This is a genomic window from Pseudomonas sp. GL_090 (assembly GCF_057837765.1).
Genome location: NZ_CM174452.1, coordinates 857,291 through 972,633 on the forward strand (window position 1 = coordinate 857,291; position 115,343 = coordinate 972,633).

Genomic DNA, 115,343 nt, shown 5'->3' on the forward strand with positions numbered 1-115,343 from the left:
TGGTCGACATGATCAAGAATGACGAAGTCACCCTGATCATCAACACCACCGAAGGTCGTCAGTCGATTGCTGATTCGTACTCCATTCGTCGTAATGCCCTGCAGCACAAGATTTACTGCACCACCACCATTGCTGCTGGCGAAGCCATCTGTGAAGCGCTGAAGTTCGGTCCCGAGAAGACCGTGCGTCGCTTGCAGGATCTACACGCAGGATTGAAGGCATGAGCATAACGAAGTACCCAATGACCGTTCAGGGCGCTCGCGCCCTGGAAGAAGAACACACTCACCTGACCAAGGTCGTTCGTCCGAAGCTCAGCCAGGACATCGGTACGGCCCGCGAGTTGGGTGACTTGAAGGAAAACGCCGAATACCACGCTGCCCGTGAGCAGCAGGGTATGGTCGAGGCGCGGATCCGTGATATCGAAGGCCGAATTCAGAATCAGGTCATCATTGATGTCACGACCATTCCGCACACCGGCAAAGTGATTTTCGGCACCACCGTTGAAATCGCCAACGTCGAGACGGATGAGCGCGTCACTTACCACATCGTGGGTGAGGATGAGGCTGATTTCAAACTCGGCAAGATTTCGGTGGGTTCGCCACTGGCCCGCGCCTTGATTGCCAAGGAAGAGGGTGATGTGGTCGCCGTGAAAACGCCTGGCGGCGTTATCGAGTACGAGATTGTCGAAGTTCGTCACATCTGAAGGTTGGCGCCCGCTTCGTGCGGGCGCCATGCTTTGGCAACTGACCCAGATATTGTGGGTCGGCGGCCTGTGGCTGTTGCAAATCGGTCTGCTGCCGGTGCTGGGGCGAATTGGCCTGGCGCCGCTGCTGATCGACGAAATCGCAGGCATGCTCAATACGCTGGTAACGGGATTCGCTACGGCGTGTGTGATTTTTCAGGCTTTGGTGCTGGTTAAGGCCGAGGGCCTTGCCAGTCTATGGCGGGATATTCGCGGGCAGCTGCTGTTGATGTCGCTGTGTGCGTGCGCGATGTACTTCGCGGTGCGTTTCGGCTGGCCGGATGCCGATCGTTGGCAGGTGTTCAGCTATCTTGTCCTGGGCTTTTCCGGGCTGGTGCTGGTGTTGCAGCCGATGCCGGGGTGGAGTGGCAGGGTGCGCGAAGCACACCCTTGACCCTTGCCATCACTTGAAGCGATGGACGTTCGACAGCTGCTTGTTGACGCTGAAGTTCTTGCGGTAGATCAGTGCCATCTTGCCGATGACCTGGACCAGATCCGCTTTGCCGACCTTGCAGAGCTCTGCAATGGACGCCAGGCGCGATTCGCGATCGAGGATGTTGAGCTTGATCTTGATCAGCTCGTGATCCGCCAATGCGCGTTCGAGTTCGGCTAACACACCTTCAGTCAAACCATTGTCTGCCACAATCAAAACCGGTTTCAGATGGTGGCCAATGGATTTGTACTGTTTCTTCTGCTCTTGAGTGAGCGGCATAATCTGACCCCTGCGTCTGATCTTGTAAAAAGCGGCGGCCAGTTTACCCGAGCGAGTCCGGGACCGCCCAGTTAATCACGACCCGTTTTATTTTCGAGGTGGCCCGTGACCCGTTCCAAGACAAGTCTTAAATGGCTGCAAGAACATTTCAACGACCCATTCGTCAAAATGGCGCAAAAAGACGGGTACCGTTCCCGCGCCAGCTACAAACTGCTGGAAATCCAGGAAAAGGACCGTCTGATCCGCCCGGGCATGAGCGTAATCGACCTTGGTGCGGCCCCGGGTGGTTGGTCCCAGGTGACCAGTCGTCTGATTGGTGGGCAGGGCACACTGATCGCTTCTGACATTCTGGAAATGGACAGCATCCCGGACGTCACCTTCATTCAGGGCGACTTTACCGAGGATGCCGTACTGGCCCAGATCCTCGATGCCGTCGGAAATAAGGAAGTAGACCTTGTGATTTCCGACATGGCCCCCAATATGAGTGGATTACCGGCCGTGGACATGCCGCGAGCGATGTTCCTGTGCGAGTTGGCACTGGATCTTTCGACTCGGGTGCTCAAGCCCGGTGGTGATTTTTTGATCAAGATCTTCCAGGGCGAAGGCTTCGACGAGTTCCACAAGAGCGTTCGCCAGCAGTTCGAGAAGGTGCAGATGCGCAAGCCGACCTCATCGCGCGACCGTTCTCGCGAACAGTACCTGCTGGGTCGCGGTTTCCGCGGACGCAGTGAGGGTTGAGTGAATTTTCGATCAGGGTGATAGGTTTTTTGTATTACGCCTTGTCAGAATTAGCGAATATTGTGTAGGAAGTGTTTCACAAAGGGTTACAGACGGCGCCTGCCAAGTTGTAGGTAATGTAGTAAGTTAGGCCGGTGAATATCATGCGAAGCGCGCGTCAGTAGCGGAGCTTGCTTCAGAGGGTAGTTAATTGAACGATATGGCAAAGAATCTGATCCTGTGGTTGATCATCGCGGCTGTCCTGGTGACGGTGATGAACAACTTCTCCAGCCCTAACGAGCCGCAGACCCTCAACTATTCCGACTTCATCCAGCAGGTCAAGGATGGCAAGGTCGAGCGCGTGGCGGTTGATGGCTACGTGATTACAGGCAAGCGCAACGATGGCGACAGCTTCAAGACCATCCGTCCCGCGATCCAGGACAACGGCCTGATCGGCGACCTGGTGGATAACCACGTCGTGGTCGAAGGCAAGCAGCCTGAACAGCAATCCATCTGGACTCAGCTTCTGGTCGCCAGCTTCCCTATCCTCGTGATCATCGCCGTGTTCATGTTCTTCATGCGCCAGATGCAGGGCGGTGCCGGTGGCAAGGGCGGGCCGATGAGCTTCGGTAAAAGCAAGGCGCGCCTGCTCTCGGAAGATCAGGTGAAAACGACCCTGGCTGACGTTGCCGGTTGCGACGAAGCCAAGGAAGAAGTCGGTGAGCTGGTCGAATTCCTGCGCGATCCGGGCAAGTTCCAGCGCCTGGGTGGTCGCATTCCTCGCGGTGTGCTGATGGTCGGTCCTCCGGGTACCGGTAAGACCTTGCTCGCCAAGGCCATCGCCGGCGAAGCCAAAGTGCCATTCTTCACCATTTCCGGTTCCGACTTTGTCGAAATGTTCGTCGGTGTCGGTGCCAGCCGTGTTCGCGACATGTTCGAACAGGCCAAGAAACACGCTCCGTGCATCATCTTCATCGACGAAATCGATGCGGTCGGTCGCCATCGTGGCGCCGGCATGGGTGGCGGTCACGACGAACGCGAGCAGACGCTCAACCAGTTGCTGGTCGAGATGGACGGCTTCGAAATGAATGACGGCATCATCGTGATTGCCGCGACCAACCGCCCTGATGTACTGGACCCTGCGCTGCTTCGTCCGGGTCGTTTCGACCGCCAGGTTGTGGTCGGCCTGCCGGACATCCGCGGTCGCGAACAGATTCTCAAGGTTCACATGCGCAAAGTGCCGATGGGCGACGACGTTGCTCCGGCCGTGATCGCTCGTGGTACTCCAGGCTTCTCCGGTGCTGACCTGGCCAACTTGGTGAACGAGGCATCGTTGTTCGCTGCCCGTGCCGGCAAGCGCATCGTCGAGATGAAAGAATTCGAACTGGCGAAAGACAAGATCATGATGGGCGCCGAGCGCAAATCCATGGTCATGTCCGAGAAAGAAAAGCAGAACACGGCTTATCACGAAGCGGGCCACGCCATCGTGGGGCGTGTCGTGCCGGAGCATGATCCGGTGTACAAGGTGTCGATCATCCCGCGCGGTCGTGCGCTGGGTGTGACCATGTTCCTGCCGGAAGAAGATCGTTACAGCCTGTCCAAGCGTGCGTTGATCAGCCAGATCTGCTCGCTGTACGGCGGTCGTATCGCTGAAGAAATGACCCTGGGCTTCGATGGCGTGACCACCGGTGCCTCCAACGACATCATGCGCGCCAGCCAGATTGCGCGGAACATGGTGACCAAGTGGGGTCTTTCGGAAAAGCTCGGTCCGTTGATGTATGCCGAAGAAGAGGGTGAAGTGTTCCTCGGTCGCGGCGGTGGCGGTCAGGGTGCAAGCTTCTCTGGTGAGACAGCCAAGCTGATCGACTCCGAAGTACGCAGCATCATCGATCAGTGCTATGGCACGGCGAAGCAGATTCTCACGGACAACCGTGACAAGCTCGATGCGATGGCCGATGCCTTGATGAAGTACGAAACGATCGATGCCGAGCAGATCGACGACATCATGGCCGGTCGTCCGCCTCGCGAGCCGCGCGACTGGTCGGGTGGCACGGGTACTTCCGGTACTCCGCCGGTGGTGCAGGATGAGCGTCCGGAAACACCGATCGGCGGTCCTGCTGCTGACGTATAAGGTTTGAAATGACTTCTGTTCAGTCCTCGACCCGGTTGCCTTGCGGCAACCGGGTTCTTGATTTGGCCCAGACGCATGTCATGGGTATTCTCAATGTCACCCCTGATTCTTTCTCCGATGGTGGCCAATACAGCCAGCTCGACGCGGCCATGCGCCACGCCGAAGCCATGGTGGCGGCCGGCGCGACGCTGATCGATGTCGGTGGAGAATCCACCCGCCCCGGAGCCAGGGTCGTATCGCCACTCGAAGAGCTGGAGCGCGTAGCTCCCATCATCGAGCGCATCAGCCGCGAGCTGGATGTGATCATATCGGTCGACACCTCAACGCCAGCCGTCATGCGAGAAGCCGCGCGCCTGGGTGCCGGGTTGATCAATGACGTGCGTTCGTTGCGTCGCGATGGTGCCCTGGATGCAGCAGCGGCCACCGGTCTGCCGGTCTGCCTGATGCATATGCTGGGCGAGCCGGGCGATATGCAGGACAATCCGCAGTATCAGGATGTCACAAGGGAAGTCGGCGAGTTTCTCGCTGAGCGCCTGCATCAGTGTTCTTTGGTGGGCATTCCGGCTGAGCGGGTCATTCTTGACCCCGGCTTTGGCTTCGCCAAAACCTTGCAGCACAATCTAAGCTTGTTCAAGCATATGGAAGCCCTGCATGCCTTTGGGCGGCCACTTCTGGTGGGCGTTTCGCGCAAGAGCATGATAGGTCAGGCCTTGAACCGGCCGGTCGGAGAGCGCTTGTATGGCGGTCTTGCTCTCGCGGCCCTGGCTGTGCAGAAGGGCGCGCGTATTTTGCGCGTCCATGACGTGGCCGAAACAGTGGATGTGGTGAGAATGATCGCCGCAGTGGAATCAGCCGAATAAGAATCATGGAGCATTTATGACTAGGAAATATTTTGGTACCGACGGTATTCGTGGTCGGGTGGGTCAATACCCGATTACTCCTGATTTCATGCTCAAGCTCGGCTGGGCTGCTGGCATGGCTTTTCGCAAGATGGGCGCCTGCAAGGTGCTGGTCGGCAAGGACACCCGAATTTCCGGCTACATGTTTGAGTCGGCGCTCGAGGCGGGCCTGACGTCGGCAGGTGCCGATGTGATGCTGCTGGGGCCGATGCCGACTCCGGCTATCGCCTATCTGACGCGCACTTTCCATGCCGAGGCTGGCATTGTGATCAGTGCGTCGCACAATCCCCATGATGACAACGGCATCAAGTTCTTCTCCGGTAAGGGCACCAAGCTCCCGGATGAAGTCGAACTGATGATTGAAGAGTTGCTCGATACGCCAATGACCGTGGTGGAGTCGAGCAAGATCGGCAAGGTCTCGCGAATCAATGATGCGTCGGGACGCTATATCGAATTCTGCAAGAGCAGCGTGCCGACCGGCACCAGCTTCTCGGGCCTGAAAATCGTCATCGATTGCGCTCACGGTGCGACCTACAAGGTGGCACCGAGTGTGTTTCGCGAGTTGGGTGCTGAAGTCGTCGTGCTGTCGGCGCAGCCGAATGGTTTGAACATCAACGACAATTGCGGTTCGACCCATATGGGGGCGCTGCAGGCTGCCGTTGTGGCCGAGCAGGCCGATCTGGGTATTGCCTTCGATGGTGACGGTGACCGCGTTCAGATGGTCGATCACACCGGTGCGGTGGTGGATGGCGACGAATTGCTGTTCATCATTGCCCGTGATCTGCATGAGCGCGACAGGCTGCAGGGCGGTGTGGTCGGAACCCTGATGAGTAACCTGGGGCTGGAACTGGCCCTGGCGGACCTGGGCATTCCATTGGTGCGTGCCAACGTCGGCGACCGCTATGTCATTGCCGAGCTGCTGGAGCGCAACTGGATCGTGGGGGGGAAAACTCCGGACACATCGTATGCTTCAGTCACACCACCACGGGTGATGCAATCATTGCGGCGCTGCAGGTGTTGATGGCGCTGCAATCGCGTGGCGATGGTCTGGCGCAATCCCGGCAGGCGCTACGCAAGTGCCCTCAGGTGTTGATCAATGTGCGATTCGGTGGCGGCGCAAGTCCTCTCGATCATCCGTCGGTCAAGGAGGCTAGTGAGCGTGTGACCAAGGCCATGGCCGGTCGGGGGCGTGTGCTGTTGCGCAAGTCCGGAACCGAACCACTGGTGCGTGTGATGGTCGAAGGCGAAGACGAAACGCAGGTTCGCGGCTATGCCGAAGAGCTGGCAAAACTGGTTACTGAAGTTTCTGCCTGAATTCGGCTTGCCAGCCATGATTGTGTTGGGTAACATCTGCGCCCACTTTGACCGACGAGGTACAGCATGCGTCGCCCTATGGTAGCTGGTAACTGGAAGATGCACGGTACCCGCGCCAGCGTCGCTGAGCTGATCAACGGCCTTCGTGACTTGGCCTTGCCGAGCGGTGTTGATGTCGCGGTATTCCCGCCTTTTCTGCATATCAATCAAGTGATTGATGGCCTGGAAGGAAAGTCGATTTCGGTCGGCGCGCAGAATTCTGCGGTGGAATCCGGACAAGGTGCGTTGACCGGTGAAGTTGCACCGAGTCAGTTGGTGGATGCAGGTTGTTCCCTGGTGCTTGTCGGGCACTCCGAACGCCGCCAGATCATGGGCGAGCAGGACGTAGTGCTGATCCGCAAGTTCGCAGCGGCACAGGCATGTGGCTTGATTCCGGTGTTGTGCATAGGGGAAACCCTTGAGCAGCGTGAAGCCGGAAAGACTCTTGAGGTTGTCTCGCGTCAGCTGGGCAGTATCATCGAGGAGCTGGGTGTCGGTGCCTTTGCCAAGGCAGTGATCGCTTACGAGCCGGTCTGGGCCATTGGTACCGGGCTGACTGCAACGCCGCAACAGGCGCAGGATGTGCACGCAGCCATTCGCGCCCAGTTGGCGGCAGAGAATTCTGAAGTCGCACAAGGTGTGCGGCTTCTATACGGCGGCAGCGTGAAGGCGGCCAATGCGGTCGAACTGTTCGGCATGCCGGATATCGATGGGGGCCTCATTGGTGGGGCTTCCCTGAATGCAGATGAGTTCGGTGCGATCTGTCGCGCCGCGGGAAACTGAAAAAATGCTGGAAACAGTCGTAGTCGTTTTTCATCTGCTGGGTGCATTGGGCGTAGTGGCTCTGGTTTTGCTGCAGCAGGGTAAAGGTGCGGATGCTGGCGCGTCTTTCGGAGCAGGTGCTTCAAATACTGTGTTCGGAAGCCAAGGTTCCTCTACCTTTCTTAGTAAGTTTACTGCTATACTTGCCGCAGGTTTTTTCATAACCAGCTTGGGGTTAGGTTACTTTGCTAAAGAGAAGGCTCACCAGCTGACTCAAGTAGGTCTCCCAAATCCAGCGGTACTGGAAGTTCCAAAGCAACAACCGGCTTCTGATGATGTCCCGGTGCTTCAAGAGCAAAAGTCGGCTACTCCAGCGACTGACGTGCCTCCAGCTCAAGAGCAGAAGTAAGAAGGGTTTCAAACGTAGTATTGCCGAGGTGGTGGAATTGGTAGACACGCAACCTTGAGGTGGTTGTGCCCATAGGGTGTAGGGGTTCGAGTCCCCTTCTCGGTACCAATTAGTCAGGAGAGCCCGCTGTTGCGGGCTTTCTTGCAGGTGGAAGGTTACATTGACCCTGTAGGGGATCGGTCGTATACTTCCGCCCCAGCTTTGTCGCGGGGTGGAGCAGTCTGGTAGCTCGTCGGGCTCATAACCCGAAGGTCGTCGGTTCAAATCCGGCCCCCGCAACCAGTTTAAGGAGCCCCTTTTAAGGGGCTTTTTGTTAGCTGGACACTTTCTACGCCGCTGTTCGACGGCGTTTCAAGGATGGGCGTTTCGCCCATTTTTTTATTTTGCATAGCATGCACATACATGCACTAGGGGGTTCAGGTGTCGAGCAAGCTAGAAGAGTTGCAGGCCTTGCTGGCCCCGGTGGTCGTGGCCCTAGGCTATGAATGCTGGGGTATCGAGTTTTCGGCTCAGGGTCGTCACTCGATGTTGCGCGTTTATATCGATAAAGAAGGCGGCGTGCTGGTGGACGATTGCGCCATCGTCAGCCGCCAGATCAGCGGTGTGCTGGATGTTGAAGATCCAATCTCCGTTGAGTACACCCTTGAAGTTTCCTCGCCTGGCATGGAACGCCCTCTGTTCACTCTTGAGCAGTTTGCAAAATTTGCCGGTGAACAAGTGAAGATCAAGCTGCGCTCGCCTTTTGAAGGACGACGCAACTTTCAGGGCCTTCTGCGCGGCGTAGAAGAGCAGGATGTCGTGGTGCAGGTAGAAAACCATGAGTTCCTGTTGCCGATCGATATGATCGACAAGGCCAACATTATTCCCAGTTTTGACTGAGGCGTGCCAGATACTGCGGATCCCGCGGATCCAATGGCTTGCGAAAGGCGAGGCGTACGATGAGCAAAGAAGTACTGCTGGTTGTTGAGTCGGTATCCAATGAAAAGGGCGTACCGGCAAACGTGATTTTTGAAGCGCTGGAGCTGGCCCTGGCCACTGCTACCAAAAAGCGTTTCGAAGACGAAGTTGATCTGCGTGTGGAAATCAATCGCCACACCGGTGCTTACGAGACATTCCGTCGCTGGACGGTCGTCGAAGAAGCAGACCTGGACGATCCGGCCATCGAAACCTGGCCGAGCAAGGTTGCCGAAACGCATCCTGGCGCCAAGGTCGGTGACGTCGTAGAAGAGAAGATCGAGTCCATCGAATTCGGCCGTATCGCTGCACAGACTGCCAAGCAAGTCATTGTGCAGAAAGTTCGCGAAGCCGAGCGCGCTCAGGTTGTTGACGCTTACCGCGAACGCCTGGGTGAAATCATCTCCGGCACCGTGAAAAAAGTCACCCGCGACAACGTGATCGTTGATCTGGGCAACAACGCTGAAGCGTTGCTGGCCCGTGAAGACATCATTTCTCGCGAAACTTTCCGGGTTGGCGTGCGTCTGCGTGCGCTGCTCAAGGAAATCCGCACCGAGAACCGCGGCCCGCAGCTGATCCTGTCGCGTACCGCGCCGGAAATGCTGATCGAGTTGTTCCGCATCGAAGTGCCGGAAATTGCCGAAGGCCTGATCGAAGTGATGGCTGCGTCCCGTGATCCGGGTTCGCGTGCCAAGATCGCCGTTCGCTCCAAGGACAAACGCATCGACCCGCAGGGCGCTTGCATCGGTATGCGCGGTTCGCGCGTCCAGGCAGTGTCGGGTGAGTTGGGCGGTGAGCGTGTTGACATCGTTCTGTGGGACGACAACCCGGCTCAATTCGTGATCAACGCCATGTCCCCGGCCGAGGTTGCGGCAATTATCGTTGACGAAGATGCCCACGCAATGGACATCGCCGTTGGCGCAGACAATCTGGCTCAGGCCATCGGTCGCGGTGGTCAGAACGTGCGTCTGGCTAGCCAGTTGACTGGCTGGACCCTGAACGTGATGACCGAATCGGACATCCAGGCTAAGCAGCAAGCAGAAACCGGCGACATCCTGCGCAACTTCATCGACGAGCTGGAAGTCGACGAAGACCTCGCACAGGTGCTGGTAGATGAAGGCTTCACCAGCCTGGAAGAGATTGCCTACGTACCGTTGGAAGAAATGCTCAACATCGACGGCTTTGACGAAGAAACCGTCAACGAGCTTCGCGCTCGTGCCAAGGATCGTTTGTTGACCAAAGCCATCGCTACTGAGGAAAAGCTGGCAGACGCCCATCCGGCCGAAGACCTGCTCTCGCTTGAGGGTATGGACAAGGATTTGGCGATGGAACTGGCGGTGCGCGGCGTAATTACCCGCGAAGACCTGGCCGAGCAGTCTATTGACGACCTGCTCGACATCGACGGCATTGACGATGATCGTGCCGGCAAGTTGATCATGGCCGCCCGAGCCCACTGGTTCGAGTAATTAGGCGCGGCCTGAGGAGAGAAGTGCATGACGCAAGTCACGGTGAAACAACTGGCCGATGAGGTCAAAACACCGGTAGAGCGCCTGTTGCAGCAGATGCGTGAGGCAGGTCTGCCGCACACCGCCGCCGAAGAACATGTGACTGACAGTGAGAAGCAATCGTTGCTGACTCACTTGAAAAGCAGCCACAAGGCGAAAGTGGAAGAACCACGCAAGATTACGCTGCAGCGTAAAACCACCAGCACCCTGCGTGTTGCTGGCAGCAAGAGCATCAGCGTTGAAGTACGCAAGAAGAAAGTCTTCGTACAGCGCAGCCCGGAAGAAATCGAAGCCGAGCGCAAGCGTGAACTGGATGAACGTCGCGCAGTAGAAAATGCTGCTCGTCAGAAGGCTGAAGAAGAAGCCAAGCGTCGCGCCGAAGAAGAAGCGCGTCGCCAGCCTGCTACTGCGCAGACCGCTCAAGCCGAACCTGTTGCAGCGCCTGCTACGGTGGCCGAGCCAGTTCGCGAAAGCGCACCGGTTGTGGCGGCTGCTCCAGCGCCTGCGGCCGATACCCGCAAGCGTGACGAACAGCGCCGTCCGGACAAGCCACGTGCCGACGACAGCAACCGTCGCGGTAGCGGCGATGGCGAGCGCAAAAACGCTCCGCATCGTGCTTCCGTCAAGGAAAAGGCTCCGGCTCCACGTGTTGCTCCACGTACTACCGACGAAGAAAGCGATGGCTTCCGTCGTGGTGGTCGCGGCAAGGCCAAGCTGAAGAAGCGCAACGCTCACGGTTTCCAGAGCCCTACCGGTCCTGTCGTGCGCGAAGTGAAGATCGGCGAAACCATCACTGTTGGCGATCTCGCCCAGCAGATGTCGGTGAAGGCTGCTGAAATCATCAAGTTCATGTTCAAACTGGGTACTCCAGCGACCATCAACCAGGTACTGGATCAGGAAACTGCCCAACTGGTTGCTGAAGAGCTGGGCCACAAAGTGACCCTGGTCAGCGACACCGCCCTGGAAGATTCCCTGGCCGAGTCCCTGAAGTTTGAAGGCGAGGCAGTTTCCCGTGCACCAGTCGTGACCGTAATGGGCCACGTTGACCACGGTAAGACTTCCCTGCTCGACTACATTCGTCGTGCCAAGGTTGCTGCTGGCGAAGCCGGTGGTATCACCCAGCACATCGGTGCTTACCACGTTGAAACCGATCGTGGCATGGTGACGTTCCTCGACACCCCTGGTCACGCTGCGTTTACCGCAATGCGTGCCCGTGGTGCCAAGGCGACCGACATCGTGATCCTGGTGGTTGCAGCGGACGACGGCGTGATGCCACAGACCATCGAAGCCGTTCAGCATGCCAAGGCAGCTGGCGTACCGTTGGTAGTAGCAGTGAACAAAATCGACAAGCCGGGCGCCGATCTCGATCGCATCCGTAGCGAACTGTCGGTTCACGGCGTGACGTCGGAAGAGTGGGGTGGTGACACGCCATTCGTACCGGTCTCGGCGAAGATGGGTACTGGCGTCGACGAACTGCTCGAAGCCGTATTGCTGCAAGCCGAAGTTCTGGAGCTGACTGCAACGCCTTCGGCTCCTGGTCGCGGTGTCGTGGTTGAATCCCGTCTCGACAAGGGCCGTGGTCCGGTGGCTACCGTTCTGGTTCAAGACGGTACCCTGCGCCAAGGCGACATGGTCCTGGTCGGTTCGAACTATGGCCGCGTTCGCGCCATGCTCGACGAGAACGGCAAGCCAATCAAGGAAGCCGGTCCGGCCATCCCTGTCGAGATCCTCGGCCTGGACGGTACCCCGGACGCTGGCGACGAGATGAGCGTGGTTGCCGACGAGAAGAAAGCCCGTGAAGTGGCTCTGTTCCGTCAAGGCAAGTTCCGCGAAGTCAAGCTGGCCCGTGCTCACGCCGGCAAGCTGGAAAACATCTTCGAAAACATGGGCCAGGAAGAGAAGAAGACGCTCAACATCGTCCTCAAATCCGACGTCCGTGGTTCGCTGGAAGCGTTGAACGGTGCCTTGAACGGCCTGGGTAACGACGAAGTGCAAGTGCGTGTGGTCGGTGGCGGTGTCGGTGGTATCACCGAATCCGACGCCAACCTGGCACTGGCCTCCAACGCTGTACTGTTCGGCTTCAACGTGCGTGCCGATGCCGGCGCGCGCAAGATCGTCGAGCAGGAAGGTCTGGATATGCGTTACTACAACGTGATCTACGACATCATCGAAGACGTCAAGAAAGCCCTGACCGGTATGCTCGGCAGCGATGTTCGCGAGAACATCCTGGGTATCGCCGAAGTGCGTGACGTGTTCCGTTCGCCGAAGTTTGGCGCGATCGCCGGTTGCATGGTTATCGAAGGTGTTGTGCACCGTAACCGTCCAATCCGTGTACTGCGTGAAGACATCGTTATCTTCGAAGGCGAGCTGGAATCCCTGCGCCGCTTCAAGGATGACGCTTCCGAAGTACGTGCCGGCATGGAATGCGGTATCGGCGTGAAGAGCTACAACGACGTTAAAGTCGGTGACAAGATCGAAGTCTTCGAGAAGGTGCAGGTTGCTCGCAGCCTCTAATTCGCGCACTTCGGGAGCCGTGACGGGTAGCCGCATGCAAATGCGCAGCTCGTCACCAGGACTCTAAACGCAACGCCCGGTCTGGCTTCTGTCAGGCCGGGCGTTTGCCGCTTTCAGACCACACGGGTTTCACCGTGAGGCAGTAACAGGTAACAAGACATGGCAAAAGAATATAGCCGTACCCAACGTATCGGCGATCAGATGCAGCGCGAGCTGGCACAACTGATCCGTCGTGAAGTCAAAGACCCGCGCGTCGGCCTGGTCACCATTACCGCTGTGGAAGTCAGTCGTGACGTCGGTCACGCCAAGATCTTCATCACCGTGATGGGTCAGGACAGCGCCGAAGAAATCGCACAAAGCATCAAGGTGCTCAACTCCGCCGCCGGTTTCCTGCGCATGCAGCTGGCTCGCGAGATGAAACTGCGTAGCGTTCCACAGCTGCACTTCCACTACGACGAAAGCGTCGTGCGTGGCGCGCACCTGTCGGCATTGATCGAGCGCGCAGTGGCTGAAGACAATCAGCATCCGGTTGCGGCAGAAGCCGAAGACACCAAGGAGTAATCGGTGGCTCAGGTCAAACGTATCCGTCGTAACGTCAGCGGCATTATCCTTCTCGACAAGCCGCTGGGGTTCACCTCCAACGCGGCCTTGCAGAAGGTTCGCTGGTTGCTGAACGCCGAAAAGGCAGGTCATACCGGTAGTCTCGATCCCTTGGCCACCGGCGTGTTGCCGCTGTGCTTCGGTGAGGCGACCAAGTTCTCGCAATACCTGCTCGATTCCGACAAGGGTTATGAAACCCTGGCGCAACTGGGCAAGACCACCACCACGGCGGATGCCGAAGGTGAAGTTTTGCAGGAACGTCCGGTGACCGTTGGTCGCTCCGATGTCGAGGCTGTACTGCCGAAATTTCGTGGGCAAATCAGTCAGATACCGCCGATGTACTCGGCGCTCAAGCGTGATGGCCAGCCGCTGTACAAGCTGGCTCGTGCGGGCGAAGTAGTGGAGCGCGAACCGCGTTCTGTTACTATTACGCGCTTGGAATTACTGGCCTTCGAAGGTGATACTGCGCGGCTGGCGGTGGATTGCACCAAAGGCACCTATATCCGTACCCTGGTGGAGGATATCGGTGAGCAACTCGGTTGTGGCGCTTACGTTGCAGAACTGCGACGTACCCAGGCCGGGCCATTCACCCTGGCGCAGACGGTTACCCTCGAAGAGCTGGAAGCGGTACATGCCGAAGGCGGCAACGAAGCGGTCGATCGCTTCCTGATGCCATCGGACAGCGGCCTGCTGGATTGGCCACTGTTGCAGTTCTCGGAAGCGAGTGCGTTCTACTGGCTCAACGGCCAGCCGGTACGTGCCCCGGATGCTCCGAAGTTCGGCATGGTGCGGGTACAGGATCACAATGGTCGTTTCATCGGTATCGGTGAAGTGAGCGAAGACGGGCGCATCGCGCCGCGTCGACTGATTCGGTCAGAATGACCGAAACCAGTCTGTGTAACAGCAGGCTGGCGAGGGTGGCTGTCAACAGGCACGGTCACTACTCTTTTTTAGATACAGGGATTTGTCCCTGGCCTGTTGAAACTGTTTTTCGACAAACAGTTTCCTGATAAAAGGATTGCCTCATGGCTCTCGACGTTCAAGAAAAAGCTCAAATCGTAGCTGACTACCAGCAAGCTGTTGGTGACACTGGTTCGCCAGAAGTGCAAGTTGCACTGCTGACCGCCAACATCAACAAGCTGCAAGGTCACTTCAAGGCCAACGGTAAAGACCACCACTCCCGTCGTGGTCTGATCCGCATGGTTAACCAGCGTCGTAAGCTGCTGGACTACCTGAAAGGCAAGGATCTGGGTCGCTATCAGACTCTGATCGGTCGCCTGGGTCTGCGTCGCTAATAAGCGATTGCGCTAGAGGTTGGCTGTCTGTCGTGCACCAGCGGGTTTCCCGCTGGCGCATGGCAGGCTTCCAGCCTCAAGTTTTATCTGGATACCTGCTTTACCTGAGTGACACCTGGACAAACCAGTCGGGCCGATTCCCGACATTGCCCAAGAATTTCGCAAGAAACCAGTTCCCCCAAGAGCCACAAAGAAGGTAGGACACCGTGAACCCGGTAATCAAAAAATTCCAGTTCGGTCAGTCGACCGTTACCCTCGAGACTGGCCGTATCGCCCGTCAGGCCTCCGGCGCAGTATTGGTCACCGTTGACGACGACGTCAGCGTATTGGTGACCGTAGTCGGTGCAAAACAAGCCGATCCAGGCAAGGGCTTCTTCCCTCTGTCTGTTCACTACCAGGAAAAGACTTACGCTGCCGGTAAGATCCCTGGCGGTTTCTTCAAGCGCGAAGGCCGTCCTTCCGAGAAAGAAACCCTGACTTCCCGACTGATCGACCGTCCGATCCGTCCGCTGTTCCCTGAAGGCTTCATGAACGAAGTGCAGGTAGTCTGCACCGTCGTTTCCACCAGCAAGAAGACCGATCCGGACATCGCTGCGATGATCGGTACCTCGGCTGCCCTGGCGATCTCCGGCATTCCTTTCGATGGCCCGATCGGCGCTGCCCGCGTTGCGTTCCACGAAAGCACCGGCTACCTGCTGAACCCGACCTACGAGCAACAGGCGGCTTCCAGCCTGGACATGGTCGTTGCCGGTACTTCGGACGCCGTGCTGATGGTTGAATCGGAAGCCAAAGAGCTGACCGAAGACCAGATGCTGGGCGCGGTACTGTTCGCTCACGACGAGTTCCAGGTTGTGATCAACGCCGTTAAAGAACTGGCCGCTGAAGCTGCCAAGCCAACCTGGACCTGGGCTCCTGCGCCAGAAGCCACCGAACTGCTGGGCGCTATCCGTGCCGAGTTCGGCGAAGCGATCTCCCAGGTCTACACCATCACCGTCAAGGCCGACCGTTACGCTCGTCTGGGCGAGTTGAAGGACCAGGTCGTTGCCAAGCTGTCCGGTGAAGAAGGCCAGCCTTCTTCCAGCGAAGTCAAAGCGGCTTTCGGCGAAATCGAATACCGCACCGTTCGCGAAAACATCGTTAACGGCAAGCCACGTATCGACGGTCGCGACACCAAGACCGTACGTCCATTGAACATCGAAGTCGGTGTTCTGCCCAAGACCCACGGTTCGGCTCTGTTCACCCGTGGCGAAACCCAGGCTCTGGTCGTTGCAACTCTGGGTACTGCCCGTGATGCACAGCTGCTGGACACCCTGGAAGGCGAGAAGAAAGACCCGTTCATGCTGCACTACAACTTCCCACCGTTCTCGGTAGGCGAGTGTGGTCGCATGGGTGGCGCTGGTCGTCGTGAAATCGGTCACGGCCGTCTGGCCCGTCGTTCGGTTTCGGCCATGCTGCCTGCCGCTGACGTGTTCCCGTACACCATCCGCGTGGTTTCGGAAATCACCGAATCCAACGGTTCGAGCTCGATGGCTTCCGTTTGCGGCGCTTCCCTGGCCCTGATGGACGCCGGTGTGCCGATGAAGGCGCCGGTTGCCGGTATCGCCATGGGTCTGGTTAAAGAAGGCGAAAAATTCGCCGTCCTGACCGACATCCTGGGTGACGAAGACCACCTGGGCGACATGGACTTCAAGGTAGCCGGTACCGCCAAAGGCGTCACCGCGCTGCAGATGGACATCAAGATCAAGGGCATCACCGAAGAGATCATGGAAATCGCTCTGGGCCAAGCCCTGGAAGCGCGCCTGAACATCCTCGGCCAGATGAACCAGATCATTGGCCAGTCGCGTACCGAACTGTCGGCCAACGCTCCGACCATGATCGCGATGAAAATCGACACCGACAAAATCCGTGACGTCATCGGTAAAGGCGGCGCGACCATTCGTGCGATCTGTGAAGAGACCAAGGCTTCGATCGACATCGAAGACGACGGTTCGATCAAGATCTTCGGCGAAACCAAGGAAGCGGCTGAAGCTGCACGTCAGCGCGTTCTGGGCATCACCGCTGAAGCCGAGATCGGCAAGATCTACGTGGGCAAGGTTGAGCGCATCGTCGACTTCGGCGCATTCGTCAACATCCTGCCGGGCAAGGACGGTCTGGTTCACATCTCCATGCTGAGCGACGCTCGCGTTGAGAAAGTGACCGACATCCTGAAAGAAGGCCAGGAAGTGGAAGTGTTGGTACTGGACGTGGACAACCGCGGTCGTATCAAGCTGTCCATCAAAGACGTGGCAGCAGCCAAGGCTTCGGGCGTTTAATCACGCCTTACGCCTGAGCGCTTCAACGTTGTAGAAAGTGCCCCGCAGTGAAAGCTGTGGGGCATTTTTTTGTCTGCAGGAAATTGAGACGTTCCGGAAGTTGCCTGCCCCTGAAGTCAGTGCTAGGTTTAGCCCACCGCCCGTGTAGCTCAGCCGGTAGAGCAGCGCACTCGTAACGCGAAGGTCGCAGGTTCGATTCCTGTCTCGGGCACCAGCAAGACTTGTTTTCAGATGATCCCGAATGGTTCTGAAGGCCAGACAAACCGCGCTGCTTACGGTTTTTTGCGTCAGAGAGATCCTTGATGATCCAGATCCATCTTCCATTCCCCAGATCAACGAGAACGCCATGACAATAAAAGAATTGACCCAAGAAGCCAGACACGAAGAAGCACTGAAAAAGTACGTGCTGGATGTGCCGGATCTGATGGAAGAGATCAAGGACCTGAGTGCCGATGATCAGAAAGACCAGATTCAATGGGCGTTCGAGGACGAGGCCGAAGCCCAGGGCCTGCAGCCGTGGGAGCTGACGCTCAAGTACACCTCAACGCCGGAAGAATACGAAGCAGAACGCCTGAAGTTGCACAAAGAAGCTGCCGAGGTGTTGGGCGTCGGGTGGGAAGAGTACTGCGAGATGAACAACCTGGTGGTTTGACACGAACTGTAGGAGCGAGCCTGCTCGCGATGGTCGTAAACGATTACGCGGGTTTATTGGTTAAACGTGGCGCTCTCGGGTACATCGCGAGCAAGCTCGCTCCTACAATTTGTACGTGTGATCAGAGACTCAGGCGCATCGACAGATCAACCGCCTTCACATCCTTGGTCATCGCACCGATCGAAATGTAATCCACCCCGGTCTGTGCAATCGGCAGCAACGTGCTTTCGTTGATCCCGCCGCTGGCCTCCAGCTTGGCCTTGCCGGCGTTCAGGCGCACGGCTTCGCGCATGTCGTCCAGGCTCAGTTCGTCGAGCATGATGATGTCGGCACCAGCCTCCAGCGCTTCCTTGAGTTCATCCAGGCTTTCCACTTCAATCTCGACCGGTTTGCCCGGGGCGATCTTGTGCGCGGCGGCGATGGCCTGGGCGATACCGCCGCTGGCGGCGATGTGGTTTTCCTTGATCAGGAAGGCGTCATACAGGCCAATGCGGTGGTTGTGGCAACCGCCGCAGGTTACGGCGTACTTTTGAGCCAGGCGCAGCCCCGGCAGTGTTTTGCGGGTATCGAGCAGCTTGACCTGAGTCTCGGCCACGAAGTCCGCCAGGTACTGCGCGCGGGTCGCCACGCCGGAGAGCAGCTGCAGGAAGTTCAGGGCGCTGCGTTCGCCGGTCAGCAGCGAGCGTGCAGGGCCTTCGAGGTGGAACAGCACCTGGTTGGGCGCCACCCGTTCACCGTCGGCAACCTGCCAATGCACCGCCACCCGTGGGTCCAGTTGCCGAAACACGTTATCCACCCAGGCGGTGCCGCTGATGACGGCCGCATCGCGGGTAATGATGGTGGCCTTGGCCAGGCGTTCGGCCGGGATCAACTGCGCGGTGATGTCGCCGCTGCCGATGTCTTCACGCAACGCACGGCGCACGTTGGCTTCGATTTCGGCGGTCAGATCGGCGAGATGTAGGTTCGGCATAACGGACTCCACAAACAAAGTGGCTCGATTATAGGGCCATGGCACGGACCAACCCAAGGCATCAGAGCGTTACGTTGGCACGGGCGCCTGCATTTGGTCGAATCCCTGCCATTGTCGTGTTGGTCATCGTTGCCAAGCAAACGCCTGTTTGAGAGCAGATGCAGAGTCTTCTGGCGCAAGGGGGAGTTTTTAAAAGATAATTCGCCTTGTATTTGACGTCATGAGTTTGACGAGTTGACGCATCACCGTTCCAGGGAGGCCGAATGCACAACGACGGGAATGTAGTGCCTTTGCACAAGGCAACTACCGACCAGGTGGCTCACTCGCCACTCGCCCGACTGCCGGCGATTCTTCTTCAGGTTCGCGACAAGGCCGCGCAACAGCTGCGACACGGATTGCAGGCGCTGTTCGACAACGCCGACGACACCCTCTTCGAAATGGCCGACCGCGCCCGCTGTGACATCGAGCAGAACATCTTCTTTCAAGCGATGCGCGATTTGCGCCTCAAGCGCAAAAGCATCGAGCGGGTTTTTCTCGAGCAGCTTTTCGCCGCGTTTATCCGACTTGCCCACTACGAAAGCGCGTTTGCGGCCTTGCCCCAGACTCTGGCGGCCGATACCTCGACGGCGCAACCCGATGACGAGCGCGAGCGCACGGTCGCGGTGCAGGCGATGGTCAGCCGGGTGCTGGATCGCGACGGTTTCGCCCTGGACCAACTGACGGCCCGACTCTGTGCCTTGTTGGGCAAGGAGCCGGGCGACCTGCACAACCCTCTGGGTCCGGCGATGTTCTGCGAATACTTTTTGCAAGCCGCACGCCAGCTCGGGCTTGAGATCAAGGTCAAGCTGATCATCCTCACGTTGTTCGAACGCTATGTCCTCAGCGAGGCCGATCAGCTTTACGCAGAAGCCAATCAGCTGCTGCTCGCCACCGGTGTCTTACCCAACCTGAAACTGGCCCCGGTGCGTCGTACCACGGACCGACCTGACAAAAGCGTCACGGTCGGACTGACCGATGAGGGCCCCGATCCGATTTCCACGCGAGATCTGTTGCGCCTGCTTTCGCACTTGCAGCAATACGTGCCGGCACCGGCGGCCGTTGATGATTTCGATCTGCGCAACCAGCTCGAACAGTTATTGACCCGAGTCAGCGTCAAAAGCGGTCGGTCGCGGGTTTTCGGGGAGGCCGATGAAGATGTGATCAACCTGGTCGCCATGCTTTTCGAATGCATGCTCGATGATCGCAACCTGCCGGATTCCCTCAAGGCACTGATTGGCCGATTGCAGATTCCACTGGTCAAGGTGGCGGTGCTCGACAAGAGCTTCTTCAGTCGCAGCAATCATCCGGCGCGACGTCTGCTCAACGAAATCGCCAACGCGGCCATGGGGTGGGGAGCCTGTGACGATCATGAGCGTGACAGCCTTTACGTGCGCATCGACCAGGTCGTACAGCGTCTGTTGAATGACTTTGTCGATGACCCAGCGATATTTTCCGAATTGCTGGCCGACTTTCTCGCGGTTACCCAGGGCGAGCGCCGTCGCACCGACCTGGCCCTGGAGCTGCGCAACGGCGTGGCGCGAGTGCTTGACGACACCTTGCTGTTCGAGCGGGCGCTGGAGTCGGTGATCGGCAACCTCAAGTGCCTCAATCGCGGCAAGTGATCGCGCCCCGGGGGATTATCGCGGCATACTGTGCCAATACAGTCGACGTTGAAGGAATCGGTATGCAGTTGGACCCCGCGAGCGGTTGGATTCAGGGTGTGCATGTCTGCCCCTCACCCAACTTCAATGCGCGCCCCACAGGCGAAATTTCCCTGCTGGTGATCCACAACATCAGCCTGCCGCCAGCGCAGTTCGCCACCGGCAAGGTGCAGGAATTTTTCCAGAATCGTCTGGATGTCACCGAACACCCCTATTTTGAAGGGATCGCGGATTTGCGGGTGTCGGCGCACTTTCTGATCGAACGTGACGGTACCGTCACCCAGTTTGTTTCATGTCTTGAGCGTGCGTGGCATGCGGGTGTCTCGTGCTTCGAGGGGCGGGAAACCTGTAACGATTTTTCCGTGGGCATCGAGCTTGAAGGCACGGATGATCTGCCGTTCACTGACGCGCAATACAGCGCATTGACAGCCCTGACCCGCCAGTTGCAACAGGCGTTCACGGCAATCACCACAGAGCGCATCTGCGGGCACAGCGACATTGCACCGGGGCGCAAAACCGATCCAGGGCCGGCGTTCGACTGGGCACGCTATCGTGCCGCCCTGGCACAAGAGGAAGGACGATGAGTTTTCTGGTGTTGCTGTTGGCGGTATGGATCGAGAAGTTCTCGGCCCTGCGTCATCGGGTTCAGCGTGACAATGGCTGGACACACGAGCTGAACAAGCTTGAGGCCAGCCCGCGACTTTCGGAGCGGCCATGGCTGGTGTTGGCGGTAATGGTCTTGTTGCCGGTGGCGTTGCTGGGTTTGCTGCTGGTCGTCATCGAGCCGGTGGCCTACGGGTTACTGGCGTTGCCGATCCATTTGCTGGTGGTGATCTACAGCCTGGGGCGCGGTGATCTGTTGGGTGATCTCGGACCGTTCCGTGATGCCTGGCGTCGGGAGGACCTGCAAGCGGCGGCCCATGTCGCCAAGCGCGATCTGGATATCTGCGCAGACAGTGGCGAGCAGTTGCTGGAGCAGGTCGAAGGGCATTTGCTGTGGGAGGCCTACCAGAGCTTTTTCGCGGTGATTTTCTGGTACTTCCTGTTGGGACCGGTCGCGGCGCTGAGTTATCGGCTGCTGGCGCTGGCCGAAGAACACGGGAAAAACCCGGCGGTGGTAGAGCGCGCCGGGCAACTGCGTCATGCCTTCGACTGGTTGCCGGTGCGTCTGCTGGCGGCGAGCCTGGCGTTGGTTGGCAATTTTGTCGCGGTCAGTCGGGTCATGCTGCATGAGCTGCTGAACTGGAACATCAGCGCCGCGCAATTGATCGTGAAAGTCGGGCTGGTGGCCGGTGAAATTCCGGCACCGGTGAGCGGCGCCGAAGGTATCAACAATCTGGACCGCATCTGGGCGTTGCTGCTGCGTGCGGCGGTGCTCTGGTATGCCGGGTTTGCGTTGTGGACGGTCCTGCATTAACGCTGCATTCAGAAAAGCTCCTTGATCACAGGGCGGTCACTAGTGCGAAGTGCTTCGCCCTGTCGTTAACCTTAAGTTACAAAACCTCCTGCCGATTTAAGTTATACAGAGATAGCGCCGAATAGTGGCTATCTGCCGTCTGTCTGCGCCCGCCAATAAAAAAAATAAGAAATCGAAGGGAGACATCCAGTGAAGAGCTTGCTCTATCCCGCTGTCGCACTGATGAACCGCCTGAGCTTCGGCATGAAGTTCAGCCTGATCAGCGTACTGTTCCTGGTGCCGATGCTGGTGACCAACTTCTATCTGGTGCGGGACTCCTATCGCGAATTCCAGGGCACGCGCATCGAACTGCAAAGTCTCGACCTGTTGGGCAGCAGCCTGACGCTGCGGCGCGATCTGGAAACCCTGAACAACCTGGTGCAGATCAATGTCAGCCTCGGCCAATCCGGCAAGGCCGGCAATGTCGAATCGAAAATCAGCACCCTCGAGCAGAATATTCTGACTCGCCTGCAAGGGCTGACACCGATGGCCAGCGACCCGGAGCAGGTCGCGGTGTTTGATGGTAAACGCGATGAAATGATCACCGCGTTCAAGGCCCAGCAAACGGAAAACTCCCTGCAAAGCAAAAGTGCCTTGATCGGCAAACTGGTGGGCAGCGCGCAGATATTCAGCCAGCTCATCACCAGCCAGTCGGGCCTGAGTCGCGACAACCAGAGCGACATGCGCCAGTTGAGCGAGCTCGTCACCCTCGTCACGCCACGGGTCACCCAGATCCTGGGCGAAGGTCGGGCGATGGGGTCTTACTCGTTGGGGCAGGGGTTCATCAATTCGGCTTCGAGTACCCGTTTCGATGAATTGCTGGCGCAGATTGAAAAGCTCCAGGCCGAGTATGGCCTGAAGTTGCAGGATGCCCTGGGTTCCAGCAAGGCTGCGCGTGAGACCCTGGCCGCTCAGGCCGATAGCAGCCGGGCATCCTTGAAGAAGGCCAGCGAGCTGTTCGAAGAGCAAGTGGTCATGGCCGATACCCTCGACGCGCCGTGGCAGGGTTTTTACGATCAGGTCACTGCCCTGATGGACCAGACCTACCAACTCAACGAAGCCACCCTGAAGTATCTGGGCCCGCAGTTGCAGCAACGCCTGGACCAGAACCGCACGCACATGGTGTTGCAGGCCGTGGCGCTGTCAGTCGTATTTGTGCTGATCTTTTATCTCTACGGCGCTTTCTACGCCTCGACCCGCACCACGCTCAAGCGCCTGGGGGCGGTGATGGACAAGGTGGCGGCCGGCGACATGACCGTGACCTTCAGTGCCCACAGCCGCGATGAGCTGGGGGAGTTGGGCGAGGTGTTCAACGGCACGGTGAAAAAAATCCATGACCTGATCGAGCGGGTAGGGCAGACCGTCAGCGAAGTCGAGCGTCAGGCCGGGCAAGTGCAAAACGTTTCCGCGCAAAGCAACCAGGCCGTCGCCGGGCAGCGCACGCAGATCGAACAAGTGGCCACGGCCATGAACCAGATGTCGGCCACTTCCCAGGAAGTGGCGCGCAGTGCCGCCGCGGCGGTGAGCAGTGCCCACAGTGTCAACGATGAGACCATCAGTGGCCGCAGTCTGGTGGAATCTCAGCAAGGCAGCATTGCCGCGCTGGCCAGCGAGATCGATCAATCGGTACTGGTGATCAACCAACTGGCCAGCGACAGCCAGTCCATCAGCCGCGTGCTCGAAGTGATCAAGAGCATCGCCGAGCAGACCAACCTGCTGGCGCTCAATGCCGCCATCGAGGCAGCGCGGGCCGGTGAGCAGGGCCGTGGTTTCGCCGTGGTGGCCGACGAAGTCCGGACCCTGGCCAAACGAACCCAGCAATCGACCGAAGAAATCGAGCAGATGATCGCCAGGCTCCATGGCGGTGTCGGCGCGGCGGTCAAGGCCATGGGCACCAGCCATGAAATGGCCAGCGGCACGGTCGGGCAGTCGGAGAAGGTCCAGCGGGCGCTGGAAAACATCCTGGGAGCGGTCGGCATGATCGTCGACCAGAACCAACAGATTGCCGCCGCCGTGGAGCAGCAAACCGCGGTGGCTCACGACATCGACCAGAACATCGTCGAGATCAATCGCGCCGGCGAGCGCACCGCTGAAGGTGCGCATCAGACCGAAGATGCCAGTCGAGCATTGTCGGCCCAGGTCGTGGAGTTGAAGCAGTTGATCAGCGCGTTTCGGGTTTGAAAGAGCGCTCGGGGACCCTGTAGGAGCGAGCCTGCTCGCGATAACGGTTTATCAGGCGACATTGATGTCGACTGATACTCAGCCATCGCGAGCAGGCTCGCTCCTACAGTGGGCGGGTGCTGGCCGTTATGACCAGTTAAACAACTCGCAGGCATTGGCCGTACTGGCCGTGGCCAATTGCTCGGGGCTGATCGCCATGATGTCGGCCAGTGCCGCGCAGATCGCCGGCAGGTGTGCCGGGCTGTTGCGCTGGCCGGGGAACATGGCTGGGGCCATGTCCGGCGAGTCGGTTTCCAGCACCACAGAATCCAGCGGTAGCTCGGCGAGCACGCGGTGCATGCGCAGCGCTTGAGGCCAGGTCGCAGCGCCGCCAAGGCCGAGTTTGAAACCCAGCTTGATGTATTCCCGGGCCTCTTCCTTGCTGCCGGCAAAGGCATGGATGATGCCTGCCCGTTTGAGCTTGAAGCGTTTGAGCGTGGCAATCACCGCCGCATGGCTGCGCCGCACATGGATCAAAGCCGGAAGATTGAAATCCGCCGCCAGTCGCAATTGCGCCTCGAACAACGCCTGCTGGCGGTCGCGGTCCAGGGTTTCGATGAAGTAGTCCAGGCCGATCTCGCCGACTGCACACAGTTGCCGATGGCCGGCCAGACGGCTCAGCCAGTCAGCGAGTTCGCTCAGGTGTTGCGGGCGATGATCGTCCAGGTACACCGGGTGCAATCCGAACGCGGCGTGCAGGTCGGGATCACTCTGCACCAGTTCCCAGACCCGCTGCCAATTGGCCTGATAAACCCCCAGCACCACCATCCGCCGCACCCCGAGGGCGCGGCTTTCGGCCAGCAACGCCTGACGGTCGGCGTCGAAGTCCGGAAAATCCAGATGGGTGTGGGTGTCGATCAGCTCCACGGTTCAGTCCTGGCGAATACGCTGCTTGAACGTGCGCGCGATGGCTTGCACGCCAGGCCGGTAATCCGACTGCTCGATGGCGGCCAGGGCCAGTGCAAGAGCCTTGTCGGCGATCAACTGGTGTTGCTGGGCCATGGCGTTGACCGGCAGCGGCAGGAAGTCCAGCAACTGGGTGTCGCCGAATGTGCCGAGGCGCAGCGGGCGGTTTTTCAGTGGGAAGTCGTGCAGCGCATCGAACACACCCTGAAGCAGCACGTAGGATGTGGTCACCAGGGCATCGGGCAAATGACCCAGACGCTGCAGCAACTCTTCCATCAGTTGTTTGCCGCACTCACGGCTGAAGGATTCGCCTTCTTCGATCAGCACCTCGCCGCTGAACCCGGCGAGCGCTTCTTTGAAGCCGGCGCAACGTTCCTGGCTGATGCTCAGCTCCGGGCGGGCGCCGATCAGCGCGATCTGTTTGGGCAAGGGATCGAGCAGGCTGCGGGTCAGTTGCAGGCTGGCCTCGCGGTCGTCACTGATCACCGAGCAGAAATGCTCGGGTTCCATGACCCGGTCGATGGCGATGATCGGAATGCCCTTGGCCTGCAATTGGCGATAGCTGTCGTCGCCGGCCGGCAGGCAACTGGCAACGATCAGTGCGTCGCAGCGCCGGGCGCGGAACAGTTGCAGCAGTTGCCGTTCACTGTCCGGCGCATCATCGGAACTGGCGATCAGCAACTGATAACCCTGGGCCCGCGCGCCTTGCTCCAGCAATTTGGCGATTCGCGCGTAACTGGGGTTTTCCAGATCCGGCAGAATGAAGCCCAATGTGCGGGTGTGCCGGCTGCGCAAACCGGCAGCCTGTGGGTTAGGCGTGAAGCCATGTTGTTCGACGACCGCGCGCACGCGTTCGACGGTGGCGCTGCTGATGCGCTGTTGTTCGGCCTTGCCATTGATGACATAGCTGGCGGTGGTGACGGACACACCGGCCAACTGGGCAATATCACTGAGTTTCAACCCGCTGTTTCCTTGTTTTTTCGAGATTGCCTCGACATTTTCGTCAATCCTAACCGATTAAGGCAGGCGACCATTGTCGCAACGCATCCGACAAGTTGGACTTCAAGGATGGGCCAATATCGAGTAACGTGCCAATCGATCTAGATTAAACGATTCAGCAAGCGTATTTTCTACGCTTTAGGCGCCTTTGGTCGGTTCTGCCGTGAAACCGCCAAAAACGATGGCCAGGCGCCTGAGCTGACTCATTCAAAACAATACCTGGTGCCCCAAGGCGCCAAAAAGGAGAAAGCATGCTCGAGCTCACTGTAGAGCAGATTTCCATGGGCCAGTCGGCCGTGGATAAGTCCGCAGCGCTGCAATTGCTGGCCGGGCATCTGGTCGCCGATGGCCTGGTTGCCGAAGGGTATCTCGCCGGTTTGCAGGCGCGGGAAGCCCAGGGCTCGACCTTTCTCGGTCAGGGTATTGCCATCCCCCACGGTACGCCCGAAACCCGCGACCTGGTGTTCACCACCGGTGTGCGCCTGATGCAGTTCCCTGAAGGCGTGGACTGGGGCGACGGTCATATCGTTTACCTGGCGATCGGTATCGCCGCCAAATCCGATGAGCATCTGCGCCTGTTGCAATTGCTCACCCGCGCCCTCGGTGAAACTGACCTGGGCCAGGCCTTGCGTCGCGCCGGTTCCGCCGAAGCCTTGCTGAAGTTGCTGCAAGGCGCGCCGCAGGAGCTGGCGCTGGATGCGCAAATGATCGGCCTCGGTGTGGCGGCCGAAGATTTCGAAGAGCTGGTCTGGCGCGGCGCACGTTTGTTGCGGCAGGCCGACTGCGTGAGCAACGGGTTTTCCGCCGTTTTGCAACAGGTTGACGCGCTGCCCTTGGGCGATGGCCTGTGGTGGCTGCACAGCGAGCAGACGGTGAAGCGTCCGGGCCTGGCCTTCGTCACCCCGGACAGACCGCTGCGCTATCTCGGCCAGCCACTCAATGGACTGTTCTGCCTGGCCAGCCTCGGTGAGGCCCATCAAGCCCTGCTCGAACGCCTGTGCGCGTTGTTGATCGAAGGGCGTGGCCATGAGTTGGGGCGCGCCACCAGCAGCCGCAAGGTCCTCGAAGTGCTTGGTGGTGAAGTGCCCGCCGACTGGCCCAGTGCGCGAATTGCATTGGCCAACGCTCACGGTTTGCATGCGCGGCCGGCAAAAATCCTCGCGCAACTGGCGAAAAGTTTTGAAGGTGACATCCGCGTGCGCATCGTCGATGGTCACGACAGCGCCGTGTCGGTAAAGAGCTTGAGCAAGTTGCTCAGCCTCGGCGCCCGTCGTGGGCAGGTCCTGGAAATCATCGCCGAACCGGGCATCGCAGCCGATGCATTGCCGGCCTTGTTGGCCGCCATCGAAGAAGGCCTGGGTGAAGAGGTCGAACCGCTGCCGCCGGTAAGCCAGGCGCGCGAAGTCGTTGCCGATATGGCCGAAGTGGTCCTCGCCCCGATATCTGGCAGCGTGGTTCAGGCGATTGCCGCAGCTCCGGGGATTGCCATCGGCCCGGCGCATATTCAGGTGCTGCAAACCATCGATTATCCGTTGCGCGGCGAATCCGCCGGCATCGAGCGTGAGCGTCTCCAGCAAGCCCTGGCGCAGGTACGCCGTGACATCCAGGGCCTGATCGAGCGCAGCAAGAGCAAAGCCATCCGCGAAATCTTCATCACCCACCAGGAGATGCTCGACGACCCGGAACTGACCGATGAGGTCGATACGCGGCTCAAGCAGGGCGAAAGCGCCGAGGCGGCGTGGATGGCCGTGATTGAAGCGGCGGCCCGGCAGCAGGAAGCGTTGCAGGATGCCTTGCTCGCTGAGCGTGCCGCCGACTTGCGCGACATCGGACGTCGGGTATTGATGCAGCTCTGCGGCATCGAAACCCCCAGCGAACCGGATCAACCGTACATTCTGGTGATGGACGAGGTCGGCCCGTCCGACGTCGCGCGTCTCGATCCGGCTCGCGTGGCGGGGATTCTTACCGCCCGGGGTGGCGCGACGGCGCACAGTGCGATTGTTGCCAGGGCCTTGGGTATTCCGGCATTGGTCGGCGCCGGCCCCGGCGTGTTGCTGCTGGTGCCGGGCACGCCGTTGCTGCTCGATGGCCAGCGTGGTCGCCTGCATGTGGACGCTGACGCAGCGACCTTGCAGCGCGCCACGGCCGAACGCGATACCCGCGAGCAGCGCTTGAAGGCGGCTGCAGAACTGCGCCATGAACCAGCGCTGACCACCGATGGCCACGCTGTCGAAGTGTTCGCCAACATTGGTGAAAGCGCCGGTGTGAGCGGCGCGGTGGAGCAGGGCGCCGAAGGCATTGGCCTGTTGCGCACCGAACTGATTTTCATGGCCCACCCGCAAGCGCCCGACGAGGCAACCCAGGAAGCCGAGTACCGTCGCGTCCTCGATGGTCTGGCCGGGCGGCCGCTGGTGGTGCGCACCCTTGATGTCGGTGGCGACAAACCGCTGCCGTACTGGCCGATTGCGAAGGAAGAAAACCCCTTCCTCGGCGTACGCGGCATTCGCCTGACCTTGCAGCGCCCGCAGATCATGGAAGCGCAACTGCGCGCCTTGCTGCGGGCTGCCGACAACCGACCGCTGCGGATCATGTTCCCGATGGTGGGCAGCGTCGACGAGTGGCGCCAGGCCCGCGACATGACCGAACGCCTTCGTCAGGAAATCCCGGTCGCCGACCTGCAACTGGGGATCATGATCGAAGTGCCGTCGGCGGCGTTGCTGGCGCCGGTGCTGGCCCAGGAGGTCGACTTTTTCAGCGTCGGTACCAACGACCTGACGCAATACACCCTGGCCATCGACCGTGGCCATCCGACGCTGTCGGCCCAGGCCGATGGCTTGCATCCGGCGGTGCTGCAACTGATCGACATCACCGTGCGCGCGGCCCATGCCCATGGTAAATGGGTTGGTGTGTGCGGCGAGCTGGCGGCCGACCCGCTGGCGGTGCCGGTGCTGGTCGGCCTCGGGGTGGATGAGCTCAGCGTCGGGGCGCGCAGCATTGCCGAAGTCAAGGCGCGGATTCGCGAACTGGGCTTCACTCAGACTCAAACCCTTGCCCGCCAGGCCTTGGCCGTGGGCAGCGCCAATGAAGTTCGCGCATTAGTGGAGGCCCTGTAATGGCCCGGATTCTTACCCTGACCCTCAACCCGGCGCTGGACCTGACCGTCCAGTTGCCGCGCCTTGAAGCCGGCCAGGTCAACCGCAGCGATGTGATGCACACCCACGCCGCCGGCAAAGGCGTGAACGTGGCGCAAGTGCTGGCCGACCTCGGGCATCAGCTGACCGTCAGTGGCTTTCTCGGCGAAGACAACCTGCAAGCTTTTGAAACGTTGTTCGCCAAACGCGGTTTTGTCGATGCCTTCATCCGTGTACCAGGCGAGACCCGCAGCAATATCAAACTGGCGGAAAGCGACGGGCGCATCACCGACATCAACGGGCCGGGACCGCAGGTCAGCGAGGCGGCGCAGCAGGCCTTGATGGATCGACTGGAGCAGATTACGCCGGGACACGATGCTGTCGTGGTCGCTGGCAGCTTGCCGTTGGGCGTGAGTGGGCAGTGGTTGCAGGCGTTGATTGTACGCTTGAAAGAACTGGGGCTTAACGTCGCACTCGACACCAGTGGCGAGGCGTTGCGTGCTGCGCTCAAAGCGGGGCCGTGGCTGATCAAACCCAACACTGAAGAGCTGGCCGAGGTGCTCGACTGCGAGGTCGTGTCGGTCAGCGCCCAATCCATAGCGGCGGAGCGTTTGCACGCCCAAGGTATCGAGCATGTGGTGATCTCCCACGGTGCCGAAGGCGTGAACTGGTTCAGCGTCGGCTCGGCATTGCATGCCACGCCACCCAAGGTCAGCGTCGCCAGCACGGTGGGCGCGGGTGATTCGTTGCTGGCGGGGATGCTCCACGGTTTGCTCAGTGCCGATACGCCGGAGCAGACCTTGCGCACCGCCACGGCGATTGCCGCGATGGCAGTGACCCAGATCGGATTCGGCATTGGCGATGCAGCGCAACTGGCGCAGCTTGAACAGGGTGTACGTGTGCGTCCCCTGACAGAACAATAAGAGGGTTTGTCATGAAGTTAGCCATCGTTACGGCCTGCCCGAACGGCATGGTCACCAGCGTGCTGTGTGCCCGGTTGCTCGATGCCGCGGCCCAGCGTCAGGGCTGGAGCACCAGCGTCGAAGTCACCGATGCCGCGCATCCCGAAAAGCAACTGTCGGCAGCCACCCTCGACGCGGCCGAGTGGGTGCTGCTGGTGACCAGCGCGCCGGTGGAAATGTCGCGGTTTGTCGGCAAACGGCTGTTCCAGAGCACCCCGGCCCAAGCCCTGCAGGACGTGGAAGCCGTGCTGCGACGTGGTGCGCAGGAGGCACAGGTCTACGCCGCTGAAGAGGCCGTCGTCGAACCTGTGGCGGTCGTCCAGAACGCGCCGCGACTGGTGGCCGTCACCGCGTGCCCGACGGGTGTCGCTCACACGTTCATGGCCGCCGAGGCCTTGCAGCAAGCGGCCAAGCGCCTGGGTTATGACCTGCAGGTGGAAACCCAGGGCTCGGTCGGCGCGCGCAATCCATTGAGCGCACAAGCGATTGCCGAAGCCGATGTGGTGCTGCTGGCGGCCGATATCGAAGTTGCCACCGAACGTTTTGCCGGCAAGAAAATCTATCGCTGTGGCACCGGCATTGCTCTCAAGCAAGCCGAGGCGACCTTGAAAAAAGCCTTGGCCGAAGGCCAGCAGGAAAGCGCCTCGAGCGCTGCCGGGACAACGGCCAAACAGGAGAAGACGGGTGTCTATAAACACCTGCTGACCGGTGTGTCGTTCATGTTGCCGATGGTGGTGGCTGGCGGTTTGATGATCGCCTTGTCGTTCGTGTTCGGCATCACCGCGTTCAAGGAGGAGGGCACGTTGGCGGCGGCGTTGATGCAGATCGGCGGCGACACTGCGTTCAAGCTGATGGTGCCTCTGTTGGCGGGTTATATCGCCTATTCCATTGCCGACCGTCCGGGCCTCGCGCCGGGGATGATCGGCGGCATGCTGGCGAGTACCCTGGGCGCCGGTTTCATCGGCGGGATCATTGCCGGTTTTCTTGCCGGTTACGCGGCCAAGGCGATCAACCGTTATGCACGATTGCCGCAAAGCCTTGAGGCACTCAAGCCGATCCTGATCATCCCGCTGCTGGCGAGCCTGTTCACCGGTCTGGTGATGATCTACGTGGTCGGCAAACCGGTGGCCGGGATGCTTGCCGGGCTCACGCATTTCCTCGACAGCATGGGCACCACCAACGCGATTCTGCTGGGTGTGCTGCTGGGTGGCATGATGTGCGTCGACCTCGGCGGGCCGATCAACAAGGCGGCCTATGCGTTCTCGGTAGGGTTGCTGGCGTCGCAGAGTTACGCACCGATGGCGGCGACCATGGCGGCCGGCATGGTGCCGCCGATCGGCCTGGGCATTGCTACGTTCATTGCCCGGCGCAAGTTTGCGCAGGCTGAGCGCGAAGCGGGTAAAGCAGCGCTGGTGCTGGGGCTGTGCTTCATCTCCGAAGGGGCGATTCCGTTTGCCGCCAAGGACCCGTTGCGAGTGATTCCGGCGAGCATCGCCGGCGGTGCGCTGACCGGTGCGCTGTCGATGTATTTCGGCTGCAAACTGATGGCGCCCCACGGTGGGTTGTTCGTGCTGGCGATCCCGAATGCGATCAACCACGCGCTGCTTTATTTGTTGGCGATTGTGGCAGGGAGCCTGTTGACGGCGGTGGTGTATGCGCTGGTCAAGCGGCCGGAGACGGTGGAGTTGGCGGTAGAGCCCGTCACCGCCTGACATAGCCCCTTTGTAGGAGCGAGCCTGCTCGCGATTGCAGTGTGTCAGTCGACATGCATGTTGAATGTGTTACCGCCATCGCGAGCAAGCTCGCTCCCACAGGGATCTGCAGCGCTGGGAAGATCTGTGTCATGCCAGGGTCATAGGGCCATGCTTTAGTTTTTCCTTTTTCAGGGAGAACACCATGAGCGATTTCAACCTCGGGCGCCGTCGTGTCATGCAAGCGGTCGGCGCCGGGCTGTTGTTGCCGGGGCTGGCGCCGGCGGTGATCGCTTCGGTCAAGGATCGGCCGCAACTCACCGACGGCGTGCAGTCCGGCGACCTGCTGGGCGACCGGGCAATCATCTGGAGCCGCTGCGATCGCCCCGCGCGGATGGTGGTGGAGTGGGACACCCGCAGCCTGTTTCCCAACCCCCGGCGATTCGTCTCGCCCCTGGCCGATGCGCGCACCGATTTCACCGCTCGGGTCGAACTCACCGGGCTGCCCGCCGACCAGGCGATTTTCTATCGCGTGCAATTCGAGGACGCCCAGAGCGGCGTCGCCAGCGAGCCCTGGTTCGGTCATTTGCGCAGCGTGCCGCAAACCCGCCGCGACATTCGCTTTGTCTGGAGCGGCGACACCGTCGGGCAGGGCTTCGGCATCAACCCGGACATTGGCGGCATGCGCATCTACGAAGCAATGCGCCTGCGTCTGCCGGATTTTTTTATCCACAGCGGCGACACCATTTACGCCGACGGCCCGATCCCGGCGCAGCTCACCACGGAAGGCGGCCGGGTGTGGCGCAACATCACCACTGAGGCCAAGAGCAAAGTCGCCGAGACCCTCGATGAGTATCGCGGCAACTATCGCTACAACCTGATGGACGAAAACATCCGTCGCTTCAACGCCGAGGTCCCGCAGATCTGGCAGTGGGACGACCACGAAGTGGTGAACAACTGGTCGCCAGGCAAACAGCTGGATGCGCGTTATCAGGACAAGGATATCCACAGCCTGGTGGGCCGCGCACGCCAGGCCTGGCTCGAATACGCGCCGATGCGTTTGCAGAGCGGCGATGGCGGCGGGCGGATCTATCGCAAGCTTGGCTACGGGCCGCTGCTCGATGTTTTCGTGCTGGACATGCGCAGTTATCGCGGGGCCAACGATGACAATCTGGGCGCTGAAAAACCCTTCCTCGGGCGTGAGCAACTGGACTGGCTCAAGCGTGAAATGCAGGCCTCGAAGGCGCAATGGAAAGTGATCGCCGCCGACATGCCCATTGGCCTCGGCGTGCCCGATGGTGAAGTCAGTCCCGGTGTCGCGCGCTGGGAAGCGGTGGCCAACGGTGACCCCGGCCCGGCCCAGGGGCGCGAACTGGAGATCGCCGAATTACTCGGTTTCCTGCGGGCGCAGCAGGTGCGCAATTTCCTGTTCCTGACCGCGGATGTGCATTACTGCGCGGCCCATCATTACCACCCGGATCGGGCGGCGTTCCAGGATTTCGAGCCGTTCTGGGAGTTCGTCGCCGGGCCGTTGAATGCCGGCAGCTTCGGGCCGAACGCGCTGGATAAGACCTTTGGTCCTGAAGTGGTGTTCGAGAAGGCGCCGCCGGCGCAGAACGTCTCGCCGTTTGCCGGATTTCAGTTTTTTGGCGAGGTGAATATCGATGGGCAAACGGGGGAGTTGAGCGTGGTGTTGCGGGATCTGGACGGGGTGTCTGTATTCGAGCAGAAGTTGCAACCGGTTTGATTGACTCTGGGTCCCTGTAGGAGCGAGCTTGCTCGCGATGAACCTGAGGATAACGCGCTCATCCTGTATGAACGCGTCATCGTTAACGAGCATCGCGAGCAAGCTCGCTCCTACAGGGAAATCATTGGGTCAGTACACGTCGCGGCGGTAGCGGCCCTGTTCGATCAGGCGCTCCACTTCGGCGGCGCCCAGCACCTCGTTGAGCACCTGGTCCACGCCCGAAGCCATGCCTTGAAGGCTGCCGCAGATGTAGATCACCGCACCGTCCGCCAGCCACTTCTTGAGCTCGGCTGCCGATTCACGCAGGCGATCCTGCACGTAGAACTTTTCGGCCTGGTCGCGGGAAAACGCCAGGTCGAGGCGCGCCAGGTCACCATTGATCAGCCACTCCTCCAGCTCCTTTTGGCACAGGTAGTCGTGCTCGCGATGGCGCTCGCCAAACAACAGCCAGTGACGTTGCTGACCATCGGCGATCCGGGCCTTGAGCAGGCTGCGCAACCCGGCCAGCCCCGTGCCATTGCCCAGCAGGATCATCGGCACCGCTTGGGCCGGCAGATGGAAACCACTGTTGCGCCGCACGCGCAGGCTGATGGAACTGCCCACCGGCGCGTGCTCGGTCAACCAGCCGGAGCCGACGCCGAGGTTGCCGTCGGCATGCACTTCCTGGCGCACGATCAATTCCAGCACGCCATCGGCCGGGATCGAGGCAATGGAATACTCGCGCATGGCCAACGGTACGAGGGCCTCTGCCAGTGCTTGAGCGTGCAGGCCGACCAGATGGGTGCGGTTCTCCGGCAACTGGCGGCTGGCCAGGGCCTGTTCGAGGGTTTCTTCCAGGCCGTTGAGTTGCACTCTGGTTTCCCCGTGAATCCCCATGCCGTCGAGGAAGTGCTCGATGGCCCACGGGCAATTGCGCGGCATCACTTCCACCAGGTCGCCTGCCAGCCAACTGCTGGTGGAAGGAGGCTTGAGGCCCAGCAAGTACACCGGCGAACCATTGCTGTCCGGATTGAGCAGTTCACGATGCAGCAGGGTCCAGTTGTTGTAGCCGGGCGCTTGCCAGGTATCCACGGGAGCCTGGCCGGTCAACAGGCCCAATTGCTGTTGCCAGTGACGCAAGGCGTAAGGGTCACCGCTGTCGACCTCCACCGGGACGAACAAGGTTTTGCCGCCGTGTTCGCCGAGCCAGGTGTGCAGGCGCTTGGCGAATCCGCAGAAGTGTTGATATTGCCGGTCGCCGAGGCCGAGTACTGCATAGTTCAGGTGTTCCAGACTTGGAGTGCGGCCCAGTACCTTGCGTTCGAAACCGCGGGCGCTGTCCGGTGCTTCGCCGTCGCCAAAGGTGCTGACCACGAACAAGGCATTGTTCGATTCATGCAAGTCCTGCTCGCTGACGTCCGCCAACGGTTGCACTTTGACCGGCAAGCCTGCGGCCTGCAATTGCCCGGCGGTTTGCCATGCCAGCTGTTCGGCAAAACCACTTTGGCTGGCGAAGCCGATCAGCCACGTCGGCGCATCGCTGGCGGGTTGCACGAGGTCTTTGCGCGCCTCTTTTATCTGGCGTTTTTTGCGCCGACGATCCAAGTACAGCATCCAGCCTGTGACGAAGAACAGCGGCATGGTCAGCGCGGTGATGGTCAGGATGATGCGCCCGACGATGCCGAAGTAGCTGCCGACGTGCAGCGCATAGATGCTGGTCAGCAGTTGCGCCTTGAGGCTCTTGTCGCTGTAGCGATCAACGCGCTTGACCACGCCGGTGGCCGGGTCGAGGGTGATCTGGTTCAGGGCGCGGTCGTGAGGCGAACTTTTCAGCAGGAAGTACACGGTCGCGGGTTGCCCGGCCACGGGCGGCATGCGCACGTTATAGGAGCTGAGTAGCGGACCGGCCGCGCTGTAGATGCTGCTCCACATCGCCGCGTAATCGGCTGTCGGTGCCGGACCGCTCGGCGCAGGCCCCCGTCCGCCGCGCACGCGTTCGCTCTGCGGTGAGTCGGAGAGCAAGCGGGTCAGGCCTTTGTTGTACCACTCGTAGGACCAGGACAACCCGGTTAGCGCCGCCAGGAGGTAAAACACCAGACACCAGGTGCCGGCCACCGAGTGCAGGTCCCAGTTGAAGCTGCGGCCCTTTTTCTTCCAGTCCAGAGTCAGCCAGGCGCGCCAGCTTCTCCACTGGCGAGGCCAGCGCAGGTACAGGCCGGACAGGCAGAAGAACACCAGGATCAGCGTGCACGCGCCGGTGATCTGCCGACCTGTGTCACCCATGGCGAGAAAGCGGTGCAGTTGCAACATCAGGCCGAAGAAGTCCTGGCCGGTGGCGTCGCCAAGGAACTCGGCGGTGTAGGGATCGAAGTAACGCATCTCGCCACGGCGCTCGCCCGGTGGCGGGGTGAACCACACTTTGGCGGCGTTGCCGCTGTCGGTTTCCACGGTGAGCATCGAGACTTTTTTGCCCGACGCGGCTTCGATTCGCTCCACCAGTTCGACGGGCGGCAGCACACCGGCGACCTGTTTATCGACCTGCAACACGGAAGGGTTGAGTGTGCTCAGGATTTCATCCTGAAACGACACCGCCGCCCCGGTGATGCCCATCAGGGCCAGGACCAGCCCGGCGCTGATTCCGAAAAACCAGTGCAACTGGAACAGGGTTTTCTTCAACACGTCGCTCGCCTTGTTCGTTCAAATTGATTCATCACGGCGCGCATTATGCCGTGGGGTTGTCGAGAAGCATTCTTTTTTACGCACAAAGGCCCCGTTCATGTGGATGAACGGGGCCTGGCCACACACCAACTATGTAGGAGCGAGCCTGCTCGCGAAAAACTCGAGAACGACGCGGGGGTCAGGCTAGTCGCGTTATCGTTGACGACCATCGCGAGCATGCTCGCTCCTACAGGAAGTTGTTGGTCGCATTTCCATCAGAAGTGGAAGTTGGTACTCAGCAAAGCGGTGCGACCGGCTGCCTGGTTGGCGAAGTGAGTCGAGAACGCCTTGTCGTAGTAGGTCTCGTCGGTCAGGTTCTGCACGTTCAGTTGCAAATCGACGTTCTTGCTCAGCTTGTAGGCCGCCATCGCGTCGTAACGAACGTAGGAATCGACCATGGTGGTGTTGGCGGCACTGCCGAACACGTCGTCGACATAGAACGCACCGCCGCCAATGGTCAGCTTCGGCGTGACTTGATAGGTCGTCCACAGGCTGGCGCTGTTTTTCGGCGTGTTAGGCAATTCGTTGCCATCATTGGCTTTGTTTGCCGGCATGTCGCCGCCATCGACTTGCTCGCTGTCCATGTAGGCGTAACCGGCGAAGACCTGCCATTTGTCGGTGAGCTTGCCGGTGGCCGACAGTTCGACACCTTGAACACGGGTTTTGCCGACGTTTTCGTAAGTCGTGGTGTTGGTCTGCACACGAGCGTTTTCTTTCTCGGTGCGGAAGATGTCGGCAGTCAGGGACAGACGATCGTTCAGCAGGTCCCACTTGGTACCGATTTCGTAGTTCTTGGTGGTTTCCGGCTCCATGTCGCTTTTCAGCAGGTTGCCATTGCGATCCGGCGTGCCACCCAACGGGTTGCCTTCCGAACCTTCACCCAGGGTGTTGCCCGGTGGCGTGGCAGACGTCGCGTAGGACGCATAGATGCTGCCGTTTTCGGCGGGTTTGTACACCACACCGAACTGACCGGTAACGAATTCGCTGGTGTCATCGCCCTTGGACGTGGTCACGCTGGAACCGTTGAAGGTTTTGTAGTCGGTGTCGAAATGGTCGTAGCGCAGGCCCATGTTCACCAGCCACTGCTCGGTCAATGTCAGGGTGTCGAACACATACAGTGCGTAGGTGTTGGCCTTGGTGTCGGTGCCGGCGAAGTTGCGCGAGATGGCACCGCTCCACGGATCATTCGGGTTCGGGTTGGACAGCGAGGTGCAGTTGTAACCGCTTGGCGCGCCGATCAGGGCTGGCGAGCAGTTATTGGTTACCGCTGCCGTTCTCGGGGTGGTGTCCGTGTTGACGTTGTACGAGGATTTTTCACTTTCCTCGTGTGTGTATTCGACACCGGTGGAGAAGCTGTTCTTGAACCCGGCGATGTAGATATCACCAAACAGGTCGGTCTGGTTGGTGGTGGTCTCGGTGTTGCTCACGCGGGTATTCGCCCGACGCCAGACACTGCCGTTGTTGACGTTGCCTTTACTGTCGTCCGGCTGGGTCAGGATGTAATCCTGCATGCTGGAGCCGTGACGCAGGGTGTTCTTGATGGTCAGCGAGTCGCTCAGGTCGTGCTCGATGGCGAAGGTCGCGGTGTCGGTGCGGGTCTTGCGGAAGTCGCGATCGGTCAGACCATAGAAGTTGCTGCTGTCACCGCCGTCATTCGGCTTGTCCGGGTTGGACTTGGTACGGGCAGCCGAGCCACCGACCGGGATGGAGTACGGAATACCCGAGTCCGGCAGGTCGTTGCTTTCAAGATGGTAGTAGTCGAGGTTGACGCGAGTGTCGGTGCCCAGACCGAAGGCCAGGGACGGTGCGACACCCCAACGGTCGTAGTTGACGCTGTCACGTCCGGCGACGTTGCTCTCGTGGCTCAGCAGGTTCAGACGGCCAGCGGCGGTGTCGGTGAACTGGTAGTTGCCGTCGAAGGTGTAGCGCTGGGTCTGATCGGAGCCCCAGGTGAAACCACCGTCGAGCGAATCGCCCAGGTGAGCTTTCTTGCTGACCAGGTTGATGCTGCCGCCCGCGGCGCCACGACCACCGATGGCGGAGTTCGGGCCCTTGCTGACTTCGATCGATTCAACGGCGAAGATTTCGCGGCTCTGGGAGCCGGTATCGCGCACACCGTCCAGGTAGGTGTCGCCCTGGGCGTCGAAACCGCGGATGAACGGACGGTCGCCCTGAGGGTTACCGCCTTCACCCGCACCGAAGGTGATGCCCGGAACAGTGCGCAGCGCGTCCTGCAGGTTGAGCGAGCCGGTGTCTTTCAGAACCTGTTGCGGAACGACGGTCACCGAGCGCGGCGTGTCGATCAGCGGGGCGGTGTACTTGGGCGAGGAGGCTTTCTCGACGTTGTAGGTTGTCTCGTCCTGGGCTTCGCCGGTGATGGCGGTGGCGCCCAGCGAAATCACTTTGTCCGGTGCTTTTTCGTCGGTTTTTTCCGCCGCGAAAACCATGTGGCCCGCAGACCCGGCAGTAATCGCCATGCCGATGGCCGATGCGAGCAAACGTGGTGAACTGACCGGTACTTGTGGTTGTTGACGCGACATTTGAATTCCCCTCCCCCAGGATTTGAGGTGGCGGAATATAGGGTAAATACGTATTCGTAACAATTGCGAAATATTACTATTCGCACTGAATTTACATTCTTTACAATTTAACCTTACGGTTTTTGCTGACTCATTCGTCAGATGGGTTTTACACAGGCAATAAGAATCAATACCATTGGCATCCCTTTGTTTTCAGGTGTCTTGCCATGCTGCTGCATATTCCAGGTCTGTTCGAAAAAGACGAGGTGCGGCGCATTCGCGAGGCTCTGGAGCAAGCCGATTGGGCCGATGGCAAGATCACCGCCGGTTACCAGTCGGCCAAGGCCAAGCACAATTTGCAGTTGCCTGAAGGGCATCCGCTGGCCAAGGAGATCGGCGCGGCGATGCTGGAGCGGCTGTGGAAAAATCCGCTGTTCATGTCAGCAGCCTTGCCGCACAAAGTCTTTCCTCCGTTGCTGAACTGTTACACCGCCGGTGGCAGTTTCGACTTCCATATCGACAACGCGGTGCGTCAACCCAAGGGCAGCATCGAGCGGGTGCGTACGGATTTGTCCGCCACGCTGTTCTTCAGCGAACCGGAGGATTACGACGGCGGCGAGCTCGAAATCCAGGACACCTTCGGCACCCAACGGGTGAAGCTGCCTGCCGGTGACATGGTGCTGTACCCAGGCACCAGTCTGCACAAGGTCAACGCGGTGACGCGGGGAACGCGACTCGCCTCGTTTTTCTGGACGCAAAGCCTGGTGCGTGAAGACAGCCAGCGCGCCCTGTTGTTCGAGATGGACGGGGCCATCCAGCAACTGACCCGCGATGTGCCCGATCATCCATCGCTGATCCGCCTGACCGGTACCTATCACAACCTGTTGCGTCGCTGGGTCGAGGTGTAAGTGGCGGATTTTCGTTTACGCCGCGAGGAAATGCTCGACGGTGAGCGCCTGCGCGCGATGCTCGACGAAAGCCCGGCCCGGGCGGCCCAGGCGATTCTGATCGCGGCCCGCGAAGACGTCCTTGATGCGCAGGCGTTGCTCGGGCAGATTTTGCTGGACGGGCAGGGCATTGCTCAGGATCGGCCGCTGGCGCTGCGTTGGTTCGACATCGCCGCGCGGCGCGGGCATGTGATGGCGCGCAACATGCTTGGCCGTTGTCATGAGCATGGTTGGGGCTGTGCTGCCGATGCATCGCTAGCGGCCAGGCATTACCGACTTGCCGCCACGGCAGGGCTGGATTGGGCGATGTACAACTACGCCAATCTGCTGGCCACCGGACGCGGGGTGGTTGAGGATCAACTTCAAGCACTGAGTCTGTATCGTCGTGCGGCTGAGTCGGGCCATGCAAAATCGATGAATCTGTTGGGGCGGTATCTGGAAGAAGGGCGGGTCTGTCCGGCGGATCCGGCAGCGGCTCGTAACTGGTATCGACGTTCGGCCGAGGGCGGGGATTTTCGCGGGCAGTTCAGCTTTGCAGCGGTCTTGACCGACGAAGGGAATATCGAGGATGCATTGGTCTGGCTGCGCAAGGCGTTGGCCGGGGGGAATTTGAATTTTCTGCGAGTGGCGAGTCAGGCGTTGTCGAGCGCGACCGATCCAAGGATTCATGCACTGGCCCACGAATTTCATCATCGAGTCGTCGAATTGACCCCGGTCTCTTGAATCTTTGTGGGAGCGAGCTTGCTCGCGATGACGTCATGACATTCAACATCAATGTTGACTGACCTATCGCCATCGCGAGCAAGCTCGCTTCCACAGGGATTTGCATAAACAAAAAAACCCATGACATGTCATGGGTTTTTTGTTTTTTAGGCAGTCTTTACACGTAGAACGACTTCAGCGGCGGGAAGCCATTGAACTCGACGGCGCTGTAGCTGGTGGTATACGCACCGGTCGACAGCCAGTACAGGCGATCACCGATGGCCAGGTTCAGCGGCAGGCCGTACTTGTAGTTTTCGTACATGATGTCGGCGCTGTCGCAGGTAGGACCGGCGATGACCACTTCTTCCATCTCGCCCTTTTTCTCGGTCCAGATCGGGAACTTGATGGCTTCGTCCATGGTTTCGATCAGACCGGAGAATTTGCCCACATCCGTGTACACCCAACGCTCTACCGCGGTACGGGATTTACGTGCGACCAGTACCACTTCGCTGACCAGGATGCCGGCGTTGGCGATCAGCGAGCGGCCTGGCTCGAGGATGATTTCCGGCAGGTCATCACCGAAGTCTTCCTTCAGGAAGCGGATGATTTCCTCGGCGTAGGTTTCCAGGCTGTTGGTGCGGGTGATGTAGTTGGCCGGGAAGCCGCCGCCCATGTTGATCAGCTTCAGGTGAATGCCGTCTTCTTCCTTCAGGCGCTCGAAGATCACTTTGACCTTGGCGATCGCCGCGTCCCAGACGCTGATGTCGCGCTGTTGCGAGCCGACGTGGAACGAGATGCCGTAAGGCACCAGGCCCAGGTCGCGGGCGAGGATCAGCAGGTCCATGGCCATGTCGGTCTGGCAGCCGAATTTGCGCGACAGTGGCCAGTCGGCGGTGGTCGAGCCTTCGGTCAGGATGCGCACATAAACTTTTGCACCCGGGGCGACCTTGGCGATGTTGCGCAGGTCGGCTTCGGAGTCGGTGGCGAACAGGCGCACGCCCTTCTCGTAGAAGTAGCGGATGTCCTTGGACTTCTTGATGGTGTTGCCGTAGCTGATGTGGTCGGCGCTGACGCCGCGATCCAGCACTTTGTCCAGCTCATAGATAGAGGCGATGTCGAAGCTCGAGCCTTTCTCTTTGAGCAGGTCGATGATCTCGACGGCCGGGTTGGCCTTGACCGCGTAGTAGACCTTGGCGAATTCGAAACCGGCGCGCAGGTCGTCATAGGCCTGGCTGATCATCGCGGTGTCGATCACCACGAACGGGGTTTCCTGTTTGTCGGCGAACGCCTTCATTTTCTGAAAGGTTTCGCGCGCGAAATAGTCTTCGACCTGGATCGACATACCTGGGAGCTCCTAATGGCAAACGAGTAAAAACAATGGGTGCAAATGAACGTCCTCCGTATCCCCACTTTGGTTCGCCTACTTCCCAAGGCATGTCGCCGAAAGCAAAAAGGCCATGGGAAGTGCAGCTTTCCCTTGGCCTTGCTGTCTCGTCGTCAGTACTTGAGCCGGATGGATCGTTTCCAGCATGGACGTTCGGCGCGAACTTTAGGGCGTGAGGGGCTTGAGATCAACAAAAAATGTCGCGTTTTTGCACTCTTCTGACGCGCGTTACGAGCATTACTCTTTGTAACCGACACAGATGACAGTCGGATGTTCCCGAGGAATTCGGAGGTGTTAAAAATACCTGCACGTTCGACGCTTTTGTACGCCAAGTCGCTAGTAACTACGATGGCGTCAACATCGGCGACGTTGTCTGCGAAAAGGTGGGCTGAGAGGGGATTTGACTATTTCAGAGCGTGTTTACGGATGGTTTTTACAGACGCCACTGTTGATATTTTTTTCCGGTATGCCGATTACCCAAAAATTGCACAAACCTTGTAGGGGCGAGCCTGCTCGCGATGGCATTTTCACTGCCAACATCGTCGTTGACTGATATTGCGCTATCGCGAGCAGGTTCACTCCTACAGGTTTTGCGTTTTTTACCGGGCGATTTGGGTGATCAGGCGACCACCGCCTCGGCCGGCGAGACGATATTTGTCTTCATCCCGCGCGACCGACCAGAGCTCAGATACGCCGCAATCGACTCCTGCGTGACCTCGCCAAGGAACACCCGCTCGGCATCCATTACCGGCAACCACGCCCGATTGAACTCGTACATGCGTGACAGCAGGATGCGCAAATGTTCGTCGTACGCCGCCGTGGCATTGAAGTCGCGTTGGTACTGCGCGCAGGTGCCGGTCTGACGGTGCAGGTCGCGACGTCGTACGTAACCCAGGGCTTTATTCTCGGCACAAGTGACCACGACATAGCGTCGGTCATGCTCGTCCATCAACTCCAGCGCTTCGGTCACCGGGGTATGCGGGCTGACGGAGGGTGCGTTGTCCGCTGCATCTTCGGCTTTCACCAACAGCAGACGCTTGAGTGTGCTGTCCTGGCCGACGAAGTTGCTGACAAATTCATCCGCCGGGTGCGCGAGCAGAGTGTCCGGGTGATCGATCTGCAGCAGCTTGCCGGCGCGGAAGATCGCGATCTTGTCGCCGAGCTTGATCGCCTCGTCGATGTCGTGGCTGACCATGATCACGGTCTTGTTCAGCGCCCGCTGCATGTCGAAGAATTCGTTCTGGATCATCTCGCGGTTGATCGGGTCGACCGCACCGAAGGGTTCGTCCATCAGCAACAGCGGCGCATCGGCGGCCAGTGCGCGAATGACGCCGATCCGCTGTTGTTGGCCACCGGACAATTCCCGTGGATAACGATTCAGGTATTGCTTGGGTTCAAGCTTGATCATGCTCATCAACTCGCGGGCGCGGTCGTGGCATTTCTGCTTGTCCCAGCCGAGCAGTTTCGGCACCACGACGATGTTCTCCTCGATGGTCATGTTCGGAAACAGGCCGATCTGCTGGATCACGTAGCCGATGTTGCGGCGCAGCGTCACTTCGTCGAGGCCGGTGGTGTCTTCGCCATTGATCAGGATCTTGCCCGAGGTCGGTTTGATCAGACGGTTGATCATTTTCAGCGTGGTGCTTTTGCCGCAACCCGATGGCCCGAGGAACACGCAGATTTCGCCTTCATTGACGGTCAGGCTTACCGAGTCCACGGCTTTCACATCTTTGCCGTTGCTTTGGAAGGTCTTGCTGAGGTTTTGAAGTTCGATCATTTCAGGAGTCCTTTTGGAGTCAGCGAGCGTTGCAGCATTTGCAGGATCAGGTCGGCGATGATCGCCAGCACGCTGACCAGTACGGCACCGACAATCAGCATCGACATGTCACTGCGGCTGATGGAAGCGAGGATGAGTACGCCCAGGCCGCCGGCGCCGATGGTGGCGGCGATGGTCATGACGCCGATGTTCATCACCACGGCGGTGCGCACACCAGCGAGGATCACCGGCACGGCGATGGGCAGTTCGACCATGCGCAGGCGCTGGCCGAAGGTCATGCCGATGCCGCGGGCGGCTTCGCGGATGCCCGGCTCGACATTGGTCAGGGCCAGGTAGGTGTTGCGCATGATCGGCAGCAGTGAGTACAGGAACACCGCGGTAATCGCCGGCATCGGCCCCAGGCCCTGGCCGAACTTGGAGTAGAACGGCAGCAGCAGGCCGAACAAGGCAATCGACGGCACGGTCAGCAGCACCGTGGCGCTGGCTTGCAAGGGGCCGGCGAGACTCGGGAAGCGCGTCATCAAAATGCCCAATGGCACGCCGACCAGAATCGCCAGGGTCACGGCAATGCCGACCAGGGTGATGTGTTGCCACGTCAGGTGTAAGACCAATGGCCAGTCGAGATGGGAAAAGGCGTTCAGGAATTCCATGACTTTTCCTCCTTAATTGATCGGGTGCTGGCGCAGAAAATCGGCGGCAACGGCTGAAGGACTTTGGTGCTCGACGTCGACCCGCGCGTTGAGTTCGCGCATGGTGTTGTCGTCGAACAGTTCAGCCAGCGGCTTGAGTTGAGCGGCCAATTGCGGATGCGCGTCGAGGTAGGCCTGACGCACCACCGGCGCGGCGGTGTAGTCCGGGAAGTAATGCTTGTCGTCTTCCAGCAGCTTCAGCTTGAAGGCGTTGAGGCGACCGTCGGTGGTGTAGACCAGGCCGGCAAACACCTGCCCGTTACGCAGCGCGGTATAGACCAGGCCGGCGTCCATCTGCCGGATGTTCTTGCGGGTCAGGTTCATGTCGTAGAGCTTGACCATGCCATCCAGACCGTCCGAACGGTTGGCGAACTCGGTATCCAGCGCCACCAGGTTGTTGGTCTCGGCTTCCTTGCGCAGCACCCTGTTCAGCTCACTGATGGTGTTGATTTGCGGGTATTGGTCGGCGACGTTCTTCGGCAGGGCGAGGGCGTAGGTGTTACTGAATTTCGACGGGGTGAGCCAGACCAGGCCTTTTTTCGCGTCGAGTTCTTTTACTCGGGCGTAGGACTGTTCGCTGTCGAGTTTTTCAGTCACATGGTTGTAGGCCACCAGCGAAACGCCGGTGTATTCCCAGAGCATGTCCAACTGGCCACTTTCGTGGGCGCTGCGGGCCAGATTGCTGCCCAGGCCGCCGGTCACTTGCACCTCGTAACCCTTGGTGCGCAGGTACTGCGAAGTGATTTCCGCCAGCAGGGTTTGTTCGGTGAACACCCGAGCGCCGATGCGTATCAAGGGTTTGTCGGCGGCATGGGCAAATCCTGCGAACAGCAGGACGCAGCCTAGTAAAAAGCTTGATGTTTTCATGACGATTCCTTTGCCGAGGCTTAAGACGGGCGCAAGCCGCGTTCGAGCCAGAGGCGGCTGGCGAGTGTCACCAGGCCGTCGAGCAATAAGGCCAGCAGGGCGGTGCAGGCCGCGCCGAGCAGCAATTGCGGCTGATTGTTCAGGGCGATGCCAGGGAAAATCAGGCTGCCGAGACTGTTGGCGCCGATCAGGAACGCCAGCGGCGCCGTCCCGACATTGATCGCCAATGCCACGCGCACACCACCGATGATGATCGGCACCGCGTTGGGCAATTCGACTTTCCACAGCACCTGGAGCGGGGTCATGCCGATGCCGACGGCGGCTTCCTTGAGCGAACCCTGAACGTTTTTCAGGCCTTCATAGGTGTTGCGCACGATGGGCAGTAGCGAGGCGAGGAACAGGGCGAAGATGGCAGGACCGCTGCCGATGCCGAGGATGCCCAGGGCAATGGCCAGGACGGCCAGGGGCGGAACGGTGTTGCCGATGTTGAAGAACTGCATGAAGCGTTCGGCGCGGCCGACCATGGACGGGCGGCTGAGGAAGATGCCGGCAGGAATGCCCACGACAAGGGCGGCCAGCATGGAAGCGAGGACGAGAACCAGATGAGCTTGCAGGTAAAACAACAAATCGTCGCGGTAAAGTTCGATCGTGTTGATGCCGATCCATTGGATCAGCAGGGCCAGAAGGGCGATTACCAGCGCGCCTCCTATCAGCCCTTTGCCATAGTGGATAGCCACAGGCGGACTCCTTTTTTCAGTCGGCGAACACTTTTTCGTGTGGCAACGCCATTCCTGGCTGCCGAAAAAATGATCGCGAGAAGCAGCTCAAGCCGAGCGCGTTCCACTGTAGGAGCGAGCTTGCTCGCGATGGGCGTCAACGATAACGCTGGGTACTTGAATGTACGCGTTGTCTGGACGTTTTTCGCGAGCGAGCTCGCTCCTACAGAGGGTAAGCGCACGGCTATCGAGCCATGAGCACAGCCTCGTCAGGCCGAATTGCAGGTGTTTCAGGCCCCCGACGAGTGGTCGTAACGGGGGAGTGGACGTCTCCTTGCTTTAAAAGGTTCCCATCTGAAGCAGCATTTGGCCACCCCTAATATGCTCAACGGTTCGGTTCTTGGATCAACTTGGGCTATAATCTGCGCCCTTTTTTGAATCACCTGCCAGGCGATTTCCCATGACCAAACAGGCCGCCGAAGTCGCGAAACGCCGCACTTTCGCCATTATTTCCCACCCCGATGCCGGTAAGACCACCATCACCGAGAAGCTCTTGCTGATGGGCAAGGCGATTGCGGTAGCCGGTACGGTGAAATCTCGTAAGTCCGATCGCCATGCCACCTCCGACTGGATGGAAATGGAAAAACAGCGTGGTATTTCCATTACCACGTCGGTCATGCAGTTCCCGTATCGCGAACACATGATCAACCTGCTCGACACCCCGGGCCACGAAGACTTCTCCGAAGACACCTACCGCACCCTGACGGCGGTGGACTCGGCGTTGATGGTGCTCGACGGCGGTAAAGGTGTAGAGCCACGGACCATCGCCCTGATGGACGTCTGCCGTCTGCGTGACACGCCGATCGTCAGCTTCATCAACAAACTCGACCGTGACATCCGCGACCCGATCGAACTGCTCGACGAAATCGAGGCCGTCCTCAAGATCAAGGCGGCGCCGATCACCTGGCCGATTGGTTGCTACCGCGACTTCAAGGGCGTGTATCACCTCGCCGATGACTACATCATCGTGTACACCGCCGGTCACGGCCATGAGCGCACCGATGTGAAAATCATCGAGAAGCTCGACTCCGATGAAGCCCGCGCCCATTTGGGTGACGAGTACGAGCGTTTCATCGAACAGCTGGAACTGGTGCAGGGCGCCTGCCACGAGTTCAATCAGCAGGAGTTCCTCGACGGCCAACTGACCCCGGTATTCTTCGGTACGGCACTGGGCAACTTCGGTGTTGACCACGTCCTCGACGCCGTGGTTGATTGGGCCCCCCGCCCACTGGCACGCGTGGCCAACGAGCGTACCGTGGAGCCGGTGGAAGAGAAGTTCTCGGGCTTCATCTTCAAGATCCAGGCGAACATGGACCCGAAACACCGCGACCGCATCGCCTTCATGCGTATCTGCTCCGGCAAGTACGAAAAAGGCATGAAGATGCGCCACGTGCGCACCGGCAAGGACGTGCGGATCGGCGACGCGCTGACCTTCTTCTCCTCCGAGCGTGAGCAGCTTGAAGAGGCGTTTGCCGGCGACATCATTGGCCTGCACAACCACGGCACCATCCAGATCGGCGACACCTTCAGCGAAGGCGAAGTCCTGGGTTTCACCGGCATCCCGCACTTCGCTCCGGAATTGTTCCGCCGAGTACGCCTGAAAGATCCGCTGAAATCCAAGCAACTGCGCCAGGGCCTGCAACAGCTGGCCGAAGAAGGCGCGACCCAGGTGTTCTTCCCGGAACGCAGCAACGACATTATCCTCGGCGCCGTCGGTGTGCTGCAGTTCGATGTGGTCGCCAGCCGTTTGAAGGAGGAATACAAGGTCGAGTGCTCCTACGAGCCGATCACTGTTTACTCGGCGCGCTGGATCGAATGCAGCGACAAGAAGAAGCTTGAGGAATTCTCCAACAAGGCCGTGGAAAACCTGGCACTGGACGGCGGCGGTCACCTGACCTACCTCGCGCCGACGCGGGTCAACCTGGCGCTGATGGAAGAGCGCTGGCCGGACGTGAAATTCCGTGCGACCCGTGAGCATCACTAAGCGTTGATCTGCAAAATCAAAAGCCCCGTTGCGAAAGCTTCGGGGCTTTTTTTTATTTGTGGGGTGTCCACAACGAGAGTTCGATTCACAGCGGGTTTACGAACGTTCCCTGATGAAAAACCATCCGCCATTGTTCGTCTTGCTTTTGCCAAATCGTACTTCGCAGGCTGTTGGTGGATGATCGCTGGCCGATGGATGCGTTGTGACAGTGGTAGGTTACCAATGCGGAATGTTCCGACAGTGGTTTAACAGAGAACTGGCTGATCGTGCGTTCAGTGAAGGGCTGATGCGGCAACTGCTCGACAACTTCGGCCTTGCTCCAGATGCTGCCGCTGGCGCCGAATTCAATGAAGTCGTCCGCGAGCAGGCTTGATATTTCTTCGGCATCACTTCGGGTTGCCTGTGACAGGAGTCGTTGTTCGAGTTGCAGCAGTGTTTTCGATAGGTCCACGTCGGTAGCCTTATCTGAGTTTTACGAGTCAGGAAACGTGCTCTCGCTCCACTACGGGATTAGCCTACACCGATATCTTCTTTAAACTGCGCGAGGAGTATTCTAAAAATCTCATGGTGAATCTGCATCATACATCTGGAAAAATTTTCCTGGTGCGGCAATTTGGTCTGGAAGTGCAGGTCAACTTGGCACTTAGGGAAGTACGCTGGCCGGACGTGAATTCCGTGCAGCGCGTGAGCATTATCAGGCATTGAGTTGAAGCCAGCAGGAAGCCCACTGTGGAAGCAATAGTTTTTTGATCTTTGATTTGGTTCGAGTCGATCAGGATGTCAGATATTTCTGTAGGGCTTTTTTCCGATTTTTGTAGCTCTACTCTGGTTTTAACTGATCTAGGCTTTTTCCCGCGATACAGAACTTGTTGAGGTCTAGCGTTCACTGGACATTTCGCAATTAGCGATTTTCCACGTGTAGGAGCAAGACAAATGGATGTGAAAACCAACTCAAGTGCAACGGCGACACAACGACCTAAGTCCCCGGTTTCTGTTCTCGAGCGTTATTACGATCTTATCGTCAACAGTTCTTCCGATTTCGAAGTCAGCAGCAGCGACGGCGCTTTCGAGCCTTCAATGAGGTTACCTGCACTGGACTCCCGTATGCAGGCCTTTCTTTCCGCTGCCACTGCGCAGTTTTTTGAATTGGGTCGCTATCGAGGTGTGCCGCTACGGCTGTTCGACCTGCGGCAAAACGCAAACACTCAAACAACGAAGACCTTTGCTTCCACGCTGATTGTTGCACGCGCCATTCGACATATTCAGGAAACTGGCGAAAGCATTCTGTTGTTTTCCCCTTCTTCCGGCAACAAGGCTATTGCATTGCGTGATGCGGTTTTACGTGCGTTGAAAGCCAAACTTGTTCATCCCGAGCAATTACGTATTGTCACGCTGACACCTATGCAAACGATCGGGAAGCTGCGTAGAACTGAGCTCTACGATGACCCTCGGTTGCGTGCTCTGAATCCGATATTTATCCTTGATACAGACTCGCCGGAGGCTGTGAAGGCTATTGGGCAGCAGTTCAAAGAGCTCTTCAATAACGAACCATTGGGTGATTCGAAGCTGTGGCATTCCCTGCGACTGGAAAACTATCGATTCTCTGACCAAGCCCGAGCTTTTTTTGATTTCGAGTATGGCGATGCTTGGGATACCGATCGCAAAACAGTACACGTGCATGCAGTGTCGAGCGCATATGGACTTCTGGGATATTGCTCTGGCGTGGACGTATTGAAACGTCTAAGAAAACAGGTTTCCACACCTTCGTTTCTATTGGTTCAACACTTGGCTACCAGTGACATGGTTTTGCATTTGCTCGATGGAAATTTCGAGGGTGCTTCTACTCCACTCTATACGCAGGCAGACGACGGTCTGTGGGTGCAATCGGCGTCTGCGCATTTTCCTGCTACGACTTGGAGTCCCGACGAGACTCTCGAATCTACTTTTTACACGCATTTACCGTCCACCGCTGTGGAAATGACAGAACATGTCCGGGTCAATGGAGGCTCTGGAATTGTCGTTTCGCTGTATGAGTGTATGCAACGCTACAGTGAGTGCGTTCAGCTGCTCGGCAACACCTCTGTGAGATTGCCCAGCGACCCCCGCGACCTGAAGGAGTGGTCATTGGTGATGGCGATGACCGGTTGCTTGAATGCGATTGATCGACAGCTATTGGAGGGCGTGGACGGTTACACCATTCATGCATCAGGCACTTATTGTCTTGGGGACTATGAGGTTGTGCCGTTTGATGGGCTGTCATTCATTACAAGTGCTGATGAGATGATAGAGACCCTTCGTAACCGAAATAACGATGAGGGCTGATTTTCGAATGAGCCAGAAAACAGTCTGCCACTTTCGTATTTACAGTGGGCGCTCCCGAGCCGGAACTCCGGCTCGTCTTACGTATCTCGGGGTGAATGAAGGACTGCAGTATATCGCCCCTTTTGTAGCTCAATGCTTTTTCGAACAATCGTGTATAGACCAAGAAGGGGCTTTGGAATGGGAGCAACTTGATGATTTTATAAAGCGAAATAAAACCGACATGAGTTTGTTGATGACTTCATCGGACATTATCCAGCAATGCCAACAGCCAGGTGATGTTGTCGGCCTCAGTAGGATTCATCAAAAAGTCAATGTTTCTGCTGGTTTGGAGCACGTGCTGGGGCAACTATCTCATCGTGAAAACAAGCGCCGAGCTCAATCGGTCAAACGAGGCTTTCAGTACGATGTGTCAATTGAAGATGAAGATTTTTACTCCTTTTACCGCACCATGCATGTTCCGACGATGAATGCTCGTTACGGTGATTTTGCTCGAAGTGTGGAAGAGCAGGATGCTTTTTTGAATTTGTTCAAACGAGGCGTGTTATTTCGAATTCAGATGCATGCTGAGTGGGTAGCGGGAAGTATTTCTCATATTGACTGGCCGACGCGTACCTTGAATGCACGTTTGATTGGGATGAAGGACGGAAGTGTAGTTTATCGTGCAAACGGTGCGCAGAATTTTGTTTATCACTCGATCCTGGAATGGGCCTCCAATCAAGCATCCATCGACTGGGTCGACTTTCAAGGTTGTGAACCATTTTTAAGCAAAGGAACATTCCAATACAAAAAGCGCTTCGGGGCTCAAGCTGTTATTCCAGAAAACGCCTTCGGACAGTGGAGGATCTTGATTCGAATGCCGACGCTTTGTGCCTCGGTACGAAAGTTTCTGATTAACAACCCTCTAATAGGGCTAGATGCTGATGGCCGGCTACAGGCGCAGTATTTTTTCGATGCGGATCACGAAATTCGTTCAGACATTCCTTACGCTTCAAAAGGTATTTACAGTCAAGTGAGCCGCAACCTGGATCAGTGGCATGGTTAGCCGACTCGCTCACCTGATTCGGCTGGACGGCTACTTCTGCTCTATGGCCTGGGTGCTCGCTGTGTTGATTTTCATCAATCGGTTGAGCGCCATGGCCAAGTTGTTCATGGCGTTGTACCTGCGTCAGGCACTGGGGTTGCCGTTTGAAACGGTTGGATGGTTGTTGTCCGGTTACGGTGCAGGATTACTGATTGGGTCAATGGGCGGTGGCGTGCTGAGTGATCATTTCTCCACGGCGCGGCTTACTGCATTGTTGCTGTTTGCCTCCGTGTGTATTTTGCTTCTATTGGGCCTGGTCACCGATGTGCCTTGGCTGGCTGGGTTGCTGCTGTTCAGTGGTGTTCTCGATGGTGCAATTCGTACGCTTCATCAGCGTTTGATCCTGGAGTATTGCCATGTTGAGCGGCGTGCTCGTGCACAATCATTGAGTCGAGTTGCCATCAATCTGGGTATGGCTATAGCCGGGGTAATGGGTGGCGTTCTGGCACAGGCTGATTTTCGGTGGGTGTTTTTTGTCAGCGCTGCTATGACGTTATTGGCCTTGGTCTGGTTTGTTCGGTCGACGATTCGTCGAGATGTTCTGATGTCGGATGAGGTCTCTGCTGCGGCATTGGACGCTGGGTCCCCATTCCAGGACAGACCGTTCCTTTGGTTACTGGCGGCTTCAGGTTTGCTCGGCCTTGCCTTCGAACCGGTCTACAGCATGTTGGGCAACTATTTGCTCGATTACTATCGACTGGGAGCTGAGGGTGTCGGATGGCAATTTGCGCTCAATGCATTGCTCGTGGTTTTGCTGCAAATTCCGTTATCCCATTGTAGTGAGTCATGGGGGGCGCGGCGGCAACTGTTGGCAGGTGCCTTTTTGCTCGCTTTCGGGCTTGGAATTCTGCCGTTGGGGAGCGGGATCCTATTTGTCTGCCTATCGACCGTTGTCTGGACTGTGGGCGAAATTTTGTTTATGCCAACCTTGAACGTCTTGGTCATGCAACGTGCACAAGTAGGTAGAAGTGGGCTCTATTTCGGCCTTTTCTCTATGTGTTGGGGGATGAGTGCGTTTCTTTCGCCGACACTTGGCGGCCAGCTATACGGTCACTTTGGAGGACATAGTGTCTGGATCGCAAGTGCGGTGTTGGCGATGTGTTCTATGCCGCTCATATGCCAGGCGACACGTCCCTGTCTGCGTCCAGTCATCAAATCCTCGCTGAAGAGCGAGACAGCCACTTAGTGAGTTTGGGAATAACCCTTATTCAAAACCAGTCTACAAACCCGCCACATTTTCCTTCGCGCCACAACGTCAAATCTGGAGAACCCGGCTGATCGGAACTAGATTTGACTCAGCGCCAGACAGGCACTCAACGAAAGGAAGGAATCGGCTATGAACAGATTGTTTCGCGTTTTACTGCTGTTGAAGGTGATGGTGATGTTTTCGCTCGGAACTTCGATGGCGTGGGCCGAGTGTATCGATCATGGGGAGCAGGCTTCGAGCGGGCAGGCGGGTTATGCGGGGTTGATGATCGCCAAGTCAGAATCGGAACCAGGAGATCAGGGGCAGGGTGGTGCTGACAACGACGATGACTCGACCACCGACGAGCCGGACTCCGATGAGGAAGAAGGCGACAGCCAGACCTAGTCACTCTATTGCAGGCAAAAGAAACCCCCTTCTACCTGAATGATGCGCAATCGAGGCGGAAGGGGGTGGGTTAACGCTGACTGCTTGAGCTACTCAATCCCTGTGGGAGCTAGCCTGCTAGCGATTGCGGTGTACCCGTAAACAGAAATGTTGACTGGTATGCCGCTATCGCCAGCAGGCTGGCTCCTACAGTTTTTTATGCCGCGCCGTCGAGGAATTGTTCGGCGTAGTGGCAAGCCACCTGGCGGCCGGCGAGCAGGCGCAGGGCCGGCTCTTCAGTGCTGCAACGCTCGGTGGCGTACGGGCAGCGCTTATGGAAGGCGCAGCCGGACGGCGGGTTCAACGGGTTGGGCAACTCGCCGACGATCTTGATTTTCGGCTTGTCCGGATCCGGGTGGATGGCCGGCGTCGCCGACAACAGCGCCTGGGTGTAGGGGTGCAGAGGGCGGGAGTAAATGTCCTCTTTCGCCCCCATTTCCACCGGACGACCGAGGTACATCACCATCACGTGGTCGGCAACGTGGCGAACCACTGCCAGGTTGTGTGAGATGAACACATAGGCGGTGTTGAACTCCTGCTGCAAATCCATGAACAGGTTGAGCACCTGCGCCTGAATCGACACGTCCAGTGCCGAGGTCGGCTCGTCCGCCACCAGCACTTTCGGTTGCAGCATCATCGCGCGGACCAGGGCGATCCGCTGGCGCTGACCGCCGGAGAACATGTGCGGATAACGCTGGTAGTGCTCGGGACGCAAGCCCACCTGTTTCATCATCGCCTGGACTTTCTCGCGACGTTCCGCGGCGCTCAGGTTGGTGTTGATCAGTAGCGGCTCAGCCAGTTGATCGCCGACTTTCTGCCGTGGGTTCAACGAGGCGTACGGGCTCTGGAACACCATCTGCACGTCCTTGCGCAGTTGCTTGCGCTGGGCCTTGTCGGCGCCGGCAACTTCTTGCCCGGCGATTTTCAAGGAGCCGGAGGACGGCTCTTCGATCAGAGTCAGGGCACGGGCCAGGGTGGATTTGCCGCAACCCGACTCGCCGACGACAGCGAGGGTCTTGCCGGCTTCCAGTTCGAACGACACACCGTTGAGGGCGCGCACGGTGGCGTGACCCTTGAACAGGCCTCGGGACACCTCGTAGTGACGGGTCAGGTCGCGGGCGGTAAGAACGACGGCCATTACGCCACCTCCTGGTTCAGCGGGTAGAAGCAGCGAGCGAGGCTGTTGCTTTTCTGGTCAAGTGCCGGACGTTGTTGACGGCAGTTGTCTTTCACGTACGGGCAGCGCGGCGACAGCAGGCAACCCTGCGGACGGTCGTAGCGACCGGGAACGATGCCCGGCAGGGTCGACAGGCGCGCGGCACCCAGGCTGTGTTCCGGAATCGCCTTGAGCAGCGCTTCGCTGTACGGGTGCGCCGGGATGTCGAACAGTTGCGGCACCTGACCGACTTCGACCGCTTGGCCTGCGTACATCACGCACACGCGCTGGGCGGTTTCAGCCACGACGGCGAGGTCGTGGGTGATCAGCACCAGGCCCATGTTCTGCTCTTTCTGCAAGGCCAGCAGCAGGTCCATGATCTGCGCCTGAATGGTGACGTCCAGTGCGGTGGTCGGTTCGTCGGCGATCAGCAGTTTCGGTTCGCCGGCAATTGCCATGGCAATCGCGACACGCTGGCTCATGCCACCGGACAGTTGATGCGGGTAGGCGTCCATGCGGCTAGCGGCACCCGGAATCTCGACTTTTTCCAGCAGTTCGATGGCGCGCTTGCGGGCAGCCTTGCCGGACATTTTCAGGTGCAGGCGCAGCACTTCTTCGATCTGGAAACCGACGGTGTAGCTCGGGTTCAGCGCGGTCATCGGATCCTGGAAGACCATGGACAGGTCTTTACCGACGATCTGTCGACGCTGGCGATTGTTGAGCTTGAGCATGTTCTTGCCGTCGAAATTCAGGGCGTCAGCGGTGACGATCCCCGGATGCTCGATCAGGCCCATCAGCGCCATCATGGTCACGGACTTGCCGGAGCCGGACTCGCCAACGATGGCCAGCACTTCGCCCTTGTCCACTTGCAGGTCGAGACCATCGACGACTGGCGTAGCGGTTTTGTCGCCGAAGCGAACGTTGAGATTCTTGATTTCTAGCAGTGACATGGGAATCTCCTCAGGCGGCGTTCTTGAGTTTCGGGTCCAGCGCATCGCGCAGGCCGTCGCCCATCAGGTTGATTGCCAGCACGCTGAGCAAAATGGTCAAACCAGGCAGGCTCACCACCCACCAGGCGCGTTCGATGTAGTCGCGGGCCGAAGCCAGCATGGTGCCCCACTCAGGGGTTGGCGGTTGTACGCCAAGGCCGAGGAAGCCCAGTGCGGCGGCATCGAGGATCGCCGAGGAGAAGCTCAGGGTGGCCTGAACGATCAGCGGCGCCATGCAGTTTGGCAGCACGGTGACGAACATCAGGCGTGGCAGGCCGGCACCGGCCAGGCGCGCGGCGGTCACGTAGTCGCGGTTCAGTTCGCCCATCACCGCAGCGCGGGTCAGACGAACGTAGGACGGCAGGGACACCACGGCAATGGCGATCACGGTGTTGATCAGGCCAGGGCCGAGGATGGCGACGATCGCCACGGCCAGCAGCAGGGACGGCAGGGCCAGCATGATGTCCATCAGACGCATGATGGTCGGGCCGAGCACGCGCGGGAAAAACCCGGCGAACAGACCCAGCAGGATCCCCGGAATCAGCGACATCACCACCGAGGACAAGCCGATCATCAAGGACAGGCGCGAGCCAGTGATCAGACGCGACAGCAGGTCGCGGCCCAGCTCATCGGTGCCGAGCAGGAACTGCAGTTGCCCACCTTCCAGCCAGGCCGGCGGAGTCAGCAGGAAGTCGCGGTATTGCTCGCTCGGGTCATGAGGGGCGACCCACGGGGCGAAGATCGCGCAGAAAATCACCAGCAGCATGAACATCAGACCGGCGACGGCACCTTTGTTCTTGGAGAACGCTTGCCAGAATTCTTTGTACGGAGACGGGTACAGCAGGCTTTGATCGACTGCTACCGATGGAATTGGAGTGGTCATGGTCATGATCTCAGCGCTGATGACGGATGCGTGGGTTGGCAAAGCCGTAGAGGATGTCCACTACGAAGTTGACCACAATCACCAGGCAGGCGATTAACAGGATGCCGTTTTGCACGACGGGATAATCCCGGGCGCCAATGGCTTCGATCAGCCATTTGCCGATGCCGGGCCACGAGAAGATGGTTTCGGTCAGGACCGCACCGGCCAGCAGGGTGCCGACTTGCAGGCCGACCACCGTCAGCACCGGAATCAGCGCGTTGCGCAGACCGTGCACGAACACCACGCGCGCCGGCGACAGGCCTTTGGCCTTGGCGGTGCGGATGTAGTCTTCGCGCAGCACTTCGAGCATCGAGGAACGGGTCATCCGCGCGATCACCGCCAGCGGGATGGTACCCAGCACAATGGCTGGCAGGATCAAGTGGTGCAGGGCGTCGAAGAAGGCGTCCGGCTCGTCGGCCAGCAGGGTATCGATCAGCATGAAGCCAGTGCGCGGTTCGATGTCATACAGCAGGTCGATCCGCCCGGATACCGGGGTCCAGCCCAGGCTTACCGAGAAGAACATGATCAGGATCAGGCCCCACCAGAAGATCGGCATCGAGTATCCCGCCAGGGAGATACCCATCACCCCATGGTCGAACAGGGACCCTCGCTTGAGTGCCGCGATCACCCCGGCCAGGAGGCCCAGGATGCCGGCGAACAACAGGGCGGCCATGGACAGTTCCAGGGTCGCGGGGAACAGGGAGGTGAACTCGCTCCACACGCTTTCACGGGTACGCAGGGATTCCCCGAGATCGCCGTGGGCCAGCTTGCCGATGTAATCCAGGTACTGGGCATACAGGGGTTTGTTCAGACCTAGGCGTTCCATTGCCTGAGCGTGCATTTCGGGATCGACCCTGCGTTCTCCCATCATGACTTCTACGGGGTCGCCCGGGATCATGCGAATCAGCGCGAAAGTCAGCAAGGTGATGCCGAAGAACGTGGGGATCAACAACCCCAGTCGGCGGGCAATAAAACTAAACATCGTGTGTTGTACCTCATCAGCCGGTTAGGCGTGCCCGGCATGCCTGGGTCAGGAATGCCGGGAGTTTTCTTATTACTTCACCTGGGTGGTGGCGAAGTTATTCGTGGTGAGTGGGCTAATGTGATAGCCCTCTACGTTGTTGCGCATTGCGGTAAACATTCTAGTGTGTGCCAAGCTGATCCACGGCTGGTCCTGGTTGAAAATAACCTGGGCCTGTTCGTAGAGCGCTGCGCGTTCGGCCGGGTCGGTTTTTTCCCGGGCCTGATCGATCAGGGCCTGGAACTTGTCATTGCACCAGCGTGCGTAGTTTTCGCCGTTCTTGGCCGCTTCACAACTGAGCATAGGCGTCAGGAAGTTATCCGGGTCGCCGTTGTCGCCCGCCCATCCGGCGGAAACCATGTCGTGCTCGCCGTTTTTCGCGCGTTTGAGCATTTCGCCCCATTCCATCACGCGGATGTCGATCTTGATCCCGACCTTGGCCAGGTCGGCTTGCATCATCTGCGCGCCGAGCATCGGGTTCGGGTTGGTTGCACCGCCTCCGTTGCGGGTGAACAGGGTGAAGGTGGTGCCTTCCGGTACGCCGGCTTCCTTGAGCAGGGCACGGGCCTTGTCCAGGTCACGGGCCGGGTTCTTCAGTGTGTGGTTGAAGCCCAGCAGGGTGTCCGGGAACGGGTTGACTGCGGCTGTTGCATTGCCCTTGCCGAACAGCGCGTTGACAGCCGCTTCCTTGTCGAAAGCGATGTCGATGGCTTTACGCACCCGCACATCGCTCAGGTACTTGTGCGTGGTGTTGATGGCGATGTACGCGACGGTCATCGCGTTCAGTTCATCGACTTTCAGCTTGTCGTCTTTCTTGATGCTCGGGATATCATCCGGCTTCGGATAGAGCGCGACCTGGCACTCGTTGGCCTTGAGCTTTTGCAGGCGCACGTTGTTGTCGGTGGCGATGGCCAGGATCAGCGCATCAGCCGGTGGCTTGCCACGGAAGTAATCCGGGTTGGCCTTGAAGCGAACCTGGGCGTCCTTGTTGTAGCGCTGGAATACGAACGGGCCGGTGCCGACTGGCTTGTTGTTCAGGTCGCCGGTCTTGTTCGCCTTGAGCAACTGGTCGGCGTATTCAGCGGAGTAGATCGACGAGAAGGCCATGGCGATGTCGGCCAGGAACGGCGCTTCACGGCGGGTAAGGGTGAATTTGACCGTATTGTCGTCGACTTTCTCGACGCTCTTGAGCAGCTCCTTGAAGCCCATGCTTTCAAAGTACGGGAAGCCCACGCTCGACAGTTTGTGCCACGGATGATTCGGGTCCAGCTGGCGCTGGAAGCTCCAGACCACATCGTCGGCATTCATGTCGCGGGTCGGCTTGAAGTATTCGGTGGTGTGGAACTTGACGCCTTTACGCAAATGGAACGTGTAGGTCAGGCCGTCTTCGCTGATGTCCCAGGAATCGGCCAGCGCCGGAATCACTTCGGTGGTGCCGGGCTTGAAGTCCGCCAGGCGATTGAAGATGGTTTCGGCCACGGCATCGGCGGTGACTGCAGTCGTGTACTGGACCATGTCGAAGCCTTCGGGGCTGTTTTCGGTGCAGACCACCAGCGGCTTGGCCGATACACCCATCGCGACACTCAGCAAGGCAGCCGCGATGGCCGCACGTAGGGGAAGCATTTTCATCAAGAACCCTCTGCAATCAGTTAAAGGACAAAAGCCGAACGGCCGATTCGTCATTGAATCAGCCGTTCGGCACGGGCATTACAGGATGTTGAACGGAACCGTGGTCACGAGACGGAACTCGTTGATGCTGCCGTCAGCCTGGTTTTCGCTGGCACGGTGAGCGGTGTAGGTGCCGCGGATCGTGGTGGCCTTGAGCGGGCCGCTCTGCACGGCGTAGGTCGCGCCGATGCCGTATTCATAGTGGTGTTCGCCATCCTGGGACTGGATGCCGTCGTAACCCTTGCCTGCCACGCCGCCGTTGCCGGTGTAGTGAGTACCGTCGATGCCCCAGCCGCGAGCCTGGTAGATGTTGAACTTCAGGCCTGGCACGCCGTATTCGGCCATGTTCAGACCGTAGGCAACCTGGAACGATTTTTCGTTCGGGCCGTTGAAGTCCGACAGCAGGGAGTTGGCCAGGTAGATGCCGTTGGTTTCGTGCAGGTAGTCGAAGTACTCGTTACCGTTCACTTCCTGATACGAGAGGGTCAGGGTGTGGGCCTGGTGGGTCAGGCCGAACGACAGCGAGTAGGTGTCGTTGTCGATATCACCGATCAGGGCTTTACCGGTTTCCTTGGTTTTGTAGTAGTTCAGGCCGGTGGTCAGGCTCAGTACCTGGCTGTCGCCCAGTACGTGAGAGGCGCCGAAGTAGTACTGGTTCCAGATGTCTTCAGCCTGGGTCGCCCAGAGGCTGGTGGTCAGGCTGGCAAATGGGGTGTAGGTGATACCGCCGGTGTGAACGTGGTCGGTTTCGACGATGCCGTTGGCGTATTCGGTGCGGAATTTGCGCTGGCTTTCTTCGGTACGCGGTGAGTTGCGGTCGAAGGTGGCCAGGTCGAAGGCCAGGTTGTTCAGCTCTTCGCTGTGCAGGGCCACGCCCTGGAAGCTCGAAGGCAGTGCACGGTTACCGATCACGTCGACCATCGGGCTGCTGAAGTTCATGCGGCCGGCGGTCAGGGTGCTGTTGGAGACACGCGCCTTGACGTTGGCCAGGCCCAGTTTGCTCCACTGGCCTTGAGCGTCGCCGCCTTCTTTGGTCAGGGTACGGTTGTTGCCCGCGCCTGGACGAGAGCCCGGCGCGCCACCGTTGTTGGACGCCAGGTCTTTGCGGTCCCGGTCCAGGGCGATGGCGTTGTATGCCGCCACTTCAGTGCTGAAGCCTACGGTGCCTTCGGTGAAGCCCGAGTTGTACTTGAGGATGGTGCCCTGGACCCAGTTGATCCGGCGATCGGTCGGGGTCGAAACGCCGTCCTTTTTGTAGGCGAACTTGGCGCCGCGTTGCAGTTGCTCGTTGGCATACCAGTTACGCGTGGTGCCGGTGATCGACTGGCCTTCGACAAAGCCGGTGGCTTCGCTTTGGGCGTTTTTCTCGTTCACGGTAACCGGGGTGAAAGCCTGGCTTTGGGACTCTGCGTAAGCCGTGGCGGTTACGCTGCTTATGGCCAAGGCCAATAACGCGGTGCTGCTCAGTTTCATGGGTAAAGCTCCTTACTTTCTTTTTTTATGCCGGTCTTTTTTTGTGATCCGGCTATTGGTTTAGAACTCATTCACGGCATCGCAAACGTTTGCTGCAGGCCAAATTGGCAAAAGACGGCAAAGCGTCTGCGTGAGGGCGGAAAATCCGCCCCCCGGCATTTCTGGCTAATCGGTTATTTTTCTATGCTGACACCCGAGAAAACGTTGCGACCGAACGGGCTCACCTTGAACCCTTCGATTTTGGCGCTCAGCGGCTGGTTGACCGTTGAGTGAGCGACTGGCGTGATCGGCACCTGCTGCTTGAGGTACTGCTGCGCCTGTTTGTAGAGCAGGGTGCGCTGGTCGCGGTCGGTGACGACCTTGGCCTGCTTGATCAGCTTGTCGTAAGCCGGATCACACCACATCGAGTAGTTGTTGCCGCCAATGGCGTCGCAACTGTAGAGCGTGCCCAGCCAGTTGTCCGGATCACCGTTGTCACCGGTCCAGCCGATCAGGCTGATGTCGTGCTCGCCATTCTTGGTGCGCTTGATGTACTCGCCCCACTCATAGCTGACGATCTTGACCTTGAGGCCGATCTTCGCCCAGTCGGCCTGGAGCATCTCGGCCATCAACTTGGCGTTGGGGTTGTACGGACGCTGGACCGGCATGGCCCAAAGGGTGATTTCGGTGCCTTCCTTGACGCCGGCAGCCTTGAGCAATTCCCTGGCTTTTTCCGGGTTGTAGGCGGCGTCCTTGATCGTGTCGTCATAGGACCATTGGGTCGGCGGCATGGCGTTGACCGCCAGTTGCCCCGCGCCCTGGTAGACGGCATTGAGAATGCCTTGCTTGTTCACAGCCATGTCCAGCGCCTGGCGCACCTCGAGCTGGTCGAAGGGTTTGTGGCGAACGTTGTAGGCGATGTAGCCGAGGTTGAAACCAGGCTTCTCGATCAGTTGCAGGGCCGGGTCGTTCTTCAGCGCGGTCACATCGGCAGGGCGCGGGTGCAGGGTGATCTGGCACTCGCCGGCCTTGAGTTTCTGCACGCGCACCGAGGCGTCGGTGTTGATGGCGAAAATCAGGTTGTCGAGCTTGACCCGGCTCGGATCCCAGTACTGCTGGTTGCCGGTGTAACGGATGTTCGAGTCTTTCTGGTAGCTCTTGAACACGAACGGCCCGGTGCCGATCGGCTTCTGGTTGATGTCGCTCGGCTTGCCTTCGGCCAGCAGCTTGTCGGCGTATTCGGCCGAAAGGATGGCGGCGAAGCTCATGGCGATGTTCTGGATGAACGCGGCGTCCACGCTATTGAGCGTCATGACCACGGTCAGCGGCCCGGTCTTTTCGACCTTGGCGATGTTCTTGTTCAGGCTCATGCCGTTGAAGTAAGGAAACTCTGTCGGATAAGCCTTACGGAAAGGTTGCTGCGGATCGAGCATGCGATTGAAGGTGAACAGCACGTCATCTGCATTGAAGTCGCGGGTCGGCGTGAAGTATTTGGTGGTATGAAACTTCACCCCTTCGCGCAGGTGAAACGTGTATTTGAGGCCGTCCTCGGAAATATCCCAGCTCGTGGCCAGGCCCGGTACGACGTTGGTCGCGCCTTTTTCAAACTCCGCCAACCGGTTGTACAGCGGCTCGGCGGCGTCGTTGTCGGTCGCAGTGGTGTACTGCGCCGTGTCGAAACCGGCGGGGCTGCCTTCGGAGCAGAACACCAGGCTGTTGTTGGCGGCCTGGCTGATGGAAGTGGCGGCCAACAGGCCGGTGCCCAGCAATGCGGATAAAACCAGGGTATGGCGCATAACGCTTCCTTTTCTCTCAAAGTGTTTTCAATGAGCCGCCGTCCCGTCCGCGGACGTAGAGGCATCACTGATTTCAAGCCATGCACACAGCAGTAACCGATGACCCACGCGTGCACTGGTCAGATCCCGACGGTATGAGCCATGGGTCCGGCAGTAAATGCGTAGAGTCCTAAAGACTCGTAGGAAATGGCAACGCGTCCTCGCCCGATGCTGTAGTCAGCTGCGGATTAGGATGTAGGCGAATTCCTGCCTTCTCGGAAGATAAAGCAACGGCGACGTCAGGAACGTCGCCGTTGCAAAACCTTATTTGCTGACGCTGACGCCGTAGAAGGAGTTCAAGCCAAATGGGCTGATCTTGAAGTCCTGCACGTTGGCGCGCATGGGTTGGAACACCGTCGAGTGAGCGATAGGTGTCATAGGCACGGCGTCTTTGAGGACGTGTTGCGCCTGTTTGTACAGCTCGGTGCGTTTGCTTTGGTCCGAAGTGCGCTTGGCTTGCTTGACGATGTCGTCAAACTTCTTGTCGCACCATTTGGAGAAGTTGTTGCCTTCCAGCGAGTCGCAGCCGAACAGCACGTTCAGCCAGTTGTCCGGATCACCATTGTCACCGCTCCAGCCAATCAGCATCGCCTGGTTCTCGCCACCTTTGGAACGCTTGATGTACTCGCCCCACTCGTAGCTCTGGATCTTGACCTTGAGGCCGATCTTGGACCAGTCGGACTGCAGCATTTCTGCCATCAGCTTGGCGTTCGGGTTGTATGGACGCTGTACCGGCATCGCCCAGAGAACGATTTCGGTGCCATCTTTCACGCCGGCTTCCTTGAGCAGCTCTTTGGCTTTCTCAGGGTTGTACGGCGCATCCTTGATGGTGGTGTCGTAGGACCACTGGGTCGGAGGCATGGCGTTGACCGCCAGCTGGCCGGCACCCTGGTACACGGAGTCGATGATCTGTTGCTTGTTGACCGCCATGTCCATTGCCTGGCGTACCTTCAGGTCAGCCAGCGGGTTCGCATCGGTTTGTCCCTTGACCTTGGGCATCACGTTGTAGGCGATGTAACCGAGGTTGAAACCCGCCTGGTCAGGCAGCTTCAGGGTCTTGTCTTCGCGCAGTGCCTTCAGGTCGGCCGGACGAGGGAACAGGGTGACCTGGCACTCGTTCTTCTTCAGCTTCTGGATACGTACCGACGGGTCGGTGGTGATGGCGAAGATCAGGTTGTCGATCTTCACGTCGTCAGGCTTCCAGTAGTCCTTGTTCCCGGTGTAGCGGATGTTGGAGTCTTTCTGGTAGCTCTTGAACACGAACGGGCCAGTACCAACCGGCTTCTGGTTGATGTCGGCGGCCTTGCCGTCCTTGAGCAGCTGGGCAGCGTACTCGGCGGACTGGATCGAGGCGAAGCTCATGGCCATGTTCTGGATGAACGCGGCATCAACGTCCTTGAGGGTGAACTTGACAGTCTTGTCGTCGACTTTATCGATCTTGGTGATGTTGGTATCCATCCCCATGTCGGTGAAGTACGGGAATTCAGTCGGGTACGCTTTGCGGAACGGGTCATCCTTGTTAATCATGCGATTAAAGGTGAACAGCACGTCGTCGGCGTTGAACTCACGAGTTGGCTTGAAGTACGGCGTGGTATGGAACTTGACGCCTTCACGCAGGTGGAAGGTGTACGTCAGGCCGTCATCGGAGACGTCCCAGCTGGTCGCCAGACCAGGAATTACGGCGGTACCGCCGCGCTCGAACTGGGTGAGGCGGTTGAACATGGTTTCTGCAGAGGCGTCGAAGTCGGTTCCGGTGGTGTATTGACCTGGATCGAAACCGGCCGGGCTCCCTTCGGAGCAGAACACCAGGTTAGTCGCTGCTTGGGCGAACGGTGCGCTGGCTAACAAGCTTGCGCCAACTAAAAACGGAATGACCGCGTGTTTAAGCATGGTGGCCTCATGATTTGTTGTCATTTTTGGAATTAGAGGACGACCTCGTGAGTCGTGCCTGCGGATACTTATGCAGGGGCCATACCCAATGCAAGATCCAGAGTGACTACTAGCCTTAAACAGTGGCACGAACGTACCTTAATGTCGCATTTGTGTAATTTCTGGCGCATTTGACCGTTTGCGCGGCTTTTTTACTGTGCAAATGACGCACTTTTGCAGTGCGCTCGCGGTCCTGGTTGCTCCCGAGTGGGGCGAGGGTGTTACTTATTCATACCCCGAATTGTGGGGTGGGTATGGCGTGAATAAGAGTGGTTATTGTTGCACCAATAGTGGCCAATCGAACTCAGTTGCACCCGGTACAACTGCCAGCTTTTCCCGGTGGTCTCTCCAGTTATAGCTCATGCCTGAAAACTGCCAAAAAAAACGGCGATCATCTGAATGATCGCCGTCTTTTGTTTGCGGGCTATCGATTCAAGGCATCAGCACTTCAATCGAACCATCCGCGGTCATGCTGACCTGGCTGGTGCCGGCCTCGACATCCGGCGTCACCGGTGCGCTGTCCATGGCGGCGGCTTTCATCATCATCGGCGCGCGCATGTAAGGCTGTGGATAACCGTTGCTGTTGAGGTTCAGGTTGACGATTTTATAGCTCTTGCCGCCCAGAGCATCAGTCGCAAGCTGGGCGCGAGCCTTGAACGCGCTCACGGCGTCTTTGAGCAGGGCGTCTTCGCTGGCCTTGCGGGTCGGGGTGGCGATGGCGAAGTCCATGCCGCCCATTTTCAGGTCGGTGAGCAGTTCGCCGGTCAGCTTCGACAGCGCGGCGAAGTCCGGGCTTTCCAGGCGCAATTCGGCGCGCTCGCGCCAGCCGGTGATTTTCTGGCCCTTGGTGTCATAGATCGGGTAGCTGTTGCGGCTGCCCTGGCGCAGGGTAATGTCCTTGACCTGCCTGGCCTTGGTCAGCGCCTTGTTCATGGTGGTGCTGACGTCGGCGGCGAGTTTGGCCGGGTCGGTGTTCTGTTCTTCGGTGTAGAGGGTCACGATCATCAGGTCGCGGGCCACTTCCTGACTGACTTCGGCGCGCAGGGAAATCTGGTTGTAATGAAGCTCGTCGGCGGCCATGGCCGGGAGGCTGGCGACGGTGCCAACACTCAGGGCGAGGAGGGCGGCGCTGCGGCGGAATGTGTGCATGAAGGCTCCTTGAAAGGTGCGCAGGGGTATGATCCGGGCCTGCGTGAAACCATCAGACTCTAGCTTTTATGCTCCGGTTCGCACAGTTACAACTTCTATACAGATGCATCCCTGTAGGAGCGAGCTTGCTCGCGAAAAAACCGAAAGCGCCGCAGGGTATCAGGACTCCCTCGTAATCGTTGACGACCATCGCGAGCAATCGAGCGTCGACCGGCTGCTCCTACAGGCATGTGGCCGTTTGCCGCACTTTTGCCTGTCAGCCCCCGTGCTTGGTTATACTCCCTGCGATCCGCCTGGAGCGCTCATCAGGAGAGCTCATGCTCGCCCCCGTTCAAATCACTTCCGCCACTCGCCAGAACCTCTGGCGGCTGACGTTCATCCGCACGTTGGTGCTGGCCGCCCAGGCCGGTTCCGTTGGCCTGGCCTACTGGCTCGAATTGCTGCCACTGCCCTGGTTTCAACTGGCGGCAACGCTCGCATGTTCAATGCTGCTGTGCGTCTTCACGGCGATTCGCCTGCGCACCTCGTGGCCGGTGACCGAGCTCGAATATGCCGTGCAACTGGCTTGCGACCTGTTTATCCACAGCGCCTTGCTGTATTTCTCCGGTGGCTCGACCAACCCCTTCGTCTCCTATTACCTGGTGCCGCTGACCATTGCCGCCGTGACGTTGCCTTGGCGTTATTCGGTGATCCTGTCGGGTATCGCGCTGACGATGTACACGTTGTTGCTGGCGCAGTTCTACCCGCTGCAAACCTTCCCGATCGCTCGGGAAAACCTGCAGGTGTACGGGATGTGGTTGAGCTTTGCCCTCGCGGCTGCGGTGATTACGTTCTTCGCCGCGCGCATGGCCGAAGAGCTGCGTCGCCAGGAAGAGTTGCGCGCCATTCGTCGCGAAGAAGGCCTGCGCGATCAACAACTGCTGGCCGTCGCTACCCAGGCCGCCGGTGCGGCCCATGAACTGGGCACGCCGCTGGCGACCATGAGTGTGCTACTCAAGGAAATGCGTCAGGACCACCATGACCCGATGTTGCAGGATGACCTGAGCGTGCTGCAGGATCAGGTCAAGTTGTGTAAAGAGACCTTGCAGCATCTGGTGCGCGCCGCCGAGGCCAATCGCCGGTTGGCGGTGGAGATGCAGGACGTCACCGATTGGCTTGATGAAGCCCTCAATCGCTGGCACCTGATGCGCCCGGAAGCCAGTTATCGCTTCCAGCGCCTCGGCCAGGGCCCGGTCCCCCGCATGGCGCCGCCGCCGGATCTGACCCAGGCTTTGCTGAACCTGTTGAACAACGCTGCCGATGCCTGCCCCGAAGGGCTGCAAGTGACGCTGGACTGGGATTGGGAAAACCTCACCATCAGCATCCGTGACCATGGCGCCGGTGTGCCGCTGGCCATCGCCGAGCAAATCGGCAAGCCGTTTTTTACCACCAAGGGCAAAGGCTTCGGCCTGGGCCTGTTTTTGAGCAAGGCCAGCGTGACACGCGCCGGCGGCTCAGTGAAACTCTACAGTCATGAGGAAGGTGGCACGCTCACCGAGCTGCGCCTGCCCCGTGTCGCCCGAGGAGACGAACATGAGTGAAGAGATCCAAGTCGAAGGCGAAGAACTGCCGCATTTGTTGCTGGTCGATGACGACGCCACATTCACCCGCGTCATGGCTCGCGCCATGGCTCGCCGCGGTTTTCGCGTCAGCACTGCCGGTTCCGCCGAGGAAGGCCTGGAGCTGGCCAAGGCCGATCTGCCGGATTACGCCGCCCTGGACCTGAAGATGGACGGCGACTCCGGCCTGGTGCTGCTGCCCAAGTTGCTGGAAATGGACCCGGAAATGCGCGTGGTGATCCTCACCGGCTATTCGAGCATCGCCACCGCCGTCGAGGCGATCAAGCGCGGTGCCTGCAATTACCTGTGCAAACCGGCGGACGCCGACGACGTGTTGGCGGCGCTGCTGTCCGAACACGCCGACCTCGACAGCCTGGTGCCGGAAAACCCGATGTCCGTGGACCGCCTGCAGTGGGAGCACATCCAGCGCGTGCTGACCGAGCACGAAGGCAACATCTCCGCCACGGCCCGTGCCCTGGGCATGCACCGCCGCACCCTGCAGCGCAAACTGCAGAAGCGTCCCGTTCGCCGCTGAACCTGCGCTGAATGAATGCGGGCCGTATCTCGCGAAAAACCGGACCGATCATCTATGATCGGTTCGTGTGCGTACTTTTCTCTATCGAGCCTTATCCATGAATCAGAACGCTGAGTATTCCGCGGTCAACGACGCCGTGCACGGGCAGTTTTTTCGCAAAGTGTGGGCGATGATCACGCCTTACTGGCGCAGTGAGGAGAAGGTCAAAGCCTGGACTCTGCTGATCGCGGTGATTGCGCTGTCGCTGATCAGCGTGGGGATCTCGGTGTGGTTCAACACCTGGTACAAGGACTTCTACAACGCCCTGCAAAAGAAGGACGAGGCAGCGTTCTGGCAACTGATCCTGTACTTCTGCGCGATTGCGGCGGTGGCGATCGTCGGCGCGGTGTACCGGCTCTACCTGACGCAGATGCTGACGATCCGCTGGCGGGCGTGGCTTACTGAAAAGCACTTTGCACGCTGGCTCGCCGACAAGAATTACTACCAGCTGGAGCAGGGCGGTTACACCGATAACCCGGACCAGCGGATTTCCGAAGACCTCAACAACTTCACCTCCAACACCCTTGAGCTGGGTATCGGGCTGCTGCGCAATATCGTCAGCCTGGTGTCGTTCTCGATCATTCTGTGGGGCGTGTCGGGCAGCATTGAAGTATTCGGCATCACCATTCCCGGCTACATGTTCTGGTGCGTTCTGGTTTACGCGGTGGTCGGTAGCTGGTTGACGCATTTGATCGGTCGTCGCCTGATCGGCCTGAACAACCAGCAACAACGCTTCGAAGCCGACCTGCGTTTCTCCATGGTGCGAATTCGCGAGAATGCCGAAAGCATCGCGTTGTACAACGGCGAGCCGAACGAAAATCGTCGGTTGAGCAGCCGCTTCGGGATGGTCTGGCATAACTTCTGGGACATCATGAAAGTGTCCAAGCGCCTGACATTCTTCACCGCCGGTTACAGTCAGGCCGCCATCATCTTCCCCTTCATGGTTGCCGCGCCGCGTTACCTTTCCGGCAAGATCGAACTGGGCGAACTGATGCAAATCAGCTCGGCATTCGGCAATGTGCAGGAAAGCTTCAGCTGGTTTATCAGTGCGTACCAGAGCCTCGCTTCCTGGCGCGCCACCTGCGATCGTCTGTTGAGCTTCCACCAGGCCATGCGCGACAACGAAGAGCGTGCACCGGCCATCGACGTACAGAATTCTGGCTCGGTGCTGAAGGTGCACAACCTCGGCCTGGACCTTGCTGAAGGTCGCCACCTGCTGACCAACGCCGACATGACCGTGAAGGAGGGCGAGCGTGTGATGCTCAGCGGTCGCTCCGGCAGCGGCAAGTCGACCCTGCTGCGGGCGATGGGACATCTGTGGCCGACCGGCCACGGCAGTATTCGCCTGCCATCGGCGCGCTACCTGTTCCTGCCGCAAAAACCGTATTTGCCGATTGGCACCCTGCGTGATGTCCTCAGTTATCCACAGCCCGGCGATACCTATCCGAACGAGCGCTACGCGCAGGTGCTGGAAACCTGTCGCTTGCCGCACCTGATTGCCCGTCTCGACGAAGCCAACCACTGGCAGCGCATGTTGTCGCCGGGTGAGCAGCAGCGCCTGGCCTTTGCCCGTGCGCTGCTTTATGCACCGCAATGGCTGTATATGGACGAAGCTACCTCGGCGATGGACGAAGAAGACGAGGCCACGCTGTATCAGGCGCTGATCGATGAGTTGCCGGGGCTGAGCATCGTCAGTGTCGGCCATCGCAGCAGTCTGAAGCGCTTCCACCCGCGGCATATCCGTATCGAGAATGGCCATCTGGTGGACCAGGCCGTGACCGCCTGAACACCGCAAATCCTTGTAGGAACGAGCTTGCTCGCGATGGTAGCTAACGATAACGCGCGCTTTCTGAATAAACGCGGCGCTTTCAAGTCCATCGCGAGCAAGCTCGCTCCTACAAGGGGTTAGGTGATCGTACAACCGCGTTGCGCTATGATGCGCTTTCAGCCGCCGACTTTTTCGAGACAGATGTTCACCATGGAAAACCTGAACGACACACCACGCCTCCCACGCAAGCGCCGCAGCCTCGCTCAGGAACTGGTGACGGTGCTGTCCGAGCAGATCCGTGATGGCCATCTCAAGCGTGGCGACAAGTTGCCCACCGAGTCGGCCATCATGGATGCCCATGGCGTCAGCCGCACGGTGGTGCGCGAGGCGATATCCCGTTTGCAGGCGGCAGGGCAGGTGGAAACCCGCCACGGTATCGGCACTTTCGTGCTCGACACGCCGAGCCCGAGCGGTTTCCGTATCGACCCGGCGACCGTGGTGACCTTGCGCGATGTGCTGGCGATCCTGGAACTGCGCATCAGCCTGGAAGTGGAGTCTGCCGGGCTGGCGGCGCAACGTCGCAGTCCGGAACAGTTGGCCAACATGCGCGCTGCCCTTGATGCGTTGAATGAAAGCGCCGCTCACGCCAGTGACGCCGTGGCTTCGGACTTCGCCTTCCACCTCGAAATCGCGCTGTCCACCGGCAACCGTTATTTCACCGACATCATGACCCACCTGGGCACCAGCATCATTCCGCGCACGCGGCTAAATTCCGCGCGCCTGGCCCATGACGACCAGCAGCACTACATGAGTCGCCTGAGCCGTGAGCACGAAGAAATCTACGACGCGATTGCCCGCCAGGATTCCGATGCGGCGCGTGCCGCCATGCGTTTGCACCTGACCAACAGCCGTGAGCGGTTGCGTCATGCCCATGAAGAAGCTGAGGCGCAGCGGGGGTAAGTTTTATCTTCGAGCGACTCCTTGTCTGACAGACCGCTATCGCGAGCAGGCTCGCTCCCACATTTGAATTCGGCTGTTCACGAGATTTGTGTCCACAGGCGATCCAGTGTAGGAGCGAGCCTGCTCGCGATAGGGCCATCAGCCATTTCACAAATCCTCCCGTCTGTCTGCTCAGATTGGTCAATCTTCCGACAACGTATCTCTAATGAGCCCGTTGGCCGCCACATTCCTGTCCCGCTTTCCCTACGCCAGCGGCCGCTGAAAACCTGAGCTGGCGCGACTCCTTGTCCAACAATTTTCACCCTCCGCGATGAAATGCAGTTGACGGTTGTATTTTAAGTTGTACGATGACCTACAACTTCAGCGCAGGCTGAACGGTTTTCTCACACAACGTCGCTATCCAGGGTGTTCGAATAATGAATCCACAAGAACTGAAGTCCATCCTCTCTGCCGGTCTGCTGTCTTTCCCGGTCACCGATTTCAATGCTCAGGGCGACTTCAATCGCGCGGGTTACATCAAGCGTCTCGAATGGCTGGCCCCATACGGTGCCTCGGCGTTGTTCGCCGCGGGCGGCACCGGTGAGTTCTTCTCTCTGGCGGCCAGCGAATATTCGGAAATCATCAAGACTGCGGTCGACACCTGCGCCACCAGCGTGCCAATCCTGGCCGGTGTGGGCGGTTCGACCCGCCAGGCCATCGAATACGCACAGGAAGCCGAGCGTCTGGGCGCCAAAGGCCTGTTGCTGCTGCCGCATTACCTGACCGAAGCCAGCCAGGACGGCGTTGCCGCCCACGTTGAGGCCGTGTGCAAATCGGTCAACATCGGCGTGGTGGTCTACAACCGTAACGTCTGCCGCCTGACCGCGCCGCTGCTGGAACGTCTGGCCGAGCGCTGCCCGAACCTGATCGGCTACAAGGATGGCCTGGGTGATATCGAGTTGATGGTGTCGATCCGTCGCCGCCTCGGTGATCGCTTCAGCTACCTGGGTGGCTTGCCGACCGCCGAAGTCTACGCCGCGGCCTACAAGGCGCTGGGCGTGCCGGTCTACTCCTCGGCGGTGTTCAACTTCATCCCGAAAACCGCGATGGACTTCTACCACGCCATCGCTCGTGATGATCACGCTACCGTCGGCAAGATCATCGACGACTTCTTCCTGCCGTACCTGGACATCCGTAACCGCAAGGCCGGTTATGCCGTGAGCATCGTCAAGGCCGGGGCAAAAATTGCCGGCTACGACGCAGGCCCGGTGCGTGCACCGCTGACCGATCTGACCGGCGAAGAGTACGAAATGCTCGCCGCGCTGATCGACAAGCAGGGCGCCCAGTAACACCCGATAAACCAGGGCCGCTGAGCAATCAGCGGCTTTTTGCGTGAGGAGATCTCAAAGTGGCAGATGCAACGCGTTTCGATAACTACATCAACGGCGAATGGGTTGCCGGTGGCGACTATTCGACCAACATCAACCCGTCCGAACTGAGCGACGCCATCGGCGACTACGCCAAGGCTGACCTGGCTCAGGTCCACGCCGCCATCGACGCCGCCCGTGCTGCGTTCCCGGCCTGGTCCACTTCCGGCATTCAGGCGCGTCACGATTCCCTGGACAAAGTCGGTACTGAAATACTCGCCCGTCGCGAAGAACTCGGCACCCTGCTGGCCCGGGAAGAGGGCAAGACCCTGCCTGAAGCCATCGGCGAAGTGACCCGCGCCGGTAATATCTTCAAGTTCTTCGCTGGCGAGTGCCTGCGCCTGTCCGGCGACTACCTGCCGTCGGTGCGTCCGGGCGTCAACGTTGAAGTCACTCGCGAAGCCTTGGGCGTGGTCGGTCTGATCACCCCGTGGAACTTCCCGATCGCCATTCCGGCATGGAAAATCGCCCCGGCCCTGGCCTACGGCAACTGCGTCGTGCTGAAACCCGCAGACCTGGTTCCAGGTTGCGCCTGGGCACTGGCCGAAATCATCTCCCGCGCTGGCTTCCCTGCCGGTGTGTTCAACCTGGTGATGGGCAGCGGTCGCGTGGTGGGCGATGCACTGGTCCACAGCCCGAAAGTCGACGGCATCAGCTTCACCGGTTCCGTGGGCGTCGGTCGTCAGATCGCCGTCAGCTGCGTATCGCGCCAGGCCAAAGTCCAGCTGGAAATGGGCGGCAAGAACCCGCAGATCATTCTCGACGACGCCGACCTCAAGCAAGCGGTCGAATTGTCGGTGCAGAGCGCGTTCTACTCCACTGGCCAGCGTTGCACCGCTTCCAGCCGCTTCATCGTCACCGCCGGCATCCACGACCAGTTCGTTGAGGCCATGGCCGAACGCATGAAGTCGATCAAGGTCGGCCATGCATTGAAGGCTGGCACCGATATCGGTCCGGTGGTTTCGCAAGCTCAGCTTGAACAGGACATGAAGTACATCGACATCGGCCAGTCCGAAGGCGCGCGTCTGGTCAGCGGCGGTGGTCTGGTGACGTGCGACACCGAGGGCTACTTCCTCGCGCCAACCCTGTTTGCCGACAGCGAAGCTTCGATGCGCATCAGCCGTGAAGAGATCTTCGGACCGGTGGCCAACATCGTCCGCGTTGCCGATTACGAAGCCGCGCTGGCCATGGCCAACGACACCGAGTTCGGTCTGTCGGCGGGCATCGCTACCACGTCGTTGAAGTACGCCAACCACTTCAAGCGCCACTCCCAGGCCGGGATGGTGATGGTCAACCTGCCGACCGCCGGTGTGGATTACCACGTTCCGTTCGGTGGGCGTAAAGGTTCATCCTATGGATCACGTGAGCAAGGTCGCTATGCGCAAGAGTTCTACACGGTCGTGAAGACCAGCTACATCGGTTCGTAAACGCAACACCCCTGTAGGAGCGAGCCTGCTCGCGATGGTCTCGAGGTCGTGGCGATAAACCTGATGCCCCGCGTCATCGTTGACCACCATCGCGAGCAGGCTCGCTCCTACAACCCGCGCATAAAAATAATTTGTGGGAGTACATCTACATGCAATCGACCCAAAAGCCGACTCACGTCCGCTATTTGATCCTGCTCATGCTGTTTCTGGTGACCACGATCAACTACGCCGACCGGGCTACCATCGCAATCGCCGGCTCCAGCCTGCAAAAAGACCTCGGCATCGACGCCGTTACCCTCGGCTATATCTTCTCCGCATTCGGTTGGGCCTACGTGGCCGGGCAAATTCCCGGTGGCTGGCTGCTGGACCGTTTCGGCTCGAAAAAAATCTACGCACTGAGCATCTTCACCTGGTCGCTGTTCACCGTGCTGCAGGGTTATGTCGGCGAGTTCGGCATGTCCACCGCCGTGGTCGCGCTGTTCATGCTGCGCTTTTTGGTGGGCCTGGCTGAGGCGCCATCCTTCCCGGGTAACGCACGTATCGTGGCGGCCTGGTTCCCGACCGCTGAACGCGGCACTGCCTCGGCGATCTTCAACTCGGCGCAATACTTTGCCACCGTGTTGTTCGCACCGCTGATGGGTTGGATCGTCTACAGCTTCGGCTGGCAGCACGTGTTCATCGTCATGGGCGTGATCGGCATCGTCTTCTCGGGCATCTGGCTGAAAGTGATCTACAGCCCGCGCCAGCACCCGATGATCAACGACGCCGAGTTCAAGCACATCGCCGACAACGGCGGCATGGTCGACATGGACCAGGACAAGGGCAAAGGCAAGAAGACCGACGGTCCGAAGTGGGACTACATCCGTCAATTGCTGACCAACCGCATGATGCTCGGCGTGTACCTGGGCCAGTACTGCATCAACGGCATCACCTACTTCTTCCTGACCTGGTTCCCGGTGTACCTGGTGCAGGAACGCGGCATGACCATCCTCAAGGCCGGTTTCATCGCGTCCTTGCCGGCGATCTGCGGCTTTATCGGTGGTGTGCTCGGCGGGGTGATTTCCGATTACCTGCTGCGCAAAGGCCACTCCCTGACCTTTGCCCGCAAGGCACCGATCATCGCCGGCCTGCTGGTTTCCAGCAGCATCGTGGCCTGCAACTATGTGGACGTTGAATGGATGGTCGTCGGCTTCATGGCCCTGGCGTTCTTCGGCAAAGGCGTGGGCGCACTGGGCTGGGCGGTGGTGTCCGACACCTCGCCGAAACAGATCGCCGGCCTGAGCGGTGGCCTGTTCAACACCTTCGGTAACCTCGCGTCCATCACCACCCCGATCGTCATCGGCTACATCATCAGTTCCACTGGTTCGTTCAAGTGGGCACTGGTGTTTGTCGGTTGCAACGCCTTGGTCGCAGTGTTCAGCTATCTGGTCATCGTCGGCCCGATCAAGCGTGTGGTGCTCAAAGAGCCACCCGCGAACGGTACTGAAGCCCCTGGTAAATTGTCTCAAGCGCATTCCTGAGGAGCGGCGTCATGCAGTTGATTGAACATTCTGACTCGCCGCGCTACATCCGCCTGCACGAGCGGGATAACGTAGTGATCGTGGTCAATGATCAGGGTGTACCGGCCGGCACCGAGTTTGCGGACGGCCTGGTTACCGTGGACTTCGTGCCACAGAGCCACAAGGTCACCCTGGAGGATATTCCCGAAGGTGGCGAGGTGATTCGTTACGGTCAGGTCATTGGCTATGCCTTGCAGCCGATTCCCCGCGGCAGCTGGGTCAAGGAAGATCAACTGCGCATGCCGACCGCGCCACCGCTGGACAGCCTGCCGCTGTCCACCGATGTACCGGCCGCACAAGCACCGCTGGAAGGCTTCACCTTCGAGGGTTATCGCAATGCCGACGGCACCGTCGGCACGCGTAACATTCTCGGCATCACTACCACCGTGCAGTGCGTGACCGGGGTACTGGATCATGCGGTCAAGCGCATCAAGGATGAGTTGCTGCCCAAGTACCCGCACGTCGATGACGTGGTGGCGCTGACCCACAGCTACGGCTGCGGCGTGGCCATCACCGCCACCGACGCCTACATCCCGATCCGCACCGTGCGCAATCTGGCCCGCAACCCGAACCTGGGTGGCGAAGCCTTGGTGATCAGCCTGGGCTGCGAGAAATTGCAGGCCGGGCAGGTGATGCACGACAACGACAGCTCGGTGGATCTCAGCGAGCCTTGGTTGTACCGCTTGCAGGACTCCAGTCACGGCTTCACCGAAATGATCGAGCAGATCATGGAACTGGCCGAGACGCGCTTGAAGAAGCTCGATCAGCGTCGCCGGGAAACCGTGCCGGCGTCCGAGCTGATTCTGGGCATGCAATGCGGCGGCAGTGATGCGTTCTCCGGCATCACCGCCAACCCGGCGCTCGGTTATGCCTCGGACCTGCTGCTGCGGGCCGGTGCGACGGTGATGTTTTCCGAAGTCACCGAAGTGCGCGATGCCATTTACCTGCTGACCTCACGCGCGGAAAACCAGGACGTCGCTCAGGAACTGGTGCGGGAAATGGACTGGTACGACCGTTACCTGGCCAAGGGCGAGGCGGATCGCAGTGCCAACACCACGCCGGGCAACAAGAAGGGCGGGTTGTCGAACATTGTCGAGAAATCCCTGGGATCTATCGTCAAGTCCGGCAGCAGCGCGATCAACGGCGTGCTTGGCCCTGGCGAGCGTTTCAAACGCAAAGGCCTGATCTTCTGCGCGACCCCGGCCAGCGACTTTGTCTGCGGGACCTTGCAGTTGGCGGCGGGGATGAATCTGCATGTGTTCACCACTGGTCGTGGCACGCCTTACGGGCTGGCCATGGCACCGGTGGTGAAGGTCTCGACCCGGACCGAACTGGCGCAACGCTGGCCGGACCTGATCGATATCGACGCCGGACGCATTGCCACCGGTCGCGCATCGATCGAGGAGCTGGGCTGGGAGCTGTTCCACTACTACCTGGACGTGGCCAGTGGCAAGAAACAGACCTGGGCCGAGCAGCACAAGCTGCATAACGACATTACCCTGTTCAACCCGGCGCCGATCACCTGAAACCGCGTTATCGTTCATCGCCAGCAGGCTGGCTTCCACAGGGATCTTCGGTGTTCACACAGTTTGTGCAACAAGGAAGATCCCTGTGGGAGCGAGCCTGCTCGCGATGGCGATCTTCCAGACGCCAACGTCCTTGGTGGCTTATCATTAGCCAACTAACGACACCATCAAGGTCCACTCCGGCATGCTGGCAATTTTCCTCGAAACCCTGAACATCACCGCGCCGGTGTTTGCCATGCTGTTTCTGGGGGTGCTGCTCAAGCGCATCGACTGGATCAACGACAACTTCATCCACACCGCGTCGGCCCTGGTGTTCAACGTCACCATGCCGGCGTTGCTGTTTCTGGGCATCCTGCATGCCGACCTGCACGCGGCACTGCAACCAGCGCTGCTGATCTACTTCTCCCTCGCGACCCTGGCGTGTTTTGCCATCGCATGGGGTTGGGCGATATGGAAGTGCCCGCGGGAAGATCGGGGGATCTACACCCAGGGTGCATTTCGCGGCAACAACGGGGTCATCGGCCTGGCGCTGGCCGCAAGCATGTACGGCGACTACGGGATTTCCCTCGGGGCGATCCTCGCGGCGCTGGTGATCCTGTTCTACAACACGCTGTCGACCATCGTGCTGGCGGTGTACAGCCCGGTAATCAAGTCCGATCCGTGGAGCATCTGCAAAAGTGTGTTCAGCAATCCGCTGATCATCAGCGTGATTGCGGCTGCACCTTTCGCCTATTTCAAGATCGGTCTGCCGGGCTGGCTGGAGACCTCCGGCCAGTATCTGGCGCAAACCACGCTGCCGCTGGCGCTGATCTGCATCGGCGGCACGCTATCCCTGGCGTCACTGCGCAAAAGCGGCAACATGGCGCTGAGTTCAAGCCTGGTGAAGATGATCGGCTTGCCGGTGCTGGCGACGCTGGGGGCGTGGTTGTGGGGCTTTCGCGGGGCGGAACTGGGGATTCTGTTCCTGTACTTCGGTAGTCCGACCGCCGCTGCCAGTTTTGTCATGGCGCGGGCGGCGGATGGCAATCACGAACTGGCGGCGGCGATTATCGTGATCACTACGCTGATGGCGGCGATCACCACCAATGTCGGGATCTTCTTTTTGCAGTGGGGTGGGTGGATCTGACCTCTGGAGTTGCGGTGTTCCTGAGGGCCTCATCGCGAGCAAGCTCGCGATGGCGCCAGATCAGGCAGCCTTAATTTCAATGACTCACTCAGGCTTCTGGTAGCTATCAATCACTTCCTGCGCCGCCCGAAACGCATCGATCGCTGCCGGCACACCGGCATACACCGCGCAATGCAGCAGCGCCTCGCGAATCTCATCCACAGTGCAGCCATTGTTCAGCGCACCGCGCACATGACCTTTCAACTCCTGCGGGCACTTGAGTGCAGTCAGAGCGGCAAGGGTGATCAGGCTGCGGGTTTTCAGCGGCAGGCCTTCGCGATTCCACACGCCGCCCCAGGCGTGTTCATTGACGAAGTCCTGCAGCGGCCGGGTGAACTCGGTGGCGTTGCCCAGTGCGCGGTCGACGAAGGCGTCGCCCATCACTTGGCGGCGGACTTCAACGCCGGGTTTTTTATTCTCGGTCATGGGACTTCCTTCTTATGGTGTTGGCGATGCCAGGCGCGTAGCGACGTGAACAGCAAGAACGCCACCAGCGTCGGCAGGACGAAAAACAGCATCAAGTGTTCCAGCTTGCCGGCCAGGGGCATGCCGGTGGTGAACGACACCACGTGCAGCCCATACGCCAGGTACAAACCCAAAAACAGCAGGCCTTCGGCGCGGGTTACGCGGTAGCCGGTGTAGAACAGCGGCAGGCACAGTACCGCGACGCCGAGCATCACCGGCAGGTCGAAATCCAGGGCGTTGGGCGATACCGATAGCGGCGACGGTGCCACCAGGGCGGTAAAACCGAGCACACCCAGGAGGTTGAACAGGTTGCTGCCAATCACGTTGCCCACGGCAATGTCGCGCTCGCCGCGCATAGCCGCGATCAACGAAGTGGCCAGTTCCGGCAGTGAGGTGCTGACGGCGACGATGGTCAGGCCGATGATCCGCTCCGACAACCCAAGATCGGTAGCGACCGCAACTGCCGCGCCCAGCAGCAAGTGCCCGGCGTACACCAGCATCGCCAGCCCGGCGACGATCATCAGCAGACTGCTGAGCCAAGGCGCTTGCGCATGATGGTCATGACTGGATACCGGCCGTCCCGAATGCCGTGACTGGCGCAGCAACAAGCCCAGGTAAATCGCCAGTGCTGTCAGCAACATCACGCCGTCGGTACGGGTCAGTTCTTCATTCCAGGCGAGTACGAACACCAGCAGGCTGGCGCCGATCATCAACGGAATATCCAGGCGCACCAGTTGCCGGGAAACCCGCAAAGGAATAATGAGTGCGGACAATCCGAGGGTGACGAGGATGTTGAAAATGCTGCTGCCGATCACACTGCCGACGGCGATGTCGGCATTGTGCGCCAGGGTCGCTTGCAGGCTGACCGCCATCTGCGGCGCGCTGCTGCCGAGGGCGACGATGGTCAGGCCGATGATCAGCGGTCGTACGTGCAATCGCGCGGCGATGCGTACGGCGGCGCGCACCATCAATTCGGCGCCGACAATCAGCAGGAACAATCCGCTGAACAATTCGATCACGCTGATCAGGGGTAAGTCGGCTAGTCCGAAAATGGTCGGGGCTCCATCGGTCAGTCGTCGAGGGCTTGCACGCGAACCCGCGCGGTGCCGCTGCGCAGCATGCCCAGGCGCTCGGCGGCTTCCTTGGACAGGTCGATCAGGCGGCCACGGGTGTGCGGCCCGCGATCATTGATGCGTACCACGCAGGATTTGTCGTTATTCAGATTGGTGACCTTCACCCGTGTACCGAAGGGTAGCTGGCGATGGGCGGCGGTCATGGAATTCATGTTGAAACGCTCGCCGTTGGCGGTGCGTTTGCCTTGGTGTTTGGCGCCGTAGTACGAAGCCACGCCGGTTTTGTCGTAGCCATGCGGATCGACGGTGTCGGTGCTGGCGCAACCGGCCAACAGAGAGAGCAGGGCGCAGGCGCCGAATAGACGTTTCATTCAAGGTTTTCCCGAAACAATTGTGGGAGCGAGCCTGCTCGCGATAGCGTTCTGACAGTCAACTCATCGTTGAGTGCCGGACCGCTATCGCGAGCAGGCTCGCTCCCACAGGGAATGGAGCCAGATTTTAGAGCTGGCTCCATCCTCATCAGCCTTCGAGCTTGCTTTTGAGCAGTTCGTTGACCTGTTGCGGGTTGGCCTTGCCTTTGGAGGCTTTCATGGCCTGGCCGACGAAGAAGCCGAACATTTTACCGCGCTTGGCTTCGTCTGCCGCGCGGTATTGTTCGACCTGCTCGGCGTTGGCCGCGAGCATTTCGTCCAGTACCGCCGAGATGGCGCCGGTGTCGGTCACTTGCTTGAGGCCGCGCTTGTCGATGATCTCGTCCGCGCTGCCTTCGCCGTTGGCCATCGCCTCAAACACCACCTTGGCGATCTTGCCGGAGATGGTGTTGTCCTTGATGCGCAGCAGCATGCCGCCCAGAAGCTCTGCGCAAACCGGCGACTCTTCGATGTCCAGGCCTTGCTTGTTGAGCAGGCTGCCCAACTCGACCATCACCCAGTTCGCCGCCAGTTTGGCGTCGCCGCCGATGCTCGCGACTTTCTCGAAGTAATCGGCTTGTTCGCGGCTGGTGGCCAGGACGCTGGCGTCGTAGACCGACAGGCCGAACTGCTCCTGGAAGCGCTCGCGCTTCTGCGGTGGCAATTCCGGCAGAGTGGCGCGCACGTCGTCGAGGAACGAGTTCTCGATGACCACCGGCAGCAGGTCCGGATCGGGGAAGTAACGGTAGTCGTTGGCTTCCTCTTTACTGCGCATCGGACGGGTTTCGTCCTTGTTCGGGTCGTACAGGCGGGTCTGCTGGATCACTTTTCCGCCGTCTTCGATCAATTCGATCTGACGCTGGATTTCGCTGTTGATTGCCTTCTCGATGAAGCGGAACGAGTTGACGTTCTTGATCTCGCAGCGGGTGCCGAATTCGACCTGGCCTTTGGGACGGATCGACACGTTGCAGTCGCAACGCAGCGAACCTTCGGCCATGTTGCCATCGCAGATCCCTAAGTAACGCACCAGCGCGTGGATCGCCTTGACGTAAGCCACGGCTTCCTTGGCGCTGCGCATGTCCGGTTCGGAGACGATTTCCAGCAGTGGCGTGCCGGCACGGTTCAGGTCGATGCCGCTGGCGCCGCTGAACTCTTCGTGCAGGCTCTTGCCGGCGTCTTCTTCCAGGTGCGCGCGGGTGATGCCGACACGTTTGACCGTGCCGTCTTCCAGGGCGATGTCCAGGTGGCCCTTGCCGACGATCGGCAATTCCATCTGGCTGATCTGGTAGCCCTTTGGCAGGTCCGGATAGAAGTAGTTTTTACGCGCGAACACGTTGTGCTGGCCGATCTCGGCGTCAATCGCCAGACCGAACATCACCGCCATGCGCACCGCTTCCTGGTTCAGCACCGGCAGCACGCCGGGCATGCCCAGGTCTACGAGGCTGGCCTGGGTGTTCGGCTCGGAACCGAACGTGGTGGAACTACCGGAAAAGATTTTCGACCGGGTGGTGAGCTGGGTGTGAATCTCCAGCCCGATCACGACTTCCCATTGCATGTGTGTCTCCTCAGAAGCCGGTTGGGGTGCGGGTGTGCCAGTCAGTGTTCAACTGGTACTGGTGCGCAACGTTGAGCAAGCGGCCTTCCTGGAAATACGGAGCGAGCAGTTGCACGCCGACCGGCAGACCCTCGACAAAACCGGCCGGCATGGACAAGCCCGGCAGACCCGCGAGGTTGGCGGTGATGGTGTAGACGTCTTCCAGGTACGCAGCGACCGGGTCGCTGTTCTTGGCGCCAAGCTTCCAGGCCGGGTTCGGCGTGGTTGGGCCGAGGATGATGTCGACCTCATTGAAGGCCGCCATGAAGTCGTTCTTGATCAAGCGACGAATCTTCTGCGCCTTCAGGTAATAGGCGTCGTAGTAACCGGCCGACAGCGCATAGGCACCGACCATGATCCGGCGCTGCACTTCCGGTCCGAAACCTTCGCCACGGGAACGCTTGTACAGGTCTTCCAGGTTTTTCGGGTCTTCGCAGCGATAGCCGAAACGCACGCCGTCGAAACGCGACAGGTTGGACGAGGCTTCCGCCGGGGCGATCACGTAGTACGCCGGGATCGCGTGCTGCATGTTCGGCAGGCTGATTTCCTTGACCACGGCGCCGAGCTTTTTCAGCTCTTCAACGCTGGCCATGACCAGGTCGGCGATGCGCGGGTCGAGACCGGCGCTGAAATACTCTTTCGGCACGCCGATGCGCAGGCCTTGCAGCGAACCGCTGAGGCTGGCGCTGTAGTCCGGCACGGGTTCATCGATGCTGGTGGAGTCATTCGGATCGAAGCCGGCCATACCTTGCAACAAAATCGCGCAGTCTTCGGCGGTGCGTGCCAATGGACCGCCCTGATCGAGGCTGGACGCGTAGGCAATCATGCCCCAGCGCGAAACGCGACCGTAGGTCGGTTTCAGGCCGGTGAGGTTGGTCAGGGCCGCAGGCTGACGAATGGAGCCGCCAGTGTCGGTGCCGGTGGCCGCTGGCAGCAGACGAGCGGCAACCGCCGCTGCCGAACCGCCAGACGAACCGCCGGGCACGTAGTCCAGGTTCCAAGGGTTTTTCACCGCGCCGTAGTAGCTCGACTCGTTGGCCGAACCCATGGCGAATTCGTCCATGTTGGTCTTGCCCAGGGTCACGGCCCCGGCAGCGGCCAGCTTGGCGACGACGGTGGCGTCGTACGGCGCTTTAAAGTTGTCGAGCATCTTCGAGCCGCAGCTGGTCCGAATGCCCTGGGTGCAGAACAGGTCCTTGTGGGCGATCGGCGCGCCGAGCAGGGCGCCGCTCTCACCATTGGCCCGGCGGGCGTCAGCGGCTTTCGCCTGCGTCAGCGCCAGGTCTTCGGTGAGGCTGATGAAACTGTTGAGCTGCGGATCGAGCTGGGCGATGCGCACCAGCAGGACCTTGGTCAGCTCTTCGGAGGAAAACTTTTTATCGGCGAGTCCGCGGGCGATCTCGGCCAGAGTCAATTGATGCATTGCAGGCTCTTTCCCTATTAGTCGATGACTTTCGGAACCAGGTACAGGCCGTTTTCGACCGCTGGTGCGATGGACTGGTAGGCCTCGCGGTGATTGGTCTCGGTCACGACGTCTGCGCGCAGGCGCTGGCTGGCTTCCAGTGGGTGGGCCAGCGGTTCGATACCGTCGGTATTGACCGCCTGCATTTCGTCGACCAGCCCGAGAATGCTGTTGAGGGCCGAAGTGATGTGTGGAAGATCGGCATCATTGAGGCCAAGGCAGGCCAGATGAGCGATTTTTTCCACGTCGGAGCGTTCAAGCGCCATTGGGATTCTCCAGTGGAAAACAAAACGGACGGCGTCCGTGTGTTAGATTGTCGGAACACTACCGCACTTCTACGGTCATAAGGCCGCGATTGTGGGGCTTGGTGCACAGAAAAGCGGCCAATTTAACATATTGGCGCCTTGCCCAAAATCCCTGTCGTTGTTAGAGTTTGCCGCACTTTTTTACCCACGCGTTGCCTAGGGTCCCTTTCCCATGTTCAAGAAACTGCGTGGCATGTTTTCCAGCGATCTTTCCATTGACCTGGGCACTGCCAACACCCTTATTTACGTGCGCGAGCGCGGTATCGTCCTGAATGAGCCATCGGTTGTGGCCATTCGGACACACGGTAACCAGAAAAGTGTCGTTGCTGTCGGCACCGAAGCCAAGCGCATGCTGGGCCGTACGCCGGGCAACATTGCTGCCATTCGTCCGATGAAGGACGGCGTGATCGCCGACTTCAGCGTTTGCGAAAAAATGCTGCAGTACTTCATCAACAAGGTTCACGAAAACAGCTTCCTGCAGCCTAGCCCTCGCGTGTTGATCTGCGTTCCATGCAAATCCACCCAGGTTGAGCGTCGTGCCATCCGTGAATCGGCCCTCGGTGCCGGTGCCCGTGAAGTGTTCCTGATCGAAGAGCCAATGGCCGCTGCGATCGGTGCCGGCCTGCCGGTAGAAGAAGCCCGCGGTTCGATGGTCGTGGATATCGGTGGCGGTACCACTGAAATCGCGCTGATCTCCCTCAATGGTGTGGTTTACGCCGAGTCCGTACGTGTGGGCGGCGACCGTTTCGACGAAGCGATCATCACCTACGTGCGCCGCAACTACGGCAGCCTGATCGGTGAATCCACCGCCGAGCGCATCAAGCAGGAAATCGGTACCGCCTACCCGGGCGGCGAAGTTCGCGAAGTCGACGTTCGCGGTCGCAACCTGGCCGAAGGCGTTCCACGGGCATTCACCCTGAACTCCAACGAAGTGCTGGAAGCTCTGCAAGAGTCCCTGGCAACCATCGTTCAGGCCGTGAAAAGCGCCCTGGAGCAATCGCCGCCGGAACTGGCTTCCGACATCGCCGAGCGTGGCCTGGTACTGACCGGTGGTGGCGCCTTGCTGCGTGACCTGGACAAATTGCTGGCCCAGGAGACCGGTCTGCCGGTGATCGTTGCCGAAGACCCGCTGACCTGCGTTGCTCGCGGCGGTGGCCGTGCATTGGAAATGATGGATAAACACACCATGGACCTGCTTTCCAGCGAATAAGTCGCCGGATTGCCTCTATGCTGTTGAGCGCGCAGGCGGCACTTTGCAGTGCTGCCTGTTCGCGTTTATCTTCTGTCAGTCTGCATCCAGGCCGGATTGCCGCCGTATGAATAAACAGAACATTTGCCTGGGAGGAGCGGCTTATTAAACCGCTTTTCACCAAGGGCCCTTCACTGGGCGTGCGCCTGTTGGTGCTGGTCGTGCTATCGGTCGCACTGATGGTGGTCGATGCCCGTTTCAGTCTGCTCAAGCCTGCACGCAGCCAGATGTCGCTGGTGCTGATGGACGCCTACTGGATCACCGACCTGCCCGGACGACTGTGGGAAGGCGTTGCCAGTCAGTTTGGCAGCCGGACCGAACTCGTCGCCGAAAACGAAAAACTCAAGACCGAGAACCTGCTGTTGCAGGGGCGCATGCAGAAGCTGGCCGCCCTGACCGAGCAGAACGTTCGGCTGCGCGAGTTGCTCAACTCTTCGGCACTGGTCAATGAGAAGGTCGAAGTGGCCGAGTTGATCGGCATGGACCCCAACCCCTTCACCCATCGCATCATCATCAATAAAGGTGAGCGCGACGGCGTGGTCCTCGGTCAGCCGGTACTCGATGCCCGTGGCCTGATGGGCCAGGTGGTCGAGTTGATGCCCTACACCTCCCGCGTCTTGCTGCTGACCGATACCACCCATAGCATTCCGGTGCAGGTGAACCGTAACGGTTTGCGGGCGATCGCCAGCGGCACCGGCAACCCGGAGCGTCTCGAGTTGCGGCATGTGGCCGATACCGCCGACATCAAGGAAGGCGACTTGCTGGTCAGCTCCGGCCTCGGTCAGCGTTTCCCGGCCGGTTATCCGGTGGCGACGGTCAAGGAAGTGATTCACGATTCCGGCCAGCCGTTTGCCATTGTCCGCGCCGTTCCAACCGCCGCCTTGAACCGTAGCCGTTACCTGCTGCTGGTGTTCAGCGACAACCGGACCGCCGAAGAGCGCGTCAACGCTGCCGCCCAGGCCCAGGAAAACCTGGATGCACAGGGCGGTGGGCCGACCATTCCGGCGACGGTTCCGAAGCTGGTCAGCCCCGCGGCCCCCGCTGCACCGGCTGCGGCACCGGCGATTCCTGCCACGGCGGCGCCTGCGGCCACCGCACCCGCCAAGCCTGCCACCACGCCAGCCAAGCCTGCGGCCTCGCATCCTGCGGCGGCTAAACCGCCGACAGCGCAACCCGCTGCCGCGAAGCCTGCCGCCAAACCGCCAGTCTCCGCGCCGGCCACTCCAGTGGGGAGAGAATAATGGGCGGTGTAAAAGCATCCCGAAACGGCTGGATAGTCTGGCTGACGTTTGCCGTCGGCCTGCTGCTGAGTGTTTCGCCTTTGCCGCAATTCATGGAGATCCTGCGCCCGCTGTGGTTGGCCTTGTTGCTGGCATTCTGGGCGTTGAACCTGCCGCAGACCGTCGGGATGGTGACGGCGTTTTGCCTGGGGCTGGCTGAAGACGTGCTCTACGGCACGCTCCTGGGGCAGAACGCCTTGATCCTGACGCTCATCACCTATCTGGTGCTGGCGCTGCAGCAACGCCTGCGGATGTTCCCGATGTGGCAGCAGAGCCTGGTGATCCTGGTGATCTTCGGCCTCGCCCAGCTTGTACAACTGTGGCTCAGCGCCTTGACCGGCAATCGTCAGCCGACGCTGGCACTGGTGCTGCCGGCACTGGTCAGTGCGCTGCTCTGGCCCTGGATCAGTTTCGGTTTGCGCGGACTGCGTCGACGCTACAAAATCAATTAATTCGCTCAGGCATTGGACAGGGAGAGGTCTTGATGAAACGGTTGTACCTCGCCTCTGGTTCGCCGCGTCGACGTGAGCTGCTCACGCAGATCGGCGTACCGTTCCGCGCCATCAGTGCGGATATCGATGAAACTCCTTTAGCTCAAGAATCCCCGTCGGCCTACGTCGAGCGCTTGGCGCGCGGCAAGGCCGAAGCCGGGCGCGGCAGCGTCGTGTCCGACGAACCGTTCTGCGTGCTCGGCGCCGATACCGCCGTGGTGCTCGATGGAAAAATTCTCGGCAAACCGGTTGATCAAGCGGATGCGTGCGCCATGCTGATGATGCTGTCAGGGTGTGAGCATGAAGTCCTGACCGCGATTGCCGTGCTCGATGGCGAACGTTGCGAATCCCGGGTTGTCACCAGTCGCGTGCGTTTTCGGGATATCAGTCGTGAAGAAGCCGTGGCTTACTGGGCCAGTGGCGAACCACAGGACAAGGCGGGCGGTTATGGCATTCAAGGACTGGGTGCGGTGTTTGTCGCCGGGCTCGATGGAAGTTATTCAGCGGTGGTCGGACTGCCGCTTTGCGAAACCGCGGAACTGCTCGGCCATTTCGGCATACCCTGTTGGCAACCCCGGAACGCACACCAAGCAACGTTCTGAACAGATGCGGCCATTATCGTGAACATGCCTGAACGAGACCCTGCCATGAGTGAAGAGATTCTGATCAACATCACGCCGATGGAATCGCGCGTGGCGGTGGTCGAAAACGGTGTCCTGCAAGAGGTCCACGTCGAGCGTACGCAAAAGCGCGGGATCGTCGGCAACATCTATAAAGGCAAAGTCGTGCGGGTATTGCCGGGAATGCAGGCGGCATTCGTCGATATCGGCCTGGACCGTGCCGCGTTCATTCATGCGTCGGAAATTTCCCTGCGCGAAGGCCCGGCGGTCGAGAGTATCAGTGCGCTGGTGCACGAGGGCCAGAGCCTGGTGGTGCAAGTGACCAAGGACCCGATCGGTTCCAAAGGCGCGCGCCTGACGACTCAACTGTCGATCCCTTCGCGTTACCTGGTGTACATGCCGCGCACCGCTCACGTCGGCATTTCCTTGAAGATTGAAGACGAAGCCGAGCGCGAACGCCTCAAGCAAGTGGTCACCGACTGCGTGGCCAAGGAAGGGATCAAGGAGGCCGGCGGTTTCATCCTGCGCACGGCGGCCGAAGGTGCCGGCGCCGATGAAATCCTCATGGACATCCGTTACCTGCGCCGTCTCTGGGATCAGATCAACGCCCAGATCAAAACCATCAGTGCGCCCAGCGTGATCTACGAAGACCTCGGTCTGGCGCTGCGCACCCTGCGGGACCTGGTGAGCCCGAAAATCGAGAAGATCCGCATCGACTCTCGGGAAACCTTCCAGAAAACCACGCAATTCGTCGCCGAGCTGATGCCCGAGATTGCCGACCGCCTGGAACATTACCCGGGCGAACGGCCGATTTTCGACCTGTATGGCGTCGAAGACGAAATCCAGAAGGCACTTGAGCGCAAGGTCCCGCTCAAGTCCGGCGGTTATCTGGTGGTCGATCCGGCGGAAGCCATGAGCACCATCGACGTCAACACCGGGGCGTTCGTCGGCCATCGCAATCTCGAAGAGACCATCTTCAAGACCAACCTCGAAGCCGCGACGGCCATCGCCCGTCAATTGCGCCTGCGTAACCTGGGCGGAATCATCATCATCGACTTCATCGACATGGAAGATGAAGAACACCAGCGCCAGGTGTTGCGTACGCTCGAAAAGCAACTGGAGCGCGATCACGCCAAGACCAACATCATCGGTATCACCGAGTTGGGCCTGGTGCAGATGACCCGCAAGCGCACCCGCGAAAGCCTTGAACAAGTGCTGTGCGAGCCGTGCAATGCCTGTCAGGGACGGGGCAAGCTCAAGACCCCGGAAACCGTTTGCTACGAAATCTTCCGTGAAATCCTGCGCGAGGCTCGCGCCTATCAGGCGGAAGGCTATCGTGTATTGGCAAACCAGAAAGTGGTGGACCGCCTGCTTGACGAAGAGTCGGGCAACGTTGCCGAACTGGAAGGGTTTATCGGGCGAACCATCCGCTTTCAGGTCGAAACCATGTATTCCCAGGAACAATACGACGTGGTGCTGCTCTGAAGCGTTTCGTATTGATTGTTCGAGAAGGGCTGGCCTCAGCTTTTTGCAAAACTTTTGCCATGGGAGCCACCTGACATGGATCGTCTGACACGCATTTTGGCCGCACTGACCCGCTGGGGTCTGGGCCTGTGCGCGTTGGTTTTGGTGTTGATGGCGCTCTACGTCAGCCTTGGCCGGGAGCTGACGCCGTTAGTCGCCGAGTACCGTGCCGACATCGAAACCAAAGCCAGCGATGCCTTGGGCATGCCGTTGCAGATCGGCGAGCTCGAAGGCAACTGGAGTGGATTCGCCCCTATATTGATGGCCCGCGACGTGACTGTCGGCGAGGGCGCCAATGCCTTGCGCCTGGATCAGGTGCGCGCAGTGCCGGACCTTTGGGCCAGCCTGCTGGCACGTCAGGTACGCATCGCTCATCTGGAATTCAGTGGCCTGAAGATCAACCTCAAGCAGGCTGAGGACGGTCAATGGGCACTGGAAGGTTTGCCGGTGCAGCAAGACCAGCCGACCGATCCGGAACAACTGCTCAATCGCATGCAGATGATCCAGCAACTGTCGGTGCTCGACAGTCAGGTGACCTTGCAGCCGTTTGGCCAGTCGCCGCTGACCCTGACTTATGTCGGCCTGAATCTGAAAATCGGGGCGTCGCGGCAGCGGCTCGACGCACGGCTGACCCTGCCTGACGGGCAACCGGTGGCCATGAGTCTGCGTACCCGTATTCGAGCCAGCGAATGGAAGGACGCTGAAGCGGAGGTCTACCTGAGCCTGCCGCAAAGCGACTGGTCGAAGTGGTTGCCTGAAAGTCTGACCCAGCAGTGGAATTTTTCCGAAATCAAGGCCGGCGGCGAGCTGTGGGTGAACTGGGGCAAAGGCACCTTGCAAAGCGCTGCGGTGCGCTTGAACGCGCCACAACTCAAGGGAGCCTACGCCGAGCGTCAGCCGATCCAGATCAATAACCTGGCGCTCAACGGATACTTCCAGCGCGGCGCCAAAGGCGCGTCAGTGACTCTGGACTCCCTGGCGATGAACCTCGGCGAGACCCGCTGGGAAACGCATTTGCAGCTCACGCAAAGCGCCGCCACTGATAAAACCGAAGAGCTCTGGCACCTGCAAGCCGACCGGGTTGATCTCACTCCGCTGACCCCACTGCTAAACGCCCTGGCGCCGTTGCCAGAAGGTTTTGCCACGGTTGTCGAGCGGCTCAAGGTCACGGGTGGCCTGCGTAACGTGCTGGTCGACTTCCGCCCCAATGCCATCGACGACAGCAAGTTCGGGTTTGCCGCCAACCTCGACCAGGTAGGCTTCGACGCCTATCACGGCGCGCCGGCGGCGCGCAATGTCAGCGGCAGCATCAGCGGTGACCTGGGGCAAGGTGAGTTGCGCATGGACAGCAAGGATTTCATGCTGCACCTGGACCCGATTTTCGCCAAGCCATGGCAGTATATTCAGGCCAATGCGCGGCTGACCTGGAAACTCGACAAAGAAGGTTTCACTCTGATCGCGCCGTATCTGAAAGTGCTGGGCGAGGAAGGCAAGATCGCCGGCGACTTCCTGATTCGCCTGCACTTCGATAGCACTCAGGAAGACTACATGGACCTGCGGGTCGGCATGGTGGACGGTGACGGTCGCTACACCGCCAAGTACCTGCCGGCAGTCCTCAGCCCGGCGCTGGATGAATGGCTGCGCACGGCGATTCTCAAGGGCGCGGTGGATCAAGGCTTCTTCCAGTATCAAGGGTCGCTCAGCCATGGTGCCGCGGACGTCGATCGCAGCATCAGTCTGTTCTTCAAGGTCCACGATGCCGAACTGGCCTTCCAGCCGGGCTGGCCCCATGTCAGCAAGGTCAGCGGTGATGTGTTTGTCGAGGACAGCGGCGTGCGGATTCTGGCCAGCAAGGGCCAGTTGCTCGACACCCAGGTCAACGATATCTACGTCAACATTCCCCATGTGCCGGCCGGGCAGAACGTTCATTTGTTCCTCGATGGCGGATTTGCCGGCGGTTTGGGCGATGGCCTGAAAATTCTCCAGGAAGCACCGATCGGTACTGGGGCAACCTTTGCCGGCTGGGAAGGCGAGGGTGACCTGCAAGGCAAGTTGAAGCTGGATATTCCCCTGGCAAAAGGCGAGGAACCGAAGATCCTCGTCGACTTCAAGACCGCCAAGGCACGCTTGAAACTGGCCGAACCTGTGCTGGAACTGACCCAACTAAAAGGTGATTTCCGTTTCGACAGCGACAAAGGCCTGAGCGGGCACAACATCAGCGCCCGGGCGTTCGACAAACCGGTCACCGCACAGATTTTTGCCGATGGCAGCCCGGGCAGGCTCAATACCCGGGTGGCTGCGTCAGGGCAGGTCGAGGTCAAGAAACTGACCGACTGGCTGAAGGTGACCCAGCCTCTGCCGGTGAGCGGCGTGATCCCGTATCAACTGCAACTGACCCTGGACGGCGCCGACAGCCAGTTGATGGTCAATTCCAGCCTCAGGGGCGTGGCTGTCGATTTGCCAGCACCGTTCGGCATGACTTCCGAGGCCGGGCGCGACACGACGTTCCGCATGACTTTGCAGGGCGACGAGCGGCGTTATTGGGCCAACTACGGGGACCTGGCGAGTTTCACGTTCGCGGCCCCGGCCAGCAATTTCGCCGATGGTCGCGGGGACTTGTTTCTCGGTGGCGGCGAGGCTGTGTTGCCGGGCACCAAAGGCCTGCGGATACGGGGCGTGCTGTCGGAGCTGGACGTTGGCCCGTGGAAGGACCTGGTGGACAGATACGCCGGACAGGACCCAGGCGGCAGCGCCAGGCAACTGCTCAGCGGCGCGGATTTCCAGGTCGGCAAGCTCAGCGGTATCGGCACCACCCTCGATCAGGCCTCGATCCAGCTGGCGCGCAAGCCTTCCGCCTGGGCGCTGCAACTGGACAGCCAGCAGATCAAGGGCAGCGCCAATCTTCCCGATTTGAAGGCCACGCCAATCACGATCAATCTGCAAACCGTGCGCCTGCCCGCACCGGACCCGACCGTGCTGGCCGATGAAAACTCGCCGGATCCGCTGGTGTCGGTGGACCCGACGAAAATCCCCGCGATGGATATCACCATCAATCAGCTATTCCAGGGCCAGGATCTGGTGGGGGGCTGGTCGCTGAAGATTCGGCCAACGCCCAAGGGCATCGTGTTCAACTCCCTGGACCTGGGCCTCAAGGGCATGCTGTTGGTCGGTAGTGGTGGCTGGGAAGGCATGCCCGGCGCCAGCAACAGCTGGTACAAGGGACGCATCAGCGGCAAGAACCTGGCCGATGTGCTCAAGGGCTGGGGGTTTGCGCCGAGCGTCACCAGCCAGGACTTCTATATGGACGTTGATGGCAACTGGCCCGGCTCGCCGACCTGGGTGGCGACCAAGCGTTTCTCCGGCACGCTCGATGCGACGCTCAATCAGGGCCAGTTCGTCGAAGTTGAGGGCAGTGCCCAGGCGCTGCGGGTATTTGGCTTGCTCAACTTCAACTCCATCGGCCGGCGCCTGCGCCTGGACTTCTCCGACCTGTTCGGCAAAGGCCTGAGTTATGACCGGGTCAAGGGACTGCTGGTCGGGACCAATGGTGTGTATGTCACCCGTAAGCCGATCCAGCTGACGGGGCCGTCGAGCACCATTGAACTCGACGGCACCCTGAACATGGTGGCCGATCAGATCGATGCGAAACTGATGGTGACCTTGCCGGTGACCAACAACTTGCCGATTGCCGCACTGATCGTCGGCGCACCCGCGGTCGGCGGGGCGCTGTTCCTGATCGACAAGCTGATCGGTGACCGGGTCGCCCGTTTCGCCAGTGTGAAGTACAGCGTCAAAGGGCCGTGGAAAGAACCGAAGATTACCTTCGACAAGGCTTTTTGAGATCCTTTTGAAAAGGCGCTCGGCAAGCCTATGGAGTAGCATGGCCGCATACGACTCCAGGAGTGCGCCATGTCTGTAGCGGTGATTCAAATGGTCAGCCAGAGCGATGTGCCGGCCAATCTGGTCCGGGCCCGTCGGCTGCTCGAGCAAGCGGCCGCCGGTGGCGCGAAACTGGCGGTATTGCCGGAAAACTTCGCCGCCATGGGCCGGCGCGACATTGCCGACATCGGGCGCGCCGAAGCACTGGGCGAAGGCCCTATCCTGCCATGGTTGAAACAGACCGCACGCGACCTCAAGTTATGGATAGTGGCCGGCACGTTGCCGTTGCCGCCGGTGGATCAGCCGACGGCGAAAGTGCATGCCTGTTCGTTGCTGGTCGATGACCACGGCGAAACGGTGGCGCGCTACGACAAGCTGCACCTGTTCGACGTCGACGTGGCGGACAATCGTGGCCGTTATCGTGAATCCGATGACTATGCTTATGGCAGCGGAGTGGTCGTGGCGGACACGCCCGTCGGCCGGGTTGGCCTGACAGTCTGCTATGACCTGCGCTTTCCGGAGCTGTACAGCGAATTGCGTGCGGCCGGCGCGGAGCTGATTACCGCTCCTTCGGCCTTCACGGCGGTGACCGGCGCGGCGCATTGGGATGTGCTGATTCGTGCGCGAGCCATAGAGACGCAATGTTACGTGCTCGCGGCTGCCCAGGGCGGGACGCATCCGGGGCCGCGGGAAACCTTTGGCCATGCCGCCATCGTCGACCCGTGGGGGCGTGTGCTGGCGCAACAGGATCAAGGCGAGGCCGTGCTGCTGGCCGAACGCGACAGCAGCGAACAGGCGTCCATCCGGGCGCGGATGCCGGTGTCCAGTCACCGGCGCTTTTTCTCGCAGGGCGCCCAGCGACCTGCATCAGAACGACGAATTTAAGGCGTAAAGCATATGAGCGAGTTGTTGTCCTCAGTCAGTGAACACCTGCTGGCGCCCGGTGGCGTCACGATCGAGAGCCTGCAAGGCGTACTCGGCGACCTGGCCGGGCCGGGCATCGATGCGGCCGACCTGTATTTCCAGGGGCAGATCTCCGAGTCCTGGGCGCTGGAAGACGGCATCGTCAAGGAAGGCAGTTTCAACCTTGACCAAGGTGTGGGCGTGCGCGCGCAATCGGGTGAAAAGACCGGCTTTGCCTACAGCAATGCCATCACCCTGGAAGCCCTGGGCGCGGCGGCGCGGGCCGCCCGTTCGATTTCCCGGGCCGGACAGCACGGCACCGTGCAGGCATTCACCAGTCAGGATGTCGCGCAGCTGTATGCGCCGGACAATCCCCTGGAAGTGCTGACCCGTGCCGAGAAAGTCGATTTGCTCAAGCGCATCGATGCCGCGACCCGCGCCCTCGATCCACGCATCCAGCAAGTCACCGTGAGCATGGCCGGTGTCTGGGAGCGGATTCTGGTGGCTTCCACCGACGGCGGCCTGGCGGCGGATGTGCGTCCGCTGGTGCGTTTCAACGTCAGTGTGATCGTCGAGCAGAACGGTCGCCGCGAACGTGGCGGTCATGGCGGTGGCGGTCGCACCGATTACCGTTATTTCCTTGGCGAAGACCGCGCCATGGGCTATGCCCGTGAAGCGTTGCGCCAGGCGCTGGTCAACCTCGAAGCCATTCCGGCACCGGCCGGTACCTTGCCGGTGGTGCTCGGTTCCGGCTGGTCGGGCGTGCTGCTGCACGAGGCCGTCGGTCACGGTCTGGAAGGCGATTTCAACCGCAAGGGCAGTTCGGCTTATAGCGGGCGCATGGGCGAGATGGTTGCGTCGAAGCTGTGCACCATTGTCGATGACGGCACCCTGGCCGGTCGTCGTGGCTCATTGAGCGTCGATGACGAAGGCACGCCGACCGAGTGCACCACGCTGATCGAAAACGGCGTACTCAAGGGCTACATGCAGGACAAGCTCAACGCCCGCCTGATGGGCGTGGCGCGCACCGGTAACGGTCGTCGCGAATCCTACGCGCACCTGCCGATGCCGCGCATGACCAACACCTACATGCTCGCCGGCGAAAGCGACCCGGCGGAAATCATCGCCTCGGTGAAGCGCGGCATCTACTGCGCCAACCTCGGCGGCGGTCAGGTGGACATTACCAGTGGCAAGTTCGTGTTCTCCACCAGCGAGGCGTACTTGATCGAGGACGGCAAGATCACCGCTCCGGTCAAGGGCGCGACCCTGATCGGCAACGGGCCGGAAGCCATGAGCAGGGTGTCGATGGTCGGTAATGACCTGTCGCTGGACAGCGGCGTGGGCACGTGTGGCAAGGATGGGCAGTCGGTGCCGGTGGGTGTCGGCCAGCCAACGCTGAAGATTGATGCGATCACCGTGGGTGGCACGGGTTCGTAAGCAGTGAGGCTGCGGGTGAGCTGCGAGGCAGCTCACCCGATTCGAGAATTAACGCAGACCGCGTTGAGTCTCGTCCAGCTCACGGATGTACTTGAAGATTTTACGGCTGGAAGCAGGAGGCTTGTTTTGCGCAACCTCATGCTGGGCCTGACGGATCAGGGAACGCAATTGCTGGCGGTCCGCGTCCGGGTAGTCGACGACGAATTTTTCCAGAACGGCATCATCGCCGGCGATCAGACGATCGCGCCAGCGTTCCAGGTTATGGAAGCGTTCGTTGTATTGACGGGTGGAGGCATCGAGTTGATCGAGCAGAACCAGAATGGCGGCAGTGTCCTGATCGCGCATCAGTTTGCCGATGAACTGAAGGTGCCGTTTACGCGCGATGTTCGCGGTGTGCTTGGGCGCATCGGCCAGAGCCCGACGCATTCCGTCGGTCAAGGGCAGTTTTGCCAGCAAGTCAGGCTTGAGTGTTGTAAGGCGCTCGCCAAGGTCAACCAGAGCATGCAGCTCGCGTTTGACCTGGGATTTGCTTTTTTCTCCCGTATCGAGGGAGTCGTCGTAAGAATCAACCATGGTGGCCGTCCGCAAAGAAACGCCGCCATGATAACCAGTCGGGGGCCGCTTGTCCGGCCCGGTCGCTCGATGACCGTCACCGAAAGCAGAATTTGAGTGGAGAACAGCATGAGTGCAGTTGAAAGCGTCGGCCCACAAGCGTTGCCGGCACTGCAGGAACAAGTCGAGCAGATCATCGCTGAAGCCAAGCGCCAGGGCGCCAGTGCCTGTGAAGTGGCAGTGTCCCTGGAGCAGGGCTTGTCGACCACGGTGCGCCAGCGTGAAGTCGAAACCGTTGAATTCAACCGTGATCAGGGTTTCGGCATCACCTTGTACGTGGGGCAGCGCAAAGGCTCGGCCAGCACTTCGGCCAGCGGTCCTGATGCGATCCGCGAGACAGTCGCCGCAGCACTGGCCATCGCCAAGCACACCTCTGAAGACGAAGCCTCGGGCCTGGCGGATGCCGCACTGATGGCGCGGGAAATCCAGGATTTCGACCTGTTCCACCAATGGGACATCACACCGGAACAAGCCATCGAACAGGCCCTGGCTTGCGAAGCCGCGGCGTTTGCTGCCGACAGCCGGATCAAGAACGCCGACGGCACCACTCTCAGTACCCATCAGGGTTGCCGCGTTTATGGCAATAGCCACGGGTTTATCGGCGGTTACGCATCGACTCGCCACAGCCTGAGCTGCGTGATGATCGCCGAGGCCGATGGTCAGATGCAGCGCGATTATTGGTACGACGTGAACCGCCAGGGCAATCTGCTCGCCGACCCGGTGAGCATCGGCCAGCGCGCCGCGCAACGGGCGGCGAGCCGTCTGGGCGCGCGTCCGGTGCCGACTTGCGAGGTGCCGGTGCTGTTTTCCGCAGAGTTGGCCGGGGGGCTGTTCGGCAGTTTCCTGTCGGCGATTTCCGGCGGCAGCCTGTATCGCAAGTCTTCGTTCCTTGAGGGGACCCTCGGGCAGAAGCTGTTTCCTGAGTGGCTGACCATCGACGAGCGTCCGCATCTGATGCGTGCCATGGGCAGCGCCGCGTTCGACGGTGATGGTCTGGCAACCTACGCCAAACCGTTCGTCGAAAAGGGCGAGTTGGTGTCGTACATCCTCGGCACCTATTCCGGCCGCAAGCTCGGCATGCCGAGCACGGCAAACGCCGGCGGCGTGCACAACCTGTTCGTCACCCATGGCGACGAAGATCAGGCCGCCTTGCTGCGGCGCATGGGGCGTGGCTTGCTGGTGACTGAATTGATGGGGCAGGGCCTCAATATGGTGACCGGCGATTACTCCCGTGGTGCGGCGGGTTACTGGGTCGAGAATGGCGAAATCCAGTTCGCGGTGCAGGAAGTGACCATCGCCGGGAACATGCGCGACATGTTCAAACAGATCGTTGCCGTGGGTAACGATCTTGAGTTGCGCAGCAACATTCGCACCGGTTCGGTGCTGATCGAGCGGATGACGGTGGCGGGCAGCTAAGCCTCGGCCGCTTCACCAAAAGGCGCGCCACCCATTGGGTGGCGCGCCTTTTTTATTGGCTACAACACAGTTCCCCTGTAGGAGCGAGCCTGCTCGCGATAGCGGTGCGTCAGACGAAATCAATGTTGAAAGTGATGACGCCATCGCGAGCAAGCTCGCTCCCACAATGACCCTGTTGTATTTTTTCGGTATTGTTTTGTTTCTCATTATCATTTAATAATAAATCTCATTATCGAATGAGCCCCGGATCATGAGTTCTGCCTTGCACGAGCAGCCTTACCTCGAAAGCTGGCGCTGGATGAGTCGCCAGATCCGTTGCGCGATGAACCCCGATGAGCCTCGCCTGATCGATCACTACCTGGCCGAAGGCCGGTATCTGGCGTGTTGCACGGCCACCTCACCCTGGACCGTCGCCGAAACTTCTTTCCGTTTGTTGCTCGATACCGCTTCCGATGTCGCGCTGCCGTGGCACTGGCGCACCTACTGTCTTGACCAGGCCTGGCGCCCGCTGCGCGAACTGGAACGCCTTTCGTTGTGCAAATGCCGCCTCAAGCGTTGGCAAAGCTACACCTGGCAACTTGCTACCTGCGAGTTGCAGCCCTCGATTCCTCTTACTGAACTGGTGCAAGGATTTTCTGATGAACAAGACACGTATTGAGCGCGACAGCATGGGCGAGCTTCAGGTCCCGGAAGACGCCCTCTACGGCGCACAGACCCAGCGTGCAGTGGATAACTTCCCGATCAGCGGCAAACCGATGCCGGTTCAGTTCATCCGCGCGTTGATCCTTGCCAAGGCAGCGGCCGCCCGCGCCAACGTCGAGCTCAAGCAGGTCAGCGAAGCCCAGGGCAAAGCCATCGTCGATGCGGCCCAAGGCTTGCTCGAAGGCGATTTCATGCAGCACTTCCCGGTGGATGTCTTCCAGACCGGTTCCGGCACCAGTTCGAACATGAACGCCAATGAAGTGATCGCCACGCTGGCCAGCCGCTTGCTTGGCGAGGCGGTGAACCCCAACGATCACGTCAACTGCGGGCAGAGCAGCAACGACATCATCCCGACCACCATTCATGTCAGCGCAGCACTGGCGCTCCATGAACAACTGCTGCCGGCGCTGACGCATCTGGTGCAGGTCATCGAGCGCAAGGCCGGGCAGGTTCATCGCCACGTCAAGACCGGGCGCACACACCTGATGGACGCCATGCCGGTGCGCATGAGCCAAGTGCTCAATGGTTGGGCGCAGCAGCTCAGGGCCAACATCAGCCATCTGCAGGACTTGCTGCCAAGCCTGCAATCCCTGGCCCAGGGCGGTACGGCGGTGGGCACGGGTGTCAACGCCCACCCCGAGTTCGCGGCGCGTTTCAGCCGGCAGCTAAGCAAATTGACCCATGTTGAGTTCCAGCCAGGCAAGGACCTGTTCGCACTGATCGGCTCCCAGGACACTGCCGTTGCCGTTTCCGGGCAGCTAAAAGCCACCGCCGTATCGCTGATGAAAATCGCCAACGACCTGCGCTGGATGAACTCCGGACCGTTGGCCGGCCTTGGCGAGATCGAGCTGGAAGCCTTGCAGCCGGGGTCTTCGATCATGCCGGGCAAGGTCAACCCGGTCATTCCCGAGGCCGCCGCGATGGTCGCGGCTCAGGTCATCGGCAACGACAGCGTGATCACCATCGCCGGTCAGTCGGGCAATTTCGAACTGAACGTGATGCTGCCGATCATCGCCCAGAACTTGTTGAGCAGTATCGAGTTGCTGGCCAATTCCAGCCGTCTGCTGGCAGACAAGGCCATCGCCAGCTTCAAGGTCAACGAAGGCCGGATCAAGGAAGCGCTGTCACGCAACCCGATTCTGGTGACCGCGCTCAACCCGGTCATCGGTTACCAGAAGGCTGCCGAGATTGCCAAGAAGGCCTATCAGCAAGGCCGGCCGGTGATTGACGTCGCGCTGGAACACACCGATCTGTCGCGCAGCCAGCTGGAAGAGTTGCTCAACCCGGAAAAACTCACCGCGGGCGGCGTGTAAGCCCCGTTACCGCTTTGGAGGCGCACCATGGAGCACTGGAAACGCACGATCGAAAGAGCCAACCGTTTTTTCATGCTGGGTGAACTGGTCGATGCCCGCGAGGCGTATCTGCAGGCGTTGGCCCTGGCCCAGGTGCTGTTCGAGCGCTGGGCGGATGCCGACGAAGCGGTGGCGGCCTGCGTGATTTCCCATCACAACCTGGCGGACCTGCACTTGTGTCTGAACCAGCCGGAGGAGAGCGCCGAATACTTGTGTGCCATCCATCAACGGCTGTTGCAGACCATGCAGGACCCGCGTCTGCCGCAGGCATTGCGAGAAGCCGCGTTGCGCCAGAGCAGCAAGACCTACGTCGAGCTGCTGAATTTCATCAGTGAACATGGCGAATATCCGCGTACCCATCGACTGCTGCACATCGATGTCGCTTTGTCTGCGCCTCATCATCATGGAGTCCATTGAACATGGCTTTTACCCTGCCTGCCTTGCCGTACGCCTACGACGCCCTGGAACCGCATATCGATGCGCAGACCATGGAGATTCACTACACCAAGCATCACCAGACTTACATCAACAACCTCAACGCGGCCGTCGAGGGCACCGAGTATGCCGATTGGTCCGTGGAGAAGCTGGTGTCTGCCGTTCAGCAGTTGCCGGAAAAACTTCGCGCAGCGGTGATCAATCAGGGCGGCGGCCACGCCAACCATTCGCTGTTCTGGGAAGTCATGACGCCCGGCGGTGGTGGTGAGCCCGAAGGTGCGCTGGCCAAGGCCATCGATGAACAACTGGGCGGCCTCGACAGATTCAAGGAAGCCTTTACCAAGGCTGCATTGACCCGCTTCGGCAGTGGCTGGGCCTGGCTGAGCGTGACCCCGCAACAGACCCTGGTGGTGGAAAGCAGCGGTAACCAGGACAGTCCGCTAATGAACGGCAATACCCCGATTCTGGGCCTCGACGTCTGGGAGCACGCCTATTACCTGCGTTATCAGAACCGTCGTCCGGAATACATCAGCGCGTTCTACAACGTGATCAATTGGCCGCAAGTCGCAGCGCGCTATCAGGCCGCACTGGTTTAAGTCTTCTAAAAAACAAATCCAAGGCTGGGCTATGGGCACTGAAACACTGGCGATCGGAAGTGGACGGATGTTTCGTTACGCGTTTGGATCGCTGTTACTGCTGGCAGGTATGAGCCTATTGGTTGCCCACGGGCTGGCGTGGCTTGATCTTGAGCCGAAGCTGCTACGTGCACTGCAAGGCGGTGCGATCTGCGCCTTGGGTACCGCGCTGGGCGCGGTGCCGGTGTTGGTGATTAGCCGGATGCCGCAGGTGCTCAGCGACACACTGCTTGGCTTTGGTGCTGGCGTGATGCTCGCGGCGACGGCATTTTCGCTGATCGTTCCGGGCATCTCTGCCGCCGAAGGGCTTGGCCTGTCACCCTGGGCGTCCAGTGGGCTGATCAGCTTCGGCATTATGCTCGGTGCGTTCGGGTTGTTCCTGGTGGATCGGAAGGTCTCCGGGGTCAGCCCGGACATACTGGTCGGCACACTGGAGCGACCGGTCATTGCTCCGCGCATCTGGTTGTTCGTGTTTGCGATCATTGCCCACAACATTCCCGAAGGCATGGCGGTCGGTGTTTCGGCCGGTGGCGCAATGCCTGACGCCGATAGCCTGGCCATGGGCATTGCCTTGCAGGATGTGCCGGAAGGGTTGGTCATCGCTTTGGTACTGGCCGGGGCAGGGATGTCCAGGATCAAGGCGTTCCTGATCGGTGCCGCATCAGGGTTGGTCGAGCCGGTGTTTGCACTGCTATGCGCCTGGCTGGTAAGCCTGGCCGAGCTGCTGTTGCCCTTGGGATTGGCGCTGGCGGCGGGGGCGATGTTGCTGGTGGTGACCCATGAAATCATTCCCGAGTCGCGCCGCAATGGTCATGACAAGCTTGCCAGCCTCGGGCTGCTGATGGGGTTCTGTTTGATGATGGTGATGGATACAGCCCTCGCTTGATTTGTGGCGAGGGGCTTTTGTGGTTGTATTACTCGCCTTCGTCGAAGTAGTTGTTGATCAGCGCCACCAGCGCTTCCAGCGCTTCCTGTTCCTGCTCGCCTTCTGTGCTCAAGTGGATCGTGGTGCCTTTGCCGGCGGCCAGCATCATCATCGCCATGATGCTTTTGCCATCGACCATGGACTCTGGTGTACGACCGGCCCGGATCTGGCACGGGAACTGACCTGCCACCCCAACGAATTTTGCAGAAGCGCGAGCGTGCAGGCCCAATTTATTGATGATTTCGATTTCCAGAGCAGGCATCGCGATGTGAATCCTTTAGCTGAGGTCGCGGTGGCGGACCTGGACGTTCTTCAGGGATTGTTGCAGCGTCTGCCCCAGACGCTCGGTCAGGTAGACGGAACGGTGATGTCCGCCAGTGCAGCCAATGGCAATGGTGACGTAGGCGCGGTTGCTGGCGGCAAAACGAGGCAGCCACTTTAGCAGGTATGTGGAAATGTCCTGGAACATCTCTTCGACATCCGGTTGTGCCGCCAGGTATTCGGCAACCGGTTGATCGAGCCCGGACTGCTCGCGCAACTCCGGTTTCCAGTAAGGGTTGGGCAGGCAGCGCACATCGAACACCAGGTCGGCGTCCACCGGCATGCCGCGCTTGAAGCCGAAGGACTCCACCAGGAACGCAGTCCCAGGTTCCGGCTGATTCAACAGGCGCAGTTTGATGGCATCGCGCAGTTGATACAGGTTCAGGCTGGTGGTGTTGATCTTGAGATCGGCAAGGTCGGCAATCGGCCCGAGCAGGACGCTCTCGACGTTGATGGCTTCGGCCAGCGAGCGGTTGGCGTTGCTCAGGGGGTGACGTCGGCGGGTTTCGGAGAAACGCTTGAGCAGGGTTTCTTCGTCGGCGTCCAGGTACAGCACATCGCACTTGATGTGGCGGGCACGGACTTCCTCGAGCAGGTCGGGGAAACGTGACAGGTGGCTGGGCAGGTTGCGCGCGTCAATGGAAACGGCGACCAGCGGCTGCAACATCTCGGTATGAACCAGGGCGCGTTCGGCCAGCTCCGGCAGCAGACCGGCGGGCAGGTTGTCGATGCAGTAGTAGCCGTTGTCCTCAAGAACGTTGAGGGCGGTACTTTTACCTGAGCCGGAACGGCCACTGACGATGATCAAGCGCATGATTACTGACCGTTTTGCTCGTCCAGGACAACCTGATACAGGGCTTCGTTGCTTGCAGCACTTCGCAGCTTTTCGCGCACTTCCTTGCGGTCGAGCATGCTGGCGATCTGGCGCAGCAGCTCAAGGTGCGCATCGGTGGCGGCTTCCGGGACCAGCAGCACGAACAGCAGGTCAACCGGCGCGCCATCGATGGCGTCGAAATCGATAGGGGCGTCCAGGTGCATCAATGCACTGATGGGCGAAACACAGCCCTTGAGACGGCAATGTGGAATGGCGATGCCATTGCCAAACCCGGTGGAGCCGAGTTTTTCACGGGCGATCAGTGCCTCGAAGACATCTTGCATCTCCAGGGCCGGCACTTCGCGGGCGATCAGATTGGCAATTTGTTCGAGGGCTTTCTTTTTACTGCCTCCCGGCACGTTCACCAGGGAACGGCCGGGGGTCAGGATACTTTCAAGTCGGATCATGGGTAGGGAGTGTTAACGACCGGTTGCGCCCTGGAGGAGGCTCTGGGTCTTTTCCTTATGCTTTTTGAGTTGTTTATCCAGCTTGTCGGTGAGTGCGTCGATCGCGGCGTACATATCGGTATGTTCCGCGTTGGCGACCACTTCATTCCCGGGAATATGCAGCGTGGCTTCGATTTTCTGCTTCAGTTTTTCGACGGTCATCGTGACCTGCACATTAGTGATCTTGTCGAAATGTCGCTCCAATCGTTCGAGTTTTTCGCCGATGTAGGTGCGAAGAGGTTCGGTCACTTCCAGTTGGTGTCCACTGATGTTGACTTGCATACAGCTTCTCCTTCGTTGCCAGTGCATAAAGCGGTAGATCAGATGATCTACCACTGGAACGCTGTGGCGTGGCTCTACATCAACCGCTTGCGTTCGCTCGAAGGCGCGATCCCGAGGGATTCGCGGTACTTGGCGACGGTGCGGCGAGCCACCTGAATGCCTTGTGCCTCCAGTAAACCAGCGATCTTGCTGTCACTCAACGGCTTTTTCTGATTTTCCGCTGCAACCAGTTTTTTGATGATCGCCCGGATCGCCGTGGACGAGCATTCGCCGCCTTCGGAGGTGCTTACGTGACTGGAGAAAAAGTACTTCAGTTCATAAATGCCCCGGGGGGTGTGCATGAACTTCTGGGTGGTCACCCGTGAAATCGTCGATTCATGCATGCCTACCGCTTCGGCGATGTCATGCAGGACCAGCGGCTTCATGGCTTCGTCGCCATATTCGAGGAACCCGCGCTGATGCTCGACGATCTGGGTGGCAACCTTCATCAGGGTTTCATTGCGGCTTTGCAGGCTCTTGATGAACCAGCGGGCCTCCTGCAACTGATTGCGCATGAAGGTGTTGTCGGCACTGGTGTCGGCGCGGCGCACGAAACCGGCGTATTGGGCATTGACCCGCAGCCGTGGCACCGACTCCTGATTGAGCTCCACCAGCCAGCGCTCGTTGTCCTTGCGCACGATGACGTCAGGAACGACATACTCGGCTTCGGTGGACTCGATCTGCGAGCCCGGGCGCGGGTTGAGGCTCTGGACCAGTTCGATGACCTGGCGCAGTTCGTCTTCCTTGAGCTTCATGCGACGCATCAACTGGCTGTAGTCGCGGCTGCCAAGCAGGTCGATGTAATCGGTGACCAGGCGCTTGGCCTCGGCCAGCCAAGGGGTCTTGGCAGGCAGCTGGCGCAATTGCAGCAGCAGGCATTCGCCCAGGTTGCGGGCGCCGATGCCGGCAGGCTCGAATTGCTGGATGCGGTGCAGGACGGCTTCGATTTCGTCCAGTTCGATGTCCAGTTCCGGGTCGAAGGCTTCGAGGATCTCCTCGAGGGTTTCGTCCAGGTAACCTTGATTGTTGATGCAGTCGATCAGGGTCACGGCGATCAGGCGATCGGTGTCGGACATCGGGGCCAGGTTCAGTTGCCACAGCAAGTGGCTCTGCAGGCTTTCGCCGGCCGATGTGCGGGTGGTGAAGTCCCACTCGTCATCGTCGTTGCTGGGCAGGCTGCTGGCGCTGGTCTGGTAAACGTCTTCCCAGGCAGTATCGACGGGAAGTTCGTTGGGAATGCGTTCGTTCCAGTCGCCTTCCTCAAGGTTATCAACCGTAGGGGCGCTTTCCTGGTAGGAAGGTTCCTGAATATCCGTGTTGGGCTTTTGTTCGGCGTTGTCGGCCAAGGGGTCGGAGTTGTCGAAGTCGTCGCCTTCTTCCTGGCGTTCGAGCATCGGATTGGACTCCAGGGCCTCCTGGATTTCCTGTTGCAGGTCCAGGGTCGACAATTGGAGCAGGCGGATGGCCTGTTGCAGCTGCGGTGTCATCGTCAGCTGCTGGCCCATTCTCAAGACTAGCGATGGTTTCATGGCAGGGGCTTAACACCTTATTCGCCGGCGCACATGCGCCATCCACTACAGGGCGCCGGGGCGCCAAACTTAAGCAAATTATATGCCTGAAACTGAAGGATTTGCCTAGAGCGCTGTAACAATAAAAAACTATAAAGTTGTGTTGCTGCGCTGCCCTTGTCGGGGGCTGACCACGCTTGTCGGCACGAGGCGCTGGTGAGTGGGCCGGTCAGGTGCCCGGGCGACTGCCTGGGCACAGCTCAGCGCTTACAGGCGGAACTCATGGCCCAGATACACTTCCTTGACCAGATCGTTGGCCAGGATGGTCTCTGCGTCGCCTTCGGCGATCAGTTGACCGTCATTGACGATGTAGGCGGTTTCACAGATATCCAGGGTTTCACGAACGTTGTGGTCCGTGATCAGCACGCCAATGCCTTTGGCCTTGAGGTGGTGAATGATCTGCTTGATGTCGCCGACCGAAATCGGGTCCACGCCGGCGAAGGGTTCGTCGAGGAGGATGAATTTCGGGTTGGTGGCCAGGGCGCGGGCGATTTCCACGCGACGGCGCTCACCACCGGACAGGCTCATGCCCAGGTTGTCGCGGATGTGGCTGATGTGGAACTCCTGCAGCAGGCTTTCCAGCTCCTTGCGACGGCCGGCCTTGTCGAGTTCCTTGCGGGTCTCGAGGATGGCCATGATGTTGTCGGCCACCGACAGCTTGCGAAAGATCGATGCTTCCTGCGGCAGGTAGCCGATACCGGCTTTTGCACGGCCGTGCATCGGCTGGTGGCTGACGTCCAGGTCGTCGATCAGGACGCGTCCCTGGTCAGCCTGTACCAGGCCGACGATCATGTAGAAGCAGGTGGTCTTGCCGGCGCCGTTCGGGCCAAGCAGGCCGACGATCTGGCCGCTGTCGATGGACAGGCTGACGTCACGCACGACCTGGCGGCTCTTGTAGCTCTTGGCCAGATGCTGAGCTTTCAGAGTTGCCATTACTGGGCCTTTTTCTCGTCGGTTTTCTTCTTCGGCTGGATCACCATGTCGATGCGCGGGCGCGACTCTGTGATCTTGCTGCCCGTGGCGCGACCGGCGCTGGCGAGCTTCTTGTCGGTGTCGTAGACAATTTTTTCGCCTTGGGTGACGTTGTTGTCCTTGTCGACAACTTTGGCCTTGTCGATCAGCACGACGCGATTTTGCGAGGCGTGATACTGGATCGTCACGCCCCAGCCCTGAACAGGCTTGGTATCACCAGCCGTTTGCAATTGCTCGAAGTACGCCAGGTTGCCCACCGAGGTCACTACGTCAATGTCGCCAGTCGAGGTGCGGGTAATGGTAACGGTGTTGCCTGTCACCTTCATCGAGCCTTGGGTGATGATCACGTCACCCTTATAGGTCGCAATGCCTTGCTTGTCGTCCAGTTGGGCGTCGTCGGCCTGAATGCGGATAGGCTGCTGTTGATCTTCCGGCAGAGCCCAGGCGCTCACGCTTCCCAGTGCTGCGCCCAGACTGAGCAAAATCGGGAGGGTTTTAACGAGCCTCATACTGTCCTCTTACGTTCGATAGCAGGTGTATCCTGCTTTCTTTCAAATACGCTTTCATTCCCTTGCCAGTCGATACACCGCCAGCGCCGTCGATTCTAACGTCTTGCTCGGTCTGCGCATATTGCTGCTGCGGGAACACGGTCATGCGGGTGCTGGTGATCAGGGTTCTACGGTTTTTCTCGTCGAAGCGCGTGATGCGCACGTCATCGATCAGTTCGACCTGTGTGCCGTCAGGGTTGACCTCGCCGCGCAGGCTCTGGACGTGCCACGGGAATTCAGTGCCGCGGAACACATTCAGGTCGGGGTTGGTCAGCAATGTCACTTCGGTCGCTTTGAGGTGCTCGACCTTGTCGGACACCAGATCATATTGCAGCTTGCCGTCGGGCAGGTACTGCACGCTGTGGGCGTTGATGGCGTAATAGTCGATCGCGCTTTCATCGACCGGCGTTACCGGCTTGTCGAGGAAGCGTTCCGGGCTGATGTTCCAGTAGCCAACCGCGGCGAATATCGCCGCGATGCAACTGTACATCAGGGTGTTGCGAAACTTTTTGCTCAGCATAGTGGGCTCACAGGTACGCCGCATTGGCCGCATCGAGGCGGTCCTGGGCGCGCAGGATCAATTCGCAGAATTCGCGAGCGGCACCTTCGCCGCCACGGGCGAGGGTGATGCCGTGAGCGTGTTCACGCACGAAACTGGCGGCATTGGCCACTGCCATGCCCAGGCCGACGCGGCGAATCACCGGCAGGTCCGGCAGGTCGTCGCCGAGGTAGGCCACCTGTTCATGGCTCAGGTTGAGTTGGGCCAGTAGCTCATCGAGTACCACCAGTTTATCTTCGCGACCCTGATAGAGGTGCGGGATACCGAGGTTTTTGGCCCGCCGCTCGACTACCGGGGTCTTGCGGCCACTGATGATGGCGGTCTGCACGCCGGCGGCCATCAGCATCTTGATGCCCTGGCCGTCGAGGGTGTTGAACGTCTTGAATTCGCTGCCGTCTTCGAGGAAGTACAGGCGCCCGTCGGTCAGCACGCCATCGACATCGAACACCGCCAGCTTGATCTGTTTGCCGCGTTGCAGCAGGTCCGCACTCATTACATTACTCCCGCACGCAGCAAGTCGTGCATGTTCAAGGCGCCGACCGGGCGGTCTTCACGGTCGACCACGACCAGCGCGTTGATTTTATGGTCTTCCATGATTTTCAGCGCTTCGGCGGCGAGCATCTCGGCGCGGGCGGTCTTGCCGTGTGCAGTCATGACCTGGTCGATGGTAGCGCTATGGATGTCGATGCTACGGTCCAGCGTGCGACGCAAGTCACCGTCGGTAAAGATCCCGGCCAGCTTTCCATCGGCTTCCAGGATCACGGTCATGCCCAGGCCTTTGCGGGTCATTTCCATTAGCGCGTCCTTCAGCAGGGTGCCGCGCTGTACTTGCGGCAGCTCTTGCCCGGCGTGCATGACATTTTCCACTTTCAGCAGCAGGCGTCGGCCCAGGGCGCCACCAGGATGGGAAAAGGCGAAGTCTTCGGCGGTAAAGCCGCGGGCTTCCAGCAGCGCAACGGCCAGGGCGTCGCCCATGACCAGAGCGGCGGTGGTCGATGAAGTGGGTGCCAGGTTCAACGGGCAGGCTTCGTGTTCGACGTGAACATTCAGGTTAACCTCGGCGGCCTTGGCCAGCGGCGAGTCAGGGTTGCCGGTCACGCTGATCAACTGGATGCCCAGGCGCTTGATCAGTGGCAGCAGGGTCACGATTTCATTGGTGGAGCCGGAGTTCGAGAGCGCCAGAATGATGTCGTCGCGGGTAATCATGCCCATGTCACCGTGGCTGGCTTCAGCCGGGTGCACAAAAAACGCCGTGGTGCCGGTGCTGGCCAGGGTTGCGGCAATCTTGTTGCCGATGTGCCCCGACTTACCCATGCCGACCACGACCACGCGGCCTTTGCTGGCCAGAATCATCTCGCAAGCGCGTACGAAATCTGCGTCGATATGGGGTAGCAGGCCTTGCACGGCTTCTACCTCGAGGCGGATGGTGCGTTGTGCCGATTGAATCAGGTCGCTGGATTGGCTCATGTCAGAAATCGTATAGCCTGATGAAAAGGCGGCGATTATAGCGGTTATGATCGAATCCCTCACGCTAGTTCGTCGCGCATTGTCATCCTTGTTGCCGGAAACCTTCTAAACGGGGCTTTCAAGCTGTCATGCAGTTGAACATGTCCTGGCTTTGGCCTTGGGCGCGCAGCCTTTGCAGTGATATAGTTCGCCGCCAGTTCGGCCTGCCCGGGAGGTATGTGCTTTCGTCAGAAAGCCAGGCGTCCAAGTGAGAGGCTGCATCGCAAGGAGTTTAGATGAGTGCCGATAACGCCTACGCGGTCGAGCTGAAGGGACTGTCCTTCAAGCGCGGTGCGCGCAGCATTTTCAATAATGTCGATATCCGTATCCCGCGCGGCAAGGTCACCGGCATCATGGGGCCTTCCGGGTGTGGCAAGACCACGCTCCTGCGTCTGATGGGCGCCCAGCTGCGGCCCACCAAGGGTGAAGTCTGGGTCAACGGTCAGAACCTGCCGAAACTGTCGCGCAGCGACCTGTTCGATGCGCGCAAGCACATGGGCGTGTTGTTTCAGAGCGGCGCACTGTTTACCGACCTCGATGTCTTCGAGAACGTCGCTTTTCCGTTGCGGGTTCACACGCAACTGCCGGAAGAAATGATCCGTGACATCGTCCTGCTCAAGCTGCAGGCCGTGGGCTTGCGCGGTGCCATCGAACTGATGCCTGACGAGCTTTCCGGCGGCATGAAGCGCCGTGTTGCGCTGGCCCGGGCGATCGCTCTCGATCCACAGATCCTCATGTACGACGAGCCGTTTGTCGGCCAGGACCCCATCGCAATGGGCGTTCTGGTGCGCCTGATTCGTTTGCTCAACGATGCGCTGGGCATCACCAGCATCGTGGTATCCCACGATCTGGCCGAGACCGCGAGCATTGCCGATTACATTTATGTGGTGGGCGATGGTCAGGTGTTGGGGCAGGGTACGCCGGACGAGTTGATGAACTCGGATGAACCGCGCATTCGCCAGTTCATGACCGGCGAACCCGATGGCCCGGTTCCGTACCACTTTCCAGCGACGGATTACCGCGCAGATCTTCTGGGGAAGCGCTGATGCGCAGAATTTCATTGATAGAACGCGTTCGCCGCTTCGGCCAGGCCGGCATCGATGTGCTGGCGGTGTTCGGGCGTTCGAGCCTGTTCCTGTTCCATGCCTTGCTCGGCCGGGGCGGTATCGGTGGCGGCTTCGGGCTGCTGGTCAAGCAGTTGCATTCGGTGGGCGTGATGTCCCTGGTGATCATCGTGGTCTCCGGGGTGTTCATCGGTATGGTGCTGGCGCTGCAGGGCTTCAACATTCTTTCCAGCTATGGTTCAGAGCAGGCCGTCGGGCAGATGGTGGCGCTGACGCTGCTGCGTGAGCTGGGGCCGGTGGTGACCGCCTTGCTGTTCGCCGGGCGCGCAGGTTCGGCGTTGACCGCCGAAATCGGCAACATGAAGTCCACCGAGCAGTTGTCCAGCCTGGAAATGATCGGGGTCGACCCGCTCAAGTACATCATCGCGCCACGCTTGTGGGCCGGTTTCATTTCCCTGCCGGTGCTGGCGATGATTTTCAGCGTGGTGGGTATCTGGGGCGGCTCGTGGGTGGCGGTCGACTGGCTGGGAGTCTATGAAGGTTCCTATTGGTCGAACATGCAGAACAGCGTGACGTTCACCGAAGACGTACTCAACGGGATCGTCAAAAGCGTCGTCTTTGCCTTTGTCGTGACCTGGATCGCCGTATTCCAAGGCTATGACTGCGAACCCACTTCCGAGGGGATCAGTCGTGCCACTACCAAGACCGTTGTGTATGCCTCGTTGGCAGTACTCGGCCTGGACTTTATTCTGACCGCCTTGATGTTTGGAGATTTCTGATGCAAAACCGCACCCTGGAAATCGGTGTCGGCCTTTTCTTGCTGGCTGGCATCCTGGCTTTGCTCTTGTTGGCGTTGCGGGTCAGTGGTCTGTCCCCGACTTCGAGCACCGACACGTATAAACTTTACGCCTACTTCGACAATATCGCCGGTTTGACGGTCAGAGCAAAGGTGACCATGGCCGGTGTGACCATCGGCAAGGTCACGGCCATCGATCTGGATCGCGACAGTTTCACCGGTCGGGTGACCATGCAGCTGGAAAAACGCATCGATAATCTGCCGGCGGACTCCACTGCATCTATCCTGACCGCTGGCCTGTTGGGCGAGAAGTACATCGGCATCAGCGTGGGCGGGGAAGACACCCTGCTCAAGGATGGTGGAACCATCCATGACACGCAGTCATCGCTGGTGCTCGAAGACCTGATCGGTAAATTCCTGCTCAATACCGTTAGCAAAGAAGCTAAATGAGGAACAGTTAAATGATCTCTACCTTGCGACGTGGCCTGTTGGTAATGCTCGCGGTGTTTCCGTTGGTGTCCCATGCCGTGGCGGCGCCTTCGGCGCACGATCTGGTGCAGGACACAACCAACCGTATGCTCGCGGACCTGGCTGCAAACAAAGAGAAGTACAAGCAGGACCCGCAGGACTTCTATACGGCGCTGAACAACATCGTCGGGCCGGTTGTGGATGCCGAGGGCATTTCCAAGAGCATCATGACGGTCAAATACTCTAAGAAAGCTACGCCTGCGCAAATGAAGACCTTCGAAGAAAACTTCAAGAAGGGTCTGTTCCAGTTCTACGGCAATGCCCTGCTGGAGTACAACAACCAGGGCATCACCGTTGAGCCGGCCAAAGACGAGTCGGGCGACCGTACCAGCGTTGGCATGACCGTCAAGGGCAGCAGCGGCGCGATCTATCCAGTGTCCTACACGCTGGAAAAGATCAACGGCGAGTGGAAGCTGCGTAACGTCATCATCAACGGCATCAACATCGGCAAGCTGTTCCGCGATCAGTTCGCCGATGCGATGCAGCGTAATGGCAACGACCTGGACAAGACCATCAACGGTTGGGCCGGGGAAGTCGCCAAGGCCAAGGAAGCCACCGACAAGAAGCCGGAGCAGTCAGCCCAATGAGTGAGTCGGCAGTCCGGATGGACGAAGCGGGCGAGCTGCTCCTTAGTGGCGTGCTGGATTACCGCAGCGGCCCTGGCCTGCGCGAGCAGGGCAAGGCGCTGATCAAGGCCAGCAAGGCTGCGGCGCTGGTGGTCGATTGCTCGGCGGTGACCAAGTCCAGCAGTGTCGGTTTGTCGTTGCTGCTGTGCTTTATCCGAGATGCGCAGGCAGCCGGCAAGACCCTGAGCATCCACGGGATGCCCGAAGACATGCGTGAAATCGCTCAGGTCAGCGAGCTGACCGAGCTGTTGGCGCATCCCTAACCCGCATCTATGAACAAGCCCCCCGTCCGAGTCCTGCTTGGCGGGGTTCGCAGGCGCGGGGCTTTTTTGTATGATGTCCGACCCGCGCGCACAGGGCGCCGATTGAGGTTGAGCATGCAGGCCAACGAAGTTAAGAGCTTTCTTGAAGGAAAGCTGCCCGGAACGAAAGTGGAAGTCGAGGGCGAAGGCTGCAATTTCCAGCTGAACGTGATTAGCGATGAACTGGCGGCGTTGAGCCCGGTGAAGCGTCAGCAGCAGGTCTATGCCCATTTGAACCCATGGATCACCGATGGCAGCATCCATGCGGTCACTATGAAATTTTTCAGCAGCGCGGCCTGGGCCGAGCGCACCTGAGCCCAAGGGCGTCGAGATTCTTATGGATAAATTGATTATTACTGGCGGTGCTCGTCTTGACGGCGAAATCCGCATCTCCGGGGCAAAGAACTCTGCCTTGCCGATCCTGGCTGCCACTTTGCTGTGCGATGGCCCGGTGACCGTGGCCAACCTGCCGCACCTGCACGACATCACCACCATGATCGAGCTGTTCGGGCGCATGGGTATTGAACCTGTGATCGACGAGAAACTCGCCGTCGAAATCGACCCGCGCACCATCAAGACGCTGATCGCACCGTACGAACTGGTTAAGACCATGCGTGCGTCGATCCTGGTGCTGGGCCCGATGGTTGCCCGTTTCGGTGAAGCCGAAGTCGCCTTGCCTGGCGGTTGCGCCATCGGTTCGCGTCCGGTTGACCTGCACATCCGTGGCCTGGAAGCCATGGGTGCGGTCATCGACGTCGAAGGCGGCTACATCAAGGCCAAGGCGCCTGAAGGCGGCCTGCGCGGTGCGCACTTCTTCTTCGATACCGTCAGTGTGACCGGTACCGAAAACATCATGATGGCTGCCGCCCTGGCCAAGGGCCGTAGCGTGCTGGCCAACGCGGCGCGCGAGCCGGAAGTGGTCGACCTGGCGAACTTCCTGAACGCCATGGGCGCCAAGGTTTCCGGCGCCGGCACCGACACCATCACCATCGATGGCGTCGAGCGTCTGCACACCACCACTTATAAAGTAATGCCCGACCGTATCGAAACCGGCACCTACCTGGTGGCGGCGGCGGTGACCGGTGGTCGTGTGAAGGTCAAGGATACGGATCCGACTATCCTCGAAGCCGTTCTGGAAAAACTCCGTGAGTCCGGTGCCGAAATCACCTGCGGCGAAGACTGGATCGAGCTGAACATGCACGGCAAGCGTCCGAAAGCCGTCAACGTGCGGACCGCTCCGTACCCGGCGTTCCCGACCGACATGCAGGCGCAGTTCATCTCCCTCAACGCCATTGCCGAAGGCACTGGTGCCGTGATCGAGACGATCTTCGAAAACCGCTTCATGCACGTTTACGAACTGCACCGCATGGGCGCTCACATCCAGGTCGAAGGCAACACCGCGATCGTTACCGGGATCGAAAAGCTCAAGGGCGCGCCAGTCATGGCCACCGACCTGCGTGCTTCGGCCAGCCTGGTGATCTCGGCGCTGATCGCCGAAGGCGATACCCTGATCGATCGCATCTACCACATAGACCGTGGTTACGAGTGCATCGAAGAGAAACTGCAGATGCTCGGCGCCAAGATCCGCCGCGTACCGGGCTAGTTTCTGCTGCATGGGCATAAGGATGTGCCCGTTGAATTGTTGTAAAGTCGAGCCGGTTTCCGGCTCGATGTGTGTCCGGCGCCATTTGCGACCGGGCATGAGTACCTTGATAAGGACTGACGTTTCCCATGTTGACCATCGCACTGTCCAAGGGCCGCATCCTTGACGACACCCTGCCGCTTCTGGCTGAAGCGGGCATCGTGCCGACCGAGAATCCGGACAAGAGCCGCAAGCTGATCATTCCCACGACCCAGGAAGATGTACGCCTGCTGATCGTGCGCGCCACCGACGTGCCGACTTACGTCGAACATGGTGCCGCCGACCTCGGTGTCGCCGGTAAAGATGTGCTGATGGAATATGGTGGCCAGGGCCTGTACGAGCCTCTGGACCTGCAAATTGCCCAGTGCAAGTTGATGACGGCCGGCAAGGTCGGTGCAGTCGAGCCCAAGGGGCGTCTGCGCATCGCCACCAAGTTCGTCAACGTTGCCAAGCGTTATTACGCTGAACAGGGTCGTCAGGTCGACATCATCAAGCTGTACGGCTCGATGGAACTGGCACCGCTGATCGGCCTTGCCGACAAGATCATCGACGTGGTCGACACCGGCAACACGCTGAGGGCCAACGGCCTGGAACCACAGGATTTCATTGCGGCCATCAGCTCCCGGCTGATCGTCAACAAAGCATCGATGAAGATGCAGCACGCCCGTATCCAGGCGTTGATCGACACCCTGCGCAAGGCAGTGGAGTCTCGACACCGCGGCTGATTCACCTGCGCGACGTTAAGTCGCGCCCGTCTATCCGCCTCATAGCCAGAATTCTCAGGTGCCCAAGCGGATGGAGTGCTAGCTTCGGGCGCCTGAGTTTTTGCCATTCCTATGAGGCTCTCGCTATGACCGCACCGACTGCAATTCGCCGACTCAACGCTGCTGACCCGGATTTCGCGCATCATCTGGATCATCTGCTGAGCTGGGAAAGTGTGTCTGACGACTCGGTCAATCAGCGGGTGCTGGACATCATCAAGGCCGTGCGTGAGCGCGGTGACGCGGCACTGGTGGACTTTACCCGCCAGTTCGACGGCCTGGACGTGAAGTCCATGGCCGACCTGATTCTGCCGCGCGAGCGTCTGGAACTGGCGCTGACCCGCATCTCCGTGCCTCAGCGCGAAGCCCTGGAAGTCGCCGCGGCTCGTGTGCGTAGCTACCACGAAAAACAGAAGCAGGACTCCTGGAGCTACACCGAGGCCGACGGCACCGTGCTGGGCCAGAAAGTCACGCCGCTGGACCGCGCCGGTCTGTACGTGCCAGGTGGCAAGGCGTCGTACCCGTCGTCGGTATTGATGAACGCGATTCCGGCCAAGGTCGCCGGCGTCACCGAAGTGGTCATGGTGGTACCGACCCCGCGCGGTGAAATCAATGAACTGGTGCTGGCCGCTGCCTGCATCGCCGGTGTCGACCGCGTGTTCACCATCGGTGGTGCTCAAGCCGTTGCCGCATTGGCTTACGGCACCGAAAGCGTACCGAAGGTCGACAAGGTCGTTGGGCCGGGTAACATCTATGTCGCCACCGCCAAGCGCCACGTGTTTGGCCAGGTCGGTATCGACATGATCGCCGGTCCCTCCGAGATCCTCGTGGTGTGCGACGGCCAGACCGATCCGGACTGGATCGCCATGGACCTGTTCTCCCAGGCCGAGCACGACGAAGACGCCCAGGCAATCCTGGTCAGCCCCGACGCCGAGTTCCTCGACAAAGTCGCCGCCAGCATCGCCAAACTGATGCCAACCATGGAACGCGCCGCGATCATCGAAACCTCGATCAATGGCCGTGGTGCGCTGATCAAGGTTCGCGACATGGAGCAAGCCATCGAAGTGGCCAACCGCATCGCGCCGGAACACCTCGAATTGTCCGTTGCCGATCCACAAGCCTGGCTGCCGCAGATCCGCCACGCCGGTGCGATCTTCATGGGGCGTCACACCTCCGAGGCCCTGGGCGACTACTGCGCAGGTCCCAACCACGTGTTGCCGACCTCCGGCACTGCGCGCTTTTCTTCGCCGCTGGGCGTGTATGACTTCCAGAAACGTTCGTCGATCATCTTCTGCTCCGAGCAGGGCGCGTCCGTACTGGGCAAGACCGCTTCCGTGCTGGCCCGTGGCGAGTCGCTGACCGCTCACGCTCGCAGCGCCGAATACCGCATCGTTGACGAGCTCTTTAATGAAGAGCAGGGGGAGTGAACATGAGTAAATTCTGGAGCCCGTTCGTCAAGAATCTGGTGCCGTACGTGCCGGGCGAACAGCCGAAACTGGCGAAGCTGGTGAAACTCAACACCAACGAAAACCCGTACGGTCCATCGCCGAAAGCCTTGGCTGCGATGCAAACCGAACTCAATGACAACCTGCGCCTGTACCCGGACCCCAATAGCGATCTGCTGAAGAACGCGGTCGCCAAATACTATGGCGTGCGGAGCAACCAGGTGTTCCTCGGCAACGGTTCCGATGAAGTGCTGGCGCACATCTTCCACGGTTTGCTGCAGCACGATCAGCCGCTGCTGTTCCCGGACATCAGCTACAGCTTCTACCCGGTCTACTGCGGGTTGTACGGCATCAAGTTCGACGCGGTGCCGCTGGACGAGCAGTTCCAGATCAACCCGACGGACTACGCCAGGCCGAACGGCGGGATCATCTTCCCCAACCCGAACGCACCGACCGGCTGCCTGTTGGCGCTGGAGGCGGTGGAGCAGATTCTCAAGGCCAGCCCGGATTCCGTGGTGGTGGTGGATGAGGCCTACATCGACTTCGGCGGTGAGACGGCAATCTCCCTGGTGGACCGTTATCCGAACCTGCTGGTGACCCAGACCCTGTCCAAGTCCCGCTCCCTGGCGGGTCTACGGGTTGGTTTGGCGGTCGGCCATCCGGACCTGATCGAAGCGCTGGAGCGGATCAAGAACAGCTTCAACTCCTATCCGCTGGACCGCATGGCGAATGTCGGCGCTGCCGCGGCGTTCGAGGATCGCGAGTATTTCGACAAGACCTGCCGGTTGGTGATCGAGAATCGCGAGAAGGTCGTTGCACAGTTGGAGGAGAAGGGTTTTGAAGTGCTGCCATCGGCGGCGAACTTCATTTTTGCCCGTCATCCCCGGTACGATGCGGCGGGGCTTGCGGCGAAGTTGCGTGAGCAAGGCGTGATCGTCCGGCACTTCAAGCAGGAGCGGATTGCCCAGTTCCTGCGGATCTCCATCGGCACGCCTGAGCAGAATCAGGCGCTGATCGACGGCCTTGGCGATCTCTAAAACGCCACTTCCCCCTGTAGGAGCGAGTCTGCTCGCGATGGTGTGTCAGATAAATCAACGGTGACTGACACACCATCGCGAGCAGGCTCGCTCCTACAAAGGGCGGTGTGAGCTGCTTACTCTTCTTCTTTATCTTTGACCGGAGCCGGTGGCGGACGCAGGCCGACTTCCGCCATCAGCTTGAGTTCCTTGCCGTTGCGCATCACCTCGATCGCGACCTTGTCGGTCGGCTTGATCCGCGCCACCTGATTCATCGAGCGACGGCCATCACCGGCCGGTTCACCATCGATGGCAAGAATCACATCACCCAGTTGCAGGCCGGCCTTCTGTGCCGGACCATCGCGGAAAATCCCCGCCACGACAATGCCCGGGCGCCCGGACAAGCCGAACGACTCGGCCAGTTCCTGGGTCAGCGGCTGCACTTCGATACCCAGCCAGCC

102 protein-coding genes, 3 tRNA genes and 2 pseudogenes (2 of these 107 running past the window's edge) are annotated in these 115,343 nt (G+C 59.6%); 68 read left to right on the top strand and 39 right to left on the bottom strand.

The genetic code is table 11. The annotated features are described in order from the left end of the window. The 3 genes in view from carB to AC3ITA_RS03725 are tightly spaced (at most 28 nt apart) and all read left to right on the top strand, a layout consistent with a single transcriptional unit that may run on beyond the window. Window positions 1-224, top strand: partial view of a carbamoyl-phosphate synthase large subunit gene (carB, locus tag AC3ITA_RS03715; protein WP_414929787.1) — the 3' portion only. Its footprint begins 2,998 nt before the window's first position; the window shows 224 of its 3,222 coding nt (coding positions 2,999-3,222); its start codon lies off the left edge, out of view; its stop codon occupies window positions 222-224. 2 nt (window positions 225-226) lie between these two features. Continuing rightward, window positions 227-703 carry a transcription elongation factor GreA gene (greA, locus tag AC3ITA_RS03720; RefSeq protein WP_034148383.1) on the top strand — a complete coding sequence of 159 codons (477 nt, stop codon included), beginning with the start codon at window positions 227-229 and terminating at the stop codon, window positions 701-703. A gap of 28 nt (window positions 704-731) precedes the next feature. Beyond that, window positions 732-1,136 (top strand): MFS transporter, encoded by a 405-nt coding sequence (locus tag AC3ITA_RS03725; protein ID WP_489279497.1) that lies wholly within the window; start codon window positions 732-734, stop codon window positions 1,134-1,136. Window positions 1,137-1,145: 9 nt separating this feature from the next. On the opposite strand, the gene AC3ITA_RS03730 is transcribed toward AC3ITA_RS03725, so the two are convergent. After that, window positions 1,146-1,454, bottom strand: coding sequence for a YhbY family RNA-binding protein (locus AC3ITA_RS03730; protein ID WP_007942889.1), 309 nt, complete (start codon window positions 1,452-1,454; stop codon window positions 1,146-1,148). 105 nt (window positions 1,455-1,559) lie between these two features. Here AC3ITA_RS03730 and rlmE point away from each other — a divergent pair, with 105 nt between their 5' ends. The 17 genes and pseudogenes from rlmE to AC3ITA_RS03815 all read left to right on the top strand — a co-directional run bounded on the left by rlmE (window position 1,560) and on the right by AC3ITA_RS03815 (window position 17,557). After that, window positions 1,560-2,192 (top strand): 23S rRNA (uridine(2552)-2'-O)-methyltransferase RlmE, encoded by a 633-nt coding sequence (gene rlmE, locus AC3ITA_RS03735; RefSeq protein WP_489279499.1) that lies wholly within the window; start codon window positions 1,560-1,562, stop codon window positions 2,190-2,192. A gap of 199 nt (window positions 2,193-2,391) precedes the next feature. Then, the gene (gene ftsH / locus AC3ITA_RS03740) at window positions 2,392-4,302 is read left to right on the top strand and encodes an ATP-dependent zinc metalloprotease FtsH (RefSeq protein ID WP_095942402.1); all 1,911 of its coding nucleotides are present in this window, start codon (window positions 2,392-2,394) and stop codon (window positions 4,300-4,302) included. Between the two features lie 8 nt (window positions 4,303-4,310). Continuing rightward, window positions 4,311-5,162, top strand: a complete 852-nt coding sequence (gene folP / locus AC3ITA_RS03745; protein WP_414929786.1) for a dihydropteroate synthase — start codon at window positions 4,311-4,313, stop codon at window positions 5,160-5,162. 16 nt (window positions 5,163-5,178) lie between these two features. Continuing rightward, window positions 5,179-6,515: pseudogene (gene glmM / locus AC3ITA_RS03750) on the top strand (phosphoglucosamine mutase). 66 nt (window positions 6,516-6,581) lie between these two features. Beyond that, complete coding sequence (tpiA, locus tag AC3ITA_RS03755; RefSeq protein WP_489279502.1) at window positions 6,582-7,337, top strand: triose-phosphate isomerase; 756 nt, start codon at window positions 6,582-6,584, stop codon at window positions 7,335-7,337. A 4-nt stretch (window positions 7,338-7,341) separates the two neighbouring features. Further along, on the top strand, window positions 7,342-7,725 hold the full coding sequence (secG, locus tag AC3ITA_RS03760) for a preprotein translocase subunit SecG (RefSeq protein ID WP_017336473.1): 384 nt from the start codon (window positions 7,342-7,344) through the stop codon (window positions 7,723-7,725). Between the two features lie 22 nt (window positions 7,726-7,747). Further along, window positions 7,748-7,833 (top strand) — tRNA-Leu (locus AC3ITA_RS03765). Between the two features lie 97 nt (window positions 7,834-7,930). Next, window positions 7,931-8,007, top strand: a tRNA-Met gene (locus tag AC3ITA_RS03770). Between the two features lie 138 nt (window positions 8,008-8,145). Further along, the gene (gene rimP / locus AC3ITA_RS03775) at window positions 8,146-8,604 is read left to right on the top strand and encodes a ribosome maturation factor RimP (protein ID WP_489279504.1); all 459 of its coding nucleotides are present in this window, start codon (window positions 8,146-8,148) and stop codon (window positions 8,602-8,604) included. A 59-nt stretch (window positions 8,605-8,663) separates the two neighbouring features. Continuing rightward, entirely contained in the window at window positions 8,664-10,145 is a 1,482-nt protein-coding gene (gene nusA, locus AC3ITA_RS03780; protein WP_007900474.1) for a transcription termination factor NusA, read from the top strand. 27 nt (window positions 10,146-10,172) lie between these two features. After that, complete coding sequence (gene infB / locus AC3ITA_RS03785; RefSeq protein ID WP_150672214.1) at window positions 10,173-12,698, top strand: translation initiation factor IF-2; 2,526 nt, start codon at window positions 10,173-10,175, stop codon at window positions 12,696-12,698. A 159-nt stretch (window positions 12,699-12,857) separates the two neighbouring features. Next, complete coding sequence (rbfA, locus tag AC3ITA_RS03790) at window positions 12,858-13,259, top strand: 30S ribosome-binding factor RbfA (protein WP_007973108.1); 402 nt, start codon at window positions 12,858-12,860, stop codon at window positions 13,257-13,259. A 3-nt stretch (window positions 13,260-13,262) separates the two neighbouring features. Continuing rightward, a complete protein-coding gene (gene truB, locus AC3ITA_RS03795) occupies window positions 13,263-14,180 on the top strand; it encodes a tRNA pseudouridine(55) synthase TruB (RefSeq protein ID WP_095942398.1) in 918 nt (305 codons plus the stop codon). Between the two features lie 143 nt (window positions 14,181-14,323). Further along, a complete protein-coding gene (rpsO, locus tag AC3ITA_RS03800; protein WP_015093441.1) occupies window positions 14,324-14,593 on the top strand; it encodes a 30S ribosomal protein S15 in 270 nt (89 codons plus the stop codon). A gap of 206 nt (window positions 14,594-14,799) precedes the next feature. Beyond that, the gene (gene pnp / locus AC3ITA_RS03805; RefSeq protein WP_489279507.1) at window positions 14,800-16,905 is read left to right on the top strand and encodes a polyribonucleotide nucleotidyltransferase; all 2,106 of its coding nucleotides are present in this window, start codon (window positions 14,800-14,802) and stop codon (window positions 16,903-16,905) included. 138 nt (window positions 16,906-17,043) lie between these two features. Next, window positions 17,044-17,119 (top strand) — tRNA-Thr (locus AC3ITA_RS03810). Window positions 17,120-17,251: 132 nt separating this feature from the next. Next, window positions 17,252-17,557, top strand: a complete 306-nt coding sequence (locus tag AC3ITA_RS03815) for a DUF6388 family protein (protein ID WP_095942397.1) — start codon at window positions 17,252-17,254, stop codon at window positions 17,555-17,557. A gap of 121 nt (window positions 17,558-17,678) precedes the next feature. On the opposite strand, the gene nadC is transcribed toward AC3ITA_RS03815, so the two are convergent. After that, complete coding sequence (nadC, locus tag AC3ITA_RS03820; RefSeq protein WP_414929785.1) at window positions 17,679-18,527, bottom strand: carboxylating nicotinate-nucleotide diphosphorylase; 849 nt, start codon at window positions 18,525-18,527, stop codon at window positions 17,679-17,681. Window positions 18,528-18,790: 263 nt separating this feature from the next. On the opposite strand from nadC, the pseudogene AC3ITA_RS03825 reads away from it, so the two are divergent. From AC3ITA_RS03825 to AC3ITA_RS03840, 4 genes and pseudogenes are all read left to right on the top strand, one after another. Then, window positions 18,791-20,077 (top strand): annotated as a pseudogene (locus AC3ITA_RS03825) (DUF1631 family protein); the annotation flags it as partial. Window positions 20,078-20,250: 173 nt separating this feature from the next. Then, the gene (gene ampD, locus AC3ITA_RS03830; protein WP_414929784.1) at window positions 20,251-20,811 is read left to right on the top strand and encodes a 1,6-anhydro-N-acetylmuramyl-L-alanine amidase AmpD; all 561 of its coding nucleotides are present in this window, start codon (window positions 20,251-20,253) and stop codon (window positions 20,809-20,811) included. Further along, window positions 20,808-21,644: a regulatory signaling modulator protein AmpE gene (gene ampE, locus AC3ITA_RS03835; protein ID WP_095942394.1), complete on the top strand. Its 837-nt coding sequence runs from the start codon at window positions 20,808-20,810 to the stop codon at window positions 21,642-21,644. Before ampD ends, ampE begins: the two co-directional genes overlap by 4 nt. 189 nt (window positions 21,645-21,833) lie before the next feature. After that, a complete protein-coding gene (locus AC3ITA_RS03840) occupies window positions 21,834-23,864 on the top strand; it encodes a methyl-accepting chemotaxis protein (RefSeq protein ID WP_095942393.1) in 2,031 nt (676 codons plus the stop codon). A gap of 126 nt (window positions 23,865-23,990) precedes the next feature. Here the strand turns inward: AC3ITA_RS03840 and AC3ITA_RS03845 are convergent, their stop codons facing one another. Beyond that, window positions 23,991-24,770 (bottom strand): TatD family hydrolase, encoded by a 780-nt coding sequence (locus tag AC3ITA_RS03845; protein WP_414929783.1) that lies wholly within the window; start codon window positions 24,768-24,770, stop codon window positions 23,991-23,993. Between the two features lie 3 nt (window positions 24,771-24,773). Then, the gene (gene cra / locus AC3ITA_RS03850; RefSeq protein WP_150672212.1) at window positions 24,774-25,769 is read right to left on the bottom strand and encodes a catabolite repressor/activator; all 996 of its coding nucleotides are present in this window, start codon (window positions 25,767-25,769) and stop codon (window positions 24,774-24,776) included. 290 nt (window positions 25,770-26,059) lie between these two features. Here cra and ptsP point away from each other — a divergent pair, with 290 nt between their 5' ends. The 4 genes from ptsP to AC3ITA_RS03870 all read left to right on the top strand — a co-directional run bounded on the left by ptsP (window position 26,060) and on the right by AC3ITA_RS03870 (window position 33,339). Further along, a complete protein-coding gene (ptsP, locus tag AC3ITA_RS03855) occupies window positions 26,060-28,921 on the top strand; it encodes a phosphoenolpyruvate--protein phosphotransferase (RefSeq protein WP_489279509.1) in 2,862 nt (953 codons plus the stop codon). Next, window positions 28,921-29,862: a 1-phosphofructokinase gene (pfkB, locus tag AC3ITA_RS03860; protein WP_489279510.1), complete on the top strand. Its 942-nt coding sequence runs from the start codon at window positions 28,921-28,923 to the stop codon at window positions 29,860-29,862. The genes ptsP and pfkB overlap by 1 nt, the downstream gene beginning before the upstream one ends. A gap of 11 nt (window positions 29,863-29,873) precedes the next feature. Continuing rightward, on the top strand, window positions 29,874-31,613 hold the full coding sequence (locus AC3ITA_RS03865; RefSeq protein WP_489279512.1) for a PTS fructose-like transporter subunit IIB: 1,740 nt from the start codon (window positions 29,874-29,876) through the stop codon (window positions 31,611-31,613). Window positions 31,614-31,797: 184 nt separating this feature from the next. Continuing rightward, the gene (locus tag AC3ITA_RS03870; protein WP_489279514.1) at window positions 31,798-33,339 is read left to right on the top strand and encodes an alkaline phosphatase D family protein; all 1,542 of its coding nucleotides are present in this window, start codon (window positions 31,798-31,800) and stop codon (window positions 33,337-33,339) included. 129 nt (window positions 33,340-33,468) lie between these two features. Here AC3ITA_RS03870 and AC3ITA_RS03875 read toward each other — a convergent pair whose 3' ends face one another. Then, window positions 33,469-35,997: a PepSY domain-containing protein gene (locus AC3ITA_RS03875; protein ID WP_489279516.1), complete on the bottom strand. Its 2,529-nt coding sequence runs from the start codon at window positions 35,995-35,997 to the stop codon at window positions 33,469-33,471. A gap of 254 nt (window positions 35,998-36,251) precedes the next feature. Beyond that, the gene (locus AC3ITA_RS03880) at window positions 36,252-38,576 is read right to left on the bottom strand and encodes a TonB-dependent receptor (protein WP_414929778.1); all 2,325 of its coding nucleotides are present in this window, start codon (window positions 38,574-38,576) and stop codon (window positions 36,252-36,254) included. 206 nt (window positions 38,577-38,782) lie between these two features. Between AC3ITA_RS03880 and AC3ITA_RS03885 the strand changes: the two genes are divergently transcribed. Both AC3ITA_RS03885 and AC3ITA_RS03890 read left to right on the top strand, forming a co-directional pair. Further along, complete coding sequence (locus AC3ITA_RS03885) at window positions 38,783-39,463, top strand: Fe2+-dependent dioxygenase (protein WP_414929777.1); 681 nt, start codon at window positions 38,783-38,785, stop codon at window positions 39,461-39,463. Between the two features lie 30 nt (window positions 39,464-39,493). Continuing rightward, window positions 39,494-40,225 carry a tetratricopeptide repeat protein gene (locus AC3ITA_RS03890; protein WP_414929823.1) on the top strand — a complete coding sequence of 244 codons (732 nt, stop codon included), beginning with the start codon at window positions 39,494-39,496 and terminating at the stop codon, window positions 40,223-40,225. Between the two features lie 157 nt (window positions 40,226-40,382). Here the strand turns inward: AC3ITA_RS03890 and AC3ITA_RS03895 are convergent, their stop codons facing one another. The 5 genes from AC3ITA_RS03895 to AC3ITA_RS03915 form a co-directional block, all read right to left on the bottom strand. Continuing rightward, a complete protein-coding gene (locus AC3ITA_RS03895) occupies window positions 40,383-41,546 on the bottom strand; it encodes a type III PLP-dependent enzyme (protein WP_489279518.1) in 1,164 nt (387 codons plus the stop codon). A 661-nt stretch (window positions 41,547-42,207) separates the two neighbouring features. Further along, window positions 42,208-43,365, bottom strand: coding sequence for an osmoprotectant ABC transporter ATP-binding protein OsmV (locus AC3ITA_RS03900; protein WP_414929776.1), 1,158 nt, complete (start codon window positions 43,363-43,365; stop codon window positions 42,208-42,210). Then, the gene (locus tag AC3ITA_RS03905) at window positions 43,362-44,015 is read right to left on the bottom strand and encodes an ABC transporter permease (RefSeq protein ID WP_095942380.1); all 654 of its coding nucleotides are present in this window, start codon (window positions 44,013-44,015) and stop codon (window positions 43,362-43,364) included. The genes AC3ITA_RS03900 and AC3ITA_RS03905 overlap by 4 nt, the downstream gene beginning before the upstream one ends. A gap of 12 nt (window positions 44,016-44,027) precedes the next feature. After that, on the bottom strand, window positions 44,028-44,921 hold the full coding sequence (locus tag AC3ITA_RS03910) for a glycine betaine ABC transporter substrate-binding protein (protein WP_414929775.1): 894 nt from the start codon (window positions 44,919-44,921) through the stop codon (window positions 44,028-44,030). A gap of 20 nt (window positions 44,922-44,941) precedes the next feature. Further along, window positions 44,942-45,658, bottom strand: coding sequence for an ABC transporter permease (locus AC3ITA_RS03915; RefSeq protein ID WP_095942378.1), 717 nt, complete (start codon window positions 45,656-45,658; stop codon window positions 44,942-44,944). Window positions 45,659-46,097: 439 nt separating this feature from the next. On the opposite strand from AC3ITA_RS03915, the gene AC3ITA_RS03920 reads away from it, so the two are divergent. Next, a complete protein-coding gene (locus AC3ITA_RS03920; RefSeq protein WP_095942377.1) occupies window positions 46,098-47,681 on the top strand; it encodes a peptide chain release factor 3 in 1,584 nt (527 codons plus the stop codon). Between the two features lie 85 nt (window positions 47,682-47,766). Here the strand turns inward: AC3ITA_RS03920 and AC3ITA_RS03925 are convergent, their stop codons facing one another. After that, window positions 47,767-48,132, bottom strand: a complete 366-nt coding sequence (locus AC3ITA_RS03925) for a nuclear transport factor 2 family protein (protein WP_489279521.1) — start codon at window positions 48,130-48,132, stop codon at window positions 47,767-47,769. 482 nt (window positions 48,133-48,614) lie between these two features. Here AC3ITA_RS03925 and AC3ITA_RS03930 point away from each other — a divergent pair, with 482 nt between their 5' ends. The 4 genes from AC3ITA_RS03930 (at window position 48,615) to AC3ITA_RS03945 (ending at window position 52,675) form a co-directional block, all read left to right on the top strand. Continuing rightward, a complete protein-coding gene (locus tag AC3ITA_RS03930; protein ID WP_489279522.1) occupies window positions 48,615-50,003 on the top strand; it encodes a DUF6002 family protein in 1,389 nt (462 codons plus the stop codon). 7 nt (window positions 50,004-50,010) lie between these two features. Beyond that, entirely contained in the window at window positions 50,011-51,045 is a 1,035-nt protein-coding gene (locus tag AC3ITA_RS03935; RefSeq protein ID WP_489279524.1) for a hypothetical protein, read from the top strand. After that, complete coding sequence (locus AC3ITA_RS03940; protein WP_489279525.1) at window positions 51,038-52,270, top strand: MFS transporter; 1,233 nt, start codon at window positions 51,038-51,040, stop codon at window positions 52,268-52,270. Before AC3ITA_RS03935 ends, AC3ITA_RS03940 begins: the two co-directional genes overlap by 8 nt. Before the next feature lie 150 nt (window positions 52,271-52,420). Continuing rightward, window positions 52,421-52,675, top strand: a complete 255-nt coding sequence (locus AC3ITA_RS03945; RefSeq protein ID WP_095942376.1) for a hypothetical protein — start codon at window positions 52,421-52,423, stop codon at window positions 52,673-52,675. Window positions 52,676-52,871: 196 nt separating this feature from the next. On the opposite strand, the gene AC3ITA_RS03950 is transcribed toward AC3ITA_RS03945, so the two are convergent. From AC3ITA_RS03950 to AC3ITA_RS03990, 9 genes are all read right to left on the bottom strand, one after another. Then, entirely contained in the window at window positions 52,872-53,852 is a 981-nt protein-coding gene (locus AC3ITA_RS03950) for a peptide ABC transporter ATP-binding protein (RefSeq protein WP_489279526.1), read from the bottom strand. After that, complete coding sequence (locus tag AC3ITA_RS03955; protein WP_489279527.1) at window positions 53,852-54,820, bottom strand: ABC transporter ATP-binding protein; 969 nt, start codon at window positions 54,818-54,820, stop codon at window positions 53,852-53,854. The genes AC3ITA_RS03950 and AC3ITA_RS03955 overlap by 1 nt, the downstream gene beginning before the upstream one ends. 10 nt (window positions 54,821-54,830) lie before the next feature. Continuing rightward, window positions 54,831-55,742 (bottom strand): ABC transporter permease subunit, encoded by a 912-nt coding sequence (locus tag AC3ITA_RS03960; protein ID WP_095942373.1) that lies wholly within the window; start codon window positions 55,740-55,742, stop codon window positions 54,831-54,833. Between the two features lie 10 nt (window positions 55,743-55,752). Further along, on the bottom strand, window positions 55,753-56,763 hold the full coding sequence (locus tag AC3ITA_RS03965; protein WP_095942372.1) for an ABC transporter permease subunit: 1,011 nt from the start codon (window positions 56,761-56,763) through the stop codon (window positions 55,753-55,755). Between the two features lie 72 nt (window positions 56,764-56,835). Next, window positions 56,836-58,431, bottom strand: a complete 1,596-nt coding sequence (locus tag AC3ITA_RS03970; RefSeq protein WP_150672201.1) for an ABC transporter substrate-binding protein — start codon at window positions 58,429-58,431, stop codon at window positions 56,836-56,838. 78 nt (window positions 58,432-58,509) lie between these two features. Next, window positions 58,510-59,943 (bottom strand): OprD family porin, encoded by a 1,434-nt coding sequence (locus AC3ITA_RS03975; RefSeq protein WP_150672200.1) that lies wholly within the window; start codon window positions 59,941-59,943, stop codon window positions 58,510-58,512. A gap of 173 nt (window positions 59,944-60,116) precedes the next feature. Then, the gene (locus AC3ITA_RS03980) at window positions 60,117-61,718 is read right to left on the bottom strand and encodes an ABC transporter substrate-binding protein (RefSeq protein ID WP_150672199.1); all 1,602 of its coding nucleotides are present in this window, start codon (window positions 61,716-61,718) and stop codon (window positions 60,117-60,119) included. A gap of 303 nt (window positions 61,719-62,021) precedes the next feature. After that, window positions 62,022-63,647: an ABC transporter substrate-binding protein gene (locus AC3ITA_RS03985; protein ID WP_095942368.1), complete on the bottom strand. Its 1,626-nt coding sequence runs from the start codon at window positions 63,645-63,647 to the stop codon at window positions 62,022-62,024. Between the two features lie 471 nt (window positions 63,648-64,118). Beyond that, window positions 64,119-64,835: an SIMPL domain-containing protein gene (locus AC3ITA_RS03990; RefSeq protein WP_489279530.1), complete on the bottom strand. Its 717-nt coding sequence runs from the start codon at window positions 64,833-64,835 to the stop codon at window positions 64,119-64,121. Between the two features lie 317 nt (window positions 64,836-65,152). Here AC3ITA_RS03990 and AC3ITA_RS03995 point away from each other — a divergent pair, with 317 nt between their 5' ends. From AC3ITA_RS03995 to AC3ITA_RS04035, 9 genes are all read left to right on the top strand, one after another. Next, a complete protein-coding gene (locus AC3ITA_RS03995) occupies window positions 65,153-66,415 on the top strand; it encodes an ATP-binding protein (RefSeq protein ID WP_057716443.1) in 1,263 nt (420 codons plus the stop codon). After that, window positions 66,408-66,968 (top strand): response regulator transcription factor, encoded by a 561-nt coding sequence (locus AC3ITA_RS04000; protein ID WP_007973041.1) that lies wholly within the window; start codon window positions 66,408-66,410, stop codon window positions 66,966-66,968. Before AC3ITA_RS03995 ends, AC3ITA_RS04000 begins: the two co-directional genes overlap by 8 nt. 97 nt (window positions 66,969-67,065) lie before the next feature. Beyond that, complete coding sequence (locus tag AC3ITA_RS04005) at window positions 67,066-68,793, top strand: ABC transporter ATP-binding protein/permease (protein WP_489279532.1); 1,728 nt, start codon at window positions 67,066-67,068, stop codon at window positions 68,791-68,793. A gap of 192 nt (window positions 68,794-68,985) precedes the next feature. After that, a complete protein-coding gene (locus AC3ITA_RS04010; RefSeq protein WP_414929772.1) occupies window positions 68,986-69,735 on the top strand; it encodes a FadR/GntR family transcriptional regulator in 750 nt (249 codons plus the stop codon). Window positions 69,736-70,151: 416 nt separating this feature from the next. Further along, the gene (gene kdgD, locus AC3ITA_RS04015) at window positions 70,152-71,063 is read left to right on the top strand and encodes a 5-dehydro-4-deoxyglucarate dehydratase (RefSeq protein ID WP_123587268.1); all 912 of its coding nucleotides are present in this window, start codon (window positions 70,152-70,154) and stop codon (window positions 71,061-71,063) included. A 59-nt stretch (window positions 71,064-71,122) separates the two neighbouring features. Then, window positions 71,123-72,568 (top strand): aldehyde dehydrogenase family protein, encoded by a 1,446-nt coding sequence (locus AC3ITA_RS04020; protein WP_150672197.1) that lies wholly within the window; start codon window positions 71,123-71,125, stop codon window positions 72,566-72,568. A gap of 149 nt (window positions 72,569-72,717) precedes the next feature. Further along, complete coding sequence (locus AC3ITA_RS04025) at window positions 72,718-74,088, top strand: MFS transporter (RefSeq protein ID WP_095944245.1); 1,371 nt, start codon at window positions 72,718-72,720, stop codon at window positions 74,086-74,088. Between the two features lie 11 nt (window positions 74,089-74,099). After that, window positions 74,100-75,653 carry a galactarate dehydratase gene (gene garD, locus AC3ITA_RS04030; protein WP_095944246.1) on the top strand — a complete coding sequence of 518 codons (1,554 nt, stop codon included), beginning with the start codon at window positions 74,100-74,102 and terminating at the stop codon, window positions 75,651-75,653. A gap of 184 nt (window positions 75,654-75,837) precedes the next feature. Beyond that, on the top strand, window positions 75,838-76,779 hold the full coding sequence (locus AC3ITA_RS04035; protein WP_489279534.1) for an AEC family transporter: 942 nt from the start codon (window positions 75,838-75,840) through the stop codon (window positions 76,777-76,779). An 84-nt stretch (window positions 76,780-76,863) separates the two neighbouring features. Here the strand turns inward: AC3ITA_RS04035 and AC3ITA_RS04040 are convergent, their stop codons facing one another. The 6 genes from AC3ITA_RS04040 to gatC all read right to left on the bottom strand — a co-directional run bounded on the left by AC3ITA_RS04040 (window position 76,864) and on the right by gatC (window position 82,088). Continuing rightward, window positions 76,864-77,244 (bottom strand): carboxymuconolactone decarboxylase family protein, encoded by a 381-nt coding sequence (locus AC3ITA_RS04040; RefSeq protein WP_095944248.1) that lies wholly within the window; start codon window positions 77,242-77,244, stop codon window positions 76,864-76,866. After that, the gene (locus AC3ITA_RS04045; RefSeq protein ID WP_489279536.1) at window positions 77,241-78,302 is read right to left on the bottom strand and encodes a calcium/sodium antiporter; all 1,062 of its coding nucleotides are present in this window, start codon (window positions 78,300-78,302) and stop codon (window positions 77,241-77,243) included. Before AC3ITA_RS04045 ends, AC3ITA_RS04040 begins: the two co-directional genes overlap by 4 nt. 50 nt (window positions 78,303-78,352) lie before the next feature. Continuing rightward, entirely contained in the window at window positions 78,353-78,727 is a 375-nt protein-coding gene (locus AC3ITA_RS04050) for a septal ring lytic transglycosylase RlpA family protein (RefSeq protein ID WP_095944250.1), read from the bottom strand. Window positions 78,728-78,875: 148 nt separating this feature from the next. Continuing rightward, window positions 78,876-80,321, bottom strand: a complete 1,446-nt coding sequence (gene gatB / locus AC3ITA_RS04055; protein ID WP_150672193.1) for an Asp-tRNA(Asn)/Glu-tRNA(Gln) amidotransferase subunit GatB — start codon at window positions 80,319-80,321, stop codon at window positions 78,876-78,878. A gap of 10 nt (window positions 80,322-80,331) precedes the next feature. Continuing rightward, entirely contained in the window at window positions 80,332-81,783 is a 1,452-nt protein-coding gene (gene gatA, locus AC3ITA_RS04060) for an Asp-tRNA(Asn)/Glu-tRNA(Gln) amidotransferase subunit GatA (RefSeq protein WP_489279539.1), read from the bottom strand. Between the two features lie 17 nt (window positions 81,784-81,800). Beyond that, window positions 81,801-82,088, bottom strand: coding sequence for an Asp-tRNA(Asn)/Glu-tRNA(Gln) amidotransferase subunit GatC (gene gatC, locus AC3ITA_RS04065; protein ID WP_007901429.1), 288 nt, complete (start codon window positions 82,086-82,088; stop codon window positions 81,801-81,803). Window positions 82,089-82,299: 211 nt separating this feature from the next. On the opposite strand from gatC, the gene mreB reads away from it, so the two are divergent. From mreB to tldD, 8 genes are all read left to right on the top strand, one after another. Then, window positions 82,300-83,337, top strand: coding sequence for a rod shape-determining protein MreB (gene mreB, locus AC3ITA_RS04070; protein ID WP_002555108.1), 1,038 nt, complete (start codon window positions 82,300-82,302; stop codon window positions 83,335-83,337). Between the two features lie 143 nt (window positions 83,338-83,480). After that, window positions 83,481-84,617, top strand: a complete 1,137-nt coding sequence (gene mreC, locus AC3ITA_RS04075) for a rod shape-determining protein MreC (RefSeq protein WP_150672192.1) — start codon at window positions 83,481-83,483, stop codon at window positions 84,615-84,617. Beyond that, entirely contained in the window at window positions 84,617-85,108 is a 492-nt protein-coding gene (mreD, locus tag AC3ITA_RS04080; RefSeq protein WP_007970244.1) for a rod shape-determining protein MreD, read from the top strand. Before mreC ends, mreD begins: the two co-directional genes overlap by 1 nt. 32 nt (window positions 85,109-85,140) lie before the next feature. Further along, complete coding sequence (locus AC3ITA_RS04085) at window positions 85,141-85,749, top strand: Maf family protein (protein WP_095944254.1); 609 nt, start codon at window positions 85,141-85,143, stop codon at window positions 85,747-85,749. 45 nt (window positions 85,750-85,794) lie between these two features. After that, the gene (gene rng, locus AC3ITA_RS04090; protein WP_008018726.1) at window positions 85,795-87,252 is read left to right on the top strand and encodes a ribonuclease G; all 1,458 of its coding nucleotides are present in this window, start codon (window positions 85,795-85,797) and stop codon (window positions 87,250-87,252) included. Window positions 87,253-87,327: 75 nt separating this feature from the next. After that, window positions 87,328-91,131 (top strand): YhdP family protein, encoded by a 3,804-nt coding sequence (locus AC3ITA_RS04095; protein WP_489279542.1) that lies wholly within the window; start codon window positions 87,328-87,330, stop codon window positions 91,129-91,131. A gap of 69 nt (window positions 91,132-91,200) precedes the next feature. Then, window positions 91,201-92,055, top strand: coding sequence for a carbon-nitrogen hydrolase family protein (locus AC3ITA_RS04100; RefSeq protein ID WP_489279544.1), 855 nt, complete (start codon window positions 91,201-91,203; stop codon window positions 92,053-92,055). Window positions 92,056-92,067: 12 nt separating this feature from the next. After that, the gene (gene tldD, locus AC3ITA_RS04105; protein WP_489279545.1) at window positions 92,068-93,510 is read left to right on the top strand and encodes a metalloprotease TldD; all 1,443 of its coding nucleotides are present in this window, start codon (window positions 92,068-92,070) and stop codon (window positions 93,508-93,510) included. Between the two features lie 48 nt (window positions 93,511-93,558). Here the strand turns inward: tldD and yjgA are convergent, their stop codons facing one another. Further along, a complete protein-coding gene (gene yjgA, locus AC3ITA_RS04110) occupies window positions 93,559-94,083 on the bottom strand; it encodes a ribosome biogenesis factor YjgA (RefSeq protein ID WP_056728351.1) in 525 nt (174 codons plus the stop codon). A 108-nt stretch (window positions 94,084-94,191) separates the two neighbouring features. On the opposite strand from yjgA, the gene pmbA reads away from it, so the two are divergent. From pmbA to AC3ITA_RS04140, 6 genes are all read left to right on the top strand, one after another. Then, the gene (pmbA, locus tag AC3ITA_RS04115) at window positions 94,192-95,538 is read left to right on the top strand and encodes a metalloprotease PmbA (protein ID WP_095944258.1); all 1,347 of its coding nucleotides are present in this window, start codon (window positions 94,192-94,194) and stop codon (window positions 95,536-95,538) included. A gap of 250 nt (window positions 95,539-95,788) precedes the next feature. After that, window positions 95,789-96,196 carry a FagA protein gene (locus AC3ITA_RS04120; protein ID WP_414929769.1) on the top strand — a complete coding sequence of 136 codons (408 nt, stop codon included), beginning with the start codon at window positions 95,789-95,791 and terminating at the stop codon, window positions 96,194-96,196. Continuing rightward, a complete protein-coding gene (locus AC3ITA_RS04125) occupies window positions 96,177-97,553 on the top strand; it encodes a class II fumarate hydratase (RefSeq protein ID WP_489279546.1) in 1,377 nt (458 codons plus the stop codon). The genes AC3ITA_RS04120 and AC3ITA_RS04125 overlap by 20 nt, the downstream gene beginning before the upstream one ends. A 27-nt stretch (window positions 97,554-97,580) precedes the next feature. Then, window positions 97,581-98,009: a DUF2753 family protein gene (locus tag AC3ITA_RS04130; protein WP_414929768.1), complete on the top strand. Its 429-nt coding sequence runs from the start codon at window positions 97,581-97,583 to the stop codon at window positions 98,007-98,009. Between the two features lie 2 nt (window positions 98,010-98,011). Further along, window positions 98,012-98,623: a superoxide dismutase gene (locus AC3ITA_RS04135; protein ID WP_095944263.1), complete on the top strand. Its 612-nt coding sequence runs from the start codon at window positions 98,012-98,014 to the stop codon at window positions 98,621-98,623. Between the two features lie 31 nt (window positions 98,624-98,654). Further along, window positions 98,655-99,548: a ZIP family metal transporter gene (locus tag AC3ITA_RS04140; RefSeq protein WP_489279549.1), complete on the top strand. Its 894-nt coding sequence runs from the start codon at window positions 98,655-98,657 to the stop codon at window positions 99,546-99,548. Between the two features lie 28 nt (window positions 99,549-99,576). Here the strand turns inward: AC3ITA_RS04140 and AC3ITA_RS04145 are convergent, their stop codons facing one another. The 10 genes from AC3ITA_RS04145 to AC3ITA_RS04190 all read right to left on the bottom strand — a co-directional run bounded on the left by AC3ITA_RS04145 (window position 99,577) and on the right by AC3ITA_RS04190 (window position 106,663). Continuing rightward, window positions 99,577-99,849: an HPr family phosphocarrier protein gene (locus tag AC3ITA_RS04145; RefSeq protein WP_095944265.1), complete on the bottom strand. Its 273-nt coding sequence runs from the start codon at window positions 99,847-99,849 to the stop codon at window positions 99,577-99,579. A gap of 15 nt (window positions 99,850-99,864) precedes the next feature. Further along, entirely contained in the window at window positions 99,865-100,722 is an 858-nt protein-coding gene (gene rapZ / locus AC3ITA_RS04150; RefSeq protein ID WP_095944266.1) for an RNase adapter RapZ, read from the bottom strand. A 2-nt stretch (window positions 100,723-100,724) separates the two neighbouring features. Beyond that, a complete protein-coding gene (gene ptsN / locus AC3ITA_RS04155) occupies window positions 100,725-101,189 on the bottom strand; it encodes a PTS IIA-like nitrogen regulatory protein PtsN (protein ID WP_008046148.1) in 465 nt (154 codons plus the stop codon). Between the two features lie 12 nt (window positions 101,190-101,201). Further along, on the bottom strand, window positions 101,202-101,510 hold the full coding sequence (hpf, locus tag AC3ITA_RS04160) for a ribosome hibernation-promoting factor, HPF/YfiA family (RefSeq protein WP_007941242.1): 309 nt from the start codon (window positions 101,508-101,510) through the stop codon (window positions 101,202-101,204). Between the two features lie 74 nt (window positions 101,511-101,584). Beyond that, window positions 101,585-103,078, bottom strand: a complete 1,494-nt coding sequence (locus AC3ITA_RS04165; protein ID WP_095944267.1) for an RNA polymerase factor sigma-54 — start codon at window positions 103,076-103,078, stop codon at window positions 101,585-101,587. Window positions 103,079-103,324: 246 nt separating this feature from the next. Next, a complete protein-coding gene (gene lptB, locus AC3ITA_RS04170; RefSeq protein WP_008054366.1) occupies window positions 103,325-104,050 on the bottom strand; it encodes an LPS export ABC transporter ATP-binding protein in 726 nt (241 codons plus the stop codon). Next, a complete protein-coding gene (gene lptA, locus AC3ITA_RS04175) occupies window positions 104,050-104,598 on the bottom strand; it encodes a lipopolysaccharide transport periplasmic protein LptA (protein WP_095944268.1) in 549 nt (182 codons plus the stop codon). Before lptA ends, lptB begins: the two co-directional genes overlap by 1 nt. Next, entirely contained in the window at window positions 104,585-105,157 is a 573-nt protein-coding gene (gene lptC / locus AC3ITA_RS04180; RefSeq protein ID WP_095944269.1) for an LPS export ABC transporter periplasmic protein LptC, read from the bottom strand. Before lptC ends, lptA begins: the two co-directional genes overlap by 14 nt. A gap of 7 nt (window positions 105,158-105,164) precedes the next feature. After that, window positions 105,165-105,689 carry a KdsC family phosphatase gene (locus tag AC3ITA_RS04185; RefSeq protein ID WP_095944270.1) on the bottom strand — a complete coding sequence of 175 codons (525 nt, stop codon included), beginning with the start codon at window positions 105,687-105,689 and terminating at the stop codon, window positions 105,165-105,167. After that, the gene (locus AC3ITA_RS04190; RefSeq protein WP_008046161.1) at window positions 105,689-106,663 is read right to left on the bottom strand and encodes a KpsF/GutQ family sugar-phosphate isomerase; all 975 of its coding nucleotides are present in this window, start codon (window positions 106,661-106,663) and stop codon (window positions 105,689-105,691) included. Before AC3ITA_RS04190 ends, AC3ITA_RS04185 begins: the two co-directional genes overlap by 1 nt. Window positions 106,664-106,938: 275 nt before the next feature. On the opposite strand from AC3ITA_RS04190, the gene AC3ITA_RS04195 reads away from it, so the two are divergent. The 10 genes from AC3ITA_RS04195 to hisC all read left to right on the top strand — a co-directional run bounded on the left by AC3ITA_RS04195 (window position 106,939) and on the right by hisC (window position 114,903). Next, window positions 106,939-107,748, top strand: coding sequence for an ATP-binding cassette domain-containing protein (locus AC3ITA_RS04195; RefSeq protein WP_008001295.1), 810 nt, complete (start codon window positions 106,939-106,941; stop codon window positions 107,746-107,748). After that, window positions 107,748-108,545, top strand: a complete 798-nt coding sequence (gene mlaE / locus AC3ITA_RS04200) for a lipid asymmetry maintenance ABC transporter permease subunit MlaE (protein ID WP_095944271.1) — start codon at window positions 107,748-107,750, stop codon at window positions 108,543-108,545. The genes AC3ITA_RS04195 and mlaE overlap by 1 nt, the downstream gene beginning before the upstream one ends. Then, window positions 108,545-109,012, top strand: coding sequence for an outer membrane lipid asymmetry maintenance protein MlaD (gene mlaD / locus AC3ITA_RS04205; RefSeq protein WP_095944272.1), 468 nt, complete (start codon window positions 108,545-108,547; stop codon window positions 109,010-109,012). Before mlaE ends, mlaD begins: the two co-directional genes overlap by 1 nt. Before the next feature lie 11 nt (window positions 109,013-109,023). After that, window positions 109,024-109,677, top strand: a complete 654-nt coding sequence (locus AC3ITA_RS04210; protein WP_095944273.1) for an MlaC/ttg2D family ABC transporter substrate-binding protein — start codon at window positions 109,024-109,026, stop codon at window positions 109,675-109,677. Next, the gene (locus tag AC3ITA_RS04215) at window positions 109,674-109,979 is read left to right on the top strand and encodes an STAS domain-containing protein (RefSeq protein ID WP_150672189.1); all 306 of its coding nucleotides are present in this window, start codon (window positions 109,674-109,676) and stop codon (window positions 109,977-109,979) included. Before AC3ITA_RS04210 ends, AC3ITA_RS04215 begins: the two co-directional genes overlap by 4 nt. A gap of 114 nt (window positions 109,980-110,093) precedes the next feature. After that, window positions 110,094-110,333 carry a BolA family protein gene (locus tag AC3ITA_RS04220; protein ID WP_020796650.1) on the top strand — a complete coding sequence of 80 codons (240 nt, stop codon included), beginning with the start codon at window positions 110,094-110,096 and terminating at the stop codon, window positions 110,331-110,333. Between the two features lie 22 nt (window positions 110,334-110,355). Beyond that, window positions 110,356-111,621 (top strand): UDP-N-acetylglucosamine 1-carboxyvinyltransferase, encoded by a 1,266-nt coding sequence (gene murA / locus AC3ITA_RS04225; protein WP_095944275.1) that lies wholly within the window; start codon window positions 110,356-110,358, stop codon window positions 111,619-111,621. 128 nt (window positions 111,622-111,749) lie between these two features. Then, window positions 111,750-112,385 (top strand): ATP phosphoribosyltransferase, encoded by a 636-nt coding sequence (hisG, locus tag AC3ITA_RS04230; RefSeq protein WP_008018703.1) that lies wholly within the window; start codon window positions 111,750-111,752, stop codon window positions 112,383-112,385. 125 nt (window positions 112,386-112,510) lie between these two features. Beyond that, on the top strand, window positions 112,511-113,848 hold the full coding sequence (gene hisD / locus AC3ITA_RS04235) for a histidinol dehydrogenase (protein WP_095944276.1): 1,338 nt from the start codon (window positions 112,511-112,513) through the stop codon (window positions 113,846-113,848). A 2-nt stretch (window positions 113,849-113,850) separates the two neighbouring features. Then, window positions 113,851-114,903, top strand: a complete 1,053-nt coding sequence (gene hisC, locus AC3ITA_RS04240; protein ID WP_095944277.1) for a histidinol-phosphate transaminase — start codon at window positions 113,851-113,853, stop codon at window positions 114,901-114,903. Window positions 114,904-115,019: 116 nt separating this feature from the next. Here hisC and algW read toward each other — a convergent pair whose 3' ends face one another. Further along, a protein-coding gene (gene algW / locus AC3ITA_RS04245; protein ID WP_095944278.1) for a Do family serine endopeptidase AlgW crosses the window boundary here: on the bottom strand, window positions 115,020-115,343 show its final stretch. 837 nt of this gene lie beyond the right edge of the window; only the last 324 of its 1,161 coding nucleotides appear in the window; its start codon lies off the right edge, out of view; the stop codon is at window positions 115,020-115,022.

Coding starts and splice junctions, on each gene's coding strand:
- AC3ITA_RS03975 (WP_150672200.1), bottom strand. CDS start 59,943: ATGAAACTGAGCAGCACCGCGTTATTGGCCTTGGCCATAAGCAGCGTA.
- ptsN (WP_008046148.1), bottom strand. CDS start 101,189: ATGATCCGACTTGAAAGTATCCTGACCCCCGGCCGTTCCCTGGTGAAC.
- lptC (WP_095944269.1), bottom strand. CDS start 105,157: ATGCTGAGCAAAAAGTTTCGCAACACCCTGATGTACAGTTGCATCGCG.
- AC3ITA_RS03905 (WP_095942380.1), bottom strand. CDS start 44,015: ATGGAATTCCTGAACGCCTTTTCCCATCTCGACTGGCCATTGGTCTTA.
- gatA (WP_489279539.1), bottom strand. CDS start 81,783: ATGCATCAATTGACTCTGGCCGAGATCGCCCGCGGACTCGCCGATAAA.
- mreB (WP_002555108.1), top strand. CDS start 82,300: ATGTTCAAGAAACTGCGTGGCATGTTTTCCAGCGATCTTTCCATTGAC.
- murA (WP_095944275.1), top strand. CDS start 110,356: ATGGATAAATTGATTATTACTGGCGGTGCTCGTCTTGACGGCGAAATC.
- AC3ITA_RS03725 (WP_489279497.1), top strand. CDS start 732: ATGCTTTGGCAACTGACCCAGATATTGTGGGTCGGCGGCCTGTGGCTG.
- AC3ITA_RS04165 (WP_095944267.1), bottom strand. CDS start 103,078: ATGAAACCATCGCTAGTCTTGAGAATGGGCCAGCAGCTGACGATGACA.
- AC3ITA_RS03990 (WP_489279530.1), bottom strand. CDS start 64,835: ATGCACACATTCCGCCGCAGCGCCGCCCTCCTCGCCCTGAGTGTTGGC.
- hisG (WP_008018703.1), top strand. CDS start 111,750: ATGTTGACCATCGCACTGTCCAAGGGCCGCATCCTTGACGACACCCTG.
- AC3ITA_RS03890 (WP_414929823.1), top strand. CDS start 39,494: ATGCTCGACGGTGAGCGCCTGCGCGCGATGCTCGACGAAAGCCCGGCC.
- ftsH (WP_095942402.1), top strand. CDS start 2,392: ATGGCAAAGAATCTGATCCTGTGGTTGATCATCGCGGCTGTCCTGGTG.
- AC3ITA_RS03865 (WP_489279512.1), top strand. CDS start 29,874: ATGAAGTTAGCCATCGTTACGGCCTGCCCGAACGGCATGGTCACCAGC.
- rapZ (WP_095944266.1), bottom strand. CDS start 100,722: ATGCGCTTGATCATCGTCAGTGGCCGTTCCGGCTCAGGTAAAAGTACC.
- AC3ITA_RS03900 (WP_414929776.1), bottom strand. CDS start 43,365: ATGATCGAACTTCAAAACCTCAGCAAGACCTTCCAAAGCAACGGCAAA.
- AC3ITA_RS03930 (WP_489279522.1), top strand. CDS start 48,615: ATGGATGTGAAAACCAACTCAAGTGCAACGGCGACACAACGACCTAAG.
- AC3ITA_RS04125 (WP_489279546.1), top strand. CDS start 96,177: ATGAACAAGACACGTATTGAGCGCGACAGCATGGGCGAGCTTCAGGTC.
- AC3ITA_RS04100 (WP_489279544.1), top strand. CDS start 91,201: ATGTCTGTAGCGGTGATTCAAATGGTCAGCCAGAGCGATGTGCCGGCC.
- mlaE (WP_095944271.1), top strand. CDS start 107,748: ATGCGCAGAATTTCATTGATAGAACGCGTTCGCCGCTTCGGCCAGGCC.
- lptB (WP_008054366.1), bottom strand. CDS start 104,050: ATGGCAACTCTGAAAGCTCAGCATCTGGCCAAGAGCTACAAGAGCCGC.
- AC3ITA_RS03995 (WP_057716443.1), top strand. CDS start 65,153: ATGCTCGCCCCCGTTCAAATCACTTCCGCCACTCGCCAGAACCTCTGG.
- AC3ITA_RS03935 (WP_489279524.1), top strand. CDS start 50,011: ATGAGCCAGAAAACAGTCTGCCACTTTCGTATTTACAGTGGGCGCTCC.
- AC3ITA_RS03970 (WP_150672201.1), bottom strand. CDS start 58,431: ATGAAAATGCTTCCCCTACGTGCGGCCATCGCGGCTGCCTTGCTGAGT.
- mlaD (WP_095944272.1), top strand. CDS start 108,545: ATGCAAAACCGCACCCTGGAAATCGGTGTCGGCCTTTTCTTGCTGGCT.
- AC3ITA_RS03815 (WP_095942397.1), top strand. CDS start 17,252: ATGACAATAAAAGAATTGACCCAAGAAGCCAGACACGAAGAAGCACTG.
- rbfA (WP_007973108.1), top strand. CDS start 12,858: ATGGCAAAAGAATATAGCCGTACCCAACGTATCGGCGATCAGATGCAG.
- AC3ITA_RS04195 (WP_008001295.1), top strand. CDS start 106,939: ATGAGTGCCGATAACGCCTACGCGGTCGAGCTGAAGGGACTGTCCTTC.
- pfkB (WP_489279510.1), top strand. CDS start 28,921: ATGGCCCGGATTCTTACCCTGACCCTCAACCCGGCGCTGGACCTGACC.
- AC3ITA_RS04210 (WP_095944273.1), top strand. CDS start 109,024: ATGATCTCTACCTTGCGACGTGGCCTGTTGGTAATGCTCGCGGTGTTT.
- AC3ITA_RS04185 (WP_095944270.1), bottom strand. CDS start 105,689: ATGAGTGCGGACCTGCTGCAACGCGGCAAACAGATCAAGCTGGCGGTG.
- AC3ITA_RS03950 (WP_489279526.1), bottom strand. CDS start 53,852: ATGGCCGTCGTTCTTACCGCCCGCGACCTGACCCGTCACTACGAGGTG.
- AC3ITA_RS04120 (WP_414929769.1), top strand. CDS start 95,789: ATGAGTTCTGCCTTGCACGAGCAGCCTTACCTCGAAAGCTGGCGCTGG.
- AC3ITA_RS03980 (WP_150672199.1), bottom strand. CDS start 61,718: ATGCGCCATACCCTGGTTTTATCCGCATTGCTGGGCACCGGCCTGTTG.
- kdgD (WP_123587268.1), top strand. CDS start 70,152: ATGAATCCACAAGAACTGAAGTCCATCCTCTCTGCCGGTCTGCTGTCT.
- AC3ITA_RS04215 (WP_150672189.1), top strand. CDS start 109,674: ATGAGTGAGTCGGCAGTCCGGATGGACGAAGCGGGCGAGCTGCTCCTT.
- AC3ITA_RS03945 (WP_095942376.1), top strand. CDS start 52,421: ATGAACAGATTGTTTCGCGTTTTACTGCTGTTGAAGGTGATGGTGATG.
- AC3ITA_RS04130 (WP_414929768.1), top strand. CDS start 97,581: ATGGAGCACTGGAAACGCACGATCGAAAGAGCCAACCGTTTTTTCATG.
- AC3ITA_RS04220 (WP_020796650.1), top strand. CDS start 110,094: ATGCAGGCCAACGAAGTTAAGAGCTTTCTTGAAGGAAAGCTGCCCGGA.
- folP (WP_414929786.1), top strand. CDS start 4,311: ATGACTTCTGTTCAGTCCTCGACCCGGTTGCCTTGCGGCAACCGGGTT.
- AC3ITA_RS03955 (WP_489279527.1), bottom strand. CDS start 54,820: ATGTCACTGCTAGAAATCAAGAATCTCAACGTTCGCTTCGGCGACAAA.
- AC3ITA_RS04145 (WP_095944265.1), bottom strand. CDS start 99,849: ATGCCTGCTCTGGAAATCGAAATCATCAATAAATTGGGCCTGCACGCT.
- mreD (WP_007970244.1), top strand. CDS start 84,617: ATGGGCGGTGTAAAAGCATCCCGAAACGGCTGGATAGTCTGGCTGACG.
- AC3ITA_RS04035 (WP_489279534.1), top strand. CDS start 75,838: ATGCTGGCAATTTTCCTCGAAACCCTGAACATCACCGCGCCGGTGTTT.
- ampD (WP_414929784.1), top strand. CDS start 20,251: ATGCAGTTGGACCCCGCGAGCGGTTGGATTCAGGGTGTGCATGTCTGC.
- secG (WP_017336473.1), top strand. CDS start 7,342: ATGCTGGAAACAGTCGTAGTCGTTTTTCATCTGCTGGGTGCATTGGGC.
- gatB (WP_150672193.1), bottom strand. CDS start 80,321: ATGCAATGGGAAGTCGTGATCGGGCTGGAGATTCACACCCAGCTCACC.
- AC3ITA_RS03965 (WP_095942372.1), bottom strand. CDS start 56,763: ATGTTTAGTTTTATTGCCCGCCGACTGGGGTTGTTGATCCCCACGTTC.
- hisD (WP_095944276.1), top strand. CDS start 112,511: ATGACCGCACCGACTGCAATTCGCCGACTCAACGCTGCTGACCCGGAT.
- AC3ITA_RS03880 (WP_414929778.1), bottom strand. CDS start 38,576: ATGTCGCGTCAACAACCACAAGTACCGGTCAGTTCACCACGTTTGCTC.
- AC3ITA_RS03960 (WP_095942373.1), bottom strand. CDS start 55,742: ATGACCACTCCAATTCCATCGGTAGCAGTCGATCAAAGCCTGCTGTAC.
- AC3ITA_RS03895 (WP_489279518.1), bottom strand. CDS start 41,546: ATGTCGATCCAGGTCGAAGACTATTTCGCGCGCGAAACCTTTCAGAAA.
- ampE (WP_095942394.1), top strand. CDS start 20,808: ATGAGTTTTCTGGTGTTGCTGTTGGCGGTATGGATCGAGAAGTTCTCG.
- gatC (WP_007901429.1), bottom strand. CDS start 82,088: ATGGCGCTTGAACGCTCCGACGTGGAAAAAATCGCTCATCTGGCCTGC.
- AC3ITA_RS04000 (WP_007973041.1), top strand. CDS start 66,408: ATGAGTGAAGAGATCCAAGTCGAAGGCGAAGAACTGCCGCATTTGTTG.
- AC3ITA_RS04135 (WP_095944263.1), top strand. CDS start 98,012: ATGGCTTTTACCCTGCCTGCCTTGCCGTACGCCTACGACGCCCTGGAA.
- garD (WP_095944246.1), top strand. CDS start 74,100: ATGCAGTTGATTGAACATTCTGACTCGCCGCGCTACATCCGCCTGCAC.
- rng (WP_008018726.1), top strand. CDS start 85,795: ATGAGTGAAGAGATTCTGATCAACATCACGCCGATGGAATCGCGCGTG.
- AC3ITA_RS04095 (WP_489279542.1), top strand. CDS start 87,328: ATGGATCGTCTGACACGCATTTTGGCCGCACTGACCCGCTGGGGTCTG.
- AC3ITA_RS03870 (WP_489279514.1), top strand. CDS start 31,798: ATGAGCGATTTCAACCTCGGGCGCCGTCGTGTCATGCAAGCGGTCGGC.
- tpiA (WP_489279502.1), top strand. CDS start 6,582: ATGCGTCGCCCTATGGTAGCTGGTAACTGGAAGATGCACGGTACCCGC.
- AC3ITA_RS03730 (WP_007942889.1), bottom strand. CDS start 1,454: ATGCCGCTCACTCAAGAGCAGAAGAAACAGTACAAATCCATTGGCCAC.
- tldD (WP_489279545.1), top strand. CDS start 92,068: ATGAGCGAGTTGTTGTCCTCAGTCAGTGAACACCTGCTGGCGCCCGGT.
- nadC (WP_414929785.1), bottom strand. CDS start 18,527: ATGCCGAACCTACATCTCGCCGATCTGACCGCCGAAATCGAAGCCAAC.
- pmbA (WP_095944258.1), top strand. CDS start 94,192: ATGAGTGCAGTTGAAAGCGTCGGCCCACAAGCGTTGCCGGCACTGCAG.
- AC3ITA_RS04005 (WP_489279532.1), top strand. CDS start 67,066: ATGAATCAGAACGCTGAGTATTCCGCGGTCAACGACGCCGTGCACGGG.
- AC3ITA_RS04040 (WP_095944248.1), bottom strand. CDS start 77,244: ATGACCGAGAATAAAAAACCCGGCGTTGAAGTCCGCCGCCAAGTGATG.
- AC3ITA_RS04010 (WP_414929772.1), top strand. CDS start 68,986: ATGGAAAACCTGAACGACACACCACGCCTCCCACGCAAGCGCCGCAGC.
- AC3ITA_RS03940 (WP_489279525.1), top strand. CDS start 51,038: ATGGTTAGCCGACTCGCTCACCTGATTCGGCTGGACGGCTACTTCTGC.
- rpsO (WP_015093441.1), top strand. CDS start 14,324: ATGGCTCTCGACGTTCAAGAAAAAGCTCAAATCGTAGCTGACTACCAG.
- nusA (WP_007900474.1), top strand. CDS start 8,664: ATGAGCAAAGAAGTACTGCTGGTTGTTGAGTCGGTATCCAATGAAAAG.
- infB (WP_150672214.1), top strand. CDS start 10,173: ATGACGCAAGTCACGGTGAAACAACTGGCCGATGAGGTCAAAACACCG.
- AC3ITA_RS04190 (WP_008046161.1), bottom strand. CDS start 106,663: ATGAGCCAATCCAGCGACCTGATTCAATCGGCACAACGCACCATCCGC.
- hpf (WP_007941242.1), bottom strand. CDS start 101,510: ATGCAAGTCAACATCAGTGGACACCAACTGGAAGTGACCGAACCTCTT.
- AC3ITA_RS03910 (WP_414929775.1), bottom strand. CDS start 44,921: ATGAAAACATCAAGCTTTTTACTAGGCTGCGTCCTGCTGTTCGCAGGA.
- AC3ITA_RS04050 (WP_095944250.1), bottom strand. CDS start 78,727: ATGAAACGTCTATTCGGCGCCTGCGCCCTGCTCTCTCTGTTGGCCGGT.
- AC3ITA_RS04085 (WP_095944254.1), top strand. CDS start 85,141: ATGAAACGGTTGTACCTCGCCTCTGGTTCGCCGCGTCGACGTGAGCTG.
- hisC (WP_095944277.1), top strand. CDS start 113,851: ATGAGTAAATTCTGGAGCCCGTTCGTCAAGAATCTGGTGCCGTACGTG.
- ptsP (WP_489279509.1), top strand. CDS start 26,060: ATGCTCGAGCTCACTGTAGAGCAGATTTCCATGGGCCAGTCGGCCGTG.
- lptA (WP_095944268.1), bottom strand. CDS start 104,598: ATGAGGCTCGTTAAAACCCTCCCGATTTTGCTCAGTCTGGGCGCAGCA.
- AC3ITA_RS04140 (WP_489279549.1), top strand. CDS start 98,655: ATGGGCACTGAAACACTGGCGATCGGAAGTGGACGGATGTTTCGTTAC.
- AC3ITA_RS03885 (WP_414929777.1), top strand. CDS start 38,783: ATGCTGCTGCATATTCCAGGTCTGTTCGAAAAAGACGAGGTGCGGCGC.
- yjgA (WP_056728351.1), bottom strand. CDS start 94,083: ATGGTTGATTCTTACGACGACTCCCTCGATACGGGAGAAAAAAGCAAA.
- AC3ITA_RS03985 (WP_095942368.1), bottom strand. CDS start 63,647: ATGCTTAAACACGCGGTCATTCCGTTTTTAGTTGGCGCAAGCTTGTTA.
- AC3ITA_RS04025 (WP_095944245.1), top strand. CDS start 72,718: ATGCAATCGACCCAAAAGCCGACTCACGTCCGCTATTTGATCCTGCTC.
- AC3ITA_RS03920 (WP_095942377.1), top strand. CDS start 46,098: ATGACCAAACAGGCCGCCGAAGTCGCGAAACGCCGCACTTTCGCCATT.